At 65.3% G+C, this 115,343-nt stretch carries 100 protein-coding genes (1 of these 100 cut by a window edge); 30 read left to right on the forward strand and 70 right to left on the reverse strand.

What is annotated here, in order from left to right; translation table 11 throughout:
- Positions 1-322 precede the first annotated feature (322 nt).
- The gene (gene cls / locus F3W81_RS10770) at positions 323-1,783 is read left to right on the forward strand and encodes a cardiolipin synthase (protein WP_193079172.1); all 1,461 of its coding nucleotides are present in this window, start codon (positions 323-325) and stop codon (positions 1,781-1,783) included.
- An 18-nt stretch (positions 1,784-1,801) separates the two neighbouring features.
- Here cls and F3W81_RS10775 read toward each other — a convergent pair whose 3' ends face one another.
- The 9 genes from F3W81_RS10775 to F3W81_RS10815 all read right to left on the reverse strand — a co-directional run bounded on the left by F3W81_RS10775 (position 1,802) and on the right by F3W81_RS10815 (position 9,147).
- Entirely contained in the window at positions 1,802-2,716 is a 915-nt protein-coding gene (locus tag F3W81_RS10775) for a TonB family protein (RefSeq protein ID WP_193079173.1), read from the reverse strand.
- The gene (locus F3W81_RS10780) at positions 2,713-3,105 is read right to left on the reverse strand and encodes an ExbD/TolR family protein (RefSeq protein WP_319022256.1); all 393 of its coding nucleotides are present in this window, start codon (positions 3,103-3,105) and stop codon (positions 2,713-2,715) included. Before F3W81_RS10780 ends, F3W81_RS10775 begins: the two co-directional genes overlap by 4 nt.
- Positions 3,106-3,109: 4 nt before the next feature.
- A complete protein-coding gene (locus tag F3W81_RS10785) occupies positions 3,110-3,490 on the reverse strand; it encodes an ExbD/TolR family protein (RefSeq protein WP_193079174.1) in 381 nt (126 codons plus the stop codon).
- Between the two features lie 10 nt (positions 3,491-3,500).
- Positions 3,501-4,499, reverse strand: a complete 999-nt coding sequence (locus tag F3W81_RS10790; RefSeq protein WP_193079175.1) for a MotA/TolQ/ExbB proton channel family protein — start codon at positions 4,497-4,499, stop codon at positions 3,501-3,503.
- 297 nt (positions 4,500-4,796) lie between these two features.
- Complete coding sequence (locus F3W81_RS10795) at positions 4,797-5,549, reverse strand: iron ABC transporter ATP-binding protein (protein ID WP_193079176.1); 753 nt, start codon at positions 5,547-5,549, stop codon at positions 4,797-4,799.
- Positions 5,546-6,502, reverse strand: coding sequence for an iron chelate uptake ABC transporter family permease subunit (locus F3W81_RS10800; protein WP_193079177.1), 957 nt, complete (start codon positions 6,500-6,502; stop codon positions 5,546-5,548). The genes F3W81_RS10795 and F3W81_RS10800 overlap by 4 nt, the downstream gene beginning before the upstream one ends.
- Positions 6,495-7,418: an ABC transporter permease gene (locus tag F3W81_RS10805; RefSeq protein WP_193083803.1), complete on the reverse strand. Its 924-nt coding sequence runs from the start codon at positions 7,416-7,418 to the stop codon at positions 6,495-6,497. Before F3W81_RS10805 ends, F3W81_RS10800 begins: the two co-directional genes overlap by 8 nt.
- A gap of 29 nt (positions 7,419-7,447) precedes the next feature.
- Complete coding sequence (locus F3W81_RS10810; protein ID WP_193079178.1) at positions 7,448-8,386, reverse strand: siderophore ABC transporter substrate-binding protein; 939 nt, start codon at positions 8,384-8,386, stop codon at positions 7,448-7,450.
- A 131-nt stretch (positions 8,387-8,517) separates the two neighbouring features.
- On the reverse strand, positions 8,518-9,147 hold the full coding sequence (locus tag F3W81_RS10815) for a helix-turn-helix transcriptional regulator (RefSeq protein ID WP_226941641.1): 630 nt from the start codon (positions 9,145-9,147) through the stop codon (positions 8,518-8,520).
- Positions 9,148-9,249: 102 nt separating this feature from the next.
- Here F3W81_RS10815 and F3W81_RS10820 point away from each other — a divergent pair, with 102 nt between their 5' ends.
- From F3W81_RS10820 to F3W81_RS10845, 6 genes are read left to right on the forward strand one after another with little or no spacing between them, the layout of a single operon-like run.
- Positions 9,250-10,452 (forward strand): substrate-binding domain-containing protein, encoded by a 1,203-nt coding sequence (locus F3W81_RS10820; RefSeq protein WP_193079180.1) that lies wholly within the window; start codon positions 9,250-9,252, stop codon positions 10,450-10,452.
- 60 nt (positions 10,453-10,512) lie between these two features.
- Positions 10,513-11,277, forward strand: coding sequence for an ABC transporter ATP-binding protein (locus F3W81_RS10825; protein ID WP_193079181.1), 765 nt, complete (start codon positions 10,513-10,515; stop codon positions 11,275-11,277).
- The gene (locus F3W81_RS10830) at positions 11,274-11,978 is read left to right on the forward strand and encodes an ABC transporter ATP-binding protein (RefSeq protein WP_193079182.1); all 705 of its coding nucleotides are present in this window, start codon (positions 11,274-11,276) and stop codon (positions 11,976-11,978) included. Before F3W81_RS10825 ends, F3W81_RS10830 begins: the two co-directional genes overlap by 4 nt.
- Before the next feature lie 10 nt (positions 11,979-11,988).
- A complete protein-coding gene (locus F3W81_RS10835; RefSeq protein WP_226941642.1) occupies positions 11,989-12,987 on the forward strand; it encodes a branched-chain amino acid ABC transporter permease in 999 nt (332 codons plus the stop codon).
- A 14-nt stretch (positions 12,988-13,001) separates the two neighbouring features.
- A complete protein-coding gene (locus F3W81_RS10840) occupies positions 13,002-14,069 on the forward strand; it encodes a branched-chain amino acid ABC transporter permease (RefSeq protein ID WP_407692478.1) in 1,068 nt (355 codons plus the stop codon).
- Positions 14,066-14,911, forward strand: coding sequence for an alpha/beta fold hydrolase (locus F3W81_RS10845; RefSeq protein ID WP_193079185.1), 846 nt, complete (start codon positions 14,066-14,068; stop codon positions 14,909-14,911). The genes F3W81_RS10840 and F3W81_RS10845 overlap by 4 nt, the downstream gene beginning before the upstream one ends.
- Here the strand turns inward: F3W81_RS10845 and F3W81_RS10850 are convergent.
- The 7 genes from F3W81_RS10850 to F3W81_RS10880 form a co-directional block, all read right to left on the reverse strand.
- Positions 14,908-15,147, reverse strand: coding sequence for an Lrp/AsnC ligand binding domain-containing protein (locus tag F3W81_RS10850; protein ID WP_193079186.1), 240 nt, complete (start codon positions 15,145-15,147; stop codon positions 14,908-14,910). The two genes, F3W81_RS10845 and F3W81_RS10850, sit on opposite strands and share 4 nt — an antisense overlap.
- Positions 15,148-15,415: 268 nt before the next feature.
- Positions 15,416-16,237, reverse strand: coding sequence for an alpha/beta hydrolase (locus tag F3W81_RS10855; RefSeq protein ID WP_193079187.1), 822 nt, complete (start codon positions 16,235-16,237; stop codon positions 15,416-15,418).
- A 188-nt stretch (positions 16,238-16,425) separates the two neighbouring features.
- Complete coding sequence (locus F3W81_RS10860) at positions 16,426-17,805, reverse strand: OpgC family protein (RefSeq protein WP_226941643.1); 1,380 nt, start codon at positions 17,803-17,805, stop codon at positions 16,426-16,428.
- Entirely contained in the window at positions 17,792-19,609 is a 1,818-nt protein-coding gene (gene mdoH / locus F3W81_RS10865) for a glucans biosynthesis glucosyltransferase MdoH (RefSeq protein WP_193079188.1), read from the reverse strand. The genes F3W81_RS10860 and mdoH overlap by 14 nt, the downstream gene beginning before the upstream one ends.
- A 20-nt stretch (positions 19,610-19,629) precedes the next feature.
- Complete coding sequence (locus F3W81_RS10870; RefSeq protein WP_193079189.1) at positions 19,630-19,806, reverse strand: hypothetical protein; 177 nt, start codon at positions 19,804-19,806, stop codon at positions 19,630-19,632.
- Positions 19,803-21,494 (reverse strand): glucan biosynthesis protein, encoded by a 1,692-nt coding sequence (locus tag F3W81_RS10875; protein WP_193079190.1) that lies wholly within the window; start codon positions 21,492-21,494, stop codon positions 19,803-19,805. Before F3W81_RS10875 ends, F3W81_RS10870 begins: the two co-directional genes overlap by 4 nt.
- A gap of 639 nt (positions 21,495-22,133) precedes the next feature.
- Positions 22,134-23,516: an aspartate aminotransferase family protein gene (locus F3W81_RS10880; protein WP_193079191.1), complete on the reverse strand. Its 1,383-nt coding sequence runs from the start codon at positions 23,514-23,516 to the stop codon at positions 22,134-22,136.
- Positions 23,517-23,819: 303 nt separating this feature from the next.
- Between F3W81_RS10880 and F3W81_RS10885 the strand changes: the two genes are divergently transcribed.
- The gene (locus F3W81_RS10885; protein ID WP_193079192.1) at positions 23,820-25,376 is read left to right on the forward strand and encodes a DUF1217 domain-containing protein; all 1,557 of its coding nucleotides are present in this window, start codon (positions 23,820-23,822) and stop codon (positions 25,374-25,376) included.
- 138 nt (positions 25,377-25,514) lie between these two features.
- On the opposite strand, the gene F3W81_RS10890 is transcribed toward F3W81_RS10885, so the two are convergent.
- On the reverse strand, positions 25,515-26,003 hold the full coding sequence (locus tag F3W81_RS10890) for a nucleoside deaminase (RefSeq protein ID WP_193079193.1): 489 nt from the start codon (positions 26,001-26,003) through the stop codon (positions 25,515-25,517).
- A 468-nt stretch (positions 26,004-26,471) separates the two neighbouring features.
- Here F3W81_RS10890 and F3W81_RS10895 point away from each other — a divergent pair, with 468 nt between their 5' ends.
- From F3W81_RS10895 to F3W81_RS10920, 6 genes are all read left to right on the forward strand, one after another.
- On the forward strand, positions 26,472-27,458 hold the full coding sequence (locus F3W81_RS10895; RefSeq protein ID WP_193079194.1) for an ABC transporter substrate-binding protein: 987 nt from the start codon (positions 26,472-26,474) through the stop codon (positions 27,456-27,458).
- Between the two features lie 24 nt (positions 27,459-27,482).
- Positions 27,483-28,256, forward strand: coding sequence for an ABC transporter ATP-binding protein (locus tag F3W81_RS10900; protein WP_193079195.1), 774 nt, complete (start codon positions 27,483-27,485; stop codon positions 28,254-28,256).
- A gap of 85 nt (positions 28,257-28,341) precedes the next feature.
- Positions 28,342-29,112, forward strand: a complete 771-nt coding sequence (locus tag F3W81_RS10905; protein WP_193079196.1) for an ABC transporter permease — start codon at positions 28,342-28,344, stop codon at positions 29,110-29,112.
- Positions 29,109-30,494, forward strand: coding sequence for an amidohydrolase family protein (locus tag F3W81_RS10910; RefSeq protein ID WP_193079197.1), 1,386 nt, complete (start codon positions 29,109-29,111; stop codon positions 30,492-30,494). Before F3W81_RS10905 ends, F3W81_RS10910 begins: the two co-directional genes overlap by 4 nt.
- 77 nt (positions 30,495-30,571) lie before the next feature.
- Positions 30,572-31,567, forward strand: coding sequence for an isopenicillin N synthase family dioxygenase (locus F3W81_RS10915; protein ID WP_193079198.1), 996 nt, complete (start codon positions 30,572-30,574; stop codon positions 31,565-31,567).
- A gap of 54 nt (positions 31,568-31,621) precedes the next feature.
- Positions 31,622-32,575 carry an isopenicillin N synthase family dioxygenase gene (locus tag F3W81_RS10920; RefSeq protein WP_193079199.1) on the forward strand — a complete coding sequence of 318 codons (954 nt, stop codon included), beginning with the start codon at positions 31,622-31,624 and terminating at the stop codon, positions 32,573-32,575.
- A 125-nt stretch (positions 32,576-32,700) separates the two neighbouring features.
- On the opposite strand, the gene F3W81_RS10925 is transcribed toward F3W81_RS10920, so the two are convergent.
- From F3W81_RS10925 to F3W81_RS10940, 4 genes are all read right to left on the reverse strand, one after another.
- On the reverse strand, positions 32,701-34,104 hold the full coding sequence (locus F3W81_RS10925; RefSeq protein WP_193079200.1) for a pyridoxal phosphate-dependent decarboxylase family protein: 1,404 nt from the start codon (positions 34,102-34,104) through the stop codon (positions 32,701-32,703).
- Between the two features lie 45 nt (positions 34,105-34,149).
- Entirely contained in the window at positions 34,150-35,028 is an 879-nt protein-coding gene (locus tag F3W81_RS10930) for a transglutaminase family protein (RefSeq protein WP_193079201.1), read from the reverse strand.
- 4 nt (positions 35,029-35,032) lie between these two features.
- The gene (locus F3W81_RS10935) at positions 35,033-37,531 is read right to left on the reverse strand and encodes a circularly permuted type 2 ATP-grasp protein (RefSeq protein ID WP_226941644.1); all 2,499 of its coding nucleotides are present in this window, start codon (positions 37,529-37,531) and stop codon (positions 35,033-35,035) included.
- A gap of 142 nt (positions 37,532-37,673) precedes the next feature.
- The gene (locus F3W81_RS10940; RefSeq protein WP_193079202.1) at positions 37,674-41,033 is read right to left on the reverse strand and encodes a transglutaminase family protein; all 3,360 of its coding nucleotides are present in this window, start codon (positions 41,031-41,033) and stop codon (positions 37,674-37,676) included.
- A 244-nt stretch (positions 41,034-41,277) separates the two neighbouring features.
- Here F3W81_RS10940 and F3W81_RS10945 point away from each other — a divergent pair, with 244 nt between their 5' ends.
- Positions 41,278-43,614 carry a Tex family protein gene (locus F3W81_RS10945; RefSeq protein WP_226941645.1) on the forward strand — a complete coding sequence of 779 codons (2,337 nt, stop codon included), beginning with the start codon at positions 41,278-41,280 and terminating at the stop codon, positions 43,612-43,614.
- Position 43,615: 1 nt separating this feature from the next.
- Here F3W81_RS10945 and F3W81_RS10950 read toward each other — a convergent pair whose 3' ends face one another.
- The 10 genes from F3W81_RS10950 to F3W81_RS10995 all read right to left on the reverse strand — a co-directional run bounded on the left by F3W81_RS10950 (position 43,616) and on the right by F3W81_RS10995 (position 55,791).
- A complete protein-coding gene (locus F3W81_RS10950; protein WP_193079203.1) occupies positions 43,616-44,851 on the reverse strand; it encodes a TetR/AcrR family transcriptional regulator in 1,236 nt (411 codons plus the stop codon).
- Between the two features lie 60 nt (positions 44,852-44,911).
- Positions 44,912-45,799, reverse strand: a complete 888-nt coding sequence (gene yghX / locus F3W81_RS10955) for a YghX family hydrolase (RefSeq protein ID WP_193079204.1) — start codon at positions 45,797-45,799, stop codon at positions 44,912-44,914.
- 110 nt (positions 45,800-45,909) lie between these two features.
- A complete protein-coding gene (locus F3W81_RS10960; RefSeq protein WP_193079205.1) occupies positions 45,910-46,365 on the reverse strand; it encodes a hypothetical protein in 456 nt (151 codons plus the stop codon).
- Between the two features lie 163 nt (positions 46,366-46,528).
- Positions 46,529-49,627, reverse strand: coding sequence for an efflux RND transporter permease subunit (locus tag F3W81_RS10965; RefSeq protein ID WP_193079206.1), 3,099 nt, complete (start codon positions 49,625-49,627; stop codon positions 46,529-46,531).
- A gap of 3 nt (positions 49,628-49,630) precedes the next feature.
- Complete coding sequence (locus F3W81_RS10970; protein WP_193079207.1) at positions 49,631-50,851, reverse strand: efflux RND transporter periplasmic adaptor subunit; 1,221 nt, start codon at positions 50,849-50,851, stop codon at positions 49,631-49,633.
- A 3-nt stretch (positions 50,852-50,854) separates the two neighbouring features.
- Positions 50,855-51,361: a GbsR/MarR family transcriptional regulator gene (locus tag F3W81_RS10975; protein WP_193079208.1), complete on the reverse strand. Its 507-nt coding sequence runs from the start codon at positions 51,359-51,361 to the stop codon at positions 50,855-50,857.
- 200 nt (positions 51,362-51,561) lie between these two features.
- On the reverse strand, positions 51,562-52,572 hold the full coding sequence (locus F3W81_RS10980; RefSeq protein WP_193079209.1) for a glycosyltransferase: 1,011 nt from the start codon (positions 52,570-52,572) through the stop codon (positions 51,562-51,564).
- A 20-nt stretch (positions 52,573-52,592) separates the two neighbouring features.
- Positions 52,593-53,591 (reverse strand): glycosyltransferase family 2 protein, encoded by a 999-nt coding sequence (locus F3W81_RS10985; protein WP_193079210.1) that lies wholly within the window; start codon positions 53,589-53,591, stop codon positions 52,593-52,595.
- Positions 53,592-53,615: 24 nt separating this feature from the next.
- Positions 53,616-54,551 (reverse strand): glycosyltransferase family 2 protein, encoded by a 936-nt coding sequence (locus tag F3W81_RS10990; RefSeq protein WP_226941646.1) that lies wholly within the window; start codon positions 54,549-54,551, stop codon positions 53,616-53,618.
- 1 nt (position 54,552) lies between these two features.
- Positions 54,553-55,791 (reverse strand): oligosaccharide flippase family protein, encoded by a 1,239-nt coding sequence (locus F3W81_RS10995; RefSeq protein ID WP_193079211.1) that lies wholly within the window; start codon positions 55,789-55,791, stop codon positions 54,553-54,555.
- Between the two features lie 320 nt (positions 55,792-56,111).
- On the opposite strand from F3W81_RS10995, the gene F3W81_RS11000 reads away from it, so the two are divergent.
- Positions 56,112-57,287: a polysaccharide biosynthesis/export family protein gene (locus F3W81_RS11000; RefSeq protein WP_407692479.1), complete on the forward strand. Its 1,176-nt coding sequence runs from the start codon at positions 56,112-56,114 to the stop codon at positions 57,285-57,287.
- A gap of 10 nt (positions 57,288-57,297) precedes the next feature.
- Here F3W81_RS11000 and F3W81_RS11005 read toward each other — a convergent pair whose 3' ends face one another.
- The 3 genes from F3W81_RS11005 to F3W81_RS11015 form a co-directional block, all read right to left on the reverse strand.
- A complete protein-coding gene (locus tag F3W81_RS11005; RefSeq protein ID WP_193079212.1) occupies positions 57,298-59,910 on the reverse strand; it encodes a hybrid sensor histidine kinase/response regulator in 2,613 nt (870 codons plus the stop codon).
- A 39-nt stretch (positions 59,911-59,949) separates the two neighbouring features.
- Positions 59,950-60,474: an oxidoreductase gene (locus tag F3W81_RS11010; RefSeq protein ID WP_226941647.1), complete on the reverse strand. Its 525-nt coding sequence runs from the start codon at positions 60,472-60,474 to the stop codon at positions 59,950-59,952.
- A gap of 105 nt (positions 60,475-60,579) precedes the next feature.
- Positions 60,580-61,992, reverse strand: a complete 1,413-nt coding sequence (locus F3W81_RS11015) for a WecB/TagA/CpsF family glycosyltransferase (RefSeq protein WP_193079213.1) — start codon at positions 61,990-61,992, stop codon at positions 60,580-60,582.
- A 351-nt stretch (positions 61,993-62,343) separates the two neighbouring features.
- On the opposite strand from F3W81_RS11015, the gene F3W81_RS11020 reads away from it, so the two are divergent.
- The 3 genes from F3W81_RS11020 (at position 62,344) to F3W81_RS11030 (ending at position 65,871) form a co-directional block, all read left to right on the forward strand.
- Positions 62,344-62,958 carry a response regulator gene (locus tag F3W81_RS11020; RefSeq protein ID WP_193079214.1) on the forward strand — a complete coding sequence of 205 codons (615 nt, stop codon included), beginning with the start codon at positions 62,344-62,346 and terminating at the stop codon, positions 62,956-62,958.
- Positions 62,959-63,067: 109 nt separating this feature from the next.
- Positions 63,068-64,552: a GumC domain-containing protein gene (locus F3W81_RS11025; RefSeq protein ID WP_193079215.1), complete on the forward strand. Its 1,485-nt coding sequence runs from the start codon at positions 63,068-63,070 to the stop codon at positions 64,550-64,552.
- A gap of 8 nt (positions 64,553-64,560) precedes the next feature.
- Positions 64,561-65,871, forward strand: a complete 1,311-nt coding sequence (locus F3W81_RS11030) for an O-antigen ligase domain-containing protein (protein ID WP_193083817.1) — start codon at positions 64,561-64,563, stop codon at positions 65,869-65,871.
- Between the two features lie 4 nt (positions 65,872-65,875).
- On the opposite strand, the gene F3W81_RS11035 is transcribed toward F3W81_RS11030, so the two are convergent.
- Genes F3W81_RS11035 through F3W81_RS11050 form a run of 4 tightly spaced genes read right to left on the reverse strand, consistent with a single transcriptional unit; the run spans position 65,876 to position 71,779 of the window.
- The gene (locus tag F3W81_RS11035) at positions 65,876-66,562 is read right to left on the reverse strand and encodes a TetR/AcrR family transcriptional regulator (RefSeq protein ID WP_193079216.1); all 687 of its coding nucleotides are present in this window, start codon (positions 66,560-66,562) and stop codon (positions 65,876-65,878) included.
- Complete coding sequence (locus F3W81_RS11040; RefSeq protein ID WP_193079217.1) at positions 66,559-69,648, reverse strand: efflux RND transporter permease subunit; 3,090 nt, start codon at positions 69,646-69,648, stop codon at positions 66,559-66,561. The genes F3W81_RS11035 and F3W81_RS11040 overlap by 4 nt, the downstream gene beginning before the upstream one ends.
- The gene (locus F3W81_RS11045; RefSeq protein WP_193079218.1) at positions 69,645-70,706 is read right to left on the reverse strand and encodes an efflux RND transporter periplasmic adaptor subunit; all 1,062 of its coding nucleotides are present in this window, start codon (positions 70,704-70,706) and stop codon (positions 69,645-69,647) included. Before F3W81_RS11045 ends, F3W81_RS11040 begins: the two co-directional genes overlap by 4 nt.
- The gene (locus tag F3W81_RS11050) at positions 70,703-71,779 is read right to left on the reverse strand and encodes an efflux RND transporter periplasmic adaptor subunit (RefSeq protein WP_193079219.1); all 1,077 of its coding nucleotides are present in this window, start codon (positions 71,777-71,779) and stop codon (positions 70,703-70,705) included. The genes F3W81_RS11045 and F3W81_RS11050 overlap by 4 nt, the downstream gene beginning before the upstream one ends.
- Before the next feature lie 319 nt (positions 71,780-72,098).
- Here F3W81_RS11050 and F3W81_RS11055 point away from each other — a divergent pair, with 319 nt between their 5' ends.
- From F3W81_RS11055 to F3W81_RS11070, 4 genes are all read left to right on the forward strand, one after another.
- On the forward strand, positions 72,099-73,616 hold the full coding sequence (locus tag F3W81_RS11055; protein ID WP_193079220.1) for an efflux RND transporter periplasmic adaptor subunit: 1,518 nt from the start codon (positions 72,099-72,101) through the stop codon (positions 73,614-73,616).
- A 3-nt stretch (positions 73,617-73,619) separates the two neighbouring features.
- Positions 73,620-76,754, forward strand: coding sequence for an efflux RND transporter permease subunit (locus F3W81_RS11060; protein ID WP_193079221.1), 3,135 nt, complete (start codon positions 73,620-73,622; stop codon positions 76,752-76,754).
- A 139-nt stretch (positions 76,755-76,893) separates the two neighbouring features.
- Positions 76,894-78,021 (forward strand): FAD-dependent monooxygenase, encoded by a 1,128-nt coding sequence (locus F3W81_RS11065; protein ID WP_193079222.1) that lies wholly within the window; start codon positions 76,894-76,896, stop codon positions 78,019-78,021.
- 187 nt (positions 78,022-78,208) lie between these two features.
- Complete coding sequence (locus F3W81_RS11070) at positions 78,209-79,027, forward strand: IclR family transcriptional regulator (RefSeq protein ID WP_226941648.1); 819 nt, start codon at positions 78,209-78,211, stop codon at positions 79,025-79,027.
- Here the strand turns inward: F3W81_RS11070 and F3W81_RS11075 are convergent, their stop codons facing one another.
- On the reverse strand, positions 79,028-79,807 hold the full coding sequence (locus tag F3W81_RS11075) for an IclR family transcriptional regulator (protein WP_193079224.1): 780 nt from the start codon (positions 79,805-79,807) through the stop codon (positions 79,028-79,030).
- A gap of 144 nt (positions 79,808-79,951) precedes the next feature.
- Here F3W81_RS11075 and F3W81_RS11080 point away from each other — a divergent pair, with 144 nt between their 5' ends.
- The gene (locus F3W81_RS11080; RefSeq protein WP_193079225.1) at positions 79,952-80,899 is read left to right on the forward strand and encodes a cupin domain-containing protein; all 948 of its coding nucleotides are present in this window, start codon (positions 79,952-79,954) and stop codon (positions 80,897-80,899) included.
- Positions 80,900-81,186: 287 nt separating this feature from the next.
- Here the strand turns inward: F3W81_RS11080 and F3W81_RS11085 are convergent, their stop codons facing one another.
- The 9 genes from F3W81_RS11085 to F3W81_RS11125 all read right to left on the reverse strand — a co-directional run bounded on the left by F3W81_RS11085 (position 81,187) and on the right by F3W81_RS11125 (position 89,375).
- A complete protein-coding gene (locus F3W81_RS11085; RefSeq protein ID WP_193079226.1) occupies positions 81,187-81,738 on the reverse strand; it encodes a CHAP domain-containing protein in 552 nt (183 codons plus the stop codon).
- 346 nt (positions 81,739-82,084) lie between these two features.
- Positions 82,085-83,569 (reverse strand): aldehyde dehydrogenase family protein, encoded by a 1,485-nt coding sequence (locus tag F3W81_RS11090; protein ID WP_193079227.1) that lies wholly within the window; start codon positions 83,567-83,569, stop codon positions 82,085-82,087.
- The gene (locus tag F3W81_RS11095) at positions 83,566-83,910 is read right to left on the reverse strand and encodes a cupin domain-containing protein (RefSeq protein ID WP_193079228.1); all 345 of its coding nucleotides are present in this window, start codon (positions 83,908-83,910) and stop codon (positions 83,566-83,568) included. The genes F3W81_RS11090 and F3W81_RS11095 overlap by 4 nt, the downstream gene beginning before the upstream one ends.
- 5 nt (positions 83,911-83,915) lie before the next feature.
- Entirely contained in the window at positions 83,916-84,272 is a 357-nt protein-coding gene (locus F3W81_RS11100; RefSeq protein ID WP_193079229.1) for a cupin domain-containing protein, read from the reverse strand.
- On the reverse strand, positions 84,269-85,546 hold the full coding sequence (locus tag F3W81_RS11105; protein WP_193079230.1) for a nucleotide disphospho-sugar-binding domain-containing protein: 1,278 nt from the start codon (positions 85,544-85,546) through the stop codon (positions 84,269-84,271). The genes F3W81_RS11100 and F3W81_RS11105 overlap by 4 nt, the downstream gene beginning before the upstream one ends.
- A 52-nt stretch (positions 85,547-85,598) precedes the next feature.
- Positions 85,599-86,651, reverse strand: coding sequence for an ABC transporter ATP-binding protein (locus tag F3W81_RS11110; protein WP_193079231.1), 1,053 nt, complete (start codon positions 86,649-86,651; stop codon positions 85,599-85,601).
- Positions 86,648-87,436 (reverse strand): ABC transporter permease, encoded by a 789-nt coding sequence (locus F3W81_RS11115; protein ID WP_193079232.1) that lies wholly within the window; start codon positions 87,434-87,436, stop codon positions 86,648-86,650. Before F3W81_RS11115 ends, F3W81_RS11110 begins: the two co-directional genes overlap by 4 nt.
- Complete coding sequence (locus F3W81_RS11120) at positions 87,429-88,277, reverse strand: ABC transporter permease (RefSeq protein ID WP_226941649.1); 849 nt, start codon at positions 88,275-88,277, stop codon at positions 87,429-87,431. Before F3W81_RS11120 ends, F3W81_RS11115 begins: the two co-directional genes overlap by 8 nt.
- Positions 88,278-88,337: 60 nt before the next feature.
- A complete protein-coding gene (locus F3W81_RS11125) occupies positions 88,338-89,375 on the reverse strand; it encodes a polyamine ABC transporter substrate-binding protein (RefSeq protein ID WP_193079233.1) in 1,038 nt (345 codons plus the stop codon).
- 196 nt (positions 89,376-89,571) lie between these two features.
- On the opposite strand from F3W81_RS11125, the gene F3W81_RS11130 reads away from it, so the two are divergent.
- The 3 genes from F3W81_RS11130 (at position 89,572) to F3W81_RS11140 (ending at position 93,990) form a co-directional block, all read left to right on the forward strand.
- Positions 89,572-90,519 (forward strand): GntR family transcriptional regulator, encoded by a 948-nt coding sequence (locus F3W81_RS11130; RefSeq protein ID WP_193079234.1) that lies wholly within the window; start codon positions 89,572-89,574, stop codon positions 90,517-90,519.
- Positions 90,516-91,784 (forward strand): nucleotide disphospho-sugar-binding domain-containing protein, encoded by a 1,269-nt coding sequence (locus F3W81_RS11135; RefSeq protein ID WP_193079235.1) that lies wholly within the window; start codon positions 90,516-90,518, stop codon positions 91,782-91,784. Before F3W81_RS11130 ends, F3W81_RS11135 begins: the two co-directional genes overlap by 4 nt.
- Before the next feature lie 307 nt (positions 91,785-92,091).
- Complete coding sequence (locus F3W81_RS11140; protein ID WP_193079236.1) at positions 92,092-93,990, forward strand: response regulator; 1,899 nt, start codon at positions 92,092-92,094, stop codon at positions 93,988-93,990.
- A gap of 77 nt (positions 93,991-94,067) precedes the next feature.
- On the opposite strand, the gene F3W81_RS11145 is transcribed toward F3W81_RS11140, so the two are convergent.
- From F3W81_RS11145 to rocF, 3 genes are all read right to left on the reverse strand, one after another.
- A complete protein-coding gene (locus F3W81_RS11145) occupies positions 94,068-94,487 on the reverse strand; it encodes a response regulator (protein WP_193079237.1) in 420 nt (139 codons plus the stop codon).
- A gap of 163 nt (positions 94,488-94,650) precedes the next feature.
- On the reverse strand, positions 94,651-95,703 hold the full coding sequence (locus F3W81_RS11150; RefSeq protein ID WP_193079238.1) for an ornithine cyclodeaminase: 1,053 nt from the start codon (positions 95,701-95,703) through the stop codon (positions 94,651-94,653).
- 11 nt (positions 95,704-95,714) lie between these two features.
- Positions 95,715-96,641, reverse strand: coding sequence for an arginase (rocF, locus tag F3W81_RS11155; RefSeq protein WP_193079239.1), 927 nt, complete (start codon positions 96,639-96,641; stop codon positions 95,715-95,717).
- Positions 96,642-96,769: 128 nt separating this feature from the next.
- Here rocF and F3W81_RS11160 point away from each other — a divergent pair, with 128 nt between their 5' ends.
- The gene (locus F3W81_RS11160) at positions 96,770-97,204 is read left to right on the forward strand and encodes an Lrp/AsnC family transcriptional regulator (RefSeq protein ID WP_193079240.1); all 435 of its coding nucleotides are present in this window, start codon (positions 96,770-96,772) and stop codon (positions 97,202-97,204) included.
- Here F3W81_RS11160 and F3W81_RS11165 read toward each other — a convergent pair.
- From F3W81_RS11165 to F3W81_RS11245, 17 genes are all read right to left on the reverse strand, one after another.
- Positions 97,201-98,643, reverse strand: coding sequence for an aldehyde dehydrogenase family protein (locus tag F3W81_RS11165; protein ID WP_193079241.1), 1,443 nt, complete (start codon positions 98,641-98,643; stop codon positions 97,201-97,203). The genes F3W81_RS11160 and F3W81_RS11165 overlap by 4 nt on opposite strands.
- A 157-nt stretch (positions 98,644-98,800) precedes the next feature.
- Positions 98,801-99,598 carry an IclR family transcriptional regulator gene (locus F3W81_RS11170; protein WP_193079242.1) on the reverse strand — a complete coding sequence of 266 codons (798 nt, stop codon included), beginning with the start codon at positions 99,596-99,598 and terminating at the stop codon, positions 98,801-98,803.
- 29 nt (positions 99,599-99,627) lie between these two features.
- Positions 99,628-100,089: a flavodoxin domain-containing protein gene (locus tag F3W81_RS11175; RefSeq protein ID WP_193079243.1), complete on the reverse strand. Its 462-nt coding sequence runs from the start codon at positions 100,087-100,089 to the stop codon at positions 99,628-99,630.
- Complete coding sequence (locus F3W81_RS11180; protein WP_193079244.1) at positions 100,086-101,354, reverse strand: FAD-dependent oxidoreductase; 1,269 nt, start codon at positions 101,352-101,354, stop codon at positions 100,086-100,088. The genes F3W81_RS11175 and F3W81_RS11180 overlap by 4 nt, the downstream gene beginning before the upstream one ends.
- Positions 101,355-101,369: 15 nt before the next feature.
- Positions 101,370-102,113, reverse strand: a complete 744-nt coding sequence (locus F3W81_RS11185; protein ID WP_193079245.1) for an SDR family oxidoreductase — start codon at positions 102,111-102,113, stop codon at positions 101,370-101,372.
- Positions 102,110-103,612 (reverse strand): aldehyde dehydrogenase, encoded by a 1,503-nt coding sequence (locus F3W81_RS11190; protein ID WP_193079246.1) that lies wholly within the window; start codon positions 103,610-103,612, stop codon positions 102,110-102,112. The genes F3W81_RS11185 and F3W81_RS11190 overlap by 4 nt, the downstream gene beginning before the upstream one ends.
- A gap of 7 nt (positions 103,613-103,619) precedes the next feature.
- Positions 103,620-104,423, reverse strand: coding sequence for an aspartate dehydrogenase (locus F3W81_RS11195; protein ID WP_193079247.1), 804 nt, complete (start codon positions 104,421-104,423; stop codon positions 103,620-103,622).
- 5 nt (positions 104,424-104,428) lie between these two features.
- Positions 104,429-106,120 (reverse strand): thiamine pyrophosphate-binding protein, encoded by a 1,692-nt coding sequence (locus tag F3W81_RS11200; protein WP_193079248.1) that lies wholly within the window; start codon positions 106,118-106,120, stop codon positions 104,429-104,431.
- A 1-nt stretch (position 106,121) separates the two neighbouring features.
- On the reverse strand, positions 106,122-106,913 hold the full coding sequence (locus F3W81_RS11205; protein WP_193079249.1) for an SDR family oxidoreductase: 792 nt from the start codon (positions 106,911-106,913) through the stop codon (positions 106,122-106,124).
- Between the two features lie 4 nt (positions 106,914-106,917).
- A complete protein-coding gene (locus F3W81_RS11210; protein WP_193079250.1) occupies positions 106,918-107,850 on the reverse strand; it encodes a VOC family protein in 933 nt (310 codons plus the stop codon).
- Entirely contained in the window at positions 107,847-108,686 is an 840-nt protein-coding gene (locus F3W81_RS11215; protein ID WP_226941650.1) for an alpha/beta fold hydrolase, read from the reverse strand. The genes F3W81_RS11210 and F3W81_RS11215 overlap by 4 nt, the downstream gene beginning before the upstream one ends.
- Positions 108,679-109,482 (reverse strand): ABC transporter permease, encoded by an 804-nt coding sequence (locus tag F3W81_RS11220; RefSeq protein ID WP_226941651.1) that lies wholly within the window; start codon positions 109,480-109,482, stop codon positions 108,679-108,681. The genes F3W81_RS11215 and F3W81_RS11220 overlap by 8 nt, the downstream gene beginning before the upstream one ends.
- An 80-nt stretch (positions 109,483-109,562) precedes the next feature.
- Positions 109,563-110,552, reverse strand: a complete 990-nt coding sequence (locus F3W81_RS11225) for an ABC transporter substrate-binding protein (RefSeq protein WP_226941652.1) — start codon at positions 110,550-110,552, stop codon at positions 109,563-109,565.
- Positions 110,553-110,691: 139 nt separating this feature from the next.
- A complete protein-coding gene (locus F3W81_RS11230) occupies positions 110,692-111,471 on the reverse strand; it encodes an ABC transporter ATP-binding protein (RefSeq protein ID WP_193079251.1) in 780 nt (259 codons plus the stop codon).
- Positions 111,472-111,515: 44 nt separating this feature from the next.
- Positions 111,516-112,154 carry a pentapeptide repeat-containing protein gene (locus tag F3W81_RS11235; RefSeq protein WP_193079252.1) on the reverse strand — a complete coding sequence of 213 codons (639 nt, stop codon included), beginning with the start codon at positions 112,152-112,154 and terminating at the stop codon, positions 111,516-111,518.
- The gene (locus F3W81_RS11240) at positions 112,154-113,206 is read right to left on the reverse strand and encodes an aromatic ring-hydroxylating oxygenase subunit alpha (RefSeq protein ID WP_193079253.1); all 1,053 of its coding nucleotides are present in this window, start codon (positions 113,204-113,206) and stop codon (positions 112,154-112,156) included. The genes F3W81_RS11235 and F3W81_RS11240 overlap by 1 nt, the downstream gene beginning before the upstream one ends.
- Before the next feature lie 21 nt (positions 113,207-113,227).
- Positions 113,228-113,488, reverse strand: a complete 261-nt coding sequence (locus F3W81_RS11245) for a recombinase-like helix-turn-helix domain-containing protein (protein ID WP_193079254.1) — start codon at positions 113,486-113,488, stop codon at positions 113,228-113,230.
- A gap of 126 nt (positions 113,489-113,614) precedes the next feature.
- On the opposite strand from F3W81_RS11245, the gene F3W81_RS20860 reads away from it, so the two are divergent.
- A complete protein-coding gene (locus tag F3W81_RS20860; protein ID WP_226941653.1) occupies positions 113,615-113,938 on the forward strand; it encodes a hypothetical protein in 324 nt (107 codons plus the stop codon).
- A complete protein-coding gene (locus F3W81_RS20865) occupies positions 113,935-114,309 on the forward strand; it encodes a RidA family protein (protein WP_226941654.1) in 375 nt (124 codons plus the stop codon). Before F3W81_RS20860 ends, F3W81_RS20865 begins: the two co-directional genes overlap by 4 nt.
- A 2-nt stretch (positions 114,310-114,311) precedes the next feature.
- Here the strand turns inward: F3W81_RS20865 and F3W81_RS11255 are convergent, their stop codons facing one another.
- A complete protein-coding gene (locus tag F3W81_RS11255) occupies positions 114,312-115,127 on the reverse strand; it encodes a GNAT family N-acetyltransferase (RefSeq protein WP_193079255.1) in 816 nt (271 codons plus the stop codon).
- Positions 115,124-115,343, reverse strand: the 3' portion of a protein-coding gene (locus F3W81_RS11260; RefSeq protein WP_193083828.1) for a GntR family transcriptional regulator. The gene runs 491 nt beyond the window's last position; 220 of the gene's 711 nt are visible here — the last part of the coding sequence; the start codon falls outside the window, past its right edge; it ends in the stop codon at positions 115,124-115,126. The genes F3W81_RS11255 and F3W81_RS11260 overlap by 4 nt, the downstream gene beginning before the upstream one ends.

Consider the following 115,343-nt stretch of genomic DNA (forward strand, 5'->3'; position numbering starts at 1 on the left):
CTAGATGCCTACTCTAGAAACGGGGAGAATTCCTACGTCTCTTACCAGATATGGTGGTGCGCTGGCGACAACCTGTAAAGCTACTTTTTGTGGATAAACACGATTTGTTGTGGATGAAGAAAGCCGACCCACGAAATCTCGCCTAAAACCGGGGCAGAGGGAGGAACTCGGGGGGCGGAGGCGGACCCGGCAGAATCGAAGCCGCAGAATCGAACAGGGCCATAACGCGGCGGGGTGTTTGATGGCTGGCGCGGGCTGGGCAAATAGTGCGACGATGCCGGACACTCAGGCCCCGCGCGCGGGCAGCAAGGACCCCAACCCCATGATCGACATTACACTCTGGCCGACGACGCTGATGGTCCTGCATCTGGTGTTTCAGGCCGGCTTCACGATCCGGGCTCTGCTGAGACCGCACCGCGAGCCCTCGGCGCGCATGGCCTGGGTGCTGGTGATCAACGGGGTGCCTGCCTTTGGGATGCTGACCTACTTTCTGTTCGGCGAGACCAATATCGGGCGGCGTCGCGCGGCGCTCTATCGTCATACGGCGTCGCTGCTGGAGGGGGCGCAGAGCCATGACCCCGATCACGACGCCGAGGCCGCGGAGGTGCGTGCGCCCAATGCGCATCTGTTCCATGTCGGCACCTCGATCAGCGGGCTGCACCCTGTGGGTGGCAACGCGGCACGGCTGATGGAGAATTCGGACGCGGCGATCGCCTCCATCGTCGCGGATATGGACAGCGCGCGGACCACTGTGCACCTGCTGTTCTACATCTGGCTGACCGATTCCAACGGCTCCAAGATTGTCGAGGCGGCGATCCGTGCGGCGAAACGCGGTGTCACGGTGCGCGCGATGGCCGATGACATCGGATCGCGCGGCATCATCAAATCTGCGGACTGGACGCGGATGCAGGCGGCGGGGGTGCGGCTGGCCCGGGCGCTGCCGGTCAGCAATCCTTTCCTGCACCCGATCCGGGGCCGCATCGATCTGCGCAATCACCGCAAGATCGTCGTGATCGACAATGAGGTGACCTATTGCGGCAGCCAGAACTGTGCCGATCCGGCCTTTCTGCCCAAGGCCAAGTATGGACCCTGGGTCGATCTGGTGGTGCGCTTTGAAGGACCCGTGGCGCGGCAAAGCCAGCTGCTGTTCATCGCCGACTGGATGGCCCATGTCGACGAGGATCTGCGCGATCTGGCCCAGCCCGACCCCGAAAGGACGGAGGCGGCAGAGGAGGGTTTTACCGCGCAGGTGATCGGCACCGGCCCCACCGTGCGCCCCACCGCCATGCCCGAGATGTTCGAGGTGCTGATGCATGCCGCCCGGCGCGAACTGGTGGTGACGACGCCCTATTACGTGCCGACCGAGGCGATGCAATCGGCGCTCTGCATCACGGCGCGGCGCGGTGTGGCGACCAGCATCGTCTTTCCCCTGCGCAACGATTCCTTCATCGTCGCCGCCGCCAGCCGCAGCTATTATTCAGAGCTGCTGGCCGCCGGGGTGCGGATTTATGAGTACCCCCTTGGCCTGCTGCACAGCAAATCGCTGACGCTGGATGGCGAGGTGTCGATGATCGGGTCGGCCAATCTGGATCGGCGCAGCTTTGAGCTGAACTATGAAAACAACATCCTGATCAGCGATGTGGCCCTGACCGGCGCGCTGCGCGAACGCCAGCAGAGCTATATCGACGTCGCCTATGAGGTGCTGCCCGCCGATGTCGCCGCATGGTCGCTGGGGCGTCGGCTCTGGTACAACGCCATCGCCATGTTCGGGCCGGTGCTGTGAAGGCCGTGCTCTGGGGGCTTAGCTGAAGTCCATCGGCAGGTTGAAGGCATAGCTGGGCTTGCTGAGACCAGAGGGCGCAGTGGGCATCCGCCCCGAGCGCTGGACCGCCAGCATCGCCGCCTGATCGAAGGCCGCCACCCCAGAGGAGCGCACAACCTGCGCCCCGAGGACGGCGCCGTCACGCCCCACCACGATGCGGACCACGACGCGGCCCTGCTGGCCACGCATGCCGCCGGGAAAGCGCTTCTTGCGCTCGATCCGGGTGCGGATCTGACTGCCCCAAACGACCTCGAGCCGGGCTTCGGCCTTGCCGTTGCCCGCCTTGACGGTGCCATTGCTGGTGCCGGCCTGCTGCGAGCCGCCATTGCCCGCCGCGCGCTGCGTCGCACCGCCTTCGCCACCGGGACGGGCCTTCTGGGTGCGCTCGGCTTTGACGGCCTTCGGCTTGGGCGGCGCGGGCGGTTTCGGGACGGCAAGGTTTTCGGGGCGCTGCTGCGGGCGTTTGGAGAGGGTCGGGCTCGGCGCGGCCTCGGCCACCTCTTGTGGTTCCGGCTCAGGCTCGGGTTCGGCCTCGGGGGGCGGCGGCACGTCCTGATCGACCTTCGGCAGAGCGGCCGTGTCGGGCAGCGCCTCGGCCAGCTCCATACTGGGGAAACTGGGGCGCGGTGCGGTCTGGGCCACAGGCGCTTCGGGCGCAGGTTCGCTTTGCGGCTGGGTCATTTCGGGGGTGTCGGGCTGGGCGACGTCGGGCGGGGTTTCCCAGGCCTCGACCATCTCGACCATGCCGGGGGCGGCGCCTTGCAGCGAGACCAGCGCCTGACCGCCCTGCCCGCCTGCGTCCGAGCCTTCATCGGCAGGAATGCGCATCGCGATGGCGACGTGCAGACCGACGGCCAGCGCCAGAAAGGCGGTGGTTTCCAGCAGCCGCCTCATTGCGGGGCCACCACGAGGGCGACGTTCTTCAGGCCCGCCTCGGTCAGTGCGCGCAGGGTGCGGGCGACGGCAGCGGCTTCGGTCGTGGCATCGGCGCGCAGCTGGGGAATGCCGGGGTTGCCCCGATTCTCGGCCGCGAACGCCTCGATCGCCGCCGGGCCGCGCAGGTCACGCAGACCGGCCTCGCCCTCGGTCGAGAGGTAGAGCGTGGTGGTATCGTCGGCCTCAGCCCCCTCGGCCGCGCTTGGTGGCTGGATGGGAAAGGGTTCGGGCGGCGTCAGGCGCGAGGTCATCAGGAAGAAGATCAGCAGCAGAAACACCACGTTGATCATCGGCACGATGGATTCGCCCCGGGGGCGGCGCGGCGGGTCTGAGAAATTCATCGCCATGGGGTTATTCCACAAGCACGAGATGGGTGAAGCCGGCGGCCCGCAGGATCGCGGCGGTGTCGACAACGCGCTGCAGCTTGGCACCGTCGGCTCCGCGCAGGATGATGGTATCCTCGGGCTTTTCGGTCAGGCCCTGCATCTGGGGGACAAGGTCGCCCTGCGCCGTCTCGACACCGTTGACCTTGAGCCCCTCGGGCAGGATGTCGACCAGCCGGGGCGGGCCCGCATAGCCCTGCCCGGCCGAGGCAAGCGGCAGCGGCAGCACCGCATCCATACCAAAGCGCGAGGCCAGCATGAAGAACACCAGCAGCAGGAACACCACGTCGATCATCGGCGTGAGGCTGGGCTTGCGGCGGGGGCGCGGCCTGTCGGGAAGGAAGGTCATCGCGGCGGCCTTACTGCGCCGCGAGTTTCGAGATGTTGCTGGTGTGCGTGATCCCCTGCCCCGGCAGATCGGCGACAAAGATCCGGGCAGAGAGATCCTCCAGGTCGGCGCGCAGGGAGTCCAGCACGGCCTCGAACCAGGTCAGCGCGGCAGAGGCGGGAATGGCGACGGCCATACCGGCGGCGGTGGTCAGAAGTGCCTCCCAGATACCGCCGGCGAGCAGGGCGGGGTCGGCCTGGCTGCCGGCCTCTTGCAGCGCCTGAAAGGCCGAGATCATCCCCATCACGGTGCCGAGCAGACCCAGCAGCGGCGCGATGGTGGCGATCAGTTCAAGCGCGCGCAGGGCGGTGCCCTGACTGGTCAGCAGGCGGCGGGCAATGCGCGAGGTTTCTTCGCGTGCGGCGTCTTCGTTCAGCGCCATGCGGGCGCGCATCGCGCTATGCACAAGGCGAGACCGGACGCCGCCCCGGCCCTGCACCATGGCAATGGCAGTGGCAGCTTCGCCCTGTTCCCAGGCCTCGACGGCCTTGCGGGAGGTGCGGCGCGACCATGCCCCGGCGAGGACGAGGCGCCAGATTTTCCACAGGATCAGTGCGACGGTGACGACCGACAGGGCGGCAATCGCCCAGATCGCGGGGCCGCCGTCGACCAGGAATTTGACCGAGCTGTCAACGGAATCGCTGAGGATCGCAGTGACGCTGCGCGGCTCTTGCGGGGTGATCTCCGGCAGAGGGGCGAGGTCGACATCGGGGGTGGTGTCTGCGGAAAGGGCCTCAGCAGGGGCGGCCTCGGTGGGGATCGTGACCTCAGGCGCGCTGGTGGGCGCAGGGGCCTGGGTGACGCCGGGCAGGGTCGGTGCCGCGTCCGCCTGAGCGCCCGAAAGCGCCATCGGCTGCATGGTGTCGCCAACGCTGGGGGCCGCGTCGGGCGTGGCTTCGGTTTGGCCAAAGGCGGCCCCGGCGGCAATCAAAAGCGCCACCCCTGCAAGTGCCAGACGCTGCCTGACCATGTTGATCTCCTTTTCAAGGAACGGTGCCGGTTGCGGCGCGTCGTCCCGTAGGCCTGGGCCCATCCTGGGTGCCTTGGTCGCACCGACAGGGGCAGACCGAGTACCGGTTCATCCCACCACGCAGCACAACCCGCTTTGCCCGATGATTTTCTGGATTGCTGGCAGAACACAAAGGGGGGTGCGAGGGAAAATCGACTGAACCCGGTGACGGTCGCTGGCTTTAGCGTGGGATTAAGATAACTGAGTAATACAGTCAACTATATTCCCGCGATCCGCACCGCTCTCGCTCTGCCCGGCCTAGACCATGACGAAGGGGCGACCGTCGATGTGCGAAATCTCGGCATCGGTGCCGAAAACATCGCGCAGCAGGCTGTTGGAGACGACCTCGGCCGGGGTGCCTAGGGCGGCGATTCTCCCTTGCTTCAGGGCGACGATGCGGTCGGCGAAGGCCGCGGCATAGTTGATGTCGTGCAGCACGATGAGGATGGTCTTGCCGTCATTGTCCGCCATCTCGCGCAGCAGGCGCATCAGGCCGCGGGCACCCGCGATGTCGAGGTTATTGAGCGGCTCGTCCAGCAACAGGTAGTCGGTGTCCTGCGCGAAGGCCATGGCGACGAAGGCGCGCTGCCGCTGGCCGCCCGAGACCTCATCCAAGAAGCGATCCCCGATCTCCAGCAGCTCGAACCGGGCGAGCGCGGCTTCGATCAGCGCGTCATCGGCCGCGGTCGGGCGGCCCCGGTGCCAGGGGTAGCGGCCAAAGCTGACCAGCTCGCGCACCCGCAGGCGGGCGGAGACATGGGTGCTTTGCGCCATGATCGCCAGCACCTTGGCGAGGTCGCGATCCGCGCAGGCGCCGATCTTGAGGGTGTCGACCGTGATCTCGCCCTGTTTCAGCGGGGTCAGGCGGGCGATGAGGGAGAGCAGCGTGCTCTTGCCCGCGCCGTTCGGGCCGATCAGAGCGGTGATGCCGCCCTTGGGCAATTCGAGCGAGATGTCGTGCAGGATCTGCGTCCCGCCGATGAAATGATTGACGCCAGAGAGACGGATCATGCGCGTTTCCTTTTCACCAGAAGGACGAGGAAGAGAATGCCGCCGATCAGCTCGATCACGACCGTGAGGGGGGTGGTGAGGTCGAGCAGACGCTCCATCACCGTCTGGCCGCCGACGAGGATGATGCAGCCGGTCAGCGCAGCAGAGGGCAGCAGGATGCGGTGGCGTTCGCTGGGCGTTATGACATGGGCCAGCGCCGTGACGATCAGCCCGAAGAACGAGCCTCCGCCCCCCGACATCGGCCCGACCAGCGCCGTCGAGGCGGCGACGAGGATGCAGATCAGCACCAGCGCCTGCGCCTGTCCGCGCTTTGGGTTCTCGCCAAGGCCGGTCGCGGTGGCGTCACCGAGGGCAAGCACGTCGAGACGGGTGCGCATGCGCCAGGCGAGTGCGAGGGCGGGCAGAGTGACGAGGGCCGAGAGCAGCAGCAGCGAGGGTTCCACCTGAGTGAAGCGGGCGAAGGAGACCGATTGCACCATCTGGAATTCGGCCGGGTCGATCATGCGCTGCAGGAATTCGGTGACCGAGCGCAGCAGGATGCCGAGGATCAGGCCCGTCAGCACCAGCCGCATGATGTCGCCGCGTGCGCCCTTTTGCAGCAGGCCGAACAGCAGCATCCCCAGCGCCGTCATGCCCGCGACGTTCATCGCGAACAGCAGCGCGGCGGGCAGGCTGGCATAGCCGACGCCGCCCAGCACATGCACCAGCAGCGTCAGCACCATGACGTAGAGCGCGTCAAACCCCATGACCGAGGGCGTCAGGATGCGGTTCGCAGTGATGGTCTGGAACAGCACCGTCGCCACCGACAGGCCGACGCCGACCAGCAACATCGAAGCCAGCTTGGTGGCGCGATAGGGCAGCAGGAAGCTCCACGCGCCCTCGGCCCCGAGGCCGATGTAGATGGCGCAGGCGATCAGCAGCAGGGTTGAGAGCAGGATCAGACGTTTAGCCACGGCGCGGCTCGGAATAGAGCAGCGCGAGGAAGACGACCGCGCCCGCGATGCCGACCAGCGAGGCGACGGGGATCTCGAAGGGCGCGCGCAGCACGCGGCCCAGCATGTCGCCCACCAGCACGAGGCCCGCGCCCGACAGGGCCGCCACGGGCAGCGCGCGGCGCAGGTTGTCGCCCATGCGGCGCGCGATGATATTGGGGATGACGAGCCCGACGAAAGGGATCGCGCCGAGGGTGACGACGACCATCGCCGTGGTGACCGAGATCGCCGCCAGCCCCAGCCCCGAGACCAGCGCGACGTTCAGCCCGAGGCCCTTTGCCGCGTCCTGCCCGAGGCTGAGGACGGTGATGCGATCGGCGATCAGCCATGTGACTCCGGCAGCCGCCGCAGCGCCCCAGAGCAGCTCGTACCGGCCTTGCAGCACGCCGGAGAGCTCGCCCGTCAGCCAGCTGCCGAGGAACTGCATCATGTCGCCCTGATAGGCAAAGAAGGTGACAACTGCGCCGATGACGCCGCCGTAGACCAGCGCCACAAGCGGCACCAGCAGCGGCTGGGTCGGCGGCAGTGGGCGGATCAGCAGCAACAGGCCCGCGCTGCCGATCAGCGTGGTCAGGGCCGAGATGCCCATCTTGGCCCAGATCGCCGAGGCGGGGAAAAACACCGAGGCAATGAGGATGCCGAGCGCCGCGCTCTGCCCTGCCCCCGCCGTCATCGGCTCGACAAAGCGGTTGCGGGCGAGGATCTGCATGATCTGGCCAGTCACCGCCAGCGCGGCCCCGGCCAGAAGGGCTGCGAGGGTGCGCGGCAGGCGGCTGACGATCAGCACCTGCTGGCTGGCAGGGTCAGTCAGAAAGCCCGACAGCGACACCGGCACCGCGCCGATGAACAGCGAGGTGATGGCCAGTGCCGCAAGCAGGACGAGGGCGAGGCTCCAGCGGAGCGGTGTCAGGGCTTTGCCTCCGCCTGCGGGGTGTTCAGCGCCTCAGTGATCTGATCCAGCGTGCGCATCAGCGAGCGGATACCCCCGGCGGCGACATAGGCCTCGGCTGTCGACAGATAGATGACACGGCCGGATTTCCACGCCTCGGTATCGGCGACAAGCGGGTTGTTCAGCGTCGCGGCGGCGTTTTGCGCACCGTCACTGACGGTGGTGCCGCGGTCGATCACCAGCAGCGTGTCGGGGTTGGCCTGCGCGATGTACTCAAAGGACACCGGCTCGCCATGGTTGGAGGTCTGGATGCCTTCCACCGCCTCGGGCCAGTCGAGGCGCGTGTGCATCCAGCCAAAGCGGCTGGCAGCGCCGTAGGCCGAGACCTTGGGGCCGTTGGTCAGGATGATCATAGCGCGGCCGCCATGGGCGGCGACGGCAGCTTTGGCCGCGGCGGTCTTGCTGTCGAGCTGGTCTTTCAGGGCCGCAGCCTCCGCCTGTTTGCCGAACAGCGCGCCATAGGCGTCGAGGCGCGCGATGCCGTCACCAATCGCATCCGGACCGATGGTCATGTCGACCACGGGGGCAAGGCGCGAGAGCATCTGTGCCTGCGCGACGGCGCGCCCGCCGACGATGATCAGATCCGGGCGCAGCATCGCCATCTTTTCGAAATCAGCGTCGAACATGGTGCCGACGACGGTCGCGCCCTTCGTCTCGCCGCTCAGCACATCAAGGTAGAGCGGCGTGACGATGCCGACGGGGATCACGCCCAGTGCCGTCAGCGTGTCGATGGCGGCGATATCCAGCGCGGCGATCTTGGTCGGCACGCCCGACAGATCAACCGGGCCGGTCGCGGTTTGCAGGGTCACGGGGTCGGCCATGGCCAGCCCGGCGCTGAACGAGAGCGCGAACAGGGCAGCGGCGGCGGCTTTCAGAGGGGCGGAAATCAGGGGCATGGCTCTCTCCGATGGCGCGGCGCCGGGGGGCGGGCGCAGTCAGCATCGGGGCTACCGCGTCGCAAATGAAGGGTCAAGCGCATACCCAACAGAAACGATCAGAGATCAAGGAGGGGTGATCCGTGCGGGCCCTATTTCGTGTCGCTGCGGGTGACGATGTGGTCCTGATAGACCCCGGCGAGGCAATTCAGCAGGCCGCTGGTATTATTAACGGCGAACTTTTTCAGCAGCTTGGCGCGATACACCTCGACCGTGCGGTGAGAAATATCGAGCTTCAGCGCGATTTCCTTGCTGGTCAGGCCGTCGGCGAGCAGCGAGATGATCTCTCGCTCGCGGCGGGTCAGGGGGATGTAGGGGCGGATCTGGCTGAGGTCGGCAAAGCTCCAGACGGCGCGACCCAGCGGGGCATCGGGGGTGAAGGAATGGCCGCGCACCCGGCACCAGAACAGCGTGCCGTCGCGGCGCGCCATGATGCGTTCATCCCAGTAGGTGTTGGTTTCGCGCAATTGCGCGACCCCGCGGTCGCGCACGTTGGAGAACTCGGCATGGCTGGGATAGAGGCGGGCGAACAGCTGGTCGCGCAGATCGTCGGGGCGATAGCCGAACATGGCGGCGAAGGCGAAGTTGCAGTCGCGGATCACCCGGTTTTCGGTGACGACAAGGCCGATGGGCGCATGGGCATAGGCCAGCGCCGCGAAATCGCCTGTCTCGAAGCAGGTGGAGATGTCTTCGCCGGTCTCCGGCGCGCTACGTATTTTCACGATCTTGCCCAGACTGCCCATGCGGTGGACTCTAGGGGCATACGGTAGAGCACGCGAGCGCGACCCGCAACGCGCGTCCTCTGCGTTATCTGGGAGGATAATATGAGACATTTGAGACAGGTGATGGGCGTGGCCCTTGCCACGATGACCCTTGCCACCGGCGCTGTCGCGCAGGAGGACCCGATCAAGATCGCACTGGTTCACGGGCTGTCAGGCTCCAGTCTGGAGGCCTATTCCAAGCAGACCCAGACCGGCTTCGAGATGGGGATCGAATACGCCACGGGCGGCACCAACATCGTCAAGGGCCACCCGATCGAGCTGATCGTCAAGGACACGCAGTTCAAGCCCGACGTGGCCCGCGCTGTTCTGGCCGAGGCTTATGGCGATGACGAGGTGCTGCTGGCGGTGGGGGCGACCTCCTCTGGTGTGACCAAGGGGATGCTGCCGATTGCGGCGGAATACGAAAAGCTGCTGATCGTCGAGCCTGCCGTGGCCGACAGCCTGACCGGGCCGGACAGCAACCGCTATGTTTTCAAGACCTCGCGCAACTCGTCGATGGACATGCAGGCACAGGCGATTGCCCTGAAGCCCGACGAGACCCTGTTCGTTGCCACCTTGGCCGAGGATTACGCCTTTGGCCGTGACGGTATCGCCGCCTTCAAGAGCGCGCTGGAGGGCACGGGCGCCACGCTGGTGGATGAGGAATACGTGCCCCAGGGCACCGCCGATTTCACCGCCGCAACCGAGCGGATGTTCAATGCGCTGAAGGACAAGGACGGCCGCAAGGTGATCCTCGTCTACGTCGCGGGTGTCGGGGATGCACCGGGCAAAATCCAGGCGATGGACCCGGGCCGCTATGGCATCGACATTTCGATGGGGGGGAACATCCTGCCGGTGCTGCCGACCTACAAGCGGTTTCCCGGCATGGAGGGCGCAGTCTATTATTACTACGAGGCCTACGACAACCCGATCAACACCTGGCTGGTCGAGGAGCATATGAAGCGCTTCGAATCGCCGCCCGATTTCTTTACAGCCGGTGGCATGGCGGCGGCCCTGGCCGTGGTCAAGGCGATCGAGACCGCCGACAGTCTTGAGACCGAAGACCTGATCGCCGCGATGGAGGGCATGTCCTGGGACACCCCCAAGGGCGAGATGACCTTCCGCCCCGAGGACCATCAGGCGCTGCAGAGCATGGTGCACTTCAAGATCCGCGTCGATGACACCGTCGACTGGGCGATCCCCGATCTGGTGCGCATCATCGAGCCCGCCGAGATGGACATCCCCATCGGTCGCACCAACGACTGATGCCCCTGCCCCGGCTTTGCGATCCGGCCGGGGCACCCTTTGCATAGAATTCAGGGCACCATGACCCAACCTAGCCTGATCACGCGCGATCTGACGATCCGCTTCGGTGGCCATGTGGCCGTCAACGCTGTCTCCTGCGCCTTTCACCCCGGAGAGCTGACGGTCATCGTCGGCCCCAATGGGGCGGGCAAGACGACCTATTTCAACCTCATCTCGGGCCAGCTGACGGCCAGCTCCGGTCAGGTCATCAAGGACGGGGTCGAGCTGACGAAGATGGCGCCCTCGGGGCGCGCGCACCACGGGATTGGCCGGGCGTTTCAGCTGACCAACCTGTTTCCCGCGCTGTCGGTGCTGGAGAATATCCGTCTTGCCGTGCAGGCCCGCGCCGGGATGGGCTGGCGTCTGCTGCGCCCTGTCAGCCACTTTCGCGCCCTGACCGAAAAGGCCGAGCACTACCTTGAGGCGACGCGCCTGACCGCGCGCGCCCACCAGCCAGCCGCCCTGCTGCCGCATGGCGATCAGCGCAAGCTGGAGGTGGCGCTGCTGATGGCGATGGAGCCCGATATCTACATGTTCGATGAACCGACCGCAGGCATGAGTCTGGACCACGCCCCCGAGGTGTTGGAGCTGATCGCGGGCCTCAAGCGCGACACCTCGAAAACCGTGCTGCTGGTCGAGCACAAGATGGAGGTGGTGCGCGCGCTGGCTGACCGGATCATCGTTTTGCACAACGGCGAGCTGCTCGCCTCTGGCGATCCGGCCGAGGTGATGGCCAGCCAGCTGGTGCGTGATGTCTACCTCGGCAAATCCGAGGATGCGGCATGAGCGTGCTGAGCCTGCGCGGCCTGCGCACCAATATCGGCCAATACGCCGTGCTGCATGACGTCAGCATCGAGGTGCCCGAGGGCGGGGTCTTCGTGCTGCTGGGGCGCAATGGCGCGGGCAAGACGACGACGCTGCGCTCGATCATGGGGCTATGGGCGCCCTCGCCCGGGTCGGTGTTCTTTCGGGGGCGCGATATTTCGGGGATGCACACGGCGGATATCGCCCGGCTGGGCCTCGCCTTCGTGCCCGAGAACATGGGCATCTTCGGCGGCCTGACGGTGGCCGAGAACATGGTGCTGGCCACGCGCAATGGCCAGTTCGACAAGGGGCGGCTGGGTTATGTGCAGACGCTGTTTCCGGCGCTGAAAAAGTTCTGGGACGCGCGCGCAGGCAGCCTCTCGGGCGGGCAGAAGCAGATGCTGGCCGTCGCCCGCGCCATTATCGAACCGCGTGAGCTGATTTTGGTGGATGAGCCGACCAAGGGGCTGGCCCCGGCGATTGTCGATGCCATGGCCGATGCCTTTGCCGAGATCGGGCAGAGCACGACGATCCTGTTGGTCGAGCAGAACTTTCAGTTCGCCAGGCGGCTGGGGCGCGACATGGCGGTGATCGAGGACGGGCGGATCGTCCATGCGGGCAGCATGGCCGATTTCGCGGCGGATGCAGAGTTGCAGGGCCAGTTGCTGGGCCTGTCGGCATGAGGGTGTCGGCATGAAGGGATTTGGAATGACGCGTTGGATCGAGAAAATGGGCGGGGTCAATCTGCTGCCGGTCGCGGTGATGCTGGTGGGCTTCGTGCTGATCGGCGCGCCGTCGTCCTGGGTGACGCTGACGGTGGCGGGGCTGGCGATGGGGATGATGGTGTTCCTGATGGCGAGCGGTCTGTCGCTGGTGTTCGGGCTGATGGATGTGCTGAACTTCGGCCATTCGGCCTTTGTCAGCTTTGGCGCCTTCGTGGCGGCCAGTGTGCTGGCAGGACTGTCCGGCTGGCTGGGCGCACCGTCTGTATTGCTGAACGTCGCGGCATTGGCGCTGGCACTGGCGGCGGCGCTGGCCTTTGGCCTCGCGGCGGGGCTGTTCTTTGAGCGGGTCATCATCAAGCCGGTCTACAAGGACCACCTGCGCCAGATCCTGATCACCATGGGCGCCCTGATCGTGTCGGAACAGATCATCCTGGCGCTTTGGGGTGGCACGCCGATCACGGTGCACCGCCCAGCGTTCCTTGAGGGTGCCTGGATCATCGGCGACATCAGTATCGAGATCTACCGCGGCTTTGCCTTCGCCCTCGGGCTCGTCGTCTTTGCCGGCCTCTATTTCACGCTGAACCGCACCCGGCTGGGCCTGCTGATCCGCGCCGGGGTCGAGAACCGCGAGATGGTCGAGGCGCTCGGCTTTCGCATCGACCGGCTGTTCGTCGGTGTCTTCATGCTCGGCTCGGCGCTGGCAGCGCTTGGGGGCGCGATGTGGGCGGGGTACCTGACACTGATCACCCCGGCCCTGGGCGGCGAGATGATGATCGTGGTGTTCATCGTGGTGATCATCGGCGGGTTGGGCAGTATCGAGGGCACGCTTCTGGGCGCGCTGATGGTCGGGCTGGTCAGCAACTACGTCGGCTTTCTGGCCCCGAAACTGGCACTGGCATCGAACATGATCCTGATGATGGCCATTCTGATGTGGCGCCCCTCGGGCCTGCGCCCGGCTGTGAAGTGAGGCGCGGTATGAGCATGAAACCAACCTATGGCAGCATCGGCGTCAAGCTGGTGGTTCTGCTGATCGCCGCTGCGCTGCTGTTCGCGCCCTTCCTGTTTCAGGACGTCCGCTCGATCGAGGTGGCGGCGCGGATCTGCATCTTCATCGTGCTGGTGGCGAGCTATGATCTGCTGATCGGCTACACCGGGATCGTCAGCTTTGCCCATACGATGTTCTTTGGCTTCGGCGCGTATGGCGCGGCGATCCTGCTGAAACAGATGGGGCCGGGCTGGGCGCCGGTGGTGCTCGGCGGGCTGGCGGGCATCGCGCTGTCGCTGGTCATCGCGGTGGCCATCGGGTTGCTGTCGCTGCGGGTCAAGGCGATCTTCTTTGCCATGATCACGCTGGCGGCGGCCTCGGTCGCGCTGGTGCTGGCGTCGCAGCTGTCGCATCTGACGGGGGGCGAGGACGGCATCACCTACAGCGCGCCGGACCTGTTCAAACCGGCAACCAAGCTGCTGGTCGATGCAGAGGGCAAGGTGCTGAAGATCGCCGGGGTGCGGATGAACGGCAAGATCGCGGCCTATTACTTCGTGTTCCTGTCCTCGGCAGTGCTGTTCGGGCTGATGCTGCGGCTGGTCGGATCGCCCCTTGGCACCGTGCTGAAGGCGATCCGCGAGAACGAGGCGCGTGCCGAGGCAATCGGCTATCGCGTCGTCGCCTACCGGACGTTCGTGTTCTGCATCTCGGCTGTCGTCGCCTCGCTCGCCGGGACGATCTATGCGGTCTGGCTGAAGTACACGGGGCCGGAGACAGCGCTGAGTTTCGACATCATGATCGACATCCTGCTGATGGTGGTGATCGGCGGCATGGGCACGATGTGGGGGCCGGTGATCGGCGCGACCCTGCTGGTGATCGCGCAATACTATCTGCGCGATCTGATGGGGGCCGCGGCCGAGGCGGTCTCCTCCGTGCCGCTGCTGCCAGAGCTGCTGAACCCGGATCGCTGGCTGTTCTGGCTGGGCATCCTGTTCATTCTGCTGGTCTATTTCTTCCCCAAGGGGATCGCGGGCACGGCGATGGAAAAAGGCGTGCGGCAATGAACGCCCCCCGGTTTGCGCTAGTGCCGGTGCAGGGCCACGAGATCCACGTCACCGAATGGGGTGATCCGGGTCAGCCGGGGCTGGTGCTCTGGCACGGTCTGGCGCGCACGGGGCGGGATTTTGATGAGCTGGCCGAGGCACTGTCGGAGGCGTTCTTCGTGCTCTGCCCCGACACCATCGGGCGGGGGATGTCGAGCTGGGCGAAAACCCCGGAGGTCGAGTATTCCATCGCGCATTATGCCGCGATCGCCACTGGCCTGCTGGATCACTACGGTCTGGCGCGGGTCGCCTGGCTCGGCACCTCCATGGGCGGGATGATCGGGATGCGGCTGGCCTCTGGCCCGCATGCCGACCGGCTGCGCTGCCTGATCCTGAACGACATCGGGCCGGAAATCCCGACGGCCGCGATTGACCGGATCCTCGCCTATGTCGGGGACCTGCCCTCTTTCGCAAACGTCTCGGAGGGAGAGGCCTGGCTGCGTGAGGCCTATCTGCCTTTTGGCCCTGCGAGCGATGTTTATTGGCGGCGGATGGCGCTGACCTCAGTTCGCAGGCGCGAGAGCGGTGACCTGACGCTGCATTATGACCCGAAGATCGTGGTGCAATTCACCGCCTCGCCGGACGAGGTGCAGGTCTGGGAGCGCTACGCGCGCATCAAAGTGCCGACGCATATATTTCGCGGTGGCAAATCCGATCTGCTGACGGCTGGGATCGCCGCGCGGATGCAGCAGAGCGGCCCGAAGCCGGGGCTGACGGTGCTGGGCGATTGCGGCCATGCACCCAGCCTGACGCGCCCGGACGATATCGCGCGGGTGCGGCAGGTGCTGCGGGATCTGCTCTAGAACGCCTTGAAGGTCAGCGTCGTCAGGGTCCGCTCGATCCCGTCGATGCCCGCAAAGCTTTCGTTGACGAAATGGCCGATATCGCCGCCCTCGGGCGGGTAGATCTTGACCAGCAGATCGAACTCGCCGCTGGTCGAATAGAGCTCGGAGTGGAATTCGCGCAGAGATATGGCATTGGCGATATCGTAGGTGGTGCCCGGTTTGCAGCGCACCTGAACGAACAGAGGGGTGGTCATCGGGTCATCCTTTTCAGCCGTGTCTTCGCCACAGAATGCGCCGGGAGAGGACGGAGTTTCAAGGCGGCTCAGCGCGGCAGCCCGTTTTCCTTGGTGCGGGCGTCCTCCAGCAAGGCTCAGAAGGTGCCTGTCCGGACCAAGCGCCTCTGTCGAGAGGGCACCAGCCACGCAAGCTCTTCGACCGCCAGCCGCGCACGGTCGCACGGGACCACAGGCGGGACGGAGAGGGCCACGCGGATACCGGTGGTCTGCGCGGTTAGCCTACGGCTCAGCCGACAAAGGCCTCGGTCAGGGGATGGTCGGGATCAGCCAGCCCATCGATCACGTCGAAATGGGTGCGGCCGTTTTCGATGACCCGCGTGCAGGTGGCGATGCCTTCTTGCCAGGCCTCGGTCAGGATCGCGGTCTGGCGCAAAAACTCCGGACGCTCGTTTCCTCCGACCCAGGCCGTCAGGCGCAGGTCAGGGCGCGGATCGCGCAGGACCGGGCTTTCGGCCCGCGCCTCAGCCGCGTCGAGGTTCAGCGCCTCGTTCATAGAATGCAGGCGCAGCGGGCGCAGATCATGCAGACCGGAGATCGAGGTGATCTTGTCGATCCGCGCAGCGACCCGGGGCGTCAGGGGCGCGTTTGTGCAGCCCATACGCGTCACCAGATGCCCGCCTGCGGAGTGCCCGGCCAGACAGATCGGGCCCGGCACCCGGCTGGCGGCAGCGTGCAACGCCGCGCCGATCTGCGCCGTGATCGCGGAGATCCGGGCCTCGGGGGCGAGGGTGTAGCTGGGGATCGCCACAGCCCAGCCACGCGCCAGCGCACCGGCGGCCAGATGCGACCAGATGCTTTTGTCAAAGCGCAGCCAGAATCCACCATGCACAAAAACCGCCAGGCCCCGAGGGGCGGCTTTCGGCAGAAAAAGATCGAACCGCGCGCGTTCGGCATCGCCATAGGGCAGGTCCAGCTCAGCATCCGGCCATGCGGCGCGAAAGGCGGCGGCCTGTGCGCTCCAGCGGTCGGGATACTGGGCTGCGCCGGGGATATAGGACGCGTTCTCAAATGCATCCTGCCAGTCAATGCCGCTTGTCTCGGTTGCCATACTCTGCCTTCCACCTCAGTCCTGCTGCCTGGACCAGTTTGCAGACTTACGGATTGGCGCAGAGAACACAATTGACTGATGAGACAAAAAAGCCCCCGTCGGGACGGAGGCTTTGTCATGGGTGCGAAAAGGCACCCCCCAGACCGATACGGCTATAAAATGGCCTCAACGCGCCCCGCCCCGGCACGCTATGCCGGGAGCTTGGTCTTTGCCGTGACGCTTACACGGGTCGGGGCCGGTTCTGGCACTGGCGCAGGGTGGCGAGGACGGCGGGCAAGCTCGCTCACCCATGCTGCCAGAACCTGGATGAGGAGACCGGCGATCGGCAGCACAACAGGCATCCAGAGGCTACCGGGGTCTGCCCGCATGAACACCTGAAACAGCAGGCTGAGCATGGTGCCGATAGAAAACACCACCAGCCCATGACGGCCCATCAGGCGCAACGGGGCGGCAAAGGTCGAGGCAGACGCCCACTTCACAGCCGACAGGGACGACAGGACATAGAAGAGCGCCAGCACGTGCAACAGACGCGGCAGCGACAGGAAGGTCTTGTCGTGAGCGACGATGAAGAACGGCACCCCTGCCCCACCGAGGCGCGCCAGTTGCGAATTCAGCGCATTGGCCAGAGCCGGGATAAACATCCATGCCACGACCAGCACCAGATAACCGGAGGCAAGCGCAAACAAGACCCGCGATTTGGGCACGAAACGCTTGCCTTGCCGCAGTTGCATCCCTGTCAGAAGACCGATCACAAAGATCAGCTGCCAGGCGATCGGGTTGAAGAACCAGCCGCCCTCATTGGGGAAGTTCGGCAGGTTGAGGCGCAGGACGCCCGCCGCGAACCAGATCAGCAGCGACACGGCAAAGGTCAGCCGGGGCGCGCGCAGCCCCGCGAACAGCACAACAGGCGCCGTCAGCAGAAGAACCGAATAGGCAGGCAGGATATTCACATAGCCAAGCTGATGTGTCAGCGCCGGAATACCGATCATGGCGCCAGGGGTGTTCTCGAACACCTGACGCAGGTTGATCTCGGACAGAAGCGCAGGCAGGCCGAAGGTATTCGCGCCCCAGGCGTAGATCGCGATGGCCCACATGGTCAGGAAAACCTGCACGAGATAGAGGGTCCAGGAGCGCTTCCACACCGGTGAAATCGCCGCCCATGCGCCGTCTCGCTGCAGGATCGCGGGGGCAAAACGCCCCGAGTAGGCGATGCCCGCCGCGATGCCCGACATGATGAAAAAGCCCTCTGCGGCATCGGAAAAGCCGTAGTTGCGGGTGGTCAGCACTTCGAACGGGTTGCCCGGTACGTGATCGACAAAGATCATCGCCAGAGCCAGACCGCGGAACGCATCAATGCGCATGTCCCGCGGACGTTTGGCCGTGGCAGAGGGTGGCACGGCCGAGCCGCTGCCTGAACCGCCGCCCGAAGCGGACCCGCCGGAGCGGCCTGCGGGTTTTACCGGGCGCGCCCCTGCGAGATGCCGATCCGGCACTCTGGAGGATCCGCTATGTGTCGGGAAATCAAGAACTTGGCCCTTGATCGGCGCGGGAATGTCACGCGGCGACATGCGCGTGGTCTCCCGCCTCGGGGGTCGAGGTTGGACCCGGGCGGCCCGACTGGGCGACCCAGCGGGCATGAATGGTGCGATAGGCGGCGACAACGGTGCCGCGTTCGTCTTCCTCGGGGGTCTTGAACAGGCCGCCGAAAAGCTGGCGTGAGCTGTAGGTGATCAACAGCGGTGCGGCGAGCATCGGCAGGCTGACCGGCATCAGCCAGAGCACGAGCGCCGGTGCGATCTGCCACACGCCAAGCAAGGCAATCGCCCCGAAAAACGAAATCCACAGGCCAGCGCGCAGGCCCTGACCCAAAGTGAGGCTGCCTTCGCCGCGCTGGTTGGCGGGCCAGCCGCCATCCCGCCCGGACAGGACCTGCAGGACTGCCTTGGATTGGTACATCAGCATCACCGGCGCCATCAGCGAAGACAGCAGCAGCTCGACCAGTACGGAACCGGCGGCAAGTGCGCCTCCGCCGAAGCCCTGCGCGCGACGCGTCGCGATGGCCTGAAGCAGGATGCCGAGCTTGGGAACGACCAGCAGGCCGACAATGCCCATGCCGAGCGCGATGATCTGTTGCGTACGATCCGAGGGGAAAACGGGAAACAACTGGTAGGGTTCGGGGAAGTAGTCCGGCGCCGGAGCCATGACCGTGGCAGCAATGGAGGCCAGCAGGAACATTCCCCAGAGCAGCGACACGATATAGGCGAAGATGCCTTGGACAAAGACGAAGCGGCTCCAGGTGCGCAACCCGGGGGCGGTCAGCAGGCGCATGTGCTGCAGGTTGCCCTGACACCAGCGACGGTCGCGCTTGGCGAAGGAGAGCACGTTCTCGGGCCCTTCCTCGAACGAGCCGGGGATCGTTTCATCCATATGGACAGTCCAGCCGCCACGCGCCAGCAGAGCCGCCTCAACATAGTCGTGGCTGAGAATATGGCCCCCAAAGGGCGGCAGGCCCGACAGCGGTGGCAGAGCACAGCTTTCGGCGAAAGCGCCGGTGCGGATGATGGCGTTATGGCCCCAGAATGGGCCTGTGTCGCCCTGCATCCGTCCCAGACCACGGGCAAACACGGGCGAAAAGAAGCTGGCGGCAAATTGCATCGCGCGCCCGAAAAGCGAGGTTGCGCCAATGATTTTCGGCAGCGTCTGCAGCAGGCCCAGCTTGGGGTCGGCCTGCATCTGCGCGATCATGCGCCGGATCGTGGCGCCTTCCATCAGGCTGTCGGCGTCCAGGATCACCGCAAATTCATAGGCAGCACCGGAATTACGGATGAAATCCTCGATATTGCCAGCCTTGCGGCCACGGCTGTCCTGCCGACGGCGGTAGAAAATGCGGCCCTGCCCATCGGTTTCGGCGAGCAGGCGAACGAAGGTATTGCGCTCCTGAGCCGCGGCATCGTCATCCCGGGTATCGGAGAGGACCGCGAAATCGGCGTTCACGCCTGCGGCCTGAACCGAGGCATCCATCGCTGCGATCCGCGCGAAAGTGGCGACGGGATCTTCGTTGCAGATGGGCACGAGAACGACGGTGCGCGGCTGCGGCATGGCAATGTCGGGCACGACCCGTTTCTGCCCTCGCCCCGGCAGACCCAGAAGAGCCTGCGCGGCCCCCCAGGACAGCCAGGCGGTGGTGAGAAAGATCAGTGTGGCGCGGGCATAATCCCAGACGTCATTGCCATCGGCAACAGCGGCTTCAAGCAGCAGGACGGTGGCCGTGGTGGCAGCCACAGCACTGAACCCCAATGAAAGGACCCGGTAAATCCGGGCCCGCTTCACGTCTTGTTTTTTGAGATCGGATCGCTGTGGATCAGCCGACATGCGCACACCATTCTCCCCCATCAGGCGATGTGGAGGAACGAGGCGAACCGGGACAACCAGCCGATCGAGCTGGCACGCGCTTCGCGTTCAAGCACCTGCCGCGGCATGTCCAGAGGGGCCATTGGCGGCTCCCAGTGGGTGGCTTCGATGGCGGTTGCGTTCAAGGCGGCGGCTTCCATGTTCATTTCGGCTTTCATTCCTTCACCCACTGGTAGAGCCAGGTTTCGGTGAGCTGACGCCCGTAGCCCGATACACTGGCCTTGATCTCAACAATACTGCCGTCAGGGGCGGAAACTTCCGTCACAAGACGCCACGTCTGCGTGCCATCGATGTAACTCAGGACCGTCTCGACGATCTCTCCGTTACTGACCTGCACGGTAGGGGAAACCTCTGCATCCGCTGGAAGTTCCCCAAGAAGTCCGCCTGCGAAGTCGATAACGAACTTTCGGCGGTCCTTTGCTGGTTTTACGCCCGCTACGCCGCCATGACCGGCGCGGGTGCGCAATACCTGTGCAAGTTCTGTCTCGTCGCTGCCCGGGGTCATACCCCAGATCATGCGGTAGGAGACCTCGAAACTTGCACCCTTGGTAAAGCTCGCATCGGGCACCCAGAAGGCGACGATATTGTCGTTGCCCTCCAGATCCGAGGGGATCTCAACCAGACGGACGAACCCTTTGCCCCAGTCGCCAATCGGCTCGATCATGAGGGACGGACGCAGGTCATAGCGCGCACCCGCATCAAGATAGTCGTCGAAGTCACGGCTGCGCTGGACCAGCCCGAAGGCCTTAGGTGTCATCGCCCCGAGGTAGGACGACGCAAGTCGCGGCGGGTTTTTCAGGGGACGATAGAACCGATCGCCGCCCTGGGTATCCAGGACCAGCGCCTGACTGTCGTGCACGGCGGGGCGATAGTCGTCGAATTCGCCCTTGTCGGCCGAGCCGAACAGATACATCGAGGTCAGCGGCGCGATCCCGATCTGTTCAACGTCATTGCGCAGGAAGAGGCGCGTCGTGACGTCGATCTCGGTGTTCTCGCCCGGACGGATCGCAAAGCGATAGGCGCCGGTCAGCGAGGCGGATTCGAGCGAAGCGTAGATCACGGCTTCGTCCGATCCGGGCGCGGGACGCTCAAGATAAAACGCCGAAAACCGTGGGAATTCCTCACCCGACGACAGGCCCGTGTTCACCGCAAGCCCGCGCGAGGACAGGCCATAGCGGTTGCCCCGGCCAAGCGCACGGAAATAGGACGCCCCCAGAAAGGCGACGAGTTCGTCGAAGGTGTCGGCACGGTTCAGCTGTGCGTTCAGGCGGAAGCCCGCAACGCCCGGCATGGCGAGGTCTTTCGGGATCTGCGTGTTGAGCGGCTCATGATAGAGGAAATCCGCCGTCGAGAAGGTCATCGGCAGCTTCATCCCGTCGACGACTTCGAACAGTCCGACGGTTTCCTTGAACAGCCAGCCCATCGAAAACGCATTGACCTGAAACAGCGACTCGCCATCGCGCCAGCGGGCGCGCTCGGGGTTGAACTGGATGCGCTGATAGCCGTCATAATCGAGCTGGGAGAGAAAGCCCGACAGCGCTTCGGGCTGACGCGGCTCCTGCGTGGCAAGCTGGCGCATCTCTTCGGTCAGAGTGTCGAAGGTGAAGGCTTGCGGCTGGGGCTGTTCAGGGGCCGCCGCTTCGGCGGGTTGTTCGACAGGCGCCGCGGCGTCTTGCGCGAAGGCGGGAAAGCCCACCACGGCGAAGGCCGTTGAACCAGCGAGCTGGCGCAAAAGCCGCCTGCGGGCAGGCGAGGCGAGCGCGCGGACGACAGGGTCAGCGTTCCCTGCCCGGCGCGGCGATTGGCAGGCGTCGGAGGGGCAGATCACGTTGGCATTCGGCAGCATTTGGTATCCTCAAAAAGCACGTTTCCCGAAACGGGATATAGTCCGAGATTTTCCCGTCGGACGAGCAGAGGCAATCCTGCCGGGTCGTTACGGCAAGCATTCGCCGTGCCGACCCTGCCGCAACGCAGAAAACTTGCCGATGGTTCAATGCGCAAAAGGCAGATTTTTGCGTCTGAGGCTCATGAGCAGGATAAATCCTGTGATTCCGGATGGTTGCCAGCAGGCAAAATATCGCTATCCGGGCACTCCCCGCCAGCGGTTTCTGCAGGCGCGAGGTTAGATTTAAGCAACTATCCGCCGACTTCAACCATAGGATCACGCCTCGCTCACGGGAACAGCGAAAAGCGGCTCATCATATTTCTGAATTGTAACCTCTGGTGAGGCGCATCAAGGAGAATCATGCAGGTGCAGAAAGCCGGCCCTGCATTGTCGGAATAGCCGGATTGCGGAGAACGCTGCAGCGCCCCGTTCCGCCCGTGGATTCGCCGGCATGATCACGCATTTTTTACCATGTTTTCGCTCAGCCGCCCAATAATTGCCCACCGAGGGGCGTTCAGCAAAAGGGGCGCAATGCGATGCGCCCAGACGGAAAAGGCGCGGAGAACCCCCCGCGCCTTTGTAGCAATCACACTTGCAGACTCAGACCAGACCTTCGGCCTTGGCCCATTCATAGGTGCGATCAAGACCGCGCCCCATACGCAGGATGATCTCGGCCACATCGTCTTCGGTCACGATCAGCGGCGGGCACAGCGCCAGCGTCTCATAGACCGAGCGTGCGATGAGCCCCTCTTCCGTGCAGAACGCCGAGGCTTTTGCGGCCATCATGCCTGCGGGCTCAAAGCTCTTCTTGGTCGCCTTGTCAGCCACCAGCTCGATCCCCGCGATCAGGCCGACGCCACGCACTTCGCCCACCAGCGGATGGTCGGCGTATTGGCGCAGACCGGTCTGGAACTGCTCCTCAAGGCGCGCGGCATTGCCGATCAGGTCGCGCTCTTCGATGATCTTGATGTTCTCAAGACCGACCGCCGTGGCGACAGGATGCCCGGAGCCAGTGTAGCCATGCCCGAACGAGCCGAGCTTGGCGGTGTTGTCAGCGATGGCGCCATAAACCTCGTCGGTCACCATGATCGCGGCCAGCGGCATATAAGACGACGTGATCTGCTTGGAGAGCACCAGAATATCCGGCTCAAAGCCATATTTCTCGCAGCCGAAGGCCGTGCCCAGGCGACCGAAACCGTTGATCACCTCATCCGCCACCAGCAGGATGTCGTACTTCTTGCACAGCGCGGCGATGCCCGGCCAGTAGCCCTCGGGCGGGACCATCACGCCACCTGCCCCCATCACCGGCTCGCCGATGAATGCGCCGATGGTTTCCGGACCCTCGGCCAGAATGGTGTCCTCGCACTCCTTCAGCAGGCGGGCGGTGAACTCGGCCTCGCTCTCGCCCTCAAGGCCATAGCGCCAGAAGTGCGGCGCGGTCAGGTGGGTGACAGGGATCGCGGGCAGGTCGAAATCGCGGTGGTTGCCCGCCAGACCCGTGAGCGAGCCAGAGGCGACGGTGATGCCGTGATAGCCCTTGTTGCGCGCCAGGAACTTCTTCTTCTCGGGGCGACCGAGGGCGTTGTTCATGTACCAGACCATCTTGACGACGGTATCGTTCGCCTCGGAGCCGGAGTTGGTGAAGAAGCACTTCGTCAGATGCGCCGGAGTCATCTCCGCCAGTTTTTCGGCCAGACGGATCTGCGGCTCATGCGCCTTGTGCGCAAAGATGTGGTAGTAGGGCAGTTCCTGCATCTGCTTGGTCGCGGCGTCCACAAGGCGCTGTTCGGAAAAGCCGACGGCGACGGACCACAGACCCGCCATACCTTCGATGTACTGCTTGCCATTGGTGTCGTAGACGTAAATCCCTTCACCACGCGCAATGATCATCGGGCCCTGGACCTCATGCGCGCGCATGTTGGTATAGGGGTGGATGGAGTGGGCGATGTCCGCCGCAGCAAGGGAATTTGAAAGATCGTTCATGTAAGGCTCCTTTGAGAACGCGCCGGACCGGCCCGCGCGACAGGCAGATGCAGCGGACACTAGCCGGGCAAAGCGGCGGAGAGAAGAGAAAGTGCGATCGCACTTCGAAATCCTGTCTTCGCTTGGGCCGCCGGCGACAGATAATCAGACAATCCGATGCAAAAATCGCCCCCGCCGATACGCAACGTTAAGGCACAGACCTTACCCAATATCTCAAACTGGGCTGAAGTTGCGATTGCCGGAGGCGGAGCAGTGTTTACACCGACAGTCATGGGAACGGGCGTTTCCGGATACGAATTTTTGATGCGGACCCGCGAACGCCAGCAAGAGCTTTTGGCGAAATCGGCGCCTGTGGCCCGTGATACCGATCGTTTTGTCAGCAAACTGAAGGATATTCAGACCTCCGATCAGCTGATGGAGGATCGGTCGGTGCTGAAGATCGCCCTTGGTGCGTTCGGGCTGGACGAAGACATCAACAATACCGCCTTCATCAAGAAAATCCTCGATTCTGACCTGTCGGATGGGAAATCTCTCGCCAACCGTCTGGCCGACAAGCGCTATCTTGCCTTCGCGAAGGCCTTCAATTTCGCGGGCGAGGGCGGGCCGTCGATGCCCACGACCAAGTCCTCCGACGATGTGAGCGCGCAACTGGCCAGTATCCAGAGCGCCGACGATCTTCTGGACGATCCGGCACTACTGCGCGCCACCCTGAAAACCTTCGGGCTGGAGGCGGACTCCGGCAACGCCTATTTCCTGAAACAGGTGCTGAACTCCGATCTGACGGACGAGGACTCCTTCGCCAACCGGCTGTCCGACCCGAGGTATGCCGCGCTCGCGGAAGCTTTCGATCTGTCGGGCAAGGTACGGGATCAGGAAAGCCTCTATGGCTATGCAAAGAGGTTCGCGGACAAGGCCAGCGACATCCGCACCCCTGAGGCGTTGCTGGAGGATAGTGAACTTCTGGGCGCCACCTTGAAGATGTTCGGACTAGAGGCCGACGCCGAGGAAACGGTGTTTCTGGAGGCTGTCCTAACCTCGAACCTGAGGGATAAATCCTCTTTCGCCAATCAGCTGGAGGACAAGCGCTATGCCGCCCTCGCCGGGGTGTTCGATCTGGCGGCCATGGCCGAGGCGGATGCAAACGGCGAGGAGTTCACCAGCACCCTTCAGAAAGTGGTCAAGACGGTCACATCGCGCACCACCCAGATCGACACCCCTTCGGACTTTTTCAAAGACATCCCGCTCATGCTGGCCACCTTTGAGTTCTTCGACCTGCCCTCGCGCACGGACAGCGTCCCCTTTGCCAGCCGCATCCTCGAGTCCGACCGCAACAGCCCGACATCGCTGCTGAATGTCTATCCCGACGAGCGCTATCGCGCCTTCGCCGACGCGTTCAACTTCAAATCTCCCGACGCAGGGCGCAGCTATCCTGCGGGCTTTGCAGAAACCGTTGTCGAAAACTATCTTGACCGGCAGTTTGAAATCGAGATCGGCTCGGCCGACCCAGACATGCGCATTGCCCTGTCAATGGAGCGGGATCTGAAACAGGTCGTCGCCGCCGGCAGCAGCAACAATTCCCGCTGGTTCGGAATATTGGGCTCAAAGCCGCTACGAGAGGTTTTCGAGACGGCATTCCAGCTGCCCTCAAGTTTTGCCTCTCTGGATATCGATCGGCAGAGTGCTGAACTCCAATCCAGATCAGAGCGCCTGTTCGGCACCTCGGATGTTGCGAAACTGGCCGAAACCGATGTGCTGAACGAGGTCCGGCGGCGCTATCTGCTCCTGAGCAATGTCAGTTCAAGCGGCGCAATGTCCTCGGCCAGCATCGTGGCTACCTTGCTGGGCGGGGGCGAGGAGTAGACGCGAGGCTTATGATAGCGCGCAGCGGTGGTGCCCCCTGCGGATCATGGCGCTACAGGGCATCATGTCCCTGACAAGGACGCCCCTCATCGGCCAAAGGCAAAGGCATACTGACACCCGGGCGCACCGCCAACAGGCTCACAGGCCGTCCCAGAAACCTTCGTGCACGACCGCGCTCTCCTCGCTCAGCAGTGGGCCGACAACTTCAACCGACCGTTGCCCCGCAGCAAAGATCGTCTTGCATGGCAGATCCATTGTCAGGTTTTCGGGATCAGGGCCAATCAGCGCCTTCAGCTCCATCTCGCTCATCCCATGCACCACCCGACCAACGCCGGTCCAGTAGACCGAGCCTGCGCACATCGCACAGGGCTCCGCGGAGGTGTACATGGTGCATTGCGCGAGGAACGCGACGTCGTATTTCAACGAGGCCGCCGTCATCAGATTGCGCTCGGCGTGCCCGGTCCGGTCGCCCTTGCTGCCGCAGGTGTTCATTTCCTCCAGCAGGATCTCCCCGTCTGGGCCAGCCAGCAACGCACCGAAAGGATGATCCCCCCGCGCCCGGCTTTCACTGGCCAGAGTGATCGAGCGGCGCAAAAGGATCAGGTCCTGTTCCGAAGAGATGGGCATGAGATGGCTCCTGTCGATGTGTTCAGGGTGCGACCTCATGCGAGATTCGCCCCGAAAACAAGATCGAATCCCGCATTGCATACGATCTGCGCCTCTCATTGCGCATAGTTTCGCGGCAGCTTCAGGGCCCTTTGACTAAAAAACGTACATTCCAGCCTGCCCCAGGCGACCGTTGACGATCTCAGGCTATGCCACGCACGATCCACGCAGGCAGTGTGGATCACGAGTAGAAGCGGAAGGGTCCAGACCATTCGGAAGCATTTCCGACACTGGGGCACTGACATTGCTCATCAAGGCCAAAGCTGGGTTGAGGTGATTGATGAAGCGACGACGGCACTACTCCTTCCTTCACACGGATTTGCCAAGCGCCGCCGCGCAACGTCGCGGGGGCCGGACAGATTGCGCGCTCCTTCCGCTCTCAGGCTCCAAAAGACCAAACCAAACAACAAACGAAACAGGGAAATCGTCATGAAAAAACTCTGCGCAACCGCGCTTCTGGCCACCACGCTCGCCACGCCGTCCTTTGCCCTCGACAAGATCACCTATCAGCTGGACTGGCTGCCCGGCGGCGACAAGGCCCCGATCTATGTCTGTGTCGAGGAAGGCTTTTGCGAGGAGGCCGGGCTTGAGGTCAGCATCGCACCGGGCCGCGGCTCCTCTGAGGCGATCACCAAGATCGCAACGGGTGTGGCCCAGGTCGGCTCCGCCGGGATCGAGGCGCTGATGGCCGCCAAGGTGACCGAAGGCGTGCCGGTCACCGCGATTGCGTCGATCTTCAACACGGGCCCGCATGCCTTTTACACAACGGCTGACAAGGGCATCACGACCCTCGCCGACGTGAAGGGCAAATCGGTCGCGACCTCTCCCTTCACCTCCTCCAACGTGTTCCTGCCGCTGGTGCTGAAGCAGAACGGGATGTCCGAAGAGGACATCACCCTGACCAAGGCCGATCCCGGTGCGCTTGGCCCCCTTCTGATGACCGGCCAATCCGATGTCATCATCGCCTGGCTGACCGATGTGACCCGGTATACCAATCAGGCCAAGGAAGCCGGCAAGGACATCGTCGTTCTGCCCTGGGATGCGGCGGGCCTGAAGCTCTACTCCGCCTCGCTGATCGCCAGCGACGCTTTTCTGAAAGACCAGCCCGATGTCGCAAAACGCTTTGTCGGCGCCTTCCTGAAGTCCATCCAGTTCGCCCATGACAACCCGCAGAAAGCCGCCGAAGACACCGCCGCAATGGTGCCTGAACTGAGCGCGGAAGACGTCATCGGCTCCTGGACCGATGCGTCGAAACTGGCGTTCAACCCGGTCACCGATGAATTCGGCCTCGGGGCGTTCGATGCGGCGCGCCTTGCCTCGACCTGGAAACTTGTCGCCGAAGCGCAGGGCCTGGACGTCGAAGCGCTGGATCCCGAAACCGTCGTCGACCGCTCTTTCCTGCCCGACGCCAAGTAAGCCCCGCTGAAAAGGACGTTGTCCATGACACAAGATGCCATCCGTTTTTCGGATGCCGGTCAGACCTTCAGAACCGACTCCGGGCCGCTGACCGCCCTGTCGGGGGTGGATCTGTCCATTGCCCGGCACGAATTCGTCGCCGTCCTCGGGCCCTCGGGCTGTGGCAAATCCACTTTGCTACGGATGACCGCCGGGCTGATCAAACCGACCGAGGGAACGGTGTCGGTGTTCGGGCTGCCCGTCACCGAGCCGCGTGACGATATTGGCATCGTGTTCCAGCAGGCGACCCTGCTGCCTTGGGCAAATGTCGAGGACAACGTCGTTTTTCCGGCCCGTCACAAACGCGGGCGCGTGTCCCAGAAGGACCGCGAACATGCCCGCGCGATCATCGCGACATGTGGCCTTGCCGGATTTGAAAAACGCCTGCCCGGAGAGCTTTCGGGCGGCATGCAACAGCGCGTCGGCATTGCCCGCGCGCTGTTCCTCAACCCCGATATTCTGCTTATGGATGAACCCTTTAGCGCGCTCGACGCGCTGACCCGCGACGCCATGGGGTTCGAGTTGCTGCGCCTGTGGCAAGCCAGCCCGAAGACGGTGCTGTTCATCACCCACTCGATCCCCGAGGCGGTCATCCTGGCCGACCGCGTGGTGGTGATGAGCGAACGCCCCGGCCGGGTCATCGCCAATCTGAAAGTGCCGCTGAGCCGACCGCGCAACGAAAGCTCGCTCCGCTCAAGCGAAATGCAGGACTTCATGGGCCATCTGCGCGGCCTCCTGATCAAGGAAAAGGTGGCCTGAGATGAGTGCTGAAGCCGATATTTCCATTACAGAACAAACAGATAAACCAAAGAAGGCCACCCATGTAACGCCGCCGGAACCCTTCATGGAGAAGCTGATCCGCATGCCGGTCGTCCTGCCGCTGCTGACCTTCGTGCTGATCCTTGTGGTCTGGGAGGCCGGGACGCGCCTGTTTGCCGTGCCGAGCTATATCCTGCCCGCGCCGAGCCGCATCATGGGCGGCTTCGAGGTGGTCAGCCTGTCACGCTGGATCGAACATGTCTGGTCAACGCTGCGCGTGGCGCTGATGGGCTTTCTGCTGGCGATCATCATTTCGCTGCCGATTGCCGTCGGTCTGGCCAAATCACGTTTCCTCAGCCGCTCGCTGTACCCGTTGCTGGTGGTGATCCAGTCGGTGCCGGTCGTCGCTGTCGCGCCCATCATCATCGTGGTTCTGGGCACGGATGACGCACCGCGCGTCGTCATCACCTTCATGATCACCTTTTTCCCACTGGTCGTATCGATGACAACCGGGTTGATGGCGACCCCGCCAGAGCTGATCGAACTGTCGCGATCCTTGCGTGCCCCGGTGTGGCGCGAGATCAGCCAGATCCGTTTGCCCTACGCGACGCCTTATATCTTCTCGGGCCTTAAGATCTCCATAACGCTGAGCGTGATCGGCGCGGTGGTGGCCGAATTCGTCGCCGCCGAAAAGGGCATCGGCTATTTCATCCAGTTCTCGACCTCGATGTTCAAGCTGCCACAGGCCTGGGCCGGGTTGGTCGTTCTGCTGGTGATGTCGCTGGTGCTGTTTCAGGCGGTCAGCCTGACGCAAAAGATCCTCTTCCCCTGGTCACTGCCGAAAGAGCGCAAATGAGCCTGCTGATCAGCAATATCCGCGACTGCCTCACCGGCACTCTGGGCGAGGACGAGCGGTTTTGCGGCGCCATCCGGGTGCGGGACGGCTTGATTGCCGAGATGGGCGATCTGGCCCCTCTGCCCGGCGAAGAGGTGCTGGATGCCGCTGGTTGCGCCGTGGTGCCCGGGCTTGTGAACACGCATCATCACCTGTTCCAGTCCGTGCTGAAGGCCGTGCCGAAAGGCATGAACCTCGCCCTGGATCCCTGGCTGATGCATGTGCCCTACACCTGGTGGCCACTGCTCGACGAGGAGACGTTTCGTGTCTCGGCCCGGATCGGGCTGACGGAGCTGTTGATGAGCGGCGCGACCACGGTTGCGGATCATCACTATGTCTATTCGGATCGCTACGACTATAACCCCTCGGACGTGCTGTTTGAGGAGGCGGCGAAGCTCGGCATCCGTTTTGTGCTGGCGCGCGGTGGCATGACCAATGGGCGGGTGTTTGACGACCCCGCAGTGCCTGCCGCCCCTTGCGAGCCCCTCCAGCGGTTCCTGGACGAGACGCTGGCGACGGCGGCGAAATGGCACGATCCCTCCGATCTGGCGATGACCCGCGTGGCCATCGCGCCGACCACGCCGACCTTCAACGTCGCGCTCGAGGAGCTGGGCGAAATCGCCAGTTTTGCACGGCAAAACAAGCTGATGCTGCATTCTCACCTGAGCGAGAACGAGGCCTATGCCGCCTTTACCCTTGCGAGATACGGCAAGCGCCCAGTCGAATGGCTGGCCGACAAGGGATGGCTGGGCAGCGACGTTTGGTTCGCCCATCTGGTCGATCTGGCGCCCTTCGAGGTGCAGTTGCTGGCCGAAACCGGTACCGGCATGGCGCATTGCCCGAACGCCAATGCGCGGCTCGGCTCTGGCATCGCGCCGGCGGATGCGCTGCACCGGCTGGGCGGCAAGGTGTCGATGGGGGTTGATGGCGCAGCGGCGAACGAGGCGGCGGATATGGCCGTGGTGATGCATTCCGCGTTCAGCCTGCACCGTGCCACCAAGGGCGTCGCTGCGGTGCGCGCCGAGGAAGTGATGCATTGGGCCACGGCGGGCGGTGCCAAGGTGCTGAACATGCCCAAGGTCGGCACTCTGGCGGTCGGGATGGCGGCGGATATTGCGCTGCTGGACCTCTCGGCGCCGCGCAACCTTGGTCTGCATGATCGCGCTATTGCCCCCGTGATCACCGGCGGCATTGCCGTCAGGCACAGCCTGGTCGGCGGCAAAAGGGTCGTCGCCGATGGCATCCCCCTGGGCGTAGATCTGGGCCAGCTGGCCGAGGACGCGACCCGACTAACCTCAAACCTCATCAGGCGACAGAGAGAGAGCCTTCTGGCGCCCGTCTAACCATACCCCCCCAGGAGTATAAGCCGGCAGCACATCCGTGCAGGTCATTGCTCCCCTTGCATCAAGGAGAAAAGACCATGAATGACACGACTTACGGGTTGCAGGAGCTGAACGCCGAAAAGGCCTTTGGCGGCATGGGCGAGACGGTCGAGCGGGATATCCCGCAGATCGACATGTCCGATTACTTCAACCGCAAGGACGAGATCGGCGAGGCGCTCTGGGCGGCTGCGACCGAGATCGGGTTCTTCCAGCTCTACAATCACGGCATTCCGCAAGAGCTGGTGGACGAGGCGTTCTGGATGAGCGAGCAGTTCTTTCAGCTGCCCGAGGACAGCAAGAAACAGTTCCCGCTGAAGCCCGGATCGAACGCGGGGTGGGAGTTCATGGAGCAGGTGCGCCCCTCGACCGGGACGGCGGATCGCAAGGAAAGCTACCAGATCACCCTGCCCCGGATGACCGGCCTCTGGCCGAACGGTGTCGAGGTTCCGGCCTTCAAGGCCACCATGATGGCGTTCGAGCGGCACAACTGGTCGGTGGCCATGCGGGTGCTGAGCTGTTTCGCGGATCGTCTTGGATTCACGACGGATTTCTTCACCGAAGGGCATGATTCGGACGCCAAGGAATACCAATCCACGCTGCGGCTGATCCACTACCTCGGCATGGAAAATGCCAAGCCGGAGGACTTCAAGTTCTGGCGCGCAGGCGCCCATACGGATTTCGATTGTCTGACGCTGCTGCACCAGAAACCCGGTCAGGGCGGGCTGCAACTGAGCCCTGGCAAGGACGCCAAGGGGCGCGCGATTGCCTGGACGGATGTGCCGCCGCTGCCCGGTGTGATCACCTGCAACATCGGCGACATGCTGATGCGCTGGTCCGATGACAAGCTGCAATCGACGCTGCACCGTGTGCGGATGCCGCGCCCAGAAGAATACCTCGGGCCGCGCTATTCGATGGCGTATTTCGCGCAGGCCAACATGGATACCGTGCTGCAGGGGCCTGAGGGCAAGTACGAGCCGATGACCGGGCACGACTATATCCAGATGCGTCTGGGGGCGAACTTCGCCAAGAAATAATCACGTCGGGCGGCCTTCCGGGGCCGCCCTTTTCCAGTGCAAGAGGTTGAGAATATGGCGAAATCACTGCCGATGATTGATGTGTCCGGCTTGTCCTCATCGGATCCCTGCGACCGGGTTCTGGTGGGCGAGAAGATCCGCGCGGCCTGCCTTGCGCATGGGTTCTTTTATGTCACCGGCCATGGCATCCCCGAGGGGCTGATCGAGGCCGTGATGGGCGAGACTCGCGCCCTGTTCGACATACCCGACGCCTGCAAGGATGCGCTGGACAAGGCCAACTCTCCCTGCAACCGCGGGTATGAGCAGTTGGGCGGCCAGACCCTGCAGGAGGGGGCGCTGCCGGATCGCAAGGAGGGCTTTTATATCGGCGAGGAGCTGACCGCTGGGGACGGTCGGGTGGCGGCGGGAAAGTTCAACCATGGGGCCAATCAGTGGCCGACGGATCTGCCGGGATTCAGGCCGGTGATGATGGCCTATTACGCGGCCATGGTGACGCTGTCTGAGACGCTGATGCGGGGCATGGCGCTGTCGCTGGATCTGAAAGAGGATTACTTTTCAGGGTTTTGCGACCAGCCGCTGGCAACGCTGCGGCTGCTGCACTATCCCCCTGCGCAGCCCGATGTGCCCGAGGAAATGGGCGCCGGGGCGCATACGGATTTCGGCGGCTTGACGATCCTGCTGCAGGACAATGTCGGCGGGCTGCAGGTCTGTGACGAGGACGGCGGCTGGATAGATGCGCCCCCGATTCCAGGGGCTTACGTGGTCAACCTCGGGGATATGATCGCGCGCTGGACCAATGATCGCTACCGCTCGACCGTGCACCGGGTGATCAACAAATCCGGGCGGGAGCGCTATTCCGTGCCGTTCTTTTACTCGGGGTTTCCCGATCATGAGGTCGCCTGCATTCCGACCTGCCTTTATGCGGACGAGACCCCGACCTATCCCGTGATCACGGTCGAACAGCACCTGCGCAGTATGTACGACCGCACCTACAAGGCAGCGCGGTGAGCGCGGCTGGTTAACGGCGCAAACCGGCAAATCGGGATGTCGGTATTGCGTCGGTATTTGAACGGTATCTGAACGGTGCGACTTTTGGCGTCGGCGTAGAGGTTAACGCGGGCGCCTGAGGGGGCTTATGCCCCCTGTTGTCGCGCCAGTTCGCAGATCACGTCATAGGCGACCTCGGCGTCCTCGGCCTGCATGTCGAAGGCCCCGGCCTGAAAGCGGATCACCAGCGCGCCGTCGACCCGTGTCTGGGTCAGGTAGATGCGGCCATCGGCATTGATCGCCTCGATCAGCGCCTGCGTCGTAGCGTCGTCCGCGCCGGTGGGGCGGAAGGTGAAGAGCGAGAGCATCGGCTCGGTCACGATTTCGATGCCGTCGGTGGCGCGCAGCTTTTCGCAGAGCGCAACGGACCAGCGGACGTGGTTGCGGATCATCTCGCGCAGGCCGTCCAGCCCATGGGCGCGCAGCAGGAACCAGAGCTTGAGCGCGCGGAAGCGGCGGCCAAGGGGCACCGACCATTCGGAATAGTTGATGATGCCATCGGCACCGTGGGTCTTGAGGTACTCTGGCTGGATCGCGAGGGTGCGCACGAGGTCGGAGGGCGTGCGCAGGAAATGCGCCGAACAGTCGAACTGCGCGCCGAGCCATTTGTGCGGGTTGAAGACGACGGAGTCCGCGCCCTCCACCCCGGCCCAAAGGGTGCGAAACTCGGGGCAGATCATCGCTGAGCCCGCCCATGCGGCGTCGATATGGGTGTAGAGGTCGTGCGCCTTGGCGACGCGGATCACCGCTGTCAGGTCATCGCAGCCGCCAATGGAGGTGCCGCCGGTACAGCCTATGACGCCTGCAGGTTTCAGACCCGCTGCGATGTCGGCGCGGATCGCCGCGTCCAGCGCTGCGGCGTCCATGGAGTGGCGCGGGCCGGTGGAGGGGATCTTGACCAGGTTGTCCGCGCCGATGCCGGAGATCCAGATCGCGCGGTCTACGGAGGTGTGCACCTGATCCGAGCAGTAGATGCGCAGCTGCGGCCCGGCGCGCAGACCGGCGGTATTGCCGGTCCAGCCGAGGGCGCGTTCGCGCATCACCAGCACGGCCGCGAGGGTCGCGGAGGAAGCGCTGTCCTGAATAACGCCCTCGAACGTGTCCGGCAGACCGATGGCGTCGCGCAGCCATTCCATCATGCGGGTCTCAAGCTCGGTCGCCGCAGGGGAGGTCTGCCAGAGCATACACTGCGCGGCCATGGCCGAGACGAGGTATTCGGCGACAACCGAGACCGGGGCGGCATTGGCGGGGAAATAGGCGAAGAAACGGGGGTGCTGCCAATGGGTCATGCCGGGGGCGATGATCCCCTCGAAATCGGCAAAGATCTGCTCCATCGCCTCCGGGGTTTCCGGGGGATGGGCGGGGATGGCGCGATAGGTCTGGCCCGGCGCGAGGCGGGGGCGGACGGGGTGGTCGCGCAGGGTGGCGCGATATTCAGCGCCCCATTGGGCGGCGCGGGCGGACCATTCGGCGAAATCATCTGTGTTCATGACAGATGTGGTAGCGCGGTTGCGGCGCTTTGGCGAGAGGGGCGTTCAGTCCTCCTCAACCATGTCCACCGCCTGTTTGGTGCTGCGCCCGCCCGCGATGCGCAGCGCGCCCTTGACCGGCGAGACGTCGAAATAATCGCGCCCATAGGCGATGACAACGTGATCGCTGCCCGCGAGCATGGCGTTGGTGGGGTCGAACTCGACCCAGCCCATGTCGTTGCCGCACCAGGCGCGGACCCAGGCGTGCATCGCATCGGCGCCTTCAAGGCGCGCCTGCCCTTTCGGCGGCAGGGTGCGCAGGAAGCCCGAGACATAGCCCGCCGGAATGCCGAGGCTGCGCAGGGCGCAGATGGCGATATGGGTGAAATCCTGACAGACGCCGCGGCGCAGGGCAAAGGCCTCGGCGATCGGGGTGTCGACCAGCGTCGCCTCGGCGTCGAAGGTCATGTCGCGGTGCAGGGCCAGGCTGATCGCCTCGGCGGTGGCAAAGGCCGTCTCGCAACTGCGGGCCTGTTCGGCGGCCCAGTCGGCGATACCGGCGTGACGCGGCACCCGGGGCGAGGCCCAGAGGAACTGATGCGGCGCATGGGGGCTGAGCGAGGCGGCGCCCGCCATCTCGGCCACGAAATCGCTGCGGCGGGGCGAGACATCGAGGCTGCGGGGTTTTTCCAGCCGCTCGACCCGGGCGCGCATCTCGAACTCGGTGGTGAGCTGACGGTCGATATAGGCGATCTCGGTGCATTCGTTGCCGAAGAAGTCGCGGCGGTTGATCACCTCGGACGGGCGGGGCTGAAAGCTGAGGCGGGACTCGTGCACGATCTGCAGACCGGGAAGGGTCAGCGGCAACAGGCGCAGCACATGACGCCCGACATCGGCGGGGCGTTCATAGGCATAGCTGATGCGCAGGCGGATCGCGTAAATCATGGGCCTACCTGAGATAACTGTCGGCCAGCAGACCGGAGAAGCTGGCGGTGGCATCGGAGATTTCGGAGAGACGCTCGGGCGTGATTTCGGCGGCCTCGGCGATGGTCAGGGCGGTTTGCAGGCGCAGCACTTCGCGGCGCAGCGAGGTCATGGGACCGGACTGCGGGCAGAGCTTGTCGAGCCAGTCGAGGTGGCCGAGGATATCGCCGAGCTGCGAGAGCACCGAGCGCGGGTTCGCCTCGTCCAGCAGCAGCAGGTCGAGCACGGTGTCGCGGCTGATGACCGAGGGAAAGCGCAGACGGTGGATCATGATGGCATCGCCCGCCTCGATCGCGATGTCGAGCGCGCCTTCGGGGGCGTCGGGGTCGGTGAAGGTGGCCAGCATGTTGGTGGTGGCCCAGGCGCGCTCAATCGCGCGGCCCAGCGACAGGAAGCGCCAACCGGTGGCGTGGTACATGTTTTCGTGCACGAGGCCGGAAAAACCCGAAACCTTGCGCAGCAGCACGCTCATCGCGCGGGCGCAGTCATCGCCGGGTTGCAGGCGCGGGCCGATCTTGGCAGCGGTGCGTTGCAGATCGGTCAGGGCGTTCCAGCCGTCGGTCGAGAAGCGGTCGCGGATGCGCCCGGCCCCGTTGATGGCGCTGCGCAGGTCGGCCATCAGGCCCTCGGGCATGGTCTCAGCGGTGTCGACGCCCATGATCGAGAGCGCCTCGGAGAGATGTCCGGTCAGCGGCAGATCGGCGAGGCCGTTTTCCGCGAGGCGCAGGTGATAGGCGCGCAGCAGGCGGATCTTTTGCTGGGCGCGTTCGGTGTAGCGGCCCAGCCAGAACAGGTTGTCGGCGGCGCGCACCGGCAGGGCAGCGAACTGCGCCATGTTGTGGTGCGGCGTGACGGTGGCCAGCAGGGTGTCTTCGGGTGGCGTCACGGGCGCGACGACCCAGACGTCGGACACGGCCCCGCCGCGCTGCATCGAGATATCGGCAGAGGTGGCTGAGTGGCCGATGCGGGCAAAGCCGCCGGGCATGACCTGCCAGCCCTGCGCCGTGCGCCCGAGGATGACACGCAGGCTCATCGGGCGGGCCTCAAGACGGCCATCGACCAGCGCGGGCGCGGTGGAGAGCGAGACGATCTCCTGTGCGGCCAGCCGTTCGGCCATCGTGTCGATATAACCGGCGTCCAGCGGGCGGCCATCGGGGTGACGGCCCGCGATCACCACCTCGGGGCCATGATCGAACGGCAGGTTGGTCGACAGGGCGCTGTCGATGGTCATGCGCGCGGCATTGGCCTTGACGTAGGCGCGCGCCGAAGCCGCACCGCACCACCATGTCGCGATATTGGGCAGCGACAGATCCCGGCCCAGCCATTTGCGGGCGATGCGCGGGATGAAGGCCATCAGGGCGCGGGTTTCCAGCACACCGGAGCCGGGGGCGTTGATCATCGTCAGCTGGCCCGAGCGCAGCGCGCCGAGCAGGCCGGGGGTGCCGATCTGGCTGTTCTCGCGCAGCTCCAACGGGTCGAGCCAGCCGGAATCGAGGCGCCTCCAGAGCACGGAGATCGGTTGCAGCCCGCCGACGGTATGCACCATCAGGCGGCCATCGCGCACCACGAGATCCTCGCCCTGGACCAGCAGGAAACCGAGGTAACGGGCGATATAGGCGTGCTCGTAATAGGTATCCGTCATCGGCCCCGGCGTCAGGATGGTGACGCGGCTGTCGCCGTCTGAGCGCAGCGCCAGCAGGGCGTCGCGGAAGGCGCGGAAGAACCCCGCGAGGCGCAGCACGTTGGAGCGCGCCATGATGCCGGGAAAGCTGCGCGAGGTCGCCATGCGGGTTTCCAGCGCGAAACCAGCCCCCGAGGGCGCCTGCGTGCGGTCATCCAGCACCCACCATTTGCCATCGGGGCCGCGCCCGATATCAAAGGCCATCATGTGCAGGAAGTGCCCCGAGCGCGGCCGGATGCCGACCAGAGGCCGCAGCCATTCGGGGTTTGCCGTCAGCAGATCCGCTGGGATCAGGCCCTGTTTCACCAGTGCGCCGGGGCCGTAGAGATCGGCCATGATGCGTTCCAGCAGGTCGGCGCGTTCGACCAGACCGGCGGCAATCTGGCTCCATTCGCCGGAGTCGATCAGCAGTGGCAGATGCGCGAGGGGCCAGTCGCGCTCTTCTTCGGAATCAGGGCCGTAGTGGCGAAAGAACACGCCCGCGTCGCGCAGGTACTGGCTGCCGCGGGCGGTGGCATGGGTCAGCTCGTCCGGGGTGAGCTGGGAGAGTTCGTTCAGAAAGGGCCGCCAGACGGGGCGGATGGTGCCACGGGCGTCCATCAGCTCGTCCGCGACACCGTCGAGGGGGCGATAGGCGGCCAGCAGCGCGGCGAGGCGCTGTTCGGGGGTGGGCTTGGGGGCGGCTGGCTTGGCGTCGGTCTTGTCTTCCGGCTTGGGCATGGCGTCAGCTTGGGCGGCGGGCGTGGTGGCGCCCGCGCCCGTTTCCGGAACGTCGGAGGTCATCGCCTTGCCCCCCAGATCATCCGGACCCGCACCAGCGTGCGGGCCCTGCACGAGCAGACCATCTGCCCCCTCCCCCTTGTCAGTCCTGTGGCGGTGTCGCCACGTCCGGGCCCCCGAAGGGGTCCGGACAAATCAGACGCCCTTAGACGCCCGCGGGCCGCCTGAGGTCAAGGGTCATCGGGAATTCCCCATGGGTGACCTCGGCCGGCGGCATGTAGAGACCCGGCGTATGGCCGTGCGGTTCGAACCGCGACAGGCGACGGGCCTCGGCTTCGTTCGCGTTGACCGGGAAGGTGTCGTAGTTGCGCCCGCCCGGGTGCGCGACGTGATAGACGCAGCCGCCCAGCGCCCGGCCGGTCCAGGTGTCGAAGATGTCGATGGTGAGCGGCGCGTTGACCGGCACGACGGGGTGCATGGCGCTGGCGGCCTGCCAGGCCTTGAAGCGGATGCCCCCCACGACGACGCCGTTGGTTTCGGTTTTGGTCAGCGGCACGCGGCGGCCATTGCAGGTGACGATATAGCGGCTGGTGTCGCCCGTCGTCAGCTTGACCTGCATCCGCTCGGTCGAGCTGTCGGTGAAGCGCACGGTGCCGCCGATGGCCCCGGTTTCGCCAAGGACGTGCCAGGGCTCCAGCGCCTGACGCAGTTCCAGGTGGACGCCGTCATATTCAACCTCGCCACAGAAGGGGAAGCGGAATTCGGACTGGGCCTCGAACCACTCGGGGCGGAAATCAAAGCCGTGGCGGCGCAGGTCGGCCAGCACGTCGAGGAAATCTGTCCAGACGAAATGCGGCAGCATGAAGCGGTCATGCAGCGTGGTGCCCCAGCGGGTGAAATCGCCCTGCAACGGCTGGTTCCAGTAGCGCACCAGCAGGGCGCGGATCAGCAGTTGCTGCGCGAGGGACATGCGCGGGTCTGGCGGCATCTCGAAGCCACGGAACTCGACAAGGCCGAGGCGGCCGGTGGGACCATCGGGCGAGAACATCTTGTCGATGCAGATCTCGGCCCGGTGGGTGTTGCCGGTGACATCGGTCAGCAGGTTGCGCAGCAGGCGGTCGGTCAGCCATGGCAGCGGCTGGGTGCCCTGCCCCGGCGCCGGGATCTGGGCCAGCGCGATCTCAAGCTCATAGAGGTTGTCGGCGCGGCCCTCGTCGACGCGCGGCGCCTGGCTGGTCGGGCCGATGAACATGCCGGAGAACAGGTAGGACATCGCCGGGTGGCGCTGCCAGTGCAGCACGAGGGAGCGCATCAGGTCCGGGCGGCGCAGGAAGGGCGAGTCGTTGGTGGTGGCACCACCGACGACGACGTGGTTGCCGCCCCCGGTGCCGACGTGCTTGCCGTCGATCATGAACTTGTCCGCCCCAAGGCGGCACTGGCGGGCCTCGTCATAGACGCCAGCGGTGATCTGCTTGCACTCTTCCCAGTTGGCGGCGGGGTGGACGTTGACCTCGATCACGCCGGGATCGGGGGCGACGCGGATCACGTTGAGGCGCGGATCGCTGGGGGGCGAATACCCCTCGATATGCACCGGCAGGCCGAGCTTTTCGGCGGCGTCTTCGGCCACGGCGAGCAGTTCGAGGTAATCCTCGATCGCCTCGACCGGGGGCATGAAGACGCAGAGACGACCATCGCGGGGCTCAACAGCGATGGCGGTGCGCACGACGCCGCCGACGCCGGTGGTGTCCTGCTCAACCCGGTCCTGCGTGTCGCCATCGGCGCGGAAGCTGGCGCGGGAGTTTTCGCGCATCTCGGCCTCGGCCTGACTGCCCGAGGCATCGCCCTTGCCGCCTGCGCGACGCTGGAAGTCGGGCAGGTCGCCGCGTTGCACGGTCGGATCGGCGTCGTTGATGTAGGGATAGCTGGAGGGCGGCACATACGGCAGCGCCTCAAGCGGCAGGCGATAGCCGACGGGGCTGTCACCGGGCACGAGGAACAGATGACCGCGCCGGGGCTTCCACATCTCGGACCGCCAGCGATGGCCTGCGGCCTTGCTCTGCCAGCGCTGCACGGGAAGGACGTAGCCGGAGGGTTTGGTGAGGCCGCGCCCAAAGACACGGGCGAGGCGATAGCGCTCCTCCGGGTCTTTCAGCTTGGAGTTTTCGGGCGTCACGTTGTCGGGCAGGTTGCCTTCCTTGAGGATCCATTCGGCGGGATCTTCATAGGCGGGGACGGTAAAGTCAGGCTCCACCCCCAGCGAGGTGGCGATTTCGCGCAGCAGTTTGCCAGCGTCGCGTTCGGTCGCGCCGGTCTCGCTGACCTCCTTGGCGATCAGGTCGGGGTTGCGCCAGATCGGCTTGCCGTCCTTGCGCCAGTAGAGCGAGAAGGTCCAACGCGGCAGCGTCTCGCCCGGGTACCACTTGCCCTGCCCGTAGTGCAGGAAGCCACCGGGGGCGAAACGGTCGCGCAGACGCCGGATCAGCTCGTCCGCGAGGCCGCGCTTCATCGGGCCGACGGCGCCGGTGTTCCACTCGGAGCTTTCAAAATCGTCGATGGAGACGAAGGTCGGCTCGCCCCCCATGGTCAGGCGCATGTCGGCGGCGGCGAGGGCCTGGTCTACCTTGCCACCCAAAGCGTCGAGGGCATCCCAGGATTCTTCGGAGAACGGCTTGGTGATGCGGGGGTGTTCGGCGACACGGGTCACGTCCATCTCGAAGCCGAAGTCGACCTCGGCATAGGAGGCGACACCCGAGATCGGGGCGGCGTTGCGATAATGCGGCGTGGCGGCGAGGGGAATGTGGCTCTCCCCCGCGAGCAGGCCCGAGGTCGGGTCGAGGCCGATCCAGCCGGCACCGGGCAGGAACACCTCGCACCAGGCGTGCAGGTCGGTGAAGTCGTGATCGGTCCCGGCGGGGCCGTCGATGGCGACAAGATCAGGCTTGAGCTGGATCAGGTAGCCCGAGACGAAACGCGCGGCAAAGCCGAGGTTGCGCAGGGTCTGCACCAGCAGCCATGTCGTGTCGCGGCAGGAGCCTGTGCCGGTGGTGAAGGTTTCCTCGGGCGTCTGCACGCCCGGCTCCATCCGGATGACATAGCCGACCTCGTTGGCGAGGCGCGCGTTCAGGCCGACGACCATCTCGACGGTGCGCTGCTGGCTCTTGTCGATGGTGTTCAGGAAGGATTGCAGGTGCGGCCCGATGGGTTCGGGCGTCATGTAGATCGACAGATCGTCGCGGATGTCGTCGGGATAGGTGAAGGGCCAGACCTCGGCCTCCTCCTCGACGAAAAAGTCGAAGGGGTTGTAGACGGTCATGTCGGCGACAAGGTCGACCTCGATCTTGAATTCATGCACCGGCTCGGGGAAGACATAGCGCGCCAGCCAGTTGCCATAGGCGTCCTGCTGGTAGTTCACGAAATGCTTTTCCGGCAGGATCTTGAGCGAATGCGAGATCACATGCGTGCGCGAATGCGGCGCGGGGCGCAGCCGGATGATCTGCGGCCCCAGCGTAACGGGACGGTCGTATTTGTAATGCGTGACGTGGTGGATGGCCGCTTTGATCGACATGTACTCGCCTGCTTTTTATTGCCTGCGATTAACCTTCCACGTTTACCCACCGCTTACAAATGATTGTGCGACCGAAGCGAGAATGGGCGGACAATGTGCCCGCTGGGGTGGCAGTGCCTGTGGCCGTGCCTGCGGGCGGATTGCGCGGTGTCTTGCGGGTTGGCGCGGTTGGCCCTTGGCGGGGCGGCGGGGGCTGGATATGTAAGCGATCCAATACCCGCCCAACAGTTCGGAGACCCTGCCCGTGGACACCCCCAGCGCGACCGCATCCAGAATTGCCCGCCTTATCGCCACCGAAATCGCCGCCCGGCCCGAACAGGTCATCGCCGCAGTGACCCTGCTGGACGAGGGCGCAACGGTGCCCTTCGTCGCGCGCTACCGCAAGGAGGTCACCGGCGGGCTGGACGACACGCAGCTGCGCAACCTCGCGGACCGTCTGGGCTATCTGCGCGAGCTGGAGGACCGGCGCGCGGCGATCGTGAAGAGCATCCAGTCCCAGGACAAGATGACCGATGCGCTGGCCGGGTCGATTGCCAAGGCCGAGACCAAGGCGCAGCTGGAAGACATCTATCTGCCCTACAAGCCCAAGCGCCGCACCAAAGCAATGATCGCGCGCGAAAACGGGCTGGAGCCGCTGGCCGAGGCGATTCTGGCGGACCGCTCGCGCGATCCCGAGGCGCTGGCGGCGGGCTATCTGAGCGAGGCCGTGGCCGATCAGAAGGCGGCGCTGGACGGCGCGCGTGACATTCTGACGGAACGGCTGGCCGAGGACGCGGAGCTGGTGGGGTCCTTGCGGACCTACATGCAGCGCGAGGCGGTGCTCAGCGCCAAGCTGGTCAAGGGCAAGGAGCAGGAGGGCGCGAAGTTCTCCGACTATTTTGATCACCGAGAGCAGTGGTCCAAGGTGCCGGGACACCGGGCGCTGGCAATGCTGCGCGCCGCCAACGAAGGCATCGTGACGGTCGAGATCGCCCCGGACGAGGATCAGGCGGATCGCCCGGTCGATATGGTGGCGGCGAAACTGCAGGCGCGCGGCTCCGGCCCCGGCGACGTCTGGCTGCGCAAGGTCGCGGGCTGGACGTGGCGGGTCAAGCTGAGCCTGTCGATGACGCTGGATCTGCTGAGCGACATGCGCACCCGTGCCCATGAGGACGCGATTTCGGTTTTTGCGCGCAACCTCAAGGACTTGCTGCTGGCCGCCCCGGCGGGGTCTCAGGCGACTTTGGGCCTCGATCCCGGTATTCGGACCGGCGTGAAATGCGCTGTCATCGATGCCACGGGCAAGGTGCTGGGGACCGACACGATCTATCCGTTCCAGCCCAAGAACGACGTTCGCGGCGCGCAGCATGCCCTCCTGTCGATGATCACGAAACACGGGATCGAGCTGATCGCCATCGGCAATGGCACCGCCAGCCGCGAGACGGAAAAGCTGGTCGCCGATACGCTGAAGATGCTGCCCGAGACGGTGAAGAAACCGACCAAGGTGATCGTCAGCGAGGCCGGGGCTTCGGTCTATTCCGCCTCGGAACTGGCGGCGAAGGAATTCCCCGATCTGGATGTGAGCTTGCGTGGGGCCGTGTCGATTGCGCGGCGGCTGCAGGACCCGCTGGCGGAGCTGGTGAAGATCGAGCCGAAAAGCATCGGCGTCGGCCAGTATCAGCACGACGTCGACCAGCATCGCCTCGGCAAGTCGCTGGAGGCGGTGGTCGAGGATGCGGTGAACGCGGTCGGGGTCGATCTGAACACCGCGTCGGCGCCGCTGCTGACGCATGTCTCGGGCCTCAGCGCCGGGCTGGCCGAGAGTATCGTCATGCACCGCGAGAGCAACGGCGCGTTCAAATCGCGCAAGCAGCTGAAGGATGTGCCCCGCCTCGGGCCGCGCGCGTTTGAACAATGCGCCGGGTTCCTGCGGATCGCGGGCGGAGAGGAGCCGCTCGATGCCTCCTCGGTCCACCCCGAAGCCTACGGCGTGGCACGCAAGATCGTGAAGGCCTGCGGGCGTGATCTGCGCGCGATCATGGGCGACAAGGCTGTGCTGACCTCGGTCCGGGCGGAGGATTTCGTCGATGACAAATTCGGCCTGCCGACGGTGCGCGATATTCTGAGCGAGCTGGAGAAGCCCGGCCGCGACCCCCGCCCCAGCTTCAAGACCGCCAGCTTTGCCGACGGCATCGACCAGATCACCGACCTGCGTGCAGGCATGGTGCTGGAGGGGACGGTGACCAACGTCGCGGCCTTTGGTGCGTTTGTCGATATCGGGGTGCATCAGGATGGCTTGGTGCATGTCAGCCAGCTGGCCGACCGCTTCGTCAAGGACCCGCATGAGGTGGTGAAGGCGGGCGATGTCGTCAAGGTGACGGTGACCGAGGTCGATGTGCCACGCAAGCGCATCGGGCTGAGCATGCGCAAGGACGGCGGCGCTTCGGCCAAGGAAGACCGAGCGGCGCGGGACGATGCGCCAAGGGGCCAGCCCAAGGGCCGCGCGCCGAAAGCCGGGTCGCACAGCGCCGGGCCTGCCCCGAAACGTGACGCGCCGGGCGGGTTTGGCGCAGCTCTGCTGGACGCGATGAAGAAGAAGTAAGCTAGTCGAAGAAGCCGTAGGCGAGCGGTCCGGCGTAGTCCCGGATCGCCGCCGCGCGCGAGGGCCAGCGGCTGACGCGCGGCGCCATGTCGGCGGCCGAGTTGACCATGCCCATCAGGCATTGCGCCGCGATGGTCGGATCAACGGCGCGGACCGAGCCCTCGGCAATCCCGTCACTGATCATCCCGGCAAACCGGCGCGCCAGCCGGTCCGAGCGGCGCGTCACATGCGGGCGGATGTCGGGCGGCAGAGCCAGCATGGCGGTGTCGCGCAGCAGCGGCAGATGGCCGGCGAACTGGACCTCCAACAGGCTGGCGAGCGCACTGGTCAGGCGGTGCCACTGGTCGCCTTGCAGCGCAATCGCGCGGTGCTGGGTGGCGGTGACGCGCGAATAGCTGCGATCAAAACAGGCGGTGACGAGGTCATCCTTGCCCGAGAGGTGGTGATAAAAGCTGCCCTTGGAGACCTGCAGCTGCGCCACGATACGCTCCACCGAGGCCCCGCGATAACCGCGTTCGTTGATCAGCCGGGTGGCGATGCGCAGATAGGTGTCGGCGCTGATCGCCACCGGCTCCGGCCCCTCGGGATCGACGGGAAAGACCTCGGGCGTCCAGGGCGCGCCGGGGCGAGCGAAACCATGGCTCAGCAGGTCGCGCAGGCGCGCCTCGACCCGGGGGAAGTCGGCCTCGGCATAGAGCTCCAACCAGCTGCGCGACCAGTGCAGCATGTCGCAGAACAGCTGGGCGCGGGCGATGTTGCGGGCCTTCTGATCAGGGTCCGCGGCGGGGCCAAAGCGCGTCGCGACCTGCGCAACAAGGCGGAAGTAGGCCGCGATCAGGCGCGTGCGGTCGGGTTCATCCAGCGCGCGCATGTCTGACAGGATGGTCAGGGGCGCGGCCTCGCCCCGGCGGATCGCGGCGCAATAGGCGCTGTTGCGCGCCAGAGCAGCGCCAAGATAGGCGCGCGGATCGGCCTTGGGGGCGGCCTCGGGCGACAGGATCGCGGCGAAACGAGCCAGCGCATCCTCCATCGCGGCGCTGGCCAGCAGCTCCTTGCGCTTGAAGTAATAGGTGATCGAGGTGGTGTTCAGCCCGACCATCTGCGCCACGCCGACAAGCGTCAGCCCCTTGAGGCCGCGCCGCGCGATCTGGGCGGCGGCGGCCGTCACGATCTCGTCCCGCTTGCGCAGGAAACGGTCGCTGTTGTCGGGGGTGGGTGCAAGGAATGTGTCGTCCATGCACCTGAATAGCAGGCCGGGGCGGGCCGTGTCATCCGGAACTGCGGACCGCCCTGCCGCTCAGCTCAGATGGGTGCGGAACCAGTCGATGCTGCGATCCCAGGCCAGGGTCGCTGCGGCTTCGTCATAGCGGGGGGTCGAATCGTTGTGAAAGCCGTGGTTCACGTCTGGATAGATATAGGCCTCGTAGGGGGTGTCATTGGCGTTGAGCGCGGCCTCATACTCCGGCCAGCCCGCATTCACACGCTCGTCCAGACCGGCGTAGTGGATCAGCAGCGGGGCGTTGATGCGCGCCACGTCGGCGGCGGCGGGCTGGCGGCCGTAAAACGGCACCGCCGCGCCGAGGTCCGGGAAAGCGACCGCAGCGGCATTGGCAACGCCGCCGCCATAGCAAAAGCCGGTGATGCCGGTCTTGCCGGTGGTCGCGGGGTGATCGGTCAGATAGTCCACCGCCGCGAAGAAATCGTTCATCAGCTTTTCCGGGTCGACCGTCTTTTGCAGGTCGCGCCCGTCGTCGTCATTGCCGGGATAACCGCCGACCGAGGTCAGCCCATCGGGGGCAAGGGCGATGAAGCCGGCCTTGGCGACGCGGCGGGCGACATCCTCGATATAGGGATTGAGGCCACGATTTTCGTGCACGACGACGACGGCAGGCAGCGGGCCAGTCGCGTTCGAGGGGGCGACGTAATAGCCGCGCACCTCGCCGTGGCCATCGGGAGAGGGATAGGTGATGTAGTCCGCCGTGATATCGGGATCGGTGAAGGAGACCTGTTGCGCCAGAGCGTAGTCGGGCTTCATCGCGGTCAGCACGGCCATCGCGGTCATGCCGCCGATGGCATAGGTACCGGCCCGTTCCAGAAACTGGCGCTTGGTGATCTTGCCGTGAGCGTAGAAATCATAAAGCTCCAGCAATTGCGGGCTGAAGTCCTTGGCGGTCAGTCGGGTCATGGCTCGGGCCCTCACATATCATAGATGATGCAGGGAGTGTGGCCCGAGGAAGGCAATCCGCAAACAGTGCAAATGCCTGATCGCCATTTCGTGATCAGGCATTGCGGGTGTCAGCCACCCTCATGCGCGCTGCCGGGTTGGCGCAGACGCTGGGCGGGACCGCGGTAGGCGGCTGTGCGGTATTGAGGCCGGGCGGCGCGCGGCGCGGTGCCGATACGCGCCAGAAGCCGACGCGGGCGATAGACGATAATCAGGCCGACCAGCAGGGCCAGCAGCGGCGTCGCCGTCAGGTGCACCAGCAGCGACATCAGCATGCCCGCTCCGACGCTATAGGTCAGAGCCGCCAGAGACAGCCCGCCAAGCCCGCCCAGTACGGCAATCACGAAGCCAAGCCCGCTGCCACCCTGCCCGTGCGACGAAGTATGTCCCGGGGTGAAAAGCGATGCATTTTCAGTCGCGTAGGGGTAGGACGGATCGCCGTCCTGGCCATACAGGTGCGAGTCCTGCGCGTCATCTATGGGATAGGGGCGCCCATGACCGCCCTTCTTGATATCATACTCGTACATTTTCACTCTCCTGCGCTCTCCCTGAGGATGCCAGCAAAAGTGTTAATGGGTGGTAACGACTCGGCGGATTGGTCGCGTTGTTTATGAAAAATTAGATTTTCTTACCAGAGCAAGCCTTGGGTCCCCGTCTTGCGCCCGGTCGGCGCTAGGCGGGGGGGGTGTTTCAGGCGTGGTCGGGTGCCTGCGGGAACAGACCCGCGACGCGTTTGCCGAAGCTGTCGACATAGGTCAGAATAACCGGCACCACGACCAACGTCAGCAGCGAGGACGAGATCAGCCCCCCGATCACCGCATGGGCCATCGGCGCGTTCTGCCCCGATCCGCCGTGGATGTTCAGCGCCAGTGGCATCATGCCGAAGATCATCGCCAGCGTCGTCATGACGATGGGGCGAAAGCGGGTCGCCCCGGCCTCGATCAGCGCATCGAACAGGTGCATTCCCTCGGCCGTGCGATGGTTGGCGTTGTCGACCAGCAGGATGGCGTTTTTCACGACCAGCCCCATCAGCATGATGAACCCGATGGCCGAGAACATGTTCAGCGTCGAGCCGCCGACCAGCAGGCCCAGCATCACGCCGACCAGCGCCAGCGGCAGCGACGACATGATCGCCAGCGGCTGCAGGAAGCTGCCGAACTGCGACGCCAGCACGAGGTAGATGAAGACCAGCGCCAGCAACAGCGCAGTGCCGGCGGTGGCACTGGTTTCGGCGATATCCTCGGCATCACCACCCATGGAGGCGCGGTAACCGGGCGGCACGGCGAGGGCGTCGACCTTGGCCTGCACGGCCGCCGTAACCTCGCCCACCTTCTTGCCGTCGAGGTTGGCGGTGACCTGGACCGAGCGCTGGCGGTCTTCGCGCGTAATCTCGCCAGGGCTTTGGGATTGCACGATATTGGCCACCTGATCGAGGCGGATCACGCCGTCGCCACTGGCGTTGGCGGCAATCGGCAGGGCACCCAGAAGGCTGACGTCGTCGCGGTAGTCCTTGGGCAGGCGGACCATGACATCGATGCTTTCGCCCTGCGGGTCGGTCCAGTCGGACACGGTCTTGCCGCCGAGCATCGGGTTCAGCGCATTGCCGACCTGTTGCAGGCTGATGCCAAGGTCGGAAGCCGCATCGCGGTCGATCTCGATCCCCAGCGTCGGCTGCGGATCATCCAGAGAGGTGCCGATATCGACGAGGCCGTCGACATCGTGCAGGCTGGCCGCCAGATCATTCGCCAGGCGCTCCAGCACGTCGAGGTTGTCGCCGAAGATCTTGACCTGCACCGGCGCCGAGATGCCGCCCAGCCCCGGATCGGCGGCGACGTTGTACTTGGCACCGGGGACGGTTTTCAGGGCATCGCGCACCGGGCCGGTCATCTGCTCGGGCGTGCGTGTGCGCTGCTGCGGCGGCACCATCTGGGCGTAGAGCGTGGCGACGTTGGAGGCCGAGGACGTGCCGGAATTGACGGTCGCATAGGTGCCGGTGAACTCGGGGAACTGGCGCAGCACGCGGTCCACCTGGGTGATCTTTTCCGCCGTGCGGTCGAGGGTGGAGCCGACGGGCGTCGTCAGCTCGACCTGCATTTCGGAGTTGTCGGCGGGGGGCACGAACTCGGTGCCGACGATGGGGAAGGTCATGATGCCAGCGACGAAAGCCGCCAGCGCCACCAGAAGCGTCGCCTTGCGCCAGCGCAGAGAGATCCGCAGCAGCGCGACATAGCCGCGCGAGATCCACTCGAAAAACCGGTCAAACTGGGCGACGGCGCGTCCGATGGGGCCGCGCTTGACGCCCGGCATGGCCGAGGGGTCGTACCAGACCGACGACAGCATCGGGTCGAGCGTGAAGGACACGAAGAGCGAGATCAGCACCGCCACCGAGACCGTGATGCCGAATTGCAGGAAGAAGCGGCCGATGATGCCGTCCATGAAGGCCACCGGCAGGAAGACGGCGCAGATCGACAGGGTGGTCGCCAGCACGGCGAGGCCGATTTCGTTGGTGCCCTCAAGGGCGGCGTCACGGTGGCTCTTGCCCATGTGGAGGTGGCGCATGATGTTTTCGCGCACCACGATGGCATCGTCGATCAGCAGACCGACCGAGAGCGACAGCGCCATCATTGTCATCATGTTCAGCGTGAAGCCGAGGAAATAGATCGCCCCCATGGTGCCGATCACCGAAATCGGCAGGGTCAGCCCGGTGATCACGGTCGAGCGCCAGGAGTTCAGGAACAGGAAGACGATGGCGGTGGCCAGCAGCGCGCCCTCGACCAGCATCGACTGGACGGATTTGAAACTCTCTTCGACCGGCTTGGCATTGTCGCGCAGCACCTCAAGCTTGACGCCGTTGAACTGGGCCTCGCCGCGCATCTTCTCCAGCTCCTTGCGCACGCCCTCGGCGACGCCGACGGTGTTGGAGCCCTGGGTCTTGACGATATCGACCGCAAGCGCGCGCTGACCGTTCAGCATGGCGAGCGAATTTGCATCCGCGAGGTGCGTGCCCACGGTGGCAATGTCGCCAAGGCGCACCGGCTGGCCACCGCGCCGGGCGATGATGATGTCGTCGAAATCGCGCAGGCCGATGATGCGCCCCTCGACCTGCACCGATTGTTCGCTGGCGCCGCTGGTCACACTGCCCGCGGGCAGGTCGAGGTTGTCCGCAGACAGCGCCGCCGTCACCTCGGCCACGCCGATGCCGAGCGCGGCCTGACGGTCCGGGTCGATCAGGATCTGCACTTCGTTGGGCAGGCCGCCGACGACCGAGGCGCGCCCGACGCCGCTGATATTGGCCAGCCGGGTCGAAATCACGTCCTCGGTCAGCCGGGTCAGCGGCCCGACCGAGAGCGTGTCGGAGGAGACGCCGATGGAGAGCACGGGCAGTTCGTTGGGATCAAAGCGCAGGATCTGGGGATCGTCGGCGGCATCGGGAAAGGCGGCCGCGATCTGCTGCACCTTCTCGCGCACCTCCTGCGAGGCGGTGGCGCTGTCGATCTCAAGCTGGAACTGCAGCACGACGATGGCAGAGCCGGTCTGGGCGGTGCTGGAAACGGTGTCGAGGCCGCTGAGGGTCGAGACGGCCTCCTCGATCGGCTTGATGATGTCGTTTTCCACGGCCTCGGGGGTGGCCCCGGAATAGGTCGTGACCACGGCGACAATGGGAAAATCAACGTCGGGCAGCTGCTCGACGGGCAGACGGGAATAGGCGAAGAGGCCGATCACCAGCATCGCGACCATGACCATGGTGGCAAAGACTGGCTGGTTGACCGAGATGCGGGTCAGGAACATGGCTTATTCCCCCACGACCATGATGTTCGCCCCGGCGCGCAGCTGCTGCAGCGGTTGCGAGACGATGACATCGCCGGTGCTCAGACCGGAGGAGATTTCGACGGTGCGCCCGCCGAACCAGTCGCGCGCCACCTCGACGCCCTGCCGCACCACCTTGTCGCCGTCGCGCTTGAAGACGTAAGCCCCCGCATCGTCCTGATAGACGGCATTATAGGGCACGCCGATGGCATCGGGTTTCTCCTCAAGCACCAGACGGCCCGAGGCGAACATGCCACCGCGCAGCAGCCCATCGGGGTTGTCGATGCCGACATAGATCGGCAGCATCCGCGAGCCGGTGATGGCAACGGGATTGATCCGCTCCACATTGCCTTTGACCTGCACCGCGCCGACACCCTCGACCGTCAGTTCGACCTCAAGCCCCTGTTTGACGGAGGCGGCGTAGCGCACAGGGACGGTCGCCTCGAACTCAAGATGCGACAGATCCACCAGCGTCATCAGCGCCGAACCGATGCCGACATAGGAGCCGGGATCGACGGAGCGGTTGGAGATCATGCCATCGAAGGGCGCGGTGATGCGGGCATGGCTGAGCGAGGTCTGGGCGCTTTCGACCTGTTTTTCCTGCGCGGTGAGACTGGCGGCGAGCTGATCGGCGCTGGCCTGCCCGGTTTCGAGATCGGAGGACGGCGCGAGGCCACGGTTGACCAGATTGCGGGTCCGCTCCAGCTGGTTCTGGGCCAGTTTCAGCTGGGCGCGGGTGGAATCGGCACTGGCGCGCTGCTGCTCGAGCTGGTTGGTCAGGGTTTCGACGTCGATCTGGATCAGCTGCTGGCCGGTCCTCACGGCGTCGCCCTCGCGGCCCGTCACATCCTCGACCCGGCCCGAAACCTCGGCCGAGAGGTGCAGTTGTCGCTGCGGCGCCAGCGAGCCGGTGACCTTGACGGTTTCGCGCAGCAGACGCGGTTCGATCGTCAGCAGCTCGGTCGGCAGGATCTGCATGGTCAGCGTGGTGTCTTCGGCAGGCGCGGCCTGCTCCTCAGGCGCGGCACGCTGCGTCTTCATGTACCAGAGCGCACCCGCCGCGATCAGCGCGAGGATCAGCAGGATCAGCCAGCCACGCCGCTTTTTCGGCGCCAGTCCGGCCTTGGCGCGCGCGGCGGCCTTGCGTTCGCGCCCCGAGAGCGCCCATTCGGGCTTTTGAACATCGTCAGAAGTGTCGCGGGCCATGGGTCAGTCCTCTGCACTGGGATCGGGATGCCCGGTCGCGCCCGGTGGCGGGGGCACTTCGGCGCCGCTGCTCATATGGGCCAGCCATTCTTCAAAGAAATCAGCGGACTGGCGGTAGAACTGATTGAAATCCTCGACCCTCTGGCGGGCATCCGCGCGCTCTGGCGGGAAGCTGGCGACAAGATCTTCGATGACCAGATAGTTCTGGCGAAACCGCCCCACCAGACGGCTGAGCAACTGGAGATGCGGTTCGGCGACCGCTTCCCAGCCATCCTGCCGCGCGCCGAGATGCGAGACACGCTGCGCCAGCCCGTGCATTTCAAGCATGCGGGCATTGGTCGAGGCGGAGCCTTTGGAAATGCTCAGCGCTTCGGTCATCTGCTGCAGGGTGCGGGGTTCGCCCTCGGTCAGAAGGTAGGCCAGGATCTGGCCGGAAATCCGCGTGCCGCCGTCGCCTTGCGACATCAGGCCCATGGTTTCGATGAATCGGTCGACGGGATTTTCACTCATGCTGCACCGCTGACAGCTTTGTTCGAATCGTTCAATATGGAATGAACGTACTGAACAACTTGTGATGCGAGCGCGAAAAGGGCCCGAGCGGGGGATGCCGCCCGGGCCAAGGTGCCCGCAACCTGACGGAGCAGGTCTGCAACGGACGTGAGCTGGGTATGAGCTCTTCGCCGGTGCAGAACGCGGGATGGCGCGTGGTCTCAGGCGACCAGATGGGGGGAGCGGCGCAGCACTTCGCCGGTCAGGGATTCAAACAGGCCGAGCCAGCCTTCGCGGGTCTTGCGCTCTGGCGAGGGGGCAGAGGCGCGGCGGCGTGGCACCGTGACGACATGCGCCGTCATCTCGGAAAGGCTGTCGGTCCAGTCGGTGACCGAAAGACCGCGACAGGGGTGCGAGGCCTCCTCGGCATGATCGCGCAGACCGTCGATGCAGGACACGGCCAGCAGGCGCCCGGCGGCGCGCGCCTCAAGGGCGACGATGCCGTAGGGTTCCCAGCGCGAGGGCATCAGGATGGCGTCGCACTGCGCCATGGCGGCGACCGGATCGGCGACAAAGGCATGGAAGCGGATGCGCGGATCGGTCCCGGCGGCGGCGCGCAGGCTCTGTTCCTCGGCGCCACTGCCGTAGATGTTGAGACGCAGGTCAGGCCCGGACAGCGCGCGGAAGGCCAGGATCGCGATGTCAAAGCCCTTCTGCGCATCGAAGCGCCCGATCAGCCCGAAGGTGCGCGCCGGACCGGCGACCGCGGGCAGCGCCCGGAAGGCCGAAAGATCGACGCAGGGGTGGATCACCTCGACCTTCTCCGCCGGCGCCAGACCCCGGCTGACCAGCCAGAGACGCTGCCCCTCGGAGACCGCGACGACGCGATCGAACAGCGCATAGGCGCAGCGCAGCAGGGTCTGAAAGCGGGCGCGGGCGGTGACACGGGCCGCGACGAAACCCGCCGAATAGCTGTGCTCGACATGCACGAGGGGCGTGCCGGCGTTGCGCGCGCGCAGCAGCATCAGCCCCGCCAGACCGCGCCATGTGATGGCAAGGTGCGAGACGATGATGTCGGCTTCGATGGGGCGGATCGCGGGATTGGCGCGGGGCACAGCGATGACCTCATGCTGGGCAAAGGCCTGCATGCCGGGGTCGCGGGCCAGGAAATCGAGGTAACGGGTGACGCCGCCGGGGCCGGTATCGTCAACGAGATGTGCAATGCGGAGCATGGGGCTATCCTTTGATCAGATCAGCTGTTGGCGGTGCGGCGACGCAGCTGCCGGCGCATGAGGTCGATGGCCTTAGGCCCGGCGAGGCGCAGCACCAGCGCGGCTGTCAGGGTGGTCAGGGTCTTGGCGGGTTCTTCCCACAGCGGCAGGCGCGAGGCGGCGAAAGACTGGCGCATCAGGGCCAGCGCCTGATCCCCCTGCCCCGAGGTGACGGCGCGGCGGGCGAGGTAGCGCAGCTGATAGGCGCGCGCTGCGGGCAGGGTCGCGGCGAAGAAACCCGGGTTCAGCGGGACCAGCTTGCCGACCATGCGGTTCCAGTTGCCGTATTGCGCAGTGATGCCTGCCGACAGGCCCTGCGCCGCAACGCGATATTGCGTCAGCAGGCCGGGGATCCCCTCGACCGTCCAGTCGGTGCTCAGCATCAGGCGCAACCACAGCTCGATATCCTCGGACTGGCGCAGGCGTTCGTCAAAGTACCAGTCGCGCAGCTCTTCGTGCCTGGGGCGGAAGGCGATATCCTCCAGCGCGGTGCGGCGGATGACCGGAGAGGAGCCATTGCCGATGGGATTGCGCTTGAACATATGCGCGGCGGTGATGCCGCGCAGACGTGGGCGCTGCGACAGGCCGGTGGGCTGGCCCGCGTCGTCGATCAGGATGGCGCCGGAGAAGCTGATGCCGACCTGGGGGTTATCCTCAAGGTGGGCGATATGGGCGGCGAGCTTGCCCGGACGCCACAGGTCATCGGCATCGCAGAAGCCGATAAAACGGCCACGGGCGGCGGCAATGCCACTGTTGCGCGCCCCGGCGAGGCCCCGGTTGGCCTGCTGCACGATGCGGATGCGGGCGTCGTCAAAGCTGCGCGCCATTGCCACGGTGCCGTCGCAGGAGCCGTCATCGACGACGACGATCTCGAAGGCCGCATAGGTCTGGGCCAGCAGGCTGCGCAACGTGTCACCAAGGGTGGCGGCGACGTTATAGGCGGGAACAACGATCGAGGCGCGGGGCGTCAGCAGGGTCATGGCATGTCTTCCTTTACGTCGGGGTCAGGCAGCAAACAGAAGGGCGCGCACGGGACGCGGCAGGATCAGGGCAACGACTGCGGCGAGGGCCGTGGCGCCCCCCCGGAAGGGGTCGGAGAAAAAGCCGATCGGGCTTTTCAGCACCCCTGCCACGGCCAGACGCAGGGCCACGCTGGGCGGCGCATTGGTGCGCAGCGCGCGGCGGGCGAGGTAGCGCAGGTAGATGGCCTCCTGTGCGGGACTGGGGGCATATCCGTAGTGTCCGGCCGCTTTCACCGCAGCCGCCCGACCGGCGCGCATCGCCCGCAGATCCGCCGAGAGCCCCTGCGCGCAGGTGCGGTAGTAGACCAACAGCGTGTCGAGCCCGATGACGCGGTGGCCTTCGGCAACCAGACGGATCAGCCACTCCAGATCCTCATTGTGCACGATCTCGGGGTCGAAGCCGCCGGTCACGGCAAAGACCGAACTGCGCACGCAGACGTTCGACATCGTGCAGACCGGGTTTTCGCCCAGCAGCATCTGGACGCTGAGATCCTCGCTCGGGACCGAGGACTGGGTGCGGCTCCGCGCGCCGTCAAAGAAGGCAATCCGCCCGTAGGCTGCCGCGACCGAGGCATCCTGAAAGGTCGCGTCCATCCGGGCCAGCTTGGTCGGGTCGAACAGGTCGTCGGCATCGCAGAACGACAGGATCTCGCCGCGGGCCTCGTGCAGGGCGAGGTTGCGGGCGGCACTGGGCCCCTTGCCGGTGTTGCGCAGCGCACGAAAGCGCGGATCGCGGGCCGCCGCTTCGGCGATCAGGGTCGGGGTGGCGTCTGTGCTGCCATCGTCGATCAGCAGGGCCTGCCAGTTGCCAAAGGTCTGGGATTCAAGGCTGGCGAGGGTTTCGCGCAGGGTATCAGCGGCATTCCAGCAAGGCACAACAATCGTGAAACGGTACAGGTAGGGCATGGCGAAGGTCATATCAAAAGGCCTCTTGGCGGGTAAAACGATACACCGGAGCGAGGACGAACAGGGCCGCGCCGATTTGGGTGATGAGCGCCACGGCGAGATAGCCGAAGGCGATGGAGGTCAGGCCATAACGGGCCAGAAGGGCGGTGTTGGCGATCAGTGCCAGGGTCATGGCGAGGGTCAGCAGCAGCTCGGTCTGGGGTTGATTCTGGGCGCGCAGCCATTGCGCGGCACCGGACCAGAGCACGCCGGGGATCGCCGCGAGGCACAGCACCGAGACGATCGTGTCGATGCCCTGCCAGTGGTCACCGAACAGGATCGGCACGTAGAAGGGCGCGGCCATGGCCTGGGCGATCACCACCGGGGCAATCACTGCAAGGCTGAGGCCCATGGCGCGGCGCAGGGCGGCAGCGGGATCACTGGCCGCACAAAGATGCGGGAACAGCGCGACCGAGAAGGCCTGAGCGAAGGAGGTGGCGAGGCCGAGACCGGCGTTGAAGGCCATGAAGTAGAGGCCCAGCGCCTCGGTCCCCAGAAGGGCGACGATGACCAGCTTATCGGCCTGCAAGCGCATGGCCTTGGTGACTTCAACCCCGAGAACCGACAGGCCGTAGGAGACGAAGGGGCGCAGCGGCGCCGGGGCGACATTGCGGTCCGGGCTCCAGGGGCGCAGGCGGCGCATGGCGATCAGCCAGATCGGGGCGGCCAGAAGGCGCGGCAGCACCAGCGCCAGCGGGCCGGGGACGAGCACGGCGAGGATGGCCGACATGACGTTCGCGCCCACCACCTGACCGGCGGCGATGGCGGCGGTTTCCTGCAGGCGGCCTTCGCGCATCGCCAGGGCACAGTGCACGAGGCCCGCAGGCATGAAGACATATTCGCCGGCCAGCACCGCGATCAGGATGAACAGCGCCCAGTCGCCGGTGGCGGCAAAGATCACCGCGCCGATGGCGATCTGCAGGGCAAACAGGCCAAAGCACCAGACGTTGAAGATGCGGCGCGCGGTGCGGCAGGTGGCCTCCAGCGCGTCGGGGCGGGCCGAGATGATGCGCTGGCCGACACCGTTTTCGGTCAGCGCCTTGAGGATATCGGCAGCCGCCAGCGCGGCAGCGGCGACACCGATCGCAGTGGCATCCATGGTCCGGGCGACCGCCACGACGACCAGAAGCCGCGACGCTTTCGCCGCCACTTCCGACAGGCAATAGGCTGTCAGGTGGCGGGCAAAGGGTCCGAGGCGATCAGTGAGCATCATGGCGGTCCGTTCCGTGAGGGTACGCCGGCAAATCGGCGGTGTGTGATCTATAGCGCGCAGCCCACTCAACCGTCGCGGTCCCGGCGGGACAGGTGTTGCGCCCAAAGGTCGAGCCTCCTATCCTTTCGGATATATGCGCCTCACCTTGCGGCGGCTGTTCGGCCTGACCAGCCCGTCTAACATCGTGATTCCGCGCCGAATTCTTCGGAGGTGCCCGATTGGCCGTTCCTGTTCGCCCCGGTTCTGACTGCCGCCCCGACAGCGGGGCCACAGGGCGTCGCAGCCTGCGCCGCCGGGCGGGCCTGGCCCTTCTGGTGGGCCTGACCGCCTGTGCTCCGCCGCGCAGCCCGGCCAACTTGGAACCGGCGGCTGCGGGCGGGGCCTATCAGGCGCAATACCGTGATCCCGAACGCCCGCGTGAGGCGCAGCCGCTGCTGCGCTCCGCCCAGATGAACGCGGCGCGCTGCCTGCCCTTTGCCGGTGGTGCAGGCGATGGCAGCGGCGGCAAGCTGGGCGGGCGCGCGCCTGCCTCCTTGCGAGGAGAGCTGCTGTCGCGCGGCGATCTGCTGGACCTGCGCCTGCCCGAGGACGAGACGTTCACCGACGAATACGTCGTGTCGCGCGATGGCACGCTGAAGCTGCCCTACCTGACGCCGATCCCGGCGCAGGGGCGGTCCACCCGCGATGTCATGGGCGCGATCCGCAGCGGGCTGGTGGATGGCGGCTTTTATACCGAGGATCCGACGGTTTCGCTGCTGGTGGAGGATTTCGCCGCCGCGCGGGTGGCGATCTCGGGCGCTGTATTTGAACCCAAGACCGCCGATATCGGTGGCGTGCCCGGCGATCAGGTGGATGTGAGGCGGCAAGGGGCGCTTGGCGACTCGACCGAGGGGCGCAATATCTCGGTCGCGCTGCGCGCGGCGGGCGGCGTGCGCCCGGATGCGGATCTGTCGGCGGTGCGCCTGACGCGGGGGGGTACGAACTATCGCCTCGATCTGCGCGGCGCGCTGGAGGGGCGCAGCTTTGACGACGTGATGCTGATCAGCGGTGATGAAGTTCATGTGCCGACGCGGGATTGCTTTCAGGACTGGATGCTGGCGCCGGGGCCGATCAGCCCGCCGGGTGTCTCGCTCTACCTGTCGAACCTGACGCAACCGGCGACGGGCAATGCGCCCTCGGCCATTGGGCAGACCGTGCGGCAGGTGCCATATGGCACAAGGTTCATGCAGGCGGTGGTGGATTCCAACTGTGTCGGCGGGGCGCGGGCGACCAGTGCGCATCGCTCAGCCGCGCTGTTTTCGCGCAATCCGGTGACCAAGGTTTCTGTCGTGATCGAGCGTGGCATTGAGGACATGCGCGCGCGGGCAGAGCGCGATGACTATGACCCCTACCTGCTGCCGGGCGATGCTATTGCCTGCTACGACAGCACCATCACCAATATCACCGAAGTCGGGCGGGTGCTGGGCATTGTCGGGGCTGTGACGCTGCTGAAGTGAGCCGGGCCGTTCACACGGTCTGGCGGGCCTCGTCACACCACAGATCCAGCGCCGTATGGCTGCGGGCCCAGAGGTTGGGCAGCGCCGTGATCAGGGCGGGATCGACAGTGCCGCTTTGCTTGAGGGCGGTTTCGATCTGGCCAAGGTGTTTGCGCAGGGCCTTCAGCCCGAAGGCCGCGCAACTGCCCGCGATCCGGTGCGCCTGCGCCTGAAGCGCGGGGTCGTCGGTGGGTTTATCGGCAAACCAGGCAATGTCGCGGGCGGTCTCGTCGGTGAAACGTTGCAGCAGAGCCTCGCGCGCGGCTTCGGGCAGGTCGATCCAGAACCGCTCCAGATGGGCGGTATCGAGCAGGGCATCGACTGTGGAGGGCGACATCTCGGGGACACGCGCCACCTCAGTTGCGCCCTGCCGCGCGGCGGCGAGGGTCGCCAGCAGTTCGCCCCGGTCCAGCGGCTTGGAGATGCAGTATTCCATCCCGGCCTCGCGAAAGCGGGCGACCTCTTCGGGCAGGGCATGGGCGGTGACGGCGAGAATGGGGGTGCGGGCGCAGGGGCCCTTCCCCGCGCGGATCAGCCGCGCCGCCGCCTGCCCATCGAGCACCGGCATCGAAATATCCATCAGGATCAGATCGAAGGCGCGGGTGCTGGCCATCTCGACGCCGGACATGCCGTCATGAGCCTCGATCACCTCATGGCCCTCGGCGATCAGCATCTGGCGGGCGACGAAGCGGTTTATCTCGTTGTCCTCGACCAGAAGGATGGTCATCGGCGCCTGTCTGGCCATGCGCGGCTGAAGCGTGCGCGCGCGACGGTCCGGGCCATTGTAGGCGGGCATGTCGGCGACGGGGAGCATCGGAATGCGCACCCAGAACAGACTACCCTCGCCCACTTCGCTTTCCGCGCCGATGGTGCCGCCCATCAGGCCCGTCATGCGGCGCGCAATGCCAAGGCCGAGGCCGGTGCCCCCGACCTGCCGCGCATAGGAGGAATCCAGCGTCTCGAAATCCAGAAAGATCCGCTCAAGATCGGCCTCGGCAATGCCGATGCCGGTGTCGATCACCCGAAACTCCAGCTTGGGATCGCGAAAGCCCAGCGTCTCGACCTCGATCTCGACGCTGCCGCCACGGGTGAATTTCACCGCGTTGCCCAAAAGGTTCAGCAGGACCTGCCGCAGACGGCGCGCATCCCCAGCGATGGCATCCTGTTCCACGCCTTCCCAGTGCCAGCTCAGCGCGGTGCCGTTGGCCGCTGCCAGAGGCGAGATGGTTTCCACCACACCGTCCAGCAGGCGCTTGACCGACATCGGTTTCTGTTCGACCGAGAGCTTTCCGGCCTCGAACTTGGCAAGGTCCAGCACATCGTTGACAAGCCCCAATAGCAACTGCCCCGAGGATTGCATGTGATCCAGCAGATCGCTCTGCGCTTCGGTCATCTTGTGGTCGCGCAGCAGCTGCATGGTGCCGAGCAGACCGTTCAGCGGCGTGCGCATCTCATGGCTCATAACCGCGAGGAATTCTGCCTTGACGCGTTCGCTGGCAAGGGCGCGATCGCGGGCCTCGGTCAGCCCCTCTTCGGCGGCCTTGCGGCGTGAGATGTCGCGGATGAAGGCGACATAGACCGGGCCATCGGCCCCGGCGGCACGATCAAACGACAGCTCTGCCGGAAAGGTGCGCCCGCCGCGCGCCATCGCCTTCACATCAAGCGTGCGGTCCAGAGTGGGCAGGATCGAGGCCACCGCGTCCGGGTCAAAGCGATGCCGCGCCAGGCTGAGGATCTGGTCGTGGCTTTCCGGCACGATCAGCAGCTCAAGCATGTCACGCTGGCGCGCTTCCGCGCGCGAGTAGCCAAAGATCGACTGGGCGGCCGTGTTGAATTCGCGGATCCGCCCCTCGGCATCGCTGAGGATGATCGCGTCGAGCGAGGTTTCCACGATGGTGCGCATCCGGCCCGCCGTGCGCTGCACCTCGGCTTCGCGCAGCGAGGCCAGACGGTTCAGCCGCCAGAGCGCCAGCGCCAGCAGCATCAGCCCGGCCAGCACGATCGCCAGAACGGCGGCGAGGCGGATCAGCGTGCCCATGACCTGCTGCCGCTGCTGATCGGAATCGTCTGCAAAGGCGGCAAGCCCGGCCAGCGTCAGGTTGCGCACCTCTACCATGATGGCATCGGCGGCGGTCTGCAACTCGGGCAGTGCGGCCTGCAGATCGGCATCGGGTCCGTCGATCAGCGGCACGGCGAAGGCCATGAAGTCCTGAATATTCTGACGCGGTTCGACGAGGTCGCGGGCATCGCGCATCCCGCGATAGACCGCACCGGATTCCAGGGTGGCGAGGCGGCTGTAGAAGATATCGAACCGGCGGCGCAGGTCACGCAGGCTCACCTGATCCTTTTCGGCCAGTTCCAGCGCCAGGCGGAACTGCATGTATTCCACATCAGCCTGCGCCAGGCTCCATTGCAGATTGTCGGAATTCGAGGTGCTGAGCGCATCGATTTCGCGCAACACAAGAAAGGCCATGCTGCCCACCAGACCGACGCAGAAGGTCAGCGCAAGGACCGTTGCCGCCGTGCGGCTTCTCAGCAGACGCAAGGGGCGGGGCGCGGGGCTCTGATCGTCGGGCAGGCTCATCTTCTTCTCCGCAGGGGCGGGGGCGATGGGCCGCCCGCGTCACTCCATCTCGATGCGATCCAGCTGCCATATGCTGCGCGAATACGCGACCTCGGACTGGTAGGCTGGCTTGCTGTCGTAGGGATAGATCACCCAGAGCGGGCCCTTGTCACGCAGGCTCATCGGGGCGCCGTTGTTGAGGTAGGCGAGGATGGGACCGCCATCGACCCAGTCTTCGCTGGGAATGCTGACAGCATAGTCATTGACGGCCGTCGCGCGCAAACTTTCTGCGTCGGTCCCGACAAAGGCCGCAAGATCGACCAGTTGCACCCCGGTGAAGGTCTGCAGGCCTTCGGTCCAGATGGTCTGGGTCTGAATGGTCACACTCGGCAGGGCCTCAAGCATTGCGCGGTCAAACATGGCGGCGCCATCGGCGTTGGTGTTGGCGATATCGCCAGTCACGCTCAGCAGCACTTCGCCCGTGGGCTGCGCAAGATCGGACGCGCGCGCCGACAGAGGGGTCAGTGCCATCAGGCCGCCGAGGGCGAGCGCAAGGAACGAGGGTGTCACGGTTGTGGTGGTCATGGCGGTCTCCTGCGGTTCGGTGGACTCTGTGTGCCCCGAAACCGAGTTTTACGGCAGAGGGGCATCGGACCACCCGACCTATCCAAAGGGATAGGACAGGCGGGGTCAGTAGGCGCCGCGCCCGCCCAGCACCGCCCGGAACGTCATGGCGATGATCATGAGGTCGAGCAGGGTGGAGCGGGCCCCGGCATAGGCGAGGTCCATCTCGACCATGCGGTCGAAGCCGATTTCGGCGCGCCCTGACACCTGCCAGATGCCGGTCAGGCCGGGATTGACCGCCAGACGGCCAAGGGCACGGTCGGGATAGGCGGCGACCTCTTCGGCCAGGGCCGGGCGGGGACCGACGAGCGACATATCACCGCGCAGGATGTTGAGCAGCTGCGGCAGCTCGTCCAGCGACAGGCGGCGCAGCAGGCGGCCGACGCGGGTCACGCGCGGATCGTTGCGGGACTTGAAGCAGATCCCCTCGCGGTCCGAGGTGGCCAGCAGGGCGGCGCGGCGAGCTTCGGCGTCCGCATACATCGAGCGGAACTTGTACATCGTGAAGGGTTTGCCATCGCGCCCGATGCGGGTCTGGCGAAACAGGACTGGGCCCTTGCTCTCGGCGCGGATGACCGCCGCCAGCACCAGACCGACAGGCGCCAGCAGGGCGACAGCCGCCCCGGCGGTGACCACGTCCAGCACACGGCGGCGCAGGCTGTAGCCTTCGGTCTGGCCGACCGCATGGGCGGCGGCGCGCACCAGAAAGCTGAGGTTGCCGGCGAGGTAGCGTTTGGCCATGCGGCGCGGCTCAGACGCCAGACGCCAGATCCATTCGGCGCGCGCACGGCGCACGAAGGCGGGGGCGCGGCGCACCCGGCCCGACAGAAAGTCCAGCAGAGCACCGACACCCATGGTGATGCGGGCCGTCAGACGCGGCGCATTGCGGGCCAGCCAGGCATCCTGCATCGGCACGCCAAGGGCGGCGATCAGGATATCGGGGCGGGCGGCGTTGATGGCGGCAATCGCCGCCTCCTCGTCCGCCATGCCGTCGTAGCCGTCGCGGGTGCCGACGATGCGCAGACCGGGGATCGACAGGCAGAGCCTGCGCGCCGCCTCCTCCGCCACGCCGGGACGTGCGCCCAGCAGATAGACGCTGAGGCCCTGCGCCGCCGCAGCCCGCAGCAGAGCAGGCGTGAAATCGGTGCCGTTGAGGTTTTCGGCGAAGCGCTTGCCACAGAACTTTGCGGCCAGCTCAACCCCGATCCCGTCGGGCAGAACCATGTCGGCAGTGCTCAGCGCATCCGCATAGGTGGTGTCCTTTGCCATGACGTTGCCGCAATGGGCATTCAGGAAGGCGACGCGGCGCGGAGTGTCCGAGGACAGCAGGTCATGAACAACCTGAGCGGTTGTGCCGCTGACCAGATCCAGACCGAACAGGCGGATCTGCGACAGGCCGGGACGGCGCGGGGCGAAGGCGTTGATCGTGTCGAGAGCGGGGTGGGACGAGGCAAAGTTGGCAGGGGCGAATTGGGTCATCGGGGCATCCAGTTTGCTAGAATTTCCAATGAGATGCCGTAATTATCCCCTTTGCTTCAACGGCGCGGAGGGAGGGGAATGGACCCCGCCCGGTCAGTCCCCCTGCCTGTCGAGATAGCGCCGGAGCCCGTTTGTGCCGCCGCCTCCAGCCACCCGTATAGCGCGCTATCCCAACGGGTAGCGCCCCGAGGGGTGCTGCCCCCAGCGACGACGATTTCAGGTCGCCAAGGTCGGAGCGATGACATAGGCTGATCTCGACGGTGGCCCTGCCCCGCGCCATGTCCTGGCCGCACCACAAAGGTGCGCCGTCGGGCAAGGCAGGCGCGCCCTGACGTAGTGAGTGGAGAAGACATGCGCATTCTGATCGCCGACGATCATGATCTTCTGCGGGATACTCTGGTGCTGTATTTGCAGAACGAAAGCGGCTTTGAGGCCGAAACAGCCGCGGATTTCCCCTCAGCCCTGAGTATGGTGCAGAGCAATCCCGGTTACGATCTGGTGCTGCTGGACTTCATGATGCCGGGCATGAACGGTCTGGAAGGCCTGCGGCGGATGTCCGAAGAACCCGGTGCCACCCATGTCGCGATCATCTCGGGCACCGCCAACAAGGAGGTCGCCGAAGAGGTGCTCGCCTCCGGTGCGGCCGGGTTTCTTCCCAAGACGCTGTCGGCGAAGTCGCTGGTCAACGCGGTGCGCTTCATGTCGATGGGCGAGCAATATGCGCCGCTGGATTTCCTGCGCGGCAGTGACGATGCACCGGCGCACCCGCTGACGGAAAAGCTGTCGCGCCGCGAATATGAGGTGCTGGAGGGGCTGACGCAGGGCAAATCCAACAAGGAGATCGCCCGCGATCTGGACATCCGCGAGCCCACCGTCAAGCTGCACGTCAAGACGCTGTATCGCAAGATCGGGGCGGCCAACCGCACTCAGGCGGCAATGATCGCCAAGGAAGAAGGGCTGTTCTGATCCTATCCGTTCGGATGGGTCCCCTCTCCGGTCGCGCGGGGCGCACATCCCGCCGCGCACCCCCTGAACAGCGCGCCTTGGGATAGGTGTGGCGGCAAGGAGAACCGCCATGCCCCATCTCACCACCCGCCCTGCCCGCTTTGTCAAACTGCCGCCGATCGTTCGTGTGCCGCTGCGCGAGCTGTCGGTATCGCGTCTGTTTCGGGGCGGCAGGCCGACTGACCTTGGTCGCCTGCCCCGCTATGCCGGGATCTTTGCCATCGGGGCCACCTGCATCTGGGCGCCGATCTCAAGCTACCTCGCCACCGCCCCTCTGCGCTATACCAGCCAGCTGTCGCTGATCCTGCCGGGATCGGGCGCGTCCTCCTCGGTCAGCCTCAGCCAGATCGGGCAGGCCTCGTCCTTTGCCAACTCGGCCTTCTCCAACGGGTCGGTCAGCCCGACCGAGACCTACAAACGCCTGATGGGGGCCGAGCGTATTCTGGATGCCGCGGCAGGGTCGATGGGGATGGTCAGCCGCGACTTCGGACAGGCCAGGATCGAGTTGGTCGATCTGACCGGGCTGATCCATGTCACCATCACCGGCAACTCCCCCGAGGATGCGCAGGACCGCAGCAAGGCCCTGCTGGCGGCGTTCTTTTCCGAAATCGAAGCGCTGCGCACCAATGAGGTCAGCATGCGCGAGGACAGCGGGCGTTCCGCGATCGAGCAATACCGCACCTCGGTGATGCAGACGCGCGAGGAGATCTCGGCCCTGCAACGTGAGAGCGGCCTGATCTCGGCCGATCAATATGACGCGCTGGTGGCCGAGGCCGATGCGCTGGCCCGCGCCACCCGCGACCTGTCGGTGACGCTGGATGAAAAGACCAAGGCGGTGGAGCAGTTGCAAGCCGCGCTGGCGACCAGCCCGCGCCTTGCAGCCGCCACCCTGCGCCTGCATGCCGATACGCAGTTCGTTGCCCTGACGGAAGAAATGTCGCTGCGCGCGACCGAGCTTTCGCAGCTGCGCGGGCGGTTTGGCGAGAAGCACCCTCAGGTCGCCAGCGCCCGCGCCGGTCATGCTGCCGCCGAGACCGAGGCGCATCTGCGTGCCCGCCAGCTGACGGGTCTGAGCGACGGCGAGCTCGCGACGCTCGACATCAGCCACGTCGGCAGCCGCGCCGGTCTGCTGAGCGATCTGGTGAAGCTGGATTCCGAGCGCGCCGGTCTGGTTGCCGAATACGCCGCGATGACGACGCGCCTTGCCACGTCAGAGACGCGCAAGCTGGCGCTGATCGACACCGCCGCGCGGCTTGAGGATCTGCAACGCGATTTCTCGGTCTCGGAGGCGGTGTTCGCCTCGGCCATGGCGAAATCGCAGACCTCCAAGACCGACCTCTATGCCTCCTACCCCCTCGTGCAGGTGCTGGAGGACCCGTCCTTGCCGTCTGAGCCCTCCTCTCCGCGTCGCAAACTGGCGATTGCCGCCGGGATCGCCGCGACGTTTTTCCTGTTCGTGGGGCTGATGCTGGGTTGGCTGCGCCGCCCGCTGATCGGCACGCTGCTGCACGAGGGGCGCTCAGCTGCGCCCGGCCACGCCGTTCCGGCGGAGTGAGGGCGATGATGGACATCCAGCCGCAGAACCCTGCCGAGGCCATCGTCTTCAAGGCGCTGAAATGGACCTGGCCGTTCTACTTTGTCGGCGCGCTTTATGTCGTGGGGCCGGTGCTGGCGTGGTCGCTGGCGGGGCTGGCGTTCCTGTCGCTCTACCTCGGGCCGGCGATCCGGTCTGACCTGCAGGCGCGCGGACCGGTGCCGGGCACCGTCTGGCTGTGGTTCGCGGGGATGGGCGTGATGCTGATTGCGCTCTGGGTCGGGCATCTGGACTGGGGGCTTGGCACCAAGCAGACGATCAAATCCTCAATCGGTTGGGCCAAGGGCTGGGCGCTGCTGGCGCTGTTTCCCTTCATCGGGTCGGTCCTGCCGATCCGCCGCGAGGTGCTGATCCGTGCGCAGTGCATCGTTGGCCTGTGGACTCTGTGCCTGACGCCGATCCTGTTCATCGCGCCGCAGATCGGCCTGCCGGAGCGGATCTTTACCTCTCCGCTGAAGGCCATCGGCGGGCCGGGGCCGGAGTATTTCAGCGTTTTCCTGTTCACCTGGGACCCGTCGAGCTGGACGCCGAGGTGGCAGTTCTACGCCCCGTGGTCGCCGTTTGCCGCCCTGCTGGGGGTGTTGCAGGTGTGCTTCGCGCTGGAGGATCGCAATATCAAGTGGCGCAGTATCGGGATTGCCGCCGGCATCACCATGATCCTGCTGTCGAAATCGCGCATGGGGCTGATTGGGCTGGTCGCCTGCACCATCGGGCCGCGCATGTTGCCCTTGCTGCTGAAGGGCTGGGCCTGGCAGGTGCTGGCGGGCATCACAGCCTCACTTGCGGTTCTGGGTACGGCCCTGCTGCAGGCGCTGAAGGACGGGGTTTCTGCCTTCAAGGGCGCGCGGGCCGACAGCACCCGGGTGCGCGAAACGTTGCAGCGCATTGCAGGAGAGCGGTGGGAAAACGAGGCCTACTGGTTCGGCCATGGCACCGTGCAACCCGGCGCGCATGTGGTCGAGTTCATGCCCATCGGCAGCCACCACACCTGGTGGGGTCTGCTGTTCGTGAAGGGGCTGGTGGGGATGTCGGCGCTGCTGGTGCCGCTGGTCTGGCAAACCCTGCTGGCGCTGATGGATGCGGCGCGGGGGCCGCGCGGGCGCCTGCCGCTGGCCGTCATGATGACGATCATCCTGCTGTCCTTTGGCGAGAACCTGGAGATCGAGGCCTATATGCTCTGGCCCGGCCTGATGATCCTCGGGATTCACGCTTCCGAGATGAGCCGGGACGCCCGCGCCCGCCGGCAGAGCCGCGCGATGACGGAGTTGGCAGCGGAATAGGCCGCTAGTCTGCCACGTGCTGCAGGCGCACAGCCTCGGCGCGGGCGATCAGGGTGTCCGGCGGAGCCTCAAGCGGCTCGCAGGGCTGGCGCGACAGCACCTCGGCCTCTGCGTGGGGCACCCCGAGCAGGCGCAGAAGTGCGGCCACGGCGGCCGCGCGATCCGTCTCAAGCCCGCTGAGTTCGCGTTGCAGAACCGCCATGACGCCCGCGTGCAGGAAGTAGCAGGCGAGGTAGTTGGGCATCGCACAGAACCGCCCCGTCGACACGCCCCAGTCCAGCAGCATGGGGGCGATATCCTCGATCGCTGCCCCCGGACCACCGGCTTCGATCCCGCCAACCTGCACCACGAACTGGCCGAGCAGCGGGTAGCGATGAAAGGTCGCCATGAAGCGCAGGATATCCAGCGCGACGGCGGCGGCGGGATCTTCGGTCTTGTGACCGCCTGGCAGAAGAAGGCCGAGCATCTCGTCCCGCAGGGCGATCTTTGCGGCCAGCAGCACGTCGGGCACGGTCGAGAAGTACTTGTAGAACGTCCCGCGTGAGACCCCTGCCTCGGCAATGATATCGTCGATCACCGCCCCCGCCGGGCCTTTGGCGGCGATCACGAAGACCGTCGCCTCGACCAGGCGCCTGTGCATTTTCTCACGTCTCTGGGCGGCGACCGCGATGCGGTGATCAGGCTTGTTCATGCGGGGGATGTCTCGGCTGGCTTGTCCTCACCCTCTTTCGGGGGGCGGACGCCGAAGACCGCGCAATAGAGCGCTGGCGCGAACAGCAGCGTGATCACGGTGCCCGCGATGATGCCGCCCATCATGGCATAGGCCATCGGCCCCCAGAACACCTGCCGCGAGATCGGGATCAGCGCCAGACTGGCCGCAGCTGCCGTCAGCAGGATCGGGCGGGCACGGCTGTCGGTCGCGTTATAGACCGCATCCCATTTGCTCGCCCCGGCCAGCAGCAGGTCCTTCACCTCCTGGAACAGGATGATCGAGTTGCGGATCAGGATGCCGATCAGGGCCAGCACGCCCAGGATCGCGACAAAGCCCAGCGGCGCACCCGAGGGCAGCAGGGCCGCGACGACCCCGATCATGCCAAGGGGCGCCACCGCCAGCACGACGAACATCAGCCGGAAGCTCTGCATCTGGACCATCACCAGCGTGAGCATGATCAGCAGCATGATCGGCACCACCGCGATGATCGGCGCCTGACTTTCGGCACTGGATTCCGCCGAGCCGCCGACCTCGATCATGTAGCCCGCTGGCAAGGACTGGCGGAACTCGTCGACCTTGGAGGCCAGATCGTTGACCAGAGTGTCGGGCTGATCGCCGCCAAGAATGGCGGCCTTGACCGTGATCGTCGGCACCCGGTTGCGCTGATAGATCACCGGCTGCTCGGTCGTCCATTCCAGCCGTGCGAAGGAGGACAGCGGAATAGGCTGCCCCTGCGCATTGCCGAACTGCAGGTTCTCAAGCACGTCGAGCGAGGTGCGGTCTTCGCGCACGCCACGCGCCAGCACTTCGACCAGCTTGTCGCCATCGCGCAGGTTGGTGACGCTGGAGCCGACAAACAGCTGATAGAGCGATTTGGCGACGTCCGATTGCGTCAGACCCAGCTGGCGCAGCTTGGCCTGATCCAGCACGACACGCACGACGCGGGCAGGTTCGCTCCAGTCCAGACTGATCGCCGTGAGGCGGGTATCCGAGGAGATCGCCGCCGCGAGGCCGCGCGCAGTGTCGCGCAGCACGTCCGGCTCGGGGCCAGAGATGCGGTATTGCACGGGCTTGCCGACCGGCGGGCCGAGTTCGATGTATTTCGGAAAGAACTCCGCGCCGACGGTCTGGGCGTCATAGGTGCGGATTTTGTCAGCCAGCGCATCGCGGGCCGCCAGATCCGGCGTCATGATCACCAGTTGCCCGATGTTGGGCGTTGCGGTCAGGGAATCCAGCGTCAGGATGAAGCGTGGCGAGCCGCGACCGACATAGGTCGACCAGAAGGAGGTTTCGCTCTGCTGGCCAAGCCAGTCCTCGAAATCCTTGATGGCGACATTGGTTGCCTCGAAATCGGCGTTCTGGCGCAGGGTCACATCGACCAGAATTTCAGGCCGGTCCGAAGTCGGGAAGAACTGCTTTTCGACACTGCCCAGCCCGACAATCGAGATCGCGAAGATCGCGACGGTGATGATGATGGTCACCCATTTGTAATGCATCGCCCCGCGCAGCACGACATGGAACATACGGCGGATGCGGCCCGCCTTCTGATGCTCATGGTGCTTCATCTTCTTGGACAGGAAGGTCGAGCCCAGCACCGGCGCGAACAGCACCGCCACCACCCAGCTGAGCACCAGCGAGATCGCGATGACGTAGAACAGGGAGCGGGTGTATTCGCCCGCCTGACTGCTGTTCAGACCGATGGGGATAAAGCCCGCGACGGTCACCACCGTGCCGGTCAGCATCGGAAAGGCAATCGATGTCCAGGCGTAGGAGGCCGCCTTGCCGAGGCTTTCGCCCAGTTCAAGCCGCGCGATCATCGTCTCGATCGTGATCATCGCGTCATCGACCAGCAGGCCAAGCGCAATGATCAGCGCCCCCAGCGAGATCCGCTGCAGCGTGATCCCCATGGCGTCCAGAATGACGAAGGTCATCGCCAGCACCAGCGGGATCGACAGCGACACCACCATACCGGCCCGGAACCCCAGCGACACAAAGCTGACGGCCAGCACGATCACCACAGCCTCGATCAGCGAGCGGATGAAGTGTCCGACGGATTCGTCCACCACATCGGGCTGATCGGCGACGCGGTGCATCTCGATCCCCACGGGCAGCTCGGCGGCGATCTTGGTCATCATCTCGTTCAGCTTTTCCCCGAAATCGAGGATGTTGCCGCCGGAACGCATGCCGATGTTCAGGCCGATTGCCTCCTTGCCGTCATAGCGGAACAGCTCGGAGGGGGGGTCTTCGTAGCCGTCGGTGACATCGGCGACATCGGCGAGGGTGAAGAAGGTCTTGTCACTGCGCAGCGGCGCATAGGCGAGCTCGTCCGCGGATTTGAACTGGCCGGTGACCCGCACGAGGATCTGCTCGGCGCCGGTGTGGATGATGCCGGAGGGCACAATGGCGTTCTGCGCCGCCAGCGTGTCCAGCACGGTCTGGCGATCAAGGCCAAGCGCAGCAAGGCGGCTGTTGGAGAATTCGATATGCACGATCGGGTCGCGCACGCCCATCAGCTCGACCTTGCCGGCCTCGTCAAGTTGCAGCACCGAGGTGCGGATCTTTTCGACCCGCTGCTCCATCTCGCGCGGGGAAAAGCCGTCGGAGGTAAAGGCGTAGATGCTGCCATAGACGTCGCCAAAGTCGTCGTTGAAGAAGAAACCGCCGAATTCATCCGGGAAATCGCCGCGAATGTCGCTCATCATGTCGCGCACCTTGCTCCAGGTGCCGGACACGGCATCGGGCTTGGTATCAGCGCGCAGCTCGACATAGACGACCGCCGCACCGGGGTAGGTGACCGAGCGGGTATAGTCGAGCTGGTCCAGCTCCTGCAGTTTCTTCTCGATCCGGTTGGTGACCTGCGTCACCGTCTCTTCGGCGGTGGCACCGGGCAGCGTGGCGCTGACCACCATCGTCTTGATGGCAAAGGTCGGATCTTCCTCGCGGCCCATCGACACATAGGCGATGGCGCCGGCAAACAGCGAGATGATCATCAGGAACCACACGAAAGAGCGGTGATGCAGCGCCCAATCCGACAGGTTGAAACCCGTTTTCGCTCTGTCGTTCATTCTGCGCGCTCCCCGACGCTCTGGCCATCCTCAAGCGAGTTGGCCCCCTTGACTATGATCTCGTCTCCGACCGAAACGCCGCTGATGACTTCTATCCTGTTGCCGATGACCGCCCCGAGGGTGACAGGCTGGCCTGTCACGCTGCGGGTGTCGGGCAGAACGCGCCAGACCATCGGCTTGTCCTTGGGGCCGGTGATCGCGCTTTGCGGCAGGGTGATGATCTCGTCCCCGGCGGCGGCATAGGTCGCACTGACCAGACTGCCGATGCGGAAACGGTCCGCGTCATCGTCGATGGCAAGGCGCAGGCGGCGCCCGCGCAGGGTGTCATCGGCCACCGGTTCGATCAGGCGCAGCTTGGCCATCACCGGATCATCGACGCCTTCGTGCCCGCTCAGCCGGAACTGCGCATCCGGCGCGAGCAGCGCCAGAAATTCAGTCGGCACATCGATCACGGCCTCGCGCCCTTTCACATCAGCCAGCGTCACCACTGTGGTGCCCGCCGAGACGACCATGCCCTGTTCGACCGGCGCATCCAGCACCACCCCGGCTTCGGGGGCGGAGAGGCTGCCATAGCTCAGCGCCTCGTTTGCACTGGCAAGATCGGCCTCAGCCGCAACGACCTGCGCGGCAGAGGCATTGCGGTTGGCCTCGGCCTGTTCGACATCGGCCTTGGTCGCAATGTCACGATCCGACAGGGCGCGGGTGCGGCTGTAGGATTGTTCGGCAAACGCCGATGCCGCGCGCGCCGAAGACAGCGCCGCCTCTGCCGAGGTCACGTCTTCCTGCAGCGAGACCCTGTCCAGCGTCGCCAGCACCTGCCCGGCCTCGACCAGATCACCGGGATCGGCGTTCAGCGTCGCGATCCGCCCGATGGTCTGGAAGGCAAGGTCGGTTTCATGCGCCGCCTCGATCACACCGGGGAACATCCGTTCGCGGGTCGGATCGGCGGTGACGATTTCGGTCACGACCGGGCGAGGGCCGGTGGCCTCAACCGCAGCCTCTTCGGCCAGCGCGAACGCGGGCATCAGCAGTGCGGCACAGAGCAACAGACGGTTCATTGCTGCGCTTCCTTCACATAAACGAAACGGCCGGGAAAAAGCGCCTGCGACCCATCGGTCACCACAAGATCGCCATCTTTCAGCCCGTCAGAAATTTCCACCTGATCGTTGGAATAGGCTTCGATCGTGACCGGGGTCAGGCGGACGTGCATATCGTCCTTGCGCACGGTCCAGACTGCGGGGCCGTCACCAAGTGCGTTGAGCGCGGTCCATGGCACGCTGATCACCGGGTCGCCCTCGATGGTCATCTCGCCGATCACCGGCTCTCCGATGGTGAAGGCCTGTGCCGCTTCGCCCGCGATCGCGGCCTTGGCGGTGACGGTGCCATTGTCGGACACCACCGGCGAAATCTCGGACACCGGCACGACGATTGTCTCGCCATCCTCCAGCGGGGTCAGGCGGATCGGCTGGCCCAGAAACTCATTCAGATCGGGCAGATCGGGGGTCAGGAAAACCGCCTCACGCCCGGCGGAACTGGCGAGGCTGACAATGGCCTGACCGGCGCCGACGACCTGCCCCGGCTCGGCAGAGCGATCGGTCACGACGGCATCGTCGACGGCGCGCAGCACGGTATCTTCTGAGGCGCGCTTGGCCGAGGCCAGCTGCGCCTGCGCCTGATCGCGCGACGCCTTGGCCTTGAGGTAGCTTTCGGTCGCGGAATCGAGGTCGGACTGGGTGCCGGAGCCACGCTCCAGCAGACTGGTGGCGCGGTCGCGCGCCTGTTCGGCCTGCACCAGCGCGGCGGCGGCAGCGTCCAGCGAGGCCTGCGCCGCACGCAGCGAGGCATCGGTTTGGGCCGGGTCGACCTGCGCGATCTCATCGCCCGCGCGCAGGATATCCCCGACGTCGACGCTGACCGAGATCACCCGCCCGCCGTCGCGGAACCCAGCGGTATAGCTGTCTTTCGCGGCAATCGTGCCGGTGAGGTGAAAATTGCGGCTGCGCGGAGCAAAGGTGGCCGTGACAATGTGCACTGGCAAGGCGGCCTCGGTCGTCTCTGCCGCCAGCGCGGCCCCAGACCCACCCGACAGCGCCAGAGCGCCCAGTGTCATCAGAAATGCAAAGTGCCTCATCTCGCCTCCCGCAGCGCTGTCATGCCAGTGTGGTCAATTGTTATCGCCTGATCGTGAATAATGACAGTAATGTCAATGTGACAATGCATTCAATATGAACACTTGGCTAAACCTGAGGCATCCCGAAGGCCTTGGCGCTGTCAGAACCGTCGACAGCCCGCCGGATTTTCAGTATCGCAGGCCCAAGCACGTGCCATCAGCCAGCATCAGGGACACAGCCCGCGGAACATGAGCCCCCTCGATTCGGGCGGTTCGGACTTTTTCCGACGGAAGCCGCCAGCTCAGCCGTAGCAGCATCAAGAGTTTAGGGAGATCCTGTATGCGGGTGATTTCGCGTCTGGCCGTCGTGCTGGTTCTGACATGTCTGGCGGGCTGGCTGGCCCTGACCGAGGGGCTGCGGCTGTATCAGCACATGAGCGCCGGGTCCTCGGCGCAACCGGGGAGCGGCATGCCGCGCCCGGGCGGCTTTCGCGCGCCCGAGGTGGCGGTGGCCCGCACCCGCACCAGTACCGTGCACCCTCTGATCGAAGCCTATGGCCGTCTTGCCAGCCGGGCCGAAGTGACCCTGCGTGTGCCCGATGCCGGCACCGTGGCGAAGGTCAGTCCGGATCTGGCGGACGGGGCAGAGGTGCGCGCAGGCGCGGTCCTGATCCAGCTTGACGACACCGACGCCCGCGCTGCCCTTGCGCTGGCCGAGGCGGATCTGGCGCGCGCCGAACTGGCACTGCGCGACACCGCCCGTCAGGCCTCGACCCGGGCGGCCGACGGCGCGCTGCTGCAACAGGTCCGCGACATCCGGCAAGAGGAAGTCGACCGGATCACCGGCCTTGTCGAAAAGGGGCGCGGCCTGAAGACCGACCTCGACAGTGCCAAGTTGTCGCTGATTTCCGCGCAGCAATCGCTCGCCACCAACCAGAGCGATCTGGACGATCTGACGGCGCTTCAGGATCAGGAAAAACTGGACATCGAAGACGCCCGGCGGCAAGTGGCCAGCGCCGCGCGCATTGTCGCGGATCAACAGATCAGGGCCGGGATCACCGGGACCTATCACGGCACCGTTCCCGTGGTGGGGGAGCGGCTGGCCGGCGGCGCGGAGCCGGGGACGATCACCGATCTGACCTCGCTTTCGGTGCACCTTGATCTGACGGCGCAGGAGATCGCGCGCATCAGCGCATCGCAGGGCGGGCTCTTGCCTTTGCAGGTCAGCCTTGCCGCGCCGGGCAGTGACAAGACGTTCGCAGCGACGCTCAATCACATTTCGCTGACGCCGTCAGAGGCGACAGGCAGCCTGCGGCAGGTGGTGGCCTTCGTCGATCCGGCCTCCTGCCCCTGCCTTTTGCCGGGGGATTTCGTTGCCGCGACGATCCACGAACCGGCGCTGGAGGGCGTTGCCCTGCTGCCCGCCGAAGCGATGAGCTTTGACGGCAAGCTGCTGGTTCTCGCCTCGGGCGACGTGCTGGAGGAGCGCCAGATGCAGGTGTTGCGCCGTCTCGGCGATCAGGTCGTGGTGACACCGCCCGACGCCCCGCTCGACTATGTGGTCAAACGCACACCCCAGCTCGGGTCCGGGCTGGTGATCGCGCCACAACGCGGCGGCGCGGCCCCAGAAGCGGCGCCGCAAGTCACGCCCCCGCAGGCCAATGCAGGGCGCCCGCGCGGACCGATCCCGCAGGACGGTCCCGTGATTGCGCTGAGCCCTGAGCGGCGCGCGGCGCTGATCGCACAGGTCGAAGGCTCGGGCCAGATGCCGCAACGCGCGCGCGACCGGATGGTGCAGATGCTGCAGGGCGAGACCGTCCCCGAGGCGCTGATCAACCGTCTTGAGGCACAGAACTAAGCCATGGGCATCTTGCGCTTTTTCACCCGTCACGGCACGGCGGCAAACCTGCTTCTGGTCGGCATCCTTGCCTTCGGCCTCTATGCCGCGACGCAGATCCGCACGCAGTACATGCCCGATGTCGTGGTCGAGGCGATCACCGTTTCCGTGCAATGGGACGACGCCGCGCCCGAGGATATCGACAAGAGCATCCTCGCCGTTGCGAGCCCGCCGCTGCTGGCGGTCGAGGGCGTGACAGAGCTGTCGGCCGTCGCGCGCGAAGGCCGCGCCCGCATCGAGCTGGAGTTTGAGCCGGGCTGGAAGCTTGATCGTGCGCTGAGGGATGTCGAGACCGCGATGCCGGGGGCGTCATCGCTGCCCGAGGGGGCCGAGACACCCCAGATCAGCCGCAGCGCCTGGCGCGATCAGGTGCTGGACGTGGTGCTGTCGGGCGACCTTGACCGCCCGCAGATGGAGCGTCTGGGCGAGCAGCTGGAGAGCGCGCTGCAACGCGCCGGGGTCACGCGCGCCAGTCTGCGCGGGCTGACCGCACCGCGCATCGCGGTGATCGCCGATCAGGGCGCGCTGGCGGAATACGGGCTGACCCTTTCGGACCTCGCTTCTGCCGTCGGCAGCGAGGCGAGCCAGGTCTCCTCGGGGCAGCTCGACAGCTCATCAGCGCGGCTGCGGGCAGGCACCGAACGGCGCGACGCCGATGCCATTCGCAAGATCGAGATCGAGACCCTGCAGGGCCCGGTCCCCCTCGACCAGCTGGCCCGGATCGAGGTCGACTCCGCAGGCAGTGGTCGGGCCTATTTCCTTGAGGGTCGCCCTGCCGTGTCGATCGGGGTTGAGCGCGGCGTGGGCGGCGATGCCCTGCGCATCCAGTCGACGGTGAAAGAGGTCGCCGACAGCTTTCTGGCGACCGCGCCGGACGGGCTGAAGATCGACCTGATCCGCAACCGGGCCGCCGAGATCGGCGACCGGCTGGCACTTCTGGTCGACAACGGGGTCTTCGGGCTGCTGCTGGTGCTCGGCCTGCTCTATCTGTTCCTGTCGCCCTCGGCGGCGATCTGGGTGGCGGCGGGGATACCTGTGTCGGTTGCGGCGGGCATCGGGCTGATGTGGGTCTCGGGGCAGTCGCTGAACATGATCTCGCTGTTTGCGCTGATCCTCTGTCTGGGCATCATCGTCGACGATGCCATTGTGATTGCAGAACATACCGAGCACCGCCACCGCACCCTTGGCGAGGCGCGCCCCCGCGCAGCGGAACGCGCGGCGGTGCGAATGCTGGGGCCGGTTCTCGCCTCGACCGTGACGACCATCGTGGCGTTTTTGTCGCTGACTTTTGTCGGCGGGCATTTCGGCGCGTTCATCGGCACGATCCCCTTTGTGGTGGCCGCCGTCCTGATGGCCTCGCTGGCCGAGTGTTTTCTGGTGTTGCCGCATCACATGGCGCATGGGCTGAACCGGCTCGATAGCAGCTGGGTCGGGGCTCCGGCCCGGCTGGTCACGCGCGGCTTTGACTGGATGCGGCACGCCCTGTTTGCCCCCGCGCTGCGGGGCGTGATCCGGCTGCGCTATGCGGTGGTATTGCTGGCGCTGGCGGCGGTGTTCCAGTCCCTCCTGATGGTCACCGACCGGCAGGTGCAGTGGCGCTTTTTCTCCGCCCCCTCGACCCCGACGATTTCGGCCAATATCGCCATGCGTGACGGCGCCACCCGCGCCGATACCACCGCCATGCTGGAGGAGCTGAACCGTGCCGCCGGGGTTGTCCGGGCTCAGCTGAAGGATCAGTACGGCACTGATCCTGTTGTCTTTATCCTGAGCGAGATCGGCGGCTCTGCCGGGCGGGGTCTGGCCACCTCTGACGACAAGGACCCCGATCTGATCGCCGCCATCACCATGGAACTGGTCGAGGAAGATCGCCGCCCCTACGGCGCGGATGTCTTCATTCAGGCGCTGGAGGCCGAGCTGAAACGCCCCGATGCGCTGGAGGTGTTTTCCTTCCGCGGTGGCCGCTTCGGCCCCGGTGGCGACAGTCTGGACGTGGTGTTCTACGGGCAGGATCTGGAGCAGCTGAAGGCGGCCTCGCTGGCGCTGCAATCCGCGATGGAGACGGTGCCGGAGGTGACGGGGGTCGAGGACAACCTGAGCTTCTCGGGCTTCGATCACGCGCTGACGCTGAACGGCTATGGGCGTGCCTTGGGCTTTTCGGCGCAGTCCCTCGCGTCCGAGCTGAAGGCGCGGATTTCGGGGATCACCGCGCTCAGCTATCTGGATGGCACCCGCGATGCGACGATCGAGGTGGAACTGCCCGAGGGTAGCATCACCGCCGCCTATCTGGACGAAATCCGGCTGGAGGCCCCCACCGGCGAATGGGTGCGGCTGGGCGAGGTCGTGGAGGTTGGCGCCTCCCCTGCCGTCAGCAGCCTGCGCCGGGAGGCCGGTCTGAACCTGATCCGCGTCACCGGCGAGGTGTCGGACGCAGACGCCACCCGCGCCGAAGATATCATGACCGAACTGCAGCAGGTCACCCTGCCGCGCATCGCCCAGACCTATGGCGTCAGCTATCGGCTGGACGGGCTTGCCGCGCAGGAGGAGGACTTTCTCAGCCAGGCGGCGCTCGGGTATGCGATCTGTCTGCTGGGCATCTACATGGCGCTGGCGCTGGTGCTGGGCAGCTGGACGCAGCCGTTCACCATCATGGCCGTGGTGCCCTTTGGCGTGACCGGCGTGATCTGGGGGCACTATCTGTGGGATCTGCCGATGTCGATTTTCTCGGTCGTCGGGCTGATCGGGATGAGCGGGATTATCGTCAACGATTCCATCGTGCTGGTCAGCGCCTGCGCCGAGAAACTGCCGCGTCGCGCCACCATACCGGCGGTGATCGAGGCGACCTCGGAACGGCTGCGCCCGGTGCTGCTGACGACGCTGACAACGGTGCTTGGCCTCGCGCCGCTGCTGTTTGAGCGCAGCTCTCAGGCGGCGTTCCTGAAGCCGATGGTGGTGACGCTGTGCTATGGGCTGGGGGTCGGGTTCTTCGTGGTGCTGCTGATCGTGCCCTCGCTGGTGGTGATCCAGCATGACCTCGCCCGCGCCTTTACAACCACGCGGCGGATGCTGAAGCACCGCTTCGCGCGGCGGGTGACCCGCTAGCCCATTGTTTGCGCAAGGCCTGTCCTGCACGTGCGCCCTTCCCTGCGGGAGGGCGCAAAATTGTTGCGACTCTCGTCGTGATGCAATATAGAACATGTAGTTCTTTATTGAACACATCGATCACGAGACGGAGGATGACATGCTGAAGATTGGGATCTGCGGCGGCGGCGTTGGCGGCCTGGTTGCGGCGATTGCCCTGCTGAAACAGGGGCATGACGTCACCGTCTTTGAACGCGCCCGCCAGTTCGGCCGCATTGGTGCCGATATCAACCTGACACCGAACGCGGTGCATGCCCTCGACGGTCTCGGCATCGGCGCGGCCCTCCGCGAAACCGCTGCGCGCCCGCACTACCGCATCAGCCGCACCTGGGACACGGGCGAGGAAACCTCGCGTCTGGAAATGCAGGGCGGTCGCTATGACGCTCCGCAGCTGACGATCCACCGTGCCGACCTGATCACCGCTTTGTCGACGGCCCTACCCGAAGGTGTTCTGCGCCTCGGTTCCAGCATCGAAAAGGTTGAACCGGTTGAGAGCGGCGCGACAGTCACCCTCGCCGATGGCCGTAAACAAAGCTTTGATCTGGTGATCGGTGCCGATGGCATCCACTCCGAAGTGCGCCGTGTGCTGTTTGGTGAGGACGATCCGAAATACACCGGCCTCGTGTCCTATCGTGCTGTCTTCCCGCGGGAACGGGCGGTCGATATTCCCAATCTCGACAGTTTCACCAAGTGGTGGGGCGCCAGTGCCGATCACCAGCTGGTGGTCTTTCCGCTGCTGCGCGGCGAGGAGGTGTTCGTCTTTGCCACCACTCCGCAGGAAGCCTGGTCCGAAGAGGGCTGGACCCTGCCCGGCGACATCGACGAGCTGCGCGCGATCTACGCCGGCTTCCACCCCGAGGCCCGCGCCATTCTGGACTGCTGCACCGAGGTCACCCGCTCGGCCCTGCATGTGCGCGAACCGATGGAGCGCTGGTCCAAGGGCCATGTGACGATCCTTGGCGACGCGGCGCACCCGATGGTGCCCTTCATGGCGCAGGGCGCGACGATGGCGATTGAGGACGGCGTCGTTCTGGCGCTGGCACTGGCCGGTACGGATGTCGCAGGCGTGCCCGCCGCGCTGGCGCGATACGAGGACGCCCGCCGTGACCGCACCGCCCGTGTGCAGCGCGGATCGCTGGCGAACGAATGGCTGAAGAAACCGGAAAACGCTGACTGGGTCTATGCTTACAAGGCCTGGGACGTGTTCGCGGACGACGCCGTGGCCTGACCGGCTGCAAGAGGTTACCTCCCCGACTGGCCCCGGCACCTTGCGTGTCGGGGTCTTCTTTTTGCACGGCCCCTTGGTTGCAACCGGTGCTTTCGGCGCAACTTTTCCGCGGGACCGCCGCCGGAACCTGCCTCGCCCCTTGCTATCGCAGGTGGGGCTGTTCAAAATATTAACGACTGTTCATATCTTGCCAGAAAGCGGAGCCGGTCCCATCGAAGACGTTGCCGAACAAAAGACTGCCTACGACGTGCCGCCGGTGACACGGGCGTTCAACCTGCTGCGCTATATCGCGGCGGGCAATCGCTGTCGCAACATGTCGCGCGCGGCGGCGGATCTGAGCATCAATCGCACCACGCTGATCCGTCTGCTGCACACGCTGCAACGCGAACAGATGATCGAGCTGGACCCCAAGGGCACCGGCTATTCGCTGTCCTACGGGGTGCTGGAGCTGGCCTCCAACCTGTTGTCGAGCCGCGATATTGTCCGGGTGTCGCGCCCGGTGCTGAGCCATCTTGCGGCCCAGACCGGGCTGTCGGCGCATCTGGGGGTGCTCTCGGGCACGGACGTGATCGTGCTGGTGCGCGAGACGCCGGATGTGCAGCTGGTCAGCAATATCCGCGAGGGCAGCCGCCTGCCCGCCCATGCCACGGTGATGGGGCGGATGATCCTGGCCAACATGCCGCGCGCCGAGGTCGAGGCGCTGCTGAAAGACTATAACTTCTCGGCCATTACCGAGAAAACAGCGACTACGATGGAGAGCCTGGGGCGGCAGCTTGATGCGGATCTGGCCAGCGGTCTGGCGTGGTCTGTGGCGTTTTTCGAGCAGGGCATCGGGTCCTGCGCCGGGGTTGTGCGCGACCATGAGGGCACGCCGATTGCGGCGATCAGCGTCTCTGGCCAGCAGGCGGTGTTTGACGAGGACGCGCCGGAGCGTGGCTTGATCGCTGACGCGGTGCGCCTCGCGGCAGAGCGGCTGTCCTCGATCATGGGGCATATCGCGGTCTGATCAGGCAGCGCCATCCCAGCCCAGCAGGGTCGAGATGCGCCGCGCCGTGGCGATCAGGTCGTCGCGCAGGGTGCCTGTGATCATCCTCTGAGTCTCGCTCGACTGTGGGGCGGTGACGTTGATAGCGGCGACGACGCGCCCTGTCATGTCGCGCAGAGGGGCGGCAGCTGAGACGATACCGGCCTCGAAATCCCCTGTATGAACAACCGCTTGGGCATGGGAATCCTCAGCTGCCTGGCGCAGGATACCGGGCAGCGACGGCCCTTTGCCACGGGTCCCGTCAGAGCGGAACAGGGCGACCAGCTCCTCCTCTGACAGATCTGCCAGCAGGACGCGGCCCATGGTGGTGGCGCGGGCGGGCAAGCGGCTGCCGACCTGCACGATCGAGGTGTCGCGCTGCGGCCCCGGCACCCGCAGGACATAGAGCACCGAGCTCCCCTCCAGCACGCCCAGATGCGCCGACCAGCCGATGCGGTCGCGCATCCGCTCCAGCTCAGGCTGAGCGATTTCAACGACTTCGCGGGTGGCGACATAGCCATAGGTCAAGCGCAGCACACCGGGGCCGAGGGAATAGAGCTGGCTGCGCTGGTCATGCAGCAGGCAGCCCGCTTCGTTCAGCGTGTAGACGGTGCGGAAGGCGGCAGAGCGGGTGATGCCCAGAGCAGCAGCAATATCGCTGAGCGACAGGGCTGAGCGATCCGGCGTGAACAATTTCAGCACCCCGAGGCCGCGCATCAGCCCGGGCACCAAATATCTGTCTTCGCTGCGATTTTCGACCATTCTGCCCGTCTCCCGTCGTGCCGCGGCATAGGGATTCGGGACCGCAGCGTTTCACCAGTAAAACACGACATGCCATGTAAAACGCAAGACGCGTAGTTTGGGATCAGAGCGAAAACAGACTGCAACATCGAAGAGGATGGCATCATGACGGTTCAGGATACTGCATTCAAAACCCTTAAGGACGCGTTGAAGGCCCATACGGGGCGCTTTGTCGACAAGACCTTCGACTGGCATGCCTTCCCCTCGAACGAAGGCTTTGACGATCTGTCGCGCGCGCAGATGCGCTATATCGGTGCCGGTGGCTCGCCCAAGGTCGGCGACACCAGCACGCTGAAACCGGATCATTTCACCGTCTCGCTGATCTACAAGGAGCCGGGCAAATACGCCGCCTGCCACAGCCACGAGATCGAGGAGTCCTTCCTGATCATCGACGGCGCGCTGATCGTCGGCTGGGAAAAGGACGGCGAAGTCGTCGAGGTCAACCTTGGCCCGAAAGACATGATCCTGAACGCCCGCGAAATCGGCCACGGTTTCCGCGTTGACGGGGTTGAGCCGGTGATGATGTCGATCAGCGTCGATGTCGGCAAACCGCTGCCCCCGGTCTACCACTACCACCCCAAGGAACACGCGCCGGAGCTGGCGCGCGCCTTTGGGGCCGAGCCGGGCAAGACCTTGAAATTCGACGCAAATGGCGATCACCCGCTGCAAAAGCTGATGGGCAACTACGTCGTGCGCCACAGTGAGCTTGAGACCCGCTGGGACGACGCTGGCTTTACCCGCAAGATCTATTGCGGCCCCGGTGGCGTCGAGACCGACACCTGCCGCAAGGAGATGCTGGGCATCCCCAGCCGCGTTGGCGTGAAGCCCTTCGTGCGCGACGTGGAAGACGCGTTCATGGTGCTGGAAGGGTCGCTGATTGTCGGCTGGGAAGAGGACGGCGAAACCGTCGAGACCGAGCTTGGGCCGCGCGATCTGGTCAAGACCCCCGCCGGGCGCAAGCACTGGTTCCGCAACAATGGCGCACAGGCTGCGACCGTCTGGTACCTGATCGGCTCGGCCGAGCCGGAACTGGTGAAGTTCGAAGCCGCATAAGCAAACCCACTCACGGGCTGGGCCGCTCCTCGGGGATGGGGGGCGGCCTTTTTGCGTTCTGGGGAGGTGTCGGTGGGGTTTGCGGCGAAATGGGCCGCGACTCAGGGGTTAACTGAGGAAAACGGCGATTCCGCACGTCGGTATCCGGTCGGTATCAGAACGGTATCTGAACAGTGCGAAAATGCGGCTGGCGCATTGGTTAACGCGCCGTCCTGCACCCTGCAGAAAATGCCCTGATCGGGCGTGTTCTGGCGGAGCAGAGGCGCGCGGCCCCTGCCCTCAGCAGATCACTTCTTGGCCGGGGCGGGCAGGATGAAGCCATGCGTCGGGTAGACGCTGCCGAACTGGTTGGGATTGCTTTCAAGGCGCACCTTGGTCCAGTCATTCTTTTCGGACACATCGATCACGTCCATGGCGACCGAAATCTCGTTGCGCTCCCAGTTGGCGTGGTCGATCAGGATCTCGCGGTTCGACTTGATGCCGGAGACGACAGCGACATGGCCCAGCGGCATCGAACGGGTTGCCTGAAAGGCCATCACGGCGCCGACTTTCGGCTGTTGTGCCTGCACGAACTTGTCGCGGGCCTGATCCCACCAGGTCTTGGCATCGCCGTAAAGCTCGATCCCGCTGACGTTGCGCGCAAAGGGCACACACCAGACGCGTCGGCCCGCGGCCTTGAGGCTCTGAACCTCGGCGAAGGCCATGGCCTCGCGGTCGGGGTCCAGACCAGACGACATGGTCTGGGAAGAGGGGGTTTGCGAACAGGCCGCAGCGGTCAGAAGGAGTGCGCAGAGTATTGGCAGCTTGAGCCAAGGCGCACGGGCGTATTTAACGCTCATTCGATCTCTCTAGGTCTAGGTATGCAAACAGGCCCCTGTCCCGAGCGGCCCTGCCAGACCATCGGAAATTTCATGGTAAATTCAAAGTGCGCAATTGGTGAACGGCGGGTTTTCGCCGCCCCTTTCTGCGCCAGCGCACAACGCCTACGCAGTTTCGTATAGGTTTACTGAGGAAAGCCTTATTTTATTGGCCAGCGGCCAGCCGCCGAGCGGCGGTTTCCGGGGCCTTCCGGCGCAATTTCTGGGGAGTTTTGGGCGGTTTCGCCTCATCACGTGGTTAATATCGCGCGTGATGAGGCGGATTCGTGGTGAACTTTTTCGTGCGTGGCGCGTTAGCTGAGGTTGATCACACCAGTTTGCGCCCGCCCGCGTCGAGGAACCATTCATCCGGGTAGGGATACCACCAGTCGTGGCGTTTGGGTGTGTGATCGAGGATCACCATCTTCGAGCGGCGGAACGCATCCAACCCCTGACGCCCCAGTTCGCGGCCCATGCCGGAGGCTTTCCAGCCACCAAACGGCAGCGCGTCGTTGTCGATCATCGGGTTGTTGATCCAGACCATTCCAGCCTCAAGCCGTTCCGATGCCTCATGTGCTTCGGCGAGGTCGGTGGTGAAGATTGCAGCGCCAAGGCCGAAGGGACTGTCGTTGGCGGCGCTGATGGCGGCGTCGAAGTCGGGAACGCGGCAGATGGCGGCGACGGGGCCGAAGCATTCCTCGTGCAGGATATCCATTTGCGGGGTGCAGTCGGTGAGGATGGTGGGGGCATAGAACCAGCCCGGGCCGTAATCGCCGCGCGTGCCGCCGGTGATCAGGGTCGCACCCTTGGCCAGCGCATCGGCGACGAGGCGTTCGACCTTGGCGCGCGCGGGCTCACTGACAAGGGGGCCGATTTCGGATTTGGCGAGGCCGTTGCCGATGCGCAGGGCTTCGGTCTGGGATTTGAACTTGGCCACGAAGGCGTCGTGGATTTCGTCGACGACATAGAGGCGCTCGGTGGAGGTGCAGACCTGCCCGGTGAGGTGGAAGGCGCCGGTGACGGCCCCGGCGGCCGCGATCTCGACAGGGGCGGAGGCGGTGATGATCATCGGGTCGGAGCCGCCCGCCTCGATCACCGCCGGTTTCATCTGCGCGCCCGCGGCGGCGGCGACGGCGCGGCCTGCGGCGACGGAGCCGGTGAAGGCGACGGCGTGGGTCTGCGGGCTTTCGACCAGAGCCTTGCCGGTGGCGGCCCCGCCGGGCAGGCAGGCGACGAGGCCCTCGGGGAGGTCATCGAAGACGCGGCAGAAGTCGAGGGTCGAGAGGGTGGTGGCTTCGGCGGGTTTGATGATGCAGCCGTTGCCTGCGGCCAGCGACGCCGCGACCGTCCAGCACATCAGCAGGACCGGAAAGTTGAAGGGCATGATGTGGACCGACACGCCGAGCGGTTCGTAGCGGGCGTATTGCAGCGAGCCTGATTGCGTGGTCCCGGCGATCTTGCCCGCGTCGTCGCGCGCCATTTCGGCGTAGTAGCGGAAGACCGGCGCGACGTTGGCCAGCTCGCCTATCGCCTCGGGGTAGGGTTTGCCCATCTCGCGGCTCATCAGGATGGCGCAGTCGGTGAAATCACTGGACTCGATGCGGTTGGCGAGGCGGTGCAGGATCTGCGCGCGACTCTTGGCATCGACCTTTTTCCAGAGGGCCTGAGCGGCGTTGACGCGGGTGATCGTGTCGGTGAGTTCGGTTTCCGTCACCTCGACCCGGTGGCCGACGGTGTCGAGCGTGGCGGGGTCGATGACGGGGTGCTTTTGGCCTGCGGAGGGGCGCAGGCCGGGGGAGAGGTAATAGGTCATCGGATCATGTAGACCTTCTTGATCGTCTCATGCACGGTGCAGGTGCCGCGCCAGTCCTGCGGGAAGAAGGCGGCGGTGTCGGGCGTGATCTCGATCACCTCGCCGTCCTCGTGGACGTAGGTCGCGCGGCCTTGCAGGAAGTGGCAGAATTCGTCCTTCGTCACGTGGCAGGCCCATTTGCCGGGGGTGCAGATCCAGAGGCCGCATTCGTTTTCGCCATTGGGGCCCTTGTGGAGAAGCTTGCCGGAGGTGTGGCTTTCGCCCTCCAGCATGGTCGGGATGATGCCCCAGTCGACAGTGTCGGTGATGGCGAGGGGGGAGGTCATGACGGGGGTTTTCATATGTGTCAGCTCAGCATGTAAATGTTGCGGATGGTCTGGTGGATGGTGGCTTCGCCGCTCCACCCCGCGGGGAAGAGGACGCAGGTGCCGGGGGTGACCTCGGTCACCTCGCCGTCGTCGCGGGTGTAGGTGGCGCGGCCGGCGACGAAATGGCAGAATTCGTCGCGAGGGATCGACAGACGCCAGCGGCCCGGGGTGCAGACCCAGATGCCGGTTTCGGGGCTGTTGTCCGGGCCCTTGAACAGCAGGCGGCCGGTGTTGTGGGACTGGCCGTCGATCATGCCGGGCTGGTCGCCCCAGTCGACGAGGTCGTCGTAGGTGCTGGCGGCGTGGATATGCGGGGCGGTGGAGTTCAGCGTCATTCGGTCAGGCCTACGAGGATCTTGGCGGCCTTTTCCTGACCGTTCTGGCTTTGCATATGGGCGGAGGTGGTGGCGAGTTTCGCCGCCATGTCCGCATCGGTCAGGCAGGCTTCGATCTTGGCGATAAGCTCCTCGTCGGTCCACTCGTAGCGGTCCGAGCGGAAGCCGTGGCCGGTTTCCTGCACGCGCATGGCGTTGTCGTGGCCATCCCAGACATAGGACATGATGATCGCCGGTTTGCCGAAGTAGAGGCATTCGGTGAAGGAGTTGTTGCCGCCGTGGTGGATGACCGCGTCGACCTGCGGAATGACGGAAGGTTGCGGGTACCAGCTGTCGATGAGGACGTTGTCGGGCAGGTCGGCGTACTGGTCCTTGTAGTCGCCGACGTTGACCAGCGCACGGTAGCGGGTGGTGCCGATCAGGGTGATCAGGCGCTTCAGAAGGTCCGTGTCCCCTGCCCCGAGGCTGCCGAAAGAGATGTAGAGCAGCGGGCCGTCGGTGTTGGCCTTGAAGGTCGGCACCTCGTAGGGCGCATCCTGACGCACGCAGCCCTCAAGGTACTGGAATTGCGCGGGGTTCAGCGGCTCGGGGCGGTGGTATTTCACCTGCTCGGGGTAGAGCAGGAGGTTCATGAAGGGGCTGGGTTCGAAGAACTGGCCGAGGGGGTATGGGTCTTCGCCGGTGGTCTTCAGGAATTCGTTGTAGTCGTCGTGGATCGGCTTGATGACTTCGTGGAACTTGGCGCGGAAGGCGGCGTGGCCTGCGGTATCGGTTTCGCTCATGCCCGAGAGGTGCGGCGGGATCGCGTCATCCTCGATCTCGTTCTCCGAACAGGAGATGATGCGCACCCATGGCTTGCCGTATTGCTTGATGGCGGGGAAGAGGATCACGTTGTCGACGGAAATCACGTCGGGCTTGATCGCGGCCAGCACCGACGGCAGGTCCTTTTCGGCCCATTTGGCGGAGTCCACGATCGCCTCCCAGCATTCCTTGACGTAGTTATCCAGCTGGTCGATGGGGGCTTTGCGGAAGTTCGGGATGTGGCCGTTGATGAAATCCTCCCAGAACTTCGCCATCTGTTCGGGCGGCATGGGGGCGGAGAGGTTCACGGCGTGGGCCTCGAACCCGTAGCCCTTGTAGACATCGACGAAGCCGGGGTCCGAGAGGAACACGGCCTTGTGGCCCATGCGTTCGACCGCCTGCGCGATGCCGACGGAATTGAGGGCGGGGCCAAAGGCGGCTTCGGGGAAGAAGGCGAAGGTTTTCGGGGTCATGGGGTGGCTCTCCTGTTGTCGTGGGGCCCTCTGGCGGGGCATTGGGTCGGGGTCAGGCGGCAAAGACGCGGGTGTCGCGGGCGCTCCAGCCGAGGGTGACGGGATCGCCGGGGCTCAGCGCATGGGCTTCGGCCTGATCGGCGGTCAGGCGGATCGTGACGGGCTGGGGGGCCAACGGCGTTTCGACATGCAGCAGCAGATCGAGGCCGTGATAGGCCAGCGCCATGACGCGCCCGGTCAGGATATTGTCGCAGCCAGTCACCTCAAGGCGCAGGCGTTCGGGGCGCACGGCGGCGACGGCGGCGCCGGTCAGCCCGTCGGGGATCGTGGCGCGGATCAGGGTGCCTTTGCCGGTGCGCAGGGCACCGCCGTCGCAGTGCACCGGAAAGAAGTTCATCACACCGATGAAGTCGGCGGCAAAGCGGCTGGTGGGGTGTTCGTAGATGTCGTGCGGGGTGCCGACCTGCAGCAGCGCGCCGTCCTTCAGGATCGCGATGCGGTCGGCCATGACCAGCGCTTCCTCCTGATCATGGGTGACGACGATGAAGGTGATGCCGAAGTCGGCCTGAATGCGCTTGAGTTCGAGCTGCATTTCGCCGCGCAGCTTCTTGTCGAGCGCCCCGAGGGGTTCGTCGAGCAGCAAGAGGCGGGGGCGTTTGACCAAAGCGCGGGCGAGCGCGACGCGCTGACGCTGGCCACCGGAGAGCTGGTCAGGCTTGCGGTTGGCGAGGGCGGAAAGCTGGATGGTTTCCAGGATCTCGCCGACGCGGGATGTGATCTCAGACTTCGGGAGCTTCTCCATCTCCAGCCCGTAGGCGATGTTTTTGGCGACGCTCATATGCGGGAACAGAGCGTAGCTTTGGAACATCAGGTTGACGGGGCGCTTGTTGGGCGGGGTCTGGGCGATGTCGCGGCCATCCAGCAGGATCTGGCCGGCGCTGGGCAGCTCAAACCCCGCGAGCATCCGCAGCAGGGTGGTCTTGCCGCTGCCGGAGGCGCCGAGCAGGGCGAAGAATTCATTCTCGGCAATATCAAGCGAGACGCCGTTGACGGCGCGCATCTTGCCGAAGTCTTTTTGCAGGGAAAGCAGGGAAAGCAGGGTCATTGGCCGGGAAGTCCGCCGCGATTGAGGCGTTGCGACAGGGTGAGGGCGAGGACCGAGATCCCCATCACGATGGTCGCAAGCGCGTTGATTTCCGGGGTCACGCCAAAGCGGATCATGGCGTAGATCTGCATCGGCAGCGTGGTCGAGGCGCGCCCTGCCCCGGCGGTGAAGAAGGCGATGACGAATTCATCAACCGACAGGGTGAAGGCCAGCAGCGCCCCGGCGATGATCGCGGGGCTGAGGACGGGGATGATGACGCGGCGCAGGGTGGTGAAGGTCGGCGCGCCGAGGTCGGTGGACGCCTCGACAATCGACCAGTCGAAGGTTTTCAGGCGGGCCCGCACGACCGAGCAGACGAAGGCGAGGTTGAAGACGACATGGGCCAGAATGATCGTGTGCAGGCCCATCGTCACGCCGAGCAGCGAGAAGAACGACAGCAGGGCGATGGCCAGCACGATGTCGGGGATGATCATCGGGGCGAAGATGAGGGTTTCGAGGAACCGCCCCTTGCGGCGGCGGATCTCGACCCCGACGGCCAGCAAGGTGCCGAAGAGGGTGGCGAGGATCGTCGAGATGACGGCGACGATCAGGGTGTTCAGCGCCGCGCCCATGATGTCGGCATTGGCGAACAATGCGCCGTACCATTTGGTGGAAAAGCCGGTCCAGGCGGTGGGCAGGCCACCGTCGTTGAACGACAGCGCGACCAGCACCGAAATCGGCAGGTAGAGGAAGGCGAAGACGCCCGCGAGGATGGCCAGCATCAGCGGGAGGGGTGCGTTACGCATTGCGGCCTCCGGATGCTTTTTCCGACGCGAAGGTCTGCAGCGTCAGCAGGCCCATCATGATGGCGATCAGAAAGATCGACAGCGCCGCGCCGAAGGGCCAGTCATTCGCGGTCAGGAACTGCGCATAGACGAGGTTGCCGATCATCTGGAATTGCCCGCCGCCCAGCAGCGCCGGGGTGACGAAATTGCCGATCGAGAGGACAAAGACGAAGGTGAAGCCGGTGGCGATGCCGGGCACGGTCATCGGCAGCACGACACGGCGGAAGGTGGTCCAGGGGCTGGCGCCGAGGTCGCGGGACGCCTCCGTCACCTCGGGGTTGAGGCGCGACAGGGGCGCGTAGCAGGCGAGGATGACGAAGGGCAGGTAGTTGTAGACCAGCCCGATGACGACAGCGGTTTCGGTATAGAGCATGCGGGGCAGCTCTCCCTCAAACCCCAGCAGCCGGGCGAGGTGAACGATCAGACCTTCGCGGTTCAGCAGCACGATCCAGGCGTAGGTGCGCACCAGGTAGTTCGACCAGAACGGCAGCACGGCGAAGAACAGCAGCAGCGGCTGGTGGCGCCGCGGCATGGCGGCGATGGCATAGGCGGCGGCGTAGCCGAGGATCACCGCGATCAGCGCCGACAGCCCGGCGATCCAGGCGGATTTCAGGAAGATCCCGGCATAGAGCGGGTCGAACACCAGCGCGATATTCTCCCACGTCAGGGTATAGTCGATGCCGCCGTAAAGGCCCCGCCGGAAGAAGGCGAGCGCGAGGATCAGCAGGCAGGGCACCACCATGAAGGCGGTCAGCCAGGCCAGCGCCGGGGTCATCAGGAAAAGCGGTCTGCGGTCACGCATCATTGCACCTTTGCGCCGCCCCACTGGGGTGCAGGGCGGCAAAGAGCCTCAGGGACGGGGTCAGTCGGCCGCCTTGATCTCGGAGACGATGCGGGAATAAGCTCGCTGCGCCTCGCCGACGTCGAGCAGTTGCTCGTAACCCAGCAGTTCCTCGGGAGAGATGGCCATGTTGGGGTATTGCGCCAGCAGGGCGGGGTCGAGGCCGTCCATCGCTGCCTTGTTCGGCACCTTGTAGAGGATGTTTTCCGCCGCCCAGCGGTGATGTTCGGCGTCCAGCATCCAGTTGACGAAGGCATAGGCCGCGTCTTTATGCGCGGAGTTTTTCAGGATCACCATGGTGTCGACCCAAAGGTCAGAGCCTTCCTCGGGGATGACGTACTGGATGTCGGCATTTTCGGCGATGCCGTAGTTGCACCAGCCATCCCAAGCCTGCACAAGGTCCGCCTCGCCCGAGACGAGCTTGGCGTAGAAGGTGGTGTCGTCATAGGCCAGCAGGGTGCGCTTGGCCGAGATCAGGTCGTTCTTGACCTTGTCGAGCTCAATCGGGTCGGTGGTGTTGACGGAATAGCCGTTCGCCAGCTGCGCCGCGGCCAGCAGCCAGCGGTCGGTCGCCAGCATGGTGATCTTGTCCTTCAGCTCGTCCGAGGGGGTCAGCAGATCCCACCAGCTGTCGGGCGTTTCGTCAATCAGATCAGAGCGATAGCAAAGCCCCGTGGTGCCCCAGGCATAGGGCACGGAAAAGGCGTTGCCGGGATCATGCTTCAGCTGCGTCGCGGCGTCGTAGAGATTGGCGAGGTTGGGCAGCTTGGCGTGATCCAGCGTTTCCGCGATGCCGAGCTTGTTGAGCACCTCAGCAAAGGGCGAGGAGACGAAGACCACGTCATAGCCCGCGCCCTTGGAGGCGATCAGCTTGCCCATGATCTCCTCATTCGTGCCGTGCAACACAAGTTCGGCGCTGTTGGAGGTATCGGTGTTGAAGGCGTCGATCGCGTCGGGGGCCATGTAGCCATCCCAGTTCGAGATGACGAGATCTTCGGCACTGGCGGCGCTGGTCAGCGCGGCGATCAGGGCGAGACCGGTGAGCGGGGTGCGGAACATGGGATGTCCTCCTGTTGGCTCTGTTGGGGTGCGCCCGGGATCGGGGGCGCTTATTTTTGGGCTTTGCAGCTGCGGTTCTTGATGACCGTCGTGATTTCAGTATTGTTGAGGTGAAAAATACGTCAACTTGTATTCGCTGTCCTTTGGGTTTTCAGGCCCTGAGCGGGCGGCAGTACCGCCCCTCAGGATCGTTTCCATGGCAGAGCTTCGCAGAAACGCGCGCCAGAACCATCTGACCCTGGCCAAGCAGGTGATCAGCATCGCGCTGGAACGCGGGCTGCAACCGGGCGAGCATCTGCCAGAGCAGGCCTTTTCCGAGGCCTGCGGCGTGTCGCGCACCCCGATGCGGGCGGCCTTCAAGATACTGGAAGAGAACGAAATTCTAAGCTGGCGTGAGGAAGAGGGCTACTTCCTTGAGACCGGCCCGCAGGATGGTCTGACCGAGGCCGCTCAGCTGTTGGAGGAGATGGAGGATTCGCTGGCCACCCGCATCCTGTCCGACAGGGCGGCCCGGCGCATCAGTGATGTGCAATCCGTCAGCGCCCTTGTGCGAAGATATGGCAGGTCGCGCAGTACAGTCCTAAATGCGCTAAAAATACTGGCGCGCGACGGGATCGTGACGCAATTGCCCGGACGCTCCTGGGCGTTTCAGCCGATTCTGGACACGCCCCGCAGTATCGAGGAGAGCCTGCAGTTCCGTCTGATCCTGGAACCGCAGGCGATCACCGCCCCGGGGTTTCAGCTGGATGCGCAAAAGGCGGGCCTGTTGCGTGCGCAGATGCAGGCGCATCTGCAGACCCGTCAGGGGCGCATCGGCTCGGCCAGTTTCATGCGGATCGACACGGAGTTCCATGGGTTTATCGCCGAATGCTCCGGCAACCGGTTCGCGCGCGGCGCGCTGCTGGCACATCACCGGCTGCGGCGGGCGACGCAAAAGGATCTCTCGATCCCCGATTTTCGCCTGCGTCAGTCGCTGGAGGAGCATCTGGATATCCTCGACAGCCTTGAACAGTTGCAGTTCGATGTCGCCGCCGACCTGATGACGCTGCATCTGCGCCGCTCACGCATCCGCCGCCCCGAAGCGGCGAACCGGGGTATCGTGCCCCTGACACGGGGACCTCTGACACGGGGGCCCAGCGCATGAAACGCCGCAACGCGGCGCCGGTCATCGCCTTCTTCCCCGAGGCGAGCTTTGGCGCCGCGCTGAACTGCATCGGTATCGCGCAGGAGCTGACCCGCATGGGGGCGGTGCCGGTGTTCATCTGCCATCCGGGCTTTACCGGCGTCTTCGCCGACTATGGCTTCAAGGAATACCACCTGCCGGGGGGCGGCGCGCAGGCCAGCGCCGAGGATTGGCAGGGCTTCATCAACACCCATATGCCGCATTTCAACCTCGACGCCGCGGCGCAGCTGGAGCCCTATGTCGCCCCGACCTGGGAGGCGATCGTCGACACCGCCATCCATGCCGAAGCCGGGCTGAGCGCGCTGCTGGAACAGATCCGCCCCGACGGCATCGTGCTGGACAACGTGATCATGTTCCCCGCCATCGCGCGCGCCGGGTGCGCTTGGGTGCGCATCGTCTCCTGTGCGGAAACCGAATTGCCGGACGCCCATGTGCCACCCTATCTGTCGGGCCTTGCCGCCGATGATCCTGCGCGTGCGGGGTTCGAGAAGGCCTATCTGCGCGCCACGCGCAGTGCTCACCGGCGCTATAACGAGTTCCGCCGTCTGCATGGCATGGCCCCCCTGCCCGCTGGCGTGTTTCTGGAACCCGGCGATCTGACGCTGCTGCTGTCGCCCGAGGCGGTGCGCTATGACCGCGCCACGCCCTTGCCCGAGGATCGCTTTGGCTATCTGAATGGATGCGTGCGCAGTGAGAGCCGCTTTGATTTGCCGCGCCTGCCGGTCGAGGACGGGCCGCTGGTCTATCTGGGCTTCGGCAGTCTGGGGGCCATCGACACCGACCTGATCACCCGGATGATCGATGTGTTCGCCACCCTGCCCGCACGCTTTGTGGTCAATGTGGGCGGCTACCTCGACGCTTATACCCATGTGCCGGACAATGTGTATCTGGGGGACTGGTTCCCCCAGCCCTCGGTCGTGGAGCAGAGCGCGCTGTTCATCCACCACGGCGGCAACAATTCTTTCTGCGAGGCGCTGTATCATGGGGTGCCGTCGCTGGTGATGCCCTATTGCTGGGACGGCCACGACAATGCTCAGCGCGCCGAGGCGACCGGCACCGGGGTGCGTATCGGGCGCCGGGACTGGACCCCCGACAGCCTGCGCCGTGCCATTTTGCAGCTGCTGGGGGATGCGCCGATGCGGGCGCGTCTGGCCGCGATCTCGGAAAAGATGCAGGCCAGCCCCGGCACCCGCCGCGCCGCCGAGGCGATCCTGCGCCTGCTCTAGGCCGCGCGGGGGTTTGACTGAGGCAGAAAGATCGGCCAGCGTTATCAGTTTGCTAAGCCTGCCCCCCTATCGTCGCACCTCGGGGCTGTGTGCCTGCGCCACCGGTGCGACAGCGCAGTCCGCATCACAGAAGACCAGAGCCGTTGCGCACCGCAGCACAAGGATCGCCAGCCGATGAGCGCCGACATGTCAAAGCTGTTTTCGGGACACGCTGCACATGCTATAGCTGTGCTCAGGATCGGACGGGCCTCAGCCTCGCCCGATCTCTTTGTGTACAGATGTGACGATATGGCGAGGGTATATGCCAATGGACAGTGAGCAAAACGGCACCGTGTCCGGGTTTCGCACCCTGCTGGCGAAAGTGCTGCAGGACAATGTGATGCGCGTCACCATCCTGATTGTCGCCCTGTGCTGCATGCTGGCCATTCCGGGCCTGAACTTCATCGGAAAATCCCGCCAGAGCGAGGCTCAGGTCGCGGCCAATGAACTACCGGTCGCCCTGCATCAGCTGGAACGCGAGCTGGGGTATTCCGGTTTTATCCATAATTTCAAGAACATGATCATGCGCCCGGACGAAGGCCGTTACTATCAGGCCGCCGTCACCGATTATGACAACGCCCTGAAGACGCTGAACCAGATCGAGGCCATGGGCCGCACCATCGGGCGCAGCTTTGACTTCACCGCTCTGCGGGACACGCTGGCGACCTACCGCGACAACCTGGACGTCGCGCAGCGCGCCGCCGCGAATGGGCGCAGCATTGCGCAGGTCGATGCGCTGGTGCGGATTTCGGACGACGATGCCACGATGAACCTGCAGTCCCTGCATGATGAGGTGCGCACCGCGCTGCGCGACTGGCTGGACAAGGATCTGGCGCGCTCTCATCTGCAGCTGGCAGGGCTGTCGGTGATGTTCTTTGCCATCGCCGCCGTGCTGATGCTGGTCGTGATGATCAGTTACCTCGGCAAGCGCGAACGCGAACGCGAATCTCAGGAACTGCACAGCCGTCTCGCCTCGCTCGGGCAGCTGACGTCGGGCGTGGCGCATGATGTGAACAACCTGCTGGCGACGATCTATTACGCCGTCGACCTGACGCTGGGCGAAAAGATCCCCGACACCTCGCGCCGGTTCCTGAATTCGGCGCAGCGCGCCATCGAGCGGGGGCAGGATCTGACCTCGCGGCTGCTGTCCTTTGCGCGCCCGCAGCCCGGCAATGCCACGACCCTGATGGTCAGCGAGATCTTCCAGAACGTCCGCGAACTGGCGCTGCCCAACCTAGGCGACAAGATCAACCTGCGGATCAGCGAAGAACGCCCCGGCCTGACCGTGCATTGCGATCAGTCGCAACTGGAAAATGCCATTCTGAACATGGTGCTGAACAGCCGCGATGCGCTGGAAATGTCGGGCACCGGGCAGAATATCGTGCTCCACGCCCGCCTGCATGGGCCCGATTTCGTGGTGGAAGACGGCAAGGCCACGACGACCGTGCACCCCGCGCGCGTCAATGAGGCCTCTGGCGCGCCGCGCATGCTGGCGGCCAACGATCCCACAGCCTGCGTCCTGGTCTCTGTCATTGACGACGGCCCGGGCATGTCGGACGAGGTGCGCAAACGCGCGCTTGAGCCGTTCTTTACCACCAAAGCGGCGCATTCGGGCACCGGGCTGGGCCTGTCCATCGTCTATGGCTTTGCCCAGAGCGCGGGCGGCGATGTGCAGATCATCTCCTCTCCCGGCAAAGGCACCTCGATCCAGCTGCTGCTGCCCCGCGGAGTCGAGAAATCTCACCACGACGCGCTGGAGGTGACACGCAACCTGGCCCCAGGAAAGGGTCGGCGGGTGCTGTTTGCCGAAGATGAGGCGGGCCTGCGCGAACTGCTGGGCGTGACCCTGCAACAGATGGGCTATGACGTGCTGGCGGCCGAAAACGGTCAGGCGGCGCTGGACCTGATGGCCAAGGGCGAAGAGTTCGACCTGTTGCTGAGCGATATCGTCATGCCGGGCAAGATCGACGGATATGAGCTGGCGCGCAGGGTCCGCGAACAGCGCCCTGACGTGCCCGTGCTCTACCTGACGGGCCACGCCGGGCCTGTTCTGGACAAGAATATCGCCGTCAAAGCACCGGTGTTACGCAAGCCCTGCCCGCCCGACCGCCTGTCCGAGGCGATTGCCGCCGCGCTGAGCCCGGCCTCGGCCCCCAGTGTCTGCTAAATGCAGCGCCTGCTAAGGTATAGGATAAATCGCGTTAACCGAAGGGCGGACCGGCGAGAGCAGCTCAGCAGAGGGGGTTAGCCCTTCAGCGCCAGAAGCTCGCTGATCACATCGCTCAGGTGTGAGGCGCTGACGGGTTTTTCCAGGCGACGGTTGGCGCCGGCACCCTCCGCCATCTTCAGGAAATGGCTGTCCGTCGGCCCCCCCATCACACCCGACATGGCAATGATCGGCACATCGAAGGCCGTCGCCTCAGGCCCGGTGCGCGCTCCATTCCTGACATAGCCGATCAGGCGCAGCCCGCCGTCAGAGACCAGAACACCCTTCTGGCGCACGAAAAGATCGCTGACCACAAGATCAAAGTGCTCGCGGCCAATGCGCTCTATCGCGGAAGTGGCATCGCAGGTCACAGTGACCTCGTGCCCTTCGCGCATCAGGATCAGAGCCAGCAGCTCTGCCTGATCCTGGTCATCTTCCATCAGCAGGATCTTGGCCATGGGCGCCCTCGTCTTGCGTCGATCATGCCCCGAACATAACGCGCAGGTTGCGTCGAGCGCAACGGCTTCCCGTCTAAAATCGACGTCATTCTGAGCGCCATACCGCGCATCTGAGCCCCGGATCAGCCGGCAGAAGATGATGTGACGCCAATGCCTTGCCCCCTCAGACGGCGCGGCCGAGCATGCCGAACAGATCGCGCGGATCATCGGGATCGGCCAGCAGGTCCAGCGGCTGGCTGAAGCCTGTGCCCGCCACCCGGTCCGCAACAAACCGCAGCGCCGAGAAATCCTCGATCGCGAAGCCGACGCTGTCGAACAGGGTGATTTGCGACGGCGTGCTGCGCCCCGCGACCTCGCCGCGCATCACCTGCCACAGCTCGGTGACGGCGTGATCGGGGTCGAGCTGCTGGATCTCGCCCTCAACCCGCGTCTGGGGCGGGTATTCGACGAAGATCTCGGCGCGCGTCAGGATATCGCGGTGCAGCTCGGTCTTGCCGGGGCAGTCGCCGCCGATGGCATTGATATGCACGCCCGCGCCGACCATGTTGTCGGTCAGAACCGTGGCGTACTGCTTGTCGGCGGTGCAGGTGGTGATGATCTGCGCGCCCTCGACCGCCTGCATGCCGCTGTCACAGGCGACCACCTCGAACCCCTGCGCGGTCAGGTTGCGCATGGCCTTTTCCGTCGCCGCTGGGTCGATATCATAGAGCCGCAGGCGGTTGATGCCGCAGAGCGCACGAAACGCCATCGCCTGAAATTCGCACTGCGCGCCGTTGCCGATCATCGCCATGACCTGCGCGTCCTTGGGGGCGAGGTATTTCGCCACCAGCGCCGAGGTCGCCGCCGTGCGCAGCGCCGTCAGCACCGTCATCTCGCTCAGCAAGATCGGATAGCCATTGGCGACCGAGGAGAGCACGCCGAAGGCCGTCACCGTCTGATAGCCTTGGCGCATGTTCGCGGGGTGGCCGTTGACGTATTTGAAACCGTAATTCTCGGCATCGGCGGTCGGCATCAGCTCGATCACGCCGTCCTTGCTGTGGCTGGCGACGCGGGGGGTCTTGTCGAACTCGGGCCAGCGCAGAAAGTCGGCCTCGATATAGCCGGCGAGGCCGCGCAGGAAATCCTCGACGCCCGTCGCATTGACGAGGCGCATCATGTTGTCGACGCTGACAAAGGGCACATAGGCCAAGGCAGAGGGTTCAGGACGGTCGGTCATGGCGTTGATCCTCAATAGCTTTTTGTCTGACGGTCGAGCACGCGGCGGCCGAACAGGCTGGCGGTCAGATCGCGCAGCAGTTTGGCGGTACGGCCGAATTCGTCCAGAAACGGGTTCAGCTCCACAAGGTCGAGCGAGGTGACAAGGCCGCTGTCGCAGAGCGTTTCCATGATCAGATGCGCCTCGCGGAAGGTCATGCCGCCGGGGACGGTGGTGCCGACCGCAGGCGCGATCTCGGGGTCGAGGAAATCAACGTCGAAGCTGACGTGCAGCAGGCCGTTGGCGGCTTTCACGCGTTCCAGGAAGGCGCGCAGGGGGGCGAGGATGCCCAGCTCGTCGATGGTGCGCATGTCGTTCACGTCGATGCCGAGGTCGTCGATCTTTTGCGCCTCGGCCCCGTCGACCGAGCGGATGCCCATCAGGCAGATGTTTTCGGGATCGACGGCATGGGCCAGCGGCGGATAGGCGTCACAGCCCGGCTGGCCGGTGAAATAGGCCATCGGCGTGCCATGAAGATTGCCGCTCTCGGTGCTTTCGGGCGTGTGCAGATCGGGGTGGGAATCGAGCCAGAGCACGAACAGCGGGCGGTTCTGTTCCGCCGCATGGCGCGCAACGCCGGGCACGGTGCCAGCGGCCATCGAGTGATCGCCGCCCATGAAAATCGGCAGATCGTGATCGCGCGCGGCGGCGTAGGCAGCCTGCTCCAGCACCTCGATCCAGGCGCAGGTTTCGGCCAAGTGGTGCAGCGCGGGGTTGGCGTGGGGCATCGGCTCTTGCGGGGCGATGGTCAGGTCGCCGAGGTCTGTGACTTTCCAGCCGAGACGCTGCAACGTTTCATGCAGGCCGGCGGTGCGCAGGCTGTCGGGGCCCATAATGCAGCCGCGTTGCGAGGCGCCGGTTTCAATCGGGGCGCCGAGGAGGGCAGTCGTGCGGGTCATGGTCTGCTCCGTCTGTTATGAATGGGAATACTGTTGTGGGCATCATGGCAGTGGAAGCTGTCAAACTCACATGCTATCTTGATCAATATGGCGTTATTTCTGATCATTTCGAAAGCTAATCCGACAAAATGGCAAAACCAGAGCTGTCCGACACCGACCGTGCGCTGATTGCCGCCCTGCGCGCCGATGCCCGTGCCTCGATCACCGAGCTTGCGCAGATGCTGGGCGTCTCTCGCACCACGGTCAAGGCGCGTCTGGATGCGCTGCTGGCCGAGGGGCGGATCCGGCGGTTCACCATCGAGACGGACGTGGACGTCGAAGGACAGGTCCGCGCGATTACGATGGTAGAGCTGCAGGGCCGTATGTCACGCACTGTGACGCGCACGCTGGCGCGCATTCCGGAGGTCGCGACGATCCATTCGACCAATGGCGCCTGGGATCTGGTTGTGGAAATCCGCGCCGAGAGTCTGGCCAGTTTCGACCGGGTGCTGCGCGACATCCGCGAGGTGCCCGGCGTGCTGAACAGCGAAAGCAGTCTGCTGCTCAGCCACGTGTCCGGTTAGCGCCACTCTTCCGGCAGGCTGAGCGTCTTGATCTCGACGAATTCGTCCAGCCCATGAGCGCCGCCCTCGCGGCCCTTGCCCGACAAGCCGTAGCCGCCGAAGGGGCTGCCCCAGCCCATGCCCTGCCCGTTCACATGCACCATGCCAGCCCTCAGCGCGCCACAGAGCCGCAGCGCCCGCGCCCGGTCGCCAGTCTGGACATAGGCGGCAAGGCCGTAGTCGGTGTCATTGGCGAGGGTGATCGCCTCGGCCTCATCCGCGAAGGGTGTGATCGCCAGAACGGGGCCGAAGACTTCCTCGCGCCAGATTGCCATCTCTTGGGTCACGTCGGCAAAGACCGTGGGGCGCGCGAAATGGCCGCGCTCCTGCCCGTCGGGGATGCCCTCGCCGCCCGCCAGCAGGCGCGCGCGATCTTCGATGGCGCAGGCGATATGGCCCTGCACACGCTGCCATTGCACACCGCTGGCCAGCGGCCCGAGGTGATCACCGGGCAGGGAGGGATCGCCGACCTGCGTGGCTTCGGCTTCGGCCTGCGCGATGTCGCAGACGCGGTCGTACACGCTGGCCTCGACCAGCATCCGGGTCGGCGCGTCGCAGGATTGGCCAGTGTTGTGGAAGCATTCGGCGACCGAGGCGCGCACCCGCTCTTCCAGCGCATCGCCGCAATCGGCGAAGATCAGGTTGGGGGATTTGCCGCCCAGCTCCAGCGCGACGCGCTTGACGCTGGGGGCTGCGGCCTGCGTCACCTCGACGCCCGCGCGGGTCGATCCGGTGAAGGAGATCAGGCGCACGTCAGGGTGGCGCGACAGGGTTGCGCCCGCCACAGGTCCGGTGCCGTTGATCAGATTGAAGACGCCCGCCGGCACGCCCGCCTCCGCCAGCAGCTCGGCATAGAGCATGGCCGACAGCGGTGTCAGTTCGGAGGGTTTCAGCACGCAGGTGCAGCCCGCCGCAAGGGCTGGCAGCACCTTCAGCGTGATCTGGTTCAGCGGCCAGTTCCACGGCGTGACAAGGGCGCAGACACCGACGGGTTCCTTGACGACCGTGTCGCCATTGGGCAGCGCCTCGCTCCACTGGTAGGTCTCAAGCGCCTCAAGGAAGCCCTCAAGATGCCCGGTGCCGACCGACGCCTGATCCGCGCGCGCCATGGAGATCGGCGCGCCCATCTCGGCGCTGATCACGGCGGCAAGGTCATCAAGGCGCGCTTCGGTCACGGACAGCAGGCGTTTCAGGATCGCGATGCGCGCGGCCACGGGTGTCGCTGCCCAGCCCGGGCCTGCGGCCTTGGCGGCGGCGACGGCGGCGTTGACGTCATCCCGGCTGGCGAGGGTGATTTCGGCAATGACCTCTTCGGTTGCCGGGTTCTCGACCGCAAGCCGCTCAGCCGATGCGGGAGCAACCCATTGGCCACCAATGTAGAATTGACTGCGGTCCTGCATACTTCGGCCTTCCTTCACAGCCGGCCTGTCGCGGAGAATTGCGCGGCCCGGTCTTTCGCACCAGAGTAGGGGCCGCGACGCGGCGCGTCAAAGATAACGTCGGTGACGTCGCGGTCGGCAAAGTTATGCCTGCGCGAGAGGCTTTGGGGAGGGCGGATTAGGGCGCGCGCCAGCCGAGCGCTTCGGAGATTTCCACCGCGCAGGCACGGATCGCGGCGGCGTTCTGTTCGGCCTGCTCGCTTCCACGGCTGAATTCGGCATTGGGCCCGGAGAGGTTGATCGAGGCGATGACCTTGCCCGCGTGATCGCGCACCGGACAGGCACAGGAGCCGATCATCGGCTCGAAGTTCTCATCGCTCCAGACGATGCCACGGGCGCGGTCTTCCAGCAGCTGGCGGTGCAGGTCTTCGGGCGACGTGGCGGTCACGGCGGAATATTCCGGCATCGCCTTGCCCGCATAGAGGGCGAACAGCTCGGCCTCGGAAAGGTGCGCCAGCAGCATCCGCCCCATGGTCGTGGCATGGGCTGGCAGTCGGGTGCCTTCGCGCACATTGCTGACCAGACGCGCCTCGGGCACCTCGCGCAGCAGATAGACCACCTCGCGCCCGTCCAGCACACCGAGGTGCGCGGACAGATGCGTGCGCTTCGCCAGCGCCGCCAGCCGGGGCCGGGCGGCGCGCAGGATGTCGCGGTTCGACAGCGCCTCGGCTGCCAGCCCCAGCAGGCCGACGCCAAGGGCATAGCCGCGCGTATCATCCACCCATTCGATCATCCGCTCTTCCGCCAGCGTTTTCAGCAGGCGGATCAGCGTGGTGCGGTTGATCTCGAGCGTTTTTGAGGTCTGGCTGATGTTGATACAGCCATGCCCGGCCCCGACATGACGCAGCACCTTGATGGCGCGCGTCACCGGCGGCACCGTATAGAGCGTTGTTTTCTCTTCTGTTTCGTCGCTCATCGCCGCGCGCCTTCGGGGGTCATGGTTGCTCAGGTTTCTGCGAAAAGATCAGCGGCCTGGGCGATGCGTGCGTCCGCCCAAGGCAGCGCCAGATCTTCCGCCATATCGCCGCCCATCGCGTCATGGATCACCCGGTCACCGACCTGATGCGCGCCATAGGTCGCCAGCAATGCGGCCAGCTTTTCCGAGCCCTGATTGTAGGTTTCATAGCTGCTGTCACCGAGGCCGAAGATCGCGAAATGGATCGCCGACAGATCGGGTTGATCAGCCTCAAGCGCCTCTCCGAAGGGCTGCGCCGAGGCGGGCAGATCGCCGTCGCCATAGGTCGAGCAGACCACGAGGTGAAAGGTGTCGGCGGCAAGATCGGCGGGGTCGGTGTCGGCCAGATTGGCCATCTCGACCTCGTGGTCGCCCTCCAGATGCGCTTCGATGTCTTCGCAGAGCATTTCGGCATTTCCGGTCTCGGTGCCGTAGAGCAGTTTAATCTTCATCCCTCAGTCTCCGGTGTTGCTGAACCCGGCGCGCGTCCAGAGGCCAGGGCCAGCAGTGTCTCAAGATCGGCGACCTTTGCCCTGACCCGTCCATCAGTGCAAGCCGCCAGTTCCGCCGCGTCGATGCGCAGCCAGCCGTCGTAATCCGTCAGGTCCGGGTGCGCCGCGATCAGCGCTGCGTGTCCCGGTTTTTCCGCACCCGTGAGCGTGCCGAGATCCGCCATGATGCGGGTCGCAAGCGCTTGTGCCGCCGCGCGATTGTCGGGAATGGTGCCGCGCGGGCCGCGGCAGAACCAGCCCGCGAGGTAGAGGCCCTTGTCGACCACGCCCGTCTCGGCATCCTCGGCTCGGGCCAGCAGATCATCGCGCAGGCCGGGGATATGGCTGTCGAAGCCGATGGCGGTGATGACGCTGTCGCAGGACAGCCCCAGCTCCTCGTCGCCGCGCCGGAAGAAGGCCGCGTCGACATGCCCCTCGGTGCCGCTCAGCCGCTCGGGCGTCCAGCCGAAGCGGAAGGTGACCTCGTGGCTGGCAACAGGCACATCCTGTGGCAGGGCGGCAAGGGCTGCGACGCGGGGGTCGTCCTCGTGCCCCTCGGACAGCTCCAGCCCGTCGAGGGCAAAGCGCACATGCTCCAGCTTGGCCAGTTCCTTGACCATCACGGGATCGAACTTGGCGAGGTGCGCGGGCGAGCGGCCAAGGATGTCGATCTGTGCCACCCCTGCCCCGGTGATATGATCGGTGTGGCGCGGGTGCAGGTCCGAGCCGTCAAAGTCCGGCTCCTGCTTGGCAAGGATGCGCAGCACGTCCATCGCCACATTGCCCTGCCCCACGATCACCACGCGGTTGCCAAGGTGCGGCAGCTGGCCAGCCTCGTCCGGGTGGTCGTTCCAATGGCGGGTCACGGCGCCCGCGCCGCTCACACCGCCAAGGTCGCCGCCCGGCAGGTCCAGCGGGCGGTCTTTTGAAAGGCCGAGCGCCAGCACCACGATGTCGTAGGCCGCACGCAACGCGTCCAGGGTGACCGTCTCGCCCAGCGTCACATTGCCGATAAAGCGCACGCCCTGACGTTCAAACAGCCGCGCGAACTGGCGCGCGACGGCCTTGGTGCCCTGATGATCCGGCGCCACGCCATAGCGCACCAGCCCATAAGGCACCGGCAAACGGTCAAGGATATCGACCTCCAGCGTCTTGTCGAGCTTGAGCAGGGCTTGCGCCGCATAGCAGCCCGAAGGCCCCGCCCCGACAATGGCAATCTTAGGCATGACGTGCGCCCTCCATCAGTTGAACACGAAGCCGTTGTCGACGGGCATGGTCTGGCCCGTCAGCGTGATCGCCGGGGGCGAGACGAGGAAGGCGGCAACCTCGGCCACGTCGCCCGTGCCCTGTTTGCCCGGCACCGCGCGGCCCGTCTCATAGAGATCGTGGCGCGCCTGCGGGACGTATTCGGTGCTCTCGGTCGTCAGAATACCCGGCGCGATGGCCGTGACGCCGACGTGATCGGGCCCCAGCTCGCGGGCAAGGCTGCGGGTCATCGCCATGATCGCGCCCTTGGAGGAGGTATAGCTCAGCAGGTTCGGCGCGCCCCAGAGGGCAGTATCGGAGGCAAGGTTGACCACCCGGCCCGACCCCGACGCGATCAGCGCATCCGCACAGGCGCGGATCATCAGCCAGGTGCCGCGCACGTTGACCTGCATCACCTTGTCCCAGACGGCGATGTCGATGTCGCGAAAGCCGATGCCGCCGATCCCCGTCGCAATCGCGCCGTTGTTGATCAGCCCGTGCAGCGGGCCGTCGAGGCTGGCGCCAAGTGCTGCGATCGAGGCGGGGTCCGACAGATCCGCCAGACGCAGCTCTCCGCTGCCGCCCGCCGCTGTCAGCGCGGCGAGACTCTCGGCCCCGAGGTCTGCGTTGAAGTCCGACAGGATGACATGGGCGCCCGCGCGCCCGCAGGCCAGAACGATCTCGCGCCCCAGTCCGCCACCGGCGCCGGTGACCAGAATTGTGCGATCTTTCAGTATCATGCGGTCTCTCCAATCCGTGCCCAGGGGTGCGGTTGCCCGGTCAGGTCCGCATAAATCCCCTTTTGCCGCTGCCAGACGCGCAGGCCGTCACGGCCCTTTTCACGCCCCATGCCAGAGGCCCCGTCGCCGCCAAAGGGCGTCGCGATCGAGAATTGCTTGTAGGTGTTGATCCAGACCGTGCCCGCCCTGATCGCCTCGGCCAGACGCCAGGCGCGGGGGAAATCCCGGGTCCAGATACCACAGGCCAGGCCATAGTCATTGTCGTTTGACATGGCGATCACATCGACTTCGTCGTCAAACGGCAGCACCACCAGAACCGGGCCAAAGATCTCTTCCCGGCAGACCTTCGCGTCGTTGTTTAGCCCCGCGATAATGGTCGGGGTCAGGTAGCTGCCGTTTGCGAAGGCCGCGCCCTCGGGCCGGGTGCCACCACAGAGGATCTCGCCGCCCTCGGCGCGCGCCATCTCGATATAGGCCTCGACGCTGTCGCGATGCTCGGCGCAGACCATCGGGGCGACCTGGGTTGCCGGGTCATCGGGCGCTCCGACGACAAGGGCCTTGGTTGCCGCGACCAGCTCGGCCACGAAATCGTCATAGATGGCGCGCTGCACGAACAGGCGCGAACCCGCGATGCAGCTTTGCCCGGAGGAGGAGAAGATGCCGAACAGGATACCGGCGATGGCCAGCTTGCGGTCGCAATCGTCGAACACGATGGTCGGCGATTTGCCCCCCAGCTCCAGCGACACCGGCATCAGCTTTTCGCCCGCCTGTGCCGCCAGACGCCGCCCGGTGACCGTGCCGCCGGTAAAGGCGACGCGGCCGATGTCGCGGTGTTCGACCAGCAGGTTGCCGACCTCGCGCCCCGCGCCCGGAAGCACCGACAGCAGGCCCTTGGGCAGGCCCGCCGCTTCGCAGATCTCGGCCAGGACGAGGGAGACCATGGGCGACCAGCTCGACGGTTTCAGAAGCACGGCATTGCCCGCCGCCAGCGCGGGGGCGAGCTTTTGTGCGTCCGAGGCAATAGGCGAATTCCACGGCGTGATCGCCGCGACAACGCCGATCGGTTCGTGCACGCTGGCCGTCAGCGCGGTTGCGCGCCGCGCCGTCAGCGCATCATCGGAAGTTTCCAGAACCGCCGCGAAATAGCGGAACGTGCCAACAGCCGAGGCCGCGAGCGCCGCCGTCTCGCCGCGCGTCTTGCCGGTATCGCGGCTTTGCACATAGGAAATCCGCTCGATATTGGCCTCGATCCCGTCGGCGATCCGGTGCAGCAGCCGCGCCCGCACATGCGGCAGCATCCCGCGCCACGCCGGGTCGGCCTGCGCCGCCTTGGCCCGCGCAATCGCGCGTTCGCCGTCGGCGCGTGAGGCACCCTTCAGCACCAGGTTCAGCGATCCGTCATGCGGGTAGGTCGAGGTGATTTCGGCACCCGTGCCGACCTCCCAGTCGCCAGCAACGAAAAGGCGGCCATCGGGAAGGGCGTGTGTCATATCTTTCATGGCATCCTCAAACGGTGATCAGGGCGGTCTGGTTCAGCACCGTCCGCGCCAGCGCATAAACCGTCGACAGGGAGGTTTTCGGGTTCTCGGGCGAGGGTTTCCCCTCAAGCGTGACGGTGAAGTCGAGCGCGCCGGAGCGCAGGGTGAATTCGTGGATATTGGCCGAGACGGCGGGGTCGGCGACCATGCGCACCTCGGTCGCCTCGAACCCCGCGCCCGCCAGCGCAATGGTGGCCGCGACATTGGCGTTCTTGGGATAATCCGTCGCCGCCGCACGCGCCGTGCCCTGATAAAAGGTGGTCGCCTCGGTCAGACTGGCGAGGTCGAGCAGATCTTCGGCAGGCGTGCCCCGCCAGGCCATCGGCGGCTTGCGCGAGGTATAGGCGACGGAGGTGATCCCCGACAGCCGCGCGGCGGCCAGCATGTCGATGCCGCCGACGGCACCGCTGGAAAGATGCGCCTGCGTATGGCCTGCCTCGGCGGCGTCGCGCACGGCTGCTTCAAGCGTGGCATCGGCCAGCGCGCCGACCGAGACGATCAGCACCGGCAGACCCGCGCGCAGACACTCCAGCACCGAGGTTTTTACAGCCATATGGGTCGCGGCCTCGACCACCAGCGCCGGGGCGCTGGCGATGAAGGTGGCCGTGTCCTCATGCACCGTCACTACCGTTTCGCCAAAGGCGGCGCGGGCGGCATCGGCGCGACCCGGGCGCACCAAAACGTCAATACGCGAGGGCAGCGCGCCCTGTTGGCCGAGGATCCTCGGCAGCAGGGTCGCGATATTGCCGTATCCGATCAGTCCCAGATGCATCGCGTTCACACTGCCTTGCCGGCGGCGCCGGCGGGCGGGCCTGCGAAGGATTGCGCATAGGGGCCGATGGCGCACATGTCGACCTCAAGCACCACGGGACCGGGGCGCGCGATGGCTGCGTCCAGCGCGGCGGCGAAATCCTCAATCTCCGACACCAGCATATGCGGCATGTTCACCGCCTCGCAGAGCTTGCCAAAGTCGGGCGTATTCAACGCGCTATAGTGACGGCGGCTGCCATATTGCGCGTCCTGGATGTTCTGGATCACGCCATAGGCCGCGTCGTTCATCAGCACGTAGACCAGCGGGGCCTCTTCCTGAACGGCGGTGATCAGCTCGGCGATGCCCAGCATCGCGCCACCGTCGCCGACCAGCGTGATCGCCTTCGGCGCGCCGGGATGTTCGAGCGAGGCAAGTGCCGCGCCGATGCCCATGGCGATGCCCTGCCCGATGCCGCCTCCCAGCGCATGCACACCCAGACGCGGTTCCGCGATCTGCACATAGCGGTTGCCGAAGGTCGAGTTGGTGATCGTCACGTCGCGCACCCAGGGGTGACGGCCCGGCAGAACGCGCTCCTGCAGAGCATCCGCAACCGTACGGTACGGCCCGAGCATGGCGCGCATCTCGCCCTCGGCGGTGGCCCGGGCGACGGCGATCTCATGCGCAAGGTTCGGGTCGGTGTCGAGCTTTTCGGGCAGCAGCGCCAGCAGACGCTGCAGGGTATCGGCGGCGTCGCCGTGGATCATCATGTCGACGGGATAGTTGCGCCCGCCCTGGCTGGCCTCGGCGTCGATCTGGCAGATCGGCGGCAGCGGCATCGCGTTGTCCTTGGTCTCGTTGCCGCGCAGACGCGAGCCGACGACGACCATCAAATCGCAGGTCTGGTAGAGGCGGATCGCATGTGGCGTCATGTTGAAGGCACCCAGCGTCGCCGGATGATCCTCGGGCACCACGCCACGACCGTTGGTCGAGGTGACAGCCCCGATACCGCGATTGACCAGAGCGGTCGCGGCGGCTTCGGCGCCCTTGGCACCGCCACCGAGCCAGATCAGCGGACGTTTGGCGGTTAGGATGCGGGCAGCCAGAGCCTCAATCTCGGACTGATCCGCGATCGGTTTCACAACGGCGGGCTTGCCGATCTTGGCGCGGCCCGCGACGGGCATGCGCTGGACATCCACCGGCACTTCGATGCTGACGGGGCCAGACGGGGCCGAGAGCGCGGCACTGACAGCGGCCTTCAGCGTGCCGAGGGCGGCGTGGTTGTCCCAGATGCGGAAAACGGCCTTCGAGATGCCCTTCAGCATCTCGCGCTGTGTCGGCACGTCATGGATCGGCGCGCGGTCGCGGTCGGCGAACTTGGTGTCGACCTGCGTGGTGAGGTGCAGCACCCGGCTGCCCGCTGTCAGCGCCTCGACCTGACCACCGGCCGCGTAGCCTGCGGCGGTGCCGGTCGAGGTCATGACCACGCCGAGGCCACCGCTGACGCGGGCATAGGCATCGGCCATGTTCATCGCCCCGGCCTCGCCACGGGCAGGCACGAAACGGATGCGGCCCTGACGCGCGATGGCATCCAGGATCGGCATGTTGTGGATCGAGATCACCCCGAACAGGGTGCTCACACCGAGGTCGGCCAGCGCCTCGGCAATCAGGTCGCCGACAAATTCCGGCTCTGCGGGGGTGACAGGCTGTGCAATGACCATGTCAGATGTATCTTGAAACGCCGCCAGAGATTTCAATTTGAGCTCCTGTGATATAGGACGCAGCCGGGCTGGCAAGGAAGACCAGCGCGCGGGCGGCCTCCTCGGGTTTGCCAAGACGGCCAAGTGGGATTTTCTTTTTTGCAGCAAGGGCAGCGTACCAGTCGTCACACGACTGGCTCTGATCGTCCCTTGCCTCGAAGCGGCGTTGCCACTGGTTGGAATCGACGAGACCAACGAGGATCGAGTTGACGCGGATCTTCGGTGCCAGCTCGACCGAGAGCGATTTCAGCAGGCTCTGCACACCGGCGCGCGCCGATGAGGTGCAGACCATATGCGGCTCTGGCTGATAGGCCAGCAGAGAATTGGTCGCGGCAATCGCGCCCTGCCCGCTGGCTGCCAGCATCGCCTGAAAGGCGCGGATCGGGCGGATCTGGCTGAAGTATTTCAGCTCCAGCTCATCCCGCCAGGCTTGGTCATCGGTGTCGGCAAAGGTCGACACGCGCCCCTGGCCCGCATTGTTGATCAGCGCCACTGCGCCGCCGAAACGCGCGGCCACGGCCTCGGCAAAGCCGTTCACAGCAGCCTCGTTCAGCACGTCGACGGGCTGCGCAAGGATACGCCCGGCGCCGAATTCGGCGCCAAGGTCTTCGGCCACAGCCGCCAGCCGCTCGGCCCCGCGGGCACAGAGCGCGACCTTCGCGCCCTCGCCCAGCAGTTGCCGCGCCGCCGCCAGCCCGATGCCGGAGGAGGCGCCGGTGACGATCACGGTCTTGTCTGTCAGTCCCAGATCCATCCGATCACTCCGCCTTGGCGGGCGGAAAGCCCGGATCGGGGCGGCCCATCATGATGGTGCGCTGCGCCGGGGTCGGCGGGCCAGCGGTCATCCACTGGTCCATCTTCTCGGGGTTGTCGCGCGGCCAGACCTGCGGCTCATGCGTCATCTCGTCGATCTTCTGCACTTCGGAGGTGAACTCGATCACGAAGCCCGAGGGCGAGACGAAATAGGCGAAGCAGTTGTCGCCCGGCCCATGGCGGCCCGGCCCCCAGGATGGCACGGTGCCGTTCTGCCGCATCCGCCCGATCGAGCGCATGTAGGCGTTGATGCTGCCGGTCTCAAACGCGACGTGATTGACGCTGGCATAGGGCGCACGCACTAGCGCAATGCAGTGGTGATCCGCGCCATCCGCGACGTCGGCGGCCGCGCGCAGAAAGACCATTTCGTTGGCCGAGTAATCCGAGACGCGAAAGCCCAGAACGTCGCGATACCAGGCCTCGACACCCTCCATATCCGGCGTGTTCAGCACAACATGGGTGATCTTTTGCGGATAGGCATAGCGCTCGACCGGCTCCAGCATATCCAGCTCGCAGGTAAAGCGCAGGCGGCGGAAATCGGGGTCCAGCATCTCGAAACCATAGCCGCCGATCACGTCGTCAAAGACTGCCGGGCTGCCCAGCACATGCGCGCCTTTTGCGACGACCTGCGCGTGCAGCGCTTCGATCCCAGCGCGGTCGGGCATGCCCATGTGGATATATTCGATGCCGTAGTCCTTGCCGTCCTTCAGCGCATAGATGAACGGCTCACGCCCCGTGCCGCGCAGATAGGTCAGCCCTTCGACCTGCTTGGCGACGGTCAGCCCCCAGCTGTCTTCGTAGAATTTCACGGTGCTGGTCATGTTCGGCGCGCGCATGACAATGCCGCGCAGGTTCCCGGCTCTGATGATCTCGCTCATGACGTCCTCGTCTCGGTTTGGTCCAGTTCGGACAGAATTTCGATCAGCGCCCCGGCAAAAGCCTCCGGCGCCTCTGCGTGCAAGGCATGGCCCGCGTCGTGGATCACGCGCAATGGGGCGCGCCCCTGCAACGCGGTGGCCGCCCGGTCGGTCTGGGCGCGCGGGGTCACGACATCGCCTGCCCCCCAGATCAGCCCCGTTGGCACCTGCATTTCGGCAAGGCTCGCCTCCAGCGTCCCCGAGGCCAGCATCCGCACCGCCTGCCCGTAGCCGGGCATCGCCACGGCAGACATCGCGCGCTGAACCCGCGCCAGCGCCTCGGCGTGACCCACAGGATCGGCCAGCAGACGCGGCGCGCGCTTGGCGGCAAAGGCCGCAGCGCCCTCGCGCTCCAGCGCGCTCAGCCGGTCGGCGGCCGCGTCGGAGAGCTTCCCGACCGAGCCGCCATGGCCGCAGGCAGACGCGCCGAGCACCAGCGCCGCCACCCGTTCGGGGTGATCGGCAGCAAAGCGCGCCGCCATCAGCGTGCCCAGCGAATGGCCCAGCAGCGTCACACGGTTCAGCCCCAGCGCCTCCAGCAACCCCAGCAGGGCCGCCGCGTAATCCGCCTCAACCGGCCAGTCAGTGTCCAGCGGAGCCGAGGCGCCATAGCCCGGCGCGTTCCAGGCGATCACGTCCCAGTCGCGCGGCAGGTGCGGCAGCATCGGCGCGAAACTGTCGCCGCGCGATCCGATGCCGTGCAGGCAGACCAGCACCCTGCCCGGCCCCGGACGGCGCAGATAGCTAACCCCCGCCGCCATGCCGGGCTGAAAGCCGATGTCGCCCAGATCAGCCATCATTGCGCTCAAGGTAGTGCAGCACGCGTTTCTCGATGGCGGCGATGGCGAAATACAGCGCCACACCGATCAGGGTCAGCAGGATGATCGCATCAAAGACCATCGCCGTATTGGCCTGCCCCTCGCCATAGGTAATCAGAAAGCCGAGGCCGGTATTGCCGCCCACCAGCTCGCCCACCGTCACACCGATCACGGCGAGGGTCGACGAGATCCGCAGACCCGCAAACAGTTGCGGCAGCGACGAGGGCAGCTCGATCTTCAGGAACATCTTCCAGCGGCTCATCGAATAGACACGGGCGAGGTTCATCAGGTCCTGATCCACGGTCTTCATGCTCTGCAGCACGTTCACCAGGATCGGGAAGAACACGATCAGCACCGTCACCAGCAGTTTCGGGATCGAGTTATAGCCGAACCACATAATGAACAGCGGCGCAAAGGCCACCTTGGGCGCGATTTGCAGCGCCAGAATATAGGGGGCCAGAACCCGCTCCCACAGCTTGGACATGCCCAGCAGATAGCCCGCCCCGGCGCCCAGCAGACCGCCAAGCGCAAAGCCGACGATCGAGGAAATCAGCGTCGAGACAAAGTTCGGCCCCAGGTCCTCCTGCGCCCACATGCGGGCGAATTCGGCCATGCACTGGCTGAAGGTGGGGATGATGTACCGCGGAACACCCAAAGCCGGGGGCAGGAATTCCCAGATCGCCAGAAAGACCAGGCCGAAGCCCACCATCATGCCGACCTCTAAGGTCGCGCGCGATCCATTCCCCTTCACGGGGGCAGTTGTTGTCTCGCTCACGCCGGTATCCTTTCCAGGCTTGGGGGCAGAGCGGCGCACGGGCCGCTCTACAGTCAGGGTTTTGTCCGCGGTAACAGTCATTAGTCTGCCGTCACGAAGTCGTTGGAGAAGTAGTCGGCCGCCGGTTCGACCGAGGCGACGAGGCCCGCGTCGAGGTAGAACTTGGCGACAGCCTCCATGCGGGCTTCGTCAAAGGTGCCGAGCGTGCTCATGTCGTCGACCGCATAGACCAGCGTGTTGTAGCGGTTCATGACTTCCAGCAGGAAGGCTTCCTTGCCAGCATATTGCGGGATGCTCTCCGCCAGCAGTTTCGCGCTGCCTTCGGGGTCGGTCATGACGTCCTTCAGGCCATGCAGGGTCGCCTGAACGAAACCTCTCACGACCTCGGGCTTGTTCTTGATCGTGTCTTCCGATGTCAGAACGGCCTGCGCCATGGCGGGGAACATGTCGTTGATCGGCAGGATGCCGACCTTGACGCCCGCGCCCTCGATCGAGGCGGCCCAGTCCGGCGTGCCCGAAATCGCATCCAGATCGCCCGAGATCATCAGCTGCACCATGCCACCGGCACCAACCGCCTGAATATCAACGTCGTCCTTGGTCATCCCGTTGGCGGCCAGCGCGGCCATCAGGTTGTAATAGGTGGTGTCCTGATAGGCGATCACGCCAACCTTCTTGCCCTTGAGGCTTTTCACATCGGTCGCGCCGCTGTCGCTGCGAATGACCATCTGCGTCAGAGCCTTGCCGCCCATCAGCAGCACGCCCTTCACCGGCAGACCGTTGGCGCGCACGATGATCGGCGTATCGCCGATGCCACCGCCAAGCTCGGCGTTGCCGACGGCAACCTGCTTGGCCACGTCTGCGCCGCCCTTGCCGATCACCCAGTTCACATCAAGGCCCTCGGCCTCATAATAGCCCTTGGTGCGCGCAACCTGAAACGGCGTGAAGGCCGGCAGGAAGTCAGGTGCGGGGTAGAGATAGGTCATCTTTTCCAGATCTGCAGCCTGCGCGGCAGGCACGGAGACCAGCGTGGAAAGCGCCACTGCGGCGGCTTTCAGAAAGGTCATCTTCATCAGTATAGCTCCCGGTTGGTATCAGGTTTTTCAGGCTATTTTGGTGTCTTGAGAGAGGCCGACACCCGGCATCGTCACGCGCCTTTTTTCAGATGCGTCGCATCCTCAGGCGTCTTGTTGTGGGGGCAGGGAAAGGCCGTCAGGCCTCTTCGTTTTCCAGATGCAGGGCATCAAACAGCCGCTTCACATAGATCCCGCATTGCGGCTCAAGGCTGCGTTGCAGCGGGTCTGTGCGATGCGGAAGATCAATCGCGAATTCGTCGACCACACGGCCAGGGCGGCCCGACAGCACGACCACGCGGTCCGACATGATCACCGCTTCGTTCAGATCGTGGGTGATCAGCACGCAGGTCACGCCGGCCTCGGCGATGGTGCGGGCGAAATGACGTTGCAGCACAAGCTTGGTCTGCGCGTCGAGGGCCGAAAACGGCTCGTCCAGCAGCACCAGCTCGGGCTCGATCGCCAGCGTGCGGGCCAGCGCCGCGCGTTGCCGCATGCCGCCCGACAGCTGGTGCGGATAGTTGTCGGCGAAATCGGCCAGCTGCATGCGCTTCAGCTCAGCCAGCGCCCGCTTGCGCCGCTCGGCCTTGGAAAAGGGGCGCTCTTCCAGCCCGAACTCGACATTCTCGACGATGCTGCGCCAGGGCAGCAGCAGATCTTTCTGCAGCATGAAGCCGACCTCGGGGCGGGTGCCCGTGACCTTCTCGCCGTCGATCAGCACCTGCCCTTCGGTCGGCCCATAAAGGCCCGAGACCATGTTCAGGATGGTCGACTTGCCGCAGCCCGAGGGGCCGACAACCGCCACCAGCTCGCCCGGGGCGACAGAGAACGACATATCCGTCACAGCCGTGACCGAGTTGCCCGTCTTGCGGTCGGTGAACACCTTGGTGATGTTCTGAAGGTCCAGCCGTGATGTCATGTTTCTACGCCCTCGTGTTGTCTTTTGTCCGATGTCGTCCGGGCTTAGCCCCAGACATATCCGTAGCTGCGGATCTGGCGCGCCAGCGACGCCGCCGGGGCTGCGTTCGGCGCAGGCGGTGCCATCTGCACCCCCTTCAGCCAGGTGCGCCCGTGCACCTCCATGCCGCGCGCCGTGACCCTCGCGCCGAACTGCGCGCGATCCGCCCACAGCCCGCCATAGGCCTCGGTCTCTTCCAGCGAGACGGTCGCGGCGAAATCTGCGCCTGCCAGCGACAGGCTGCTGAGGATCTGCATCCGGTCCATCCAGACCGGCGCATTCGCCTGCACCCGGTCCAGCACCATGGTGCCGCGTGCCTCGGCCCGGCTCAGATCCAGCTCGGCCGCAAAAACGCTGCCGTCAAAGCGCGCGTCATGGCCAAACAGCGCCCCCACGGCCGTGAACGCGCCCGCAAACTGGCAGTCGCGAAACCATGTCAGCCCGCGAAACACCGTGTCTTTGGCCGTCACCGCGCCCTCGAACCGGCTGCCGGTCATGTCGAACCCGCAGAGATCGCGGCCCGACAGATCCACTGGCCCGGTGACACGACGGCCTGTCAGATCCAGCGCCTCGCCGGGATGGAAGGGCGCGCTCAGCGCCGCCACCAGCTCGGCCGGGGCAATATCTGTCAGACCGTCCTGCATCAGGCGCTCTTTTGTCCGGCGTCTGCGGCGTCCAGCGCCTTGAAGTGTTCTTTCGCGCGGCGCACCATCATCTGGCGCAACCGGCTGACGCCGATGTCGTGCTGATACAGCATCTCGCGGCGGCGGCTGTCGGCGGGGATGCTCTCCAGCATGACGCGGTCCTGCTCCAGCACGTGCCAGTGGCGATCCTCAAGGAAGGCACGGTAGAGAAAGCGCCAGCTCTCCGCCGCCAGCCCGGTCACTTCGCGGCAGCGCCAGAAGAAGGAGTAGTGCGTTTCTTCGTCAATCGGCGCGGTAAAGCCGATGATGCGGAAGGGGCCACCGGGGCCCGCGCCATCCGGGTAGGGAATATCGAGGCGGAAATACATCATCCCCTCGTCCATCACGACTTCGGTATAGTCGAAGTTGACGCCCTGCTGGCTCATCCGTTCGATCTGAAAACCATGCTCGCGGCGGTCCAGCTTCATGGTGTCCTGCTTGGAGCCATAGGCCAGCGTGAAGCTGTTGGCGTGCAGATAGCTCGCGTGCATCGGATCGGCGGCGTTATCGAGGCTGAGGCGGTAGGAGCAATCCCAGCGGGTCATGCAGGGAAAGACTTCCCATTCGCCATTGGTGAACTCCACCGGCGGCACGAAGGCAGGGGCCTCGGGGCGATCAGCAGAGGGCAGATAGATGAAGACAGCGCCGCCGGCCTCGTTGACCTCGTAGGCGGTCAGCGCCTTGCGGCCCTCAAGCGCACAATCGGGCATCGCGGGCACACGCACCACGGTGCCGGTGCCGTCGACCGTCACGCCATGATAGCGGCAGGCGATATTGCCGTCCTGCACTTCGCCAAGGCTCAGCTTGGCGCCACGGTGGGGACAGAAATCCTCGACGCAGCGGATCTTGTCGCGGCCATCGCGCCACAGCACAAGGTTTTCGCCGGCGATCTTGACGGGGTGCGGCTGGCCGACCTTGACCTGCACCGACACCGCGACCGGCATCCAGAAGCCGCGCAGACCCTGATTGATATACTCGTCGACCCGATCGCGCGTTGCGTTTGCTGCGTCCATCTCGGTTGCTCCCCTGTTGCGTTACGCGCCGATGCCGTGTTCGGCATGGGCGGCGTCATGGCTGGCGTTGATCGCGCGCAGCTCGGCCTCGAACACCTCAAGCGTCCATGCGCCTGCCTCGCCCGACGGGCGCGCATCGCCGCGTGTGTTCAGCTGAGCGACCACCTGCTCGAAATCGTGGCAGCCCGTCTCGTAGATCCGCTCAAGCGCGGCGGCGAAGGTTTTCTCCGCTTCGTTCAGGGCGCGGCCCTTTGACTGAGTTCCAAGTGCTGGGTTCTGCATCTCGCGCCCTCCCTGTTCAGCGTACTGTTCAATAAAGATCAGTGTGTTCCTATTTGAAATAAACCCGATTCACGGTAAGATATGCAAGTGTTTTCCCGACCCTGACCGCAAATAGCCGAGGCCCAGATGACCGAAACCGTGATGCTTACCGTTTTCCTCAAGCACGATCAGACGAAGAATCTTGAACAAATTCAAAGCCATCTGTCCGATCAGGACTGGTGGCGCGGCTTCCCTCCAGCGGGTGCCGAAATTCTCAGCTGGAATGTGGTGATGGGGATCGGGCAGATCGTGACGCTGCGGATGCCGCCCGAAATCCTGCCAAAAGTGAACGTGGAGCTTGAGCGGCGCGCCTGGGGAGTCTTCTCGACCGAGTTCTTCCCGACGTATGATTTCATGCCCGTGCGCGACCGCCTCAGCCGCGAAGATGCTGAGAAAAAGGCCGCGCCATGAAAGCCCTGACCGCCCCCGGCGTGCCCGACCCGGTGCCGGGCCTGTTCTCCAACGCCGTCATCGCGGATGGAATCGTCTATATTTCAGGCATGCACGCCGGAGGCGCCGGTGCGGTGCCGCCCGCAATGCTGGATCAGGCCCGCATCGCACTGTCCCGGGTCGTCGCGCTGGCGAAGGCGGCAGGCGACGCGCGCATCACCAAGCTCACCTTCTATGTCACGGATATGTCCGAGCGCGCCGCCGTCGCCGAAGCCCGCCGCGAGGCGTTTGCGCAAGCCCCCCTGCCCGCCGCCACGCTGCTACAGGTTTCGGGCTTTATCGACCCCGCCCTCAGGATCGAGGTCGACGCCATCGCGCATCTGCCACGCTGAGCTCAGCCAAGTTCCATCGTGGCAATCGCCTGCATCCGCGCGTCGCCCTCGGGCGGTGCGCCGCGATACATCCGCGCTGTCTCGAAGGTCATCGCAAAGCCTTCGGCCTGCAACAGCGCGCGCAATTGCGCATTCGCCTCCGGCAGATCGATGGTCACCGCCGAGGCCCCGATCTCGGCGCAGGCGGCCCGGATCAGCGCCATTGCAGCGGCGGCATTCGGCGCGATCACTGGCCCGATCTTGGCGCCGCTCTGGCACAACCGGATCGTGGCAAACCCGCCGAGGTCACTGCGCACCACACTGCGCCGACTGTGCGACCGGGCCAGCCAGCCAGACAGAAAGCCGGGCCGCTCGACCCCACCCGCCGCCGCGTCCAGCGCGATCATCGCCGCGATATCGCCCGCGCGCAGCGGCCCGATGTCCGCCTCCGCCTGCCCCTTCAGCGCGCCCTCGAACCGCTGCGTCGCGCCAAGGCGGTGAAAGCCTGAGCGCGCGTAATTCTCCTGCTGCGCCGCAACCCCGTCCAGCCCGATGCTGCGCACTCCGGCATGGCTCAGCGCATGTTTCCACAGCGCAAACCCCACCCCCTGCCCGCGCCAGTCGGGGCGGCACAGGTACAGCCCCAGAAACGCCTGCTGCGGATTATGGTTCACGACCGAGATCCCCGCCACCGGCGCGCCCTCACGCTCGGCCACGAAAAAGCCTGCCGGATCGGCGGCGTAGAACGCCTGCGCATCCCCCGCACCGGGGTTCCAGCCCTCCTCAGCCGCCCAGACCAGCAGCCGCTCCAGATCCTCGGGGGTTGCGGTCCGGATCATCCGCCCAGAGCCTCTTGCAGGGTGCGCGGCGCGGAGTTGACGTTGCGCAGATCCAGCGATGAGACGAGGTCGAGCAGATGGCTTTTCATCAGCTCCTCCGCCAGATCGCCATTGCCACTGGCCAGCGCGTTCAGCAGGGCATCATGGGCATGGCTTTCGCACAGCGCCGTGCGCCGCTGCCAATAGAGCGCGATGATCAGCGACGAGCGCGCGATC

This window comes from Pseudooceanicola spongiae (assembly GCF_014899185.1).
Classification (GTDB): Bacteria; Pseudomonadota; Alphaproteobacteria; order Rhodobacterales; family Rhodobacteraceae; genus Pseudooceanicola; species Pseudooceanicola spongiae.

Coding starts and splice junctions, on each gene's coding strand:
- cls (WP_193079172.1), top strand. CDS start 323: ATGATCGACATTACACTCTGGCCGACGACGCTGATGGTCCTGCATCTG.
- F3W81_RS10775 (WP_193079173.1), bottom strand. CDS start 2,716: ATGAGGCGGCTGCTGGAAACCACCGCCTTTCTGGCGCTGGCCGTCGGT.
- F3W81_RS10780 (WP_319022256.1), bottom strand. CDS start 3,105: ATGGCGATGAATTTCTCAGACCCGCCGCGCCGCCCCCGGGGCGAATCC.
- F3W81_RS10785 (WP_193079174.1), bottom strand. CDS start 3,490: ATGACCTTCCTTCCCGACAGGCCGCGCCCCCGCCGCAAGCCCAGCCTC.
- F3W81_RS10790 (WP_193079175.1), bottom strand. CDS start 4,499: ATGGTCAGGCAGCGTCTGGCACTTGCAGGGGTGGCGCTTTTGATTGCC.
- F3W81_RS10795 (WP_193079176.1), bottom strand. CDS start 5,549: ATGATCCGTCTCTCTGGCGTCAATCATTTCATCGGCGGGACGCAGATC.
- F3W81_RS10810 (WP_193079178.1), bottom strand. CDS start 8,386: ATGCCCCTGATTTCCGCCCCTCTGAAAGCCGCCGCCGCTGCCCTGTTC.
- F3W81_RS10820 (WP_193079180.1), top strand. CDS start 9,250: ATGAGACATTTGAGACAGGTGATGGGCGTGGCCCTTGCCACGATGACC.
- F3W81_RS10825 (WP_193079181.1), top strand. CDS start 10,513: ATGACCCAACCTAGCCTGATCACGCGCGATCTGACGATCCGCTTCGGT.
- F3W81_RS10830 (WP_193079182.1), top strand. CDS start 11,274: ATGAGCGTGCTGAGCCTGCGCGGCCTGCGCACCAATATCGGCCAATAC.
- F3W81_RS10835 (WP_226941642.1), top strand. CDS start 11,989: ATGAAGGGATTTGGAATGACGCGTTGGATCGAGAAAATGGGCGGGGTC.
- F3W81_RS10840 (WP_407692478.1), top strand. CDS start 13,002: ATGAAACCAACCTATGGCAGCATCGGCGTCAAGCTGGTGGTTCTGCTG.
- F3W81_RS10845 (WP_193079185.1), top strand. CDS start 14,066: ATGAACGCCCCCCGGTTTGCGCTAGTGCCGGTGCAGGGCCACGAGATC.
- F3W81_RS10850 (WP_193079186.1), bottom strand. CDS start 15,147: ATGACCACCCCTCTGTTCGTTCAGGTGCGCTGCAAACCGGGCACCACC.
- F3W81_RS10855 (WP_193079187.1), bottom strand. CDS start 16,237: ATGGCAACCGAGACAAGCGGCATTGACTGGCAGGATGCATTTGAGAAC.
- F3W81_RS10860 (WP_226941643.1), bottom strand. CDS start 17,805: ATGTCGCCGCGTGACATTCCCGCGCCGATCAAGGGCCAAGTTCTTGAT.
- mdoH (WP_193079188.1), bottom strand. CDS start 19,609: ATGTCGGCTGATCCACAGCGATCCGATCTCAAAAAACAAGACGTGAAG.
- F3W81_RS10870 (WP_193079189.1), bottom strand. CDS start 19,806: ATGAAAGCCGAAATGAACATGGAAGCCGCCGCCTTGAACGCAACCGCC.
- F3W81_RS10875 (WP_193079190.1), bottom strand. CDS start 21,494: ATGCTGCCGAATGCCAACGTGATCTGCCCCTCCGACGCCTGCCAATCG.
- F3W81_RS10880 (WP_193079191.1), bottom strand. CDS start 23,516: ATGAACGATCTTTCAAATTCCCTTGCTGCGGCGGACATCGCCCACTCC.
- F3W81_RS10885 (WP_193079192.1), top strand. CDS start 23,820: ATGCGGACCCGCGAACGCCAGCAAGAGCTTTTGGCGAAATCGGCGCCT.
- F3W81_RS10890 (WP_193079193.1), bottom strand. CDS start 26,003: ATGCCCATCTCTTCGGAACAGGACCTGATCCTTTTGCGCCGCTCGATC.
- F3W81_RS10895 (WP_193079194.1), top strand. CDS start 26,472: ATGAAAAAACTCTGCGCAACCGCGCTTCTGGCCACCACGCTCGCCACG.
- F3W81_RS10900 (WP_193079195.1), top strand. CDS start 27,483: ATGACACAAGATGCCATCCGTTTTTCGGATGCCGGTCAGACCTTCAGA.
- F3W81_RS10905 (WP_193079196.1), top strand. CDS start 28,342: ATGGAGAAGCTGATCCGCATGCCGGTCGTCCTGCCGCTGCTGACCTTC.
- F3W81_RS10910 (WP_193079197.1), top strand. CDS start 29,109: ATGAGCCTGCTGATCAGCAATATCCGCGACTGCCTCACCGGCACTCTG.
- F3W81_RS10915 (WP_193079198.1), top strand. CDS start 30,572: ATGAATGACACGACTTACGGGTTGCAGGAGCTGAACGCCGAAAAGGCC.
- F3W81_RS10920 (WP_193079199.1), top strand. CDS start 31,622: ATGGCGAAATCACTGCCGATGATTGATGTGTCCGGCTTGTCCTCATCG.
- F3W81_RS10925 (WP_193079200.1), bottom strand. CDS start 34,104: ATGAACACAGATGATTTCGCCGAATGGTCCGCCCGCGCCGCCCAATGG.
- F3W81_RS10930 (WP_193079201.1), bottom strand. CDS start 35,028: ATGATTTACGCGATCCGCCTGCGCATCAGCTATGCCTATGAACGCCCC.
- F3W81_RS10935 (WP_226941644.1), bottom strand. CDS start 37,531: ATGACCTCCGACGTTCCGGAAACGGGCGCGGGCGCCACCACGCCCGCC.
- F3W81_RS10940 (WP_193079202.1), bottom strand. CDS start 41,033: ATGTCGATCAAAGCGGCCATCCACCACGTCACGCATTACAAATACGAC.
- F3W81_RS10950 (WP_193079203.1), bottom strand. CDS start 44,851: ATGGACGACACATTCCTTGCACCCACCCCCGACAACAGCGACCGTTTC.
- yghX (WP_193079204.1), bottom strand. CDS start 45,799: ATGACCCGACTGACCGCCAAGGACTTCAGCCCGCAATTGCTGGAGCTT.
- F3W81_RS10960 (WP_193079205.1), bottom strand. CDS start 46,365: ATGTACGAGTATGATATCAAGAAGGGCGGTCATGGGCGCCCCTATCCC.
- F3W81_RS10965 (WP_193079206.1), bottom strand. CDS start 49,627: ATGTTCCTGACCCGCATCTCGGTCAACCAGCCAGTCTTTGCCACCATG.
- F3W81_RS10970 (WP_193079207.1), bottom strand. CDS start 50,851: ATGGCCCGCGACACTTCTGACGATGTTCAAAAGCCCGAATGGGCGCTC.
- F3W81_RS10975 (WP_193079208.1), bottom strand. CDS start 51,361: ATGAGTGAAAATCCCGTCGACCGATTCATCGAAACCATGGGCCTGATG.
- F3W81_RS10980 (WP_193079209.1), bottom strand. CDS start 52,572: ATGCTCCGCATTGCACATCTCGTTGACGATACCGGCCCCGGCGGCGTC.
- F3W81_RS10985 (WP_193079210.1), bottom strand. CDS start 53,591: ATGACCCTGCTGACGCCCCGCGCCTCGATCGTTGTTCCCGCCTATAAC.
- F3W81_RS10990 (WP_226941646.1), bottom strand. CDS start 54,551: ATGACCTTCGCCATGCCCTACCTGTACCGTTTCACGATTGTTGTGCCT.
- F3W81_RS10995 (WP_193079211.1), bottom strand. CDS start 55,791: ATGATGCTCACTGATCGCCTCGGACCCTTTGCCCGCCACCTGACAGCC.
- F3W81_RS11005 (WP_193079212.1), bottom strand. CDS start 59,910: ATGAGCCTGCCCGACGATCAGAGCCCCGCGCCCCGCCCCTTGCGTCTG.
- F3W81_RS11010 (WP_226941647.1), bottom strand. CDS start 60,474: ATGACCACCACAACCGTGACACCCTCGTTCCTTGCGCTCGCCCTCGGC.
- F3W81_RS11015 (WP_193079213.1), bottom strand. CDS start 61,992: ATGACCCAATTCGCCCCTGCCAACTTTGCCTCGTCCCACCCCGCTCTC.
- F3W81_RS11020 (WP_193079214.1), top strand. CDS start 62,344: ATGCGCATTCTGATCGCCGACGATCATGATCTTCTGCGGGATACTCTG.
- F3W81_RS11025 (WP_193079215.1), top strand. CDS start 63,068: ATGCCCCATCTCACCACCCGCCCTGCCCGCTTTGTCAAACTGCCGCCG.
- F3W81_RS11030 (WP_193083817.1), top strand. CDS start 64,561: ATGGACATCCAGCCGCAGAACCCTGCCGAGGCCATCGTCTTCAAGGCG.
- F3W81_RS11035 (WP_193079216.1), bottom strand. CDS start 66,562: ATGAACAAGCCTGATCACCGCATCGCGGTCGCCGCCCAGAGACGTGAG.
- F3W81_RS11040 (WP_193079217.1), bottom strand. CDS start 69,648: ATGAACGACAGAGCGAAAACGGGTTTCAACCTGTCGGATTGGGCGCTG.
- F3W81_RS11045 (WP_193079218.1), bottom strand. CDS start 70,706: ATGAACCGTCTGTTGCTCTGTGCCGCACTGCTGATGCCCGCGTTCGCG.
- F3W81_RS11050 (WP_193079219.1), bottom strand. CDS start 71,779: ATGAGGCACTTTGCATTTCTGATGACACTGGGCGCTCTGGCGCTGTCG.
- F3W81_RS11055 (WP_193079220.1), top strand. CDS start 72,099: ATGCGGGTGATTTCGCGTCTGGCCGTCGTGCTGGTTCTGACATGTCTG.
- F3W81_RS11060 (WP_193079221.1), top strand. CDS start 73,620: ATGGGCATCTTGCGCTTTTTCACCCGTCACGGCACGGCGGCAAACCTG.
- F3W81_RS11065 (WP_193079222.1), top strand. CDS start 76,894: ATGCTGAAGATTGGGATCTGCGGCGGCGGCGTTGGCGGCCTGGTTGCG.
- F3W81_RS11075 (WP_193079224.1), bottom strand. CDS start 79,807: ATGGTCGAAAATCGCAGCGAAGACAGATATTTGGTGCCCGGGCTGATG.
- F3W81_RS11080 (WP_193079225.1), top strand. CDS start 79,952: ATGACGGTTCAGGATACTGCATTCAAAACCCTTAAGGACGCGTTGAAG.
- F3W81_RS11085 (WP_193079226.1), bottom strand. CDS start 81,738: ATGAGCGTTAAATACGCCCGTGCGCCTTGGCTCAAGCTGCCAATACTC.
- F3W81_RS11090 (WP_193079227.1), bottom strand. CDS start 83,569: ATGACCTATTACCTCTCCCCCGGCCTGCGCCCCTCCGCAGGCCAAAAG.
- F3W81_RS11095 (WP_193079228.1), bottom strand. CDS start 83,910: ATGAAAACCCCCGTCATGACCTCCCCCCTCGCCATCACCGACACTGTC.
- F3W81_RS11100 (WP_193079229.1), bottom strand. CDS start 84,272: ATGACGCTGAACTCCACCGCCCCGCATATCCACGCCGCCAGCACCTAC.
- F3W81_RS11105 (WP_193079230.1), bottom strand. CDS start 85,546: ATGACCCCGAAAACCTTCGCCTTCTTCCCCGAAGCCGCCTTTGGCCCC.
- F3W81_RS11110 (WP_193079231.1), bottom strand. CDS start 86,651: ATGACCCTGCTTTCCCTGCTTTCCCTGCAAAAAGACTTCGGCAAGATG.
- F3W81_RS11115 (WP_193079232.1), bottom strand. CDS start 87,436: ATGCGTAACGCACCCCTCCCGCTGATGCTGGCCATCCTCGCGGGCGTC.
- F3W81_RS11120 (WP_226941649.1), bottom strand. CDS start 88,277: ATGCGTGACCGCAGACCGCTTTTCCTGATGACCCCGGCGCTGGCCTGG.
- F3W81_RS11125 (WP_193079233.1), bottom strand. CDS start 89,375: ATGTTCCGCACCCCGCTCACCGGTCTCGCCCTGATCGCCGCGCTGACC.
- F3W81_RS11130 (WP_193079234.1), top strand. CDS start 89,572: ATGGCAGAGCTTCGCAGAAACGCGCGCCAGAACCATCTGACCCTGGCC.
- F3W81_RS11135 (WP_193079235.1), top strand. CDS start 90,516: ATGAAACGCCGCAACGCGGCGCCGGTCATCGCCTTCTTCCCCGAGGCG.
- F3W81_RS11140 (WP_193079236.1), top strand. CDS start 92,092: ATGGACAGTGAGCAAAACGGCACCGTGTCCGGGTTTCGCACCCTGCTG.
- F3W81_RS11145 (WP_193079237.1), bottom strand. CDS start 94,487: ATGGCCAAGATCCTGCTGATGGAAGATGACCAGGATCAGGCAGAGCTG.
- F3W81_RS11150 (WP_193079238.1), bottom strand. CDS start 95,703: ATGACCGACCGTCCTGAACCCTCTGCCTTGGCCTATGTGCCCTTTGTC.
- rocF (WP_193079239.1), bottom strand. CDS start 96,641: ATGACCCGCACGACTGCCCTCCTCGGCGCCCCGATTGAAACCGGCGCC.
- F3W81_RS11160 (WP_193079240.1), top strand. CDS start 96,770: ATGGCAAAACCAGAGCTGTCCGACACCGACCGTGCGCTGATTGCCGCC.
- F3W81_RS11165 (WP_193079241.1), bottom strand. CDS start 98,643: ATGCAGGACCGCAGTCAATTCTACATTGGTGGCCAATGGGTTGCTCCC.
- F3W81_RS11170 (WP_193079242.1), bottom strand. CDS start 99,598: ATGAGCGACGAAACAGAAGAGAAAACAACGCTCTATACGGTGCCGCCG.
- F3W81_RS11175 (WP_193079243.1), bottom strand. CDS start 100,089: ATGAAGATTAAACTGCTCTACGGCACCGAGACCGGAAATGCCGAAATG.
- F3W81_RS11180 (WP_193079244.1), bottom strand. CDS start 101,354: ATGCCTAAGATTGCCATTGTCGGGGCGGGGCCTTCGGGCTGCTATGCG.
- F3W81_RS11185 (WP_193079245.1), bottom strand. CDS start 102,113: ATGATACTGAAAGATCGCACAATTCTGGTCACCGGCGCCGGTGGCGGA.
- F3W81_RS11190 (WP_193079246.1), bottom strand. CDS start 103,612: ATGAAAGATATGACACACGCCCTTCCCGATGGCCGCCTTTTCGTTGCT.
- F3W81_RS11195 (WP_193079247.1), bottom strand. CDS start 104,423: ATGCATCTGGGACTGATCGGATACGGCAATATCGCGACCCTGCTGCCG.
- F3W81_RS11200 (WP_193079248.1), bottom strand. CDS start 106,120: ATGGTCATTGCACAGCCTGTCACCCCCGCAGAGCCGGAATTTGTCGGC.
- F3W81_RS11205 (WP_193079249.1), bottom strand. CDS start 106,913: ATGGATCTGGGACTGACAGACAAGACCGTGATCGTCACCGGCGCCTCC.
- F3W81_RS11210 (WP_193079250.1), bottom strand. CDS start 107,850: ATGAGCGAGATCATCAGAGCCGGGAACCTGCGCGGCATTGTCATGCGC.
- F3W81_RS11215 (WP_226941650.1), bottom strand. CDS start 108,686: ATGGCTGATCTGGGCGACATCGGCTTTCAGCCCGGCATGGCGGCGGGG.
- F3W81_RS11225 (WP_226941652.1), bottom strand. CDS start 110,552: ATGAAGATGACCTTTCTGAAAGCCGCCGCAGTGGCGCTTTCCACGCTG.
- F3W81_RS11230 (WP_193079251.1), bottom strand. CDS start 111,471: ATGACATCACGGCTGGACCTTCAGAACATCACCAAGGTGTTCACCGAC.
- F3W81_RS11235 (WP_193079252.1), bottom strand. CDS start 112,154: ATGCAGGACGGTCTGACAGATATTGCCCCGGCCGAGCTGGTGGCGGCG.
- F3W81_RS11240 (WP_193079253.1), bottom strand. CDS start 113,206: ATGGACGCAGCAAACGCAACGCGCGATCGGGTCGACGAGTATATCAAT.
- F3W81_RS11245 (WP_193079254.1), bottom strand. CDS start 113,488: ATGCAGAACCCAGCACTTGGAACTCAGTCAAAGGGCCGCGCCCTGAAC.
- F3W81_RS20860 (WP_226941653.1), top strand. CDS start 113,615: ATGACCGAAACCGTGATGCTTACCGTTTTCCTCAAGCACGATCAGACG.
- F3W81_RS20865 (WP_226941654.1), top strand. CDS start 113,935: ATGAAAGCCCTGACCGCCCCCGGCGTGCCCGACCCGGTGCCGGGCCTG.
- F3W81_RS11255 (WP_193079255.1), bottom strand. CDS start 115,127: ATGATCCGGACCGCAACCCCCGAGGATCTGGAGCGGCTGCTGGTCTGG.